The organism is Desulfovibrio sp. JC022, from assembly GCF_010470665.1.
Lineage (GTDB): Bacteria > Desulfobacterota > Desulfovibrionia > Desulfovibrionales > Desulfovibrionaceae > Maridesulfovibrio.
The window spans coordinates 57672-173014 of sequence record NZ_VOPZ01000003.1 but is presented as its reverse complement, the minus strand read 5'-3'; the positions used below and the strand labels follow the sequence as shown (position 1 = coordinate 173014).

General features: G+C 46.4%; 106 protein-coding genes and 1 pseudogene (1 of these 107 only partly in view). 62 read left to right on the top strand and 45 right to left on the bottom strand.

Features of this window, described 5'->3' with window-relative positions:
* Window positions 1-825, bottom strand: the 5' portion of a protein-coding gene (locus FMS18_RS06005; protein ID WP_163292843.1) for a glycyl radical protein. The gene continues 1656 nt to the left of window position 1, outside the view; 825 of the gene's 2481 nt are visible here — the first part of the coding sequence; the start codon lies at window positions 823-825; the stop codon falls past the left edge of the window.
* Window positions 826-1218: 393 nt separating this feature from the next.
* Between FMS18_RS06005 and FMS18_RS06000 the strand changes: the two genes are divergently transcribed.
* Entirely contained in the window at window positions 1219-2778 is a 1560-nt protein-coding gene (locus FMS18_RS06000; RefSeq protein WP_163292842.1) for a sigma-54-dependent Fis family transcriptional regulator, read from the top strand.
* Window positions 2779-3081: 303 nt separating this feature from the next.
* Window positions 3082-5652, top strand: coding sequence for a hypothetical protein (locus tag FMS18_RS05995; protein ID WP_163292841.1), 2571 nt, complete (start codon window positions 3082-3084; stop codon window positions 5650-5652).
* On the opposite strand, the gene FMS18_RS05990 is transcribed toward FMS18_RS05995, so the two are convergent.
* The 5 genes from FMS18_RS05990 to FMS18_RS05970 all read right to left on the bottom strand — a co-directional run bounded on the left by FMS18_RS05990 (window position 5568) and on the right by FMS18_RS05970 (window position 11114).
* Complete coding sequence (locus tag FMS18_RS05990) at window positions 5568-6326, bottom strand: hypothetical protein (RefSeq protein WP_163292840.1); 759 nt, start codon at window positions 6324-6326, stop codon at window positions 5568-5570. The genes FMS18_RS05995 and FMS18_RS05990 overlap by 85 nt on opposite strands.
* Window positions 6319-6588 (bottom strand): TnsA endonuclease C-terminal domain-containing protein, encoded by a 270-nt coding sequence (locus tag FMS18_RS05985; protein WP_239060954.1) that lies wholly within the window; start codon window positions 6586-6588, stop codon window positions 6319-6321. Before FMS18_RS05985 ends, FMS18_RS05990 begins: the two co-directional genes overlap by 8 nt.
* A 288-nt stretch (window positions 6589-6876) precedes the next feature.
* Window positions 6877-8700: a glutamine--fructose-6-phosphate transaminase (isomerizing) gene (gene glmS, locus FMS18_RS05980; protein WP_163292839.1), complete on the bottom strand. Its 1824-nt coding sequence runs from the start codon at window positions 8698-8700 to the stop codon at window positions 6877-6879.
* 190 nt (window positions 8701-8890) lie between these two features.
* Complete coding sequence (locus FMS18_RS05975; RefSeq protein WP_163293053.1) at window positions 8891-9505, bottom strand: XTP/dITP diphosphatase; 615 nt, start codon at window positions 9503-9505, stop codon at window positions 8891-8893.
* A 163-nt stretch (window positions 9506-9668) separates the two neighbouring features.
* Window positions 9669-11114 (bottom strand): nitrogen regulation protein NR(II), encoded by a 1446-nt coding sequence (locus FMS18_RS05970; protein WP_163292838.1) that lies wholly within the window; start codon window positions 11112-11114, stop codon window positions 9669-9671.
* 191 nt (window positions 11115-11305) lie between these two features.
* On the opposite strand from FMS18_RS05970, the gene rimO reads away from it, so the two are divergent.
* Complete coding sequence (rimO, locus tag FMS18_RS05965) at window positions 11306-12619, top strand: 30S ribosomal protein S12 methylthiotransferase RimO (RefSeq protein ID WP_163292837.1); 1314 nt, start codon at window positions 11306-11308, stop codon at window positions 12617-12619.
* A gap of 39 nt (window positions 12620-12658) precedes the next feature.
* Here rimO and FMS18_RS05960 read toward each other — a convergent pair whose 3' ends face one another.
* The 4 genes from FMS18_RS05960 to FMS18_RS05945 form a co-directional block, all read right to left on the bottom strand.
* Window positions 12659-13141: a hypothetical protein gene (locus FMS18_RS05960; protein WP_163292836.1), complete on the bottom strand. Its 483-nt coding sequence runs from the start codon at window positions 13139-13141 to the stop codon at window positions 12659-12661.
* Window positions 13142-13244: 103 nt separating this feature from the next.
* Window positions 13245-15089 (bottom strand): C25 family cysteine peptidase, encoded by a 1845-nt coding sequence (locus tag FMS18_RS05955; RefSeq protein ID WP_163292835.1) that lies wholly within the window; start codon window positions 15087-15089, stop codon window positions 13245-13247.
* Complete coding sequence (waaF, locus tag FMS18_RS05950) at window positions 15082-16143, bottom strand: lipopolysaccharide heptosyltransferase II (protein WP_163292834.1); 1062 nt, start codon at window positions 16141-16143, stop codon at window positions 15082-15084. Before waaF ends, FMS18_RS05955 begins: the two co-directional genes overlap by 8 nt.
* Window positions 16144-16267: 124 nt before the next feature.
* Window positions 16268-16657, bottom strand: coding sequence for a YidH family protein (locus FMS18_RS05945; protein ID WP_163292833.1), 390 nt, complete (start codon window positions 16655-16657; stop codon window positions 16268-16270).
* A 151-nt stretch (window positions 16658-16808) separates the two neighbouring features.
* On the opposite strand from FMS18_RS05945, the gene FMS18_RS05940 reads away from it, so the two are divergent.
* The 3 genes from FMS18_RS05940 to FMS18_RS05930 all read left to right on the top strand — a co-directional run bounded on the left by FMS18_RS05940 (window position 16809) and on the right by FMS18_RS05930 (window position 17844).
* Window positions 16809-17048, top strand: a complete 240-nt coding sequence (locus FMS18_RS05940) for a hypothetical protein (protein ID WP_163292832.1) — start codon at window positions 16809-16811, stop codon at window positions 17046-17048.
* A gap of 168 nt (window positions 17049-17216) precedes the next feature.
* Window positions 17217-17513, top strand: a complete 297-nt coding sequence (locus tag FMS18_RS05935) for a cytotoxic translational repressor of toxin-antitoxin stability system (protein WP_163292831.1) — start codon at window positions 17217-17219, stop codon at window positions 17511-17513.
* On the top strand, window positions 17470-17844 hold the full coding sequence (locus FMS18_RS05930) for a helix-turn-helix transcriptional regulator (protein WP_163292830.1): 375 nt from the start codon (window positions 17470-17472) through the stop codon (window positions 17842-17844). The genes FMS18_RS05935 and FMS18_RS05930 overlap by 44 nt, the downstream gene beginning before the upstream one ends.
* Before the next feature lie 72 nt (window positions 17845-17916).
* Here FMS18_RS05930 and glpX read toward each other — a convergent pair whose 3' ends face one another.
* Complete coding sequence (gene glpX, locus FMS18_RS05925; RefSeq protein WP_163292829.1) at window positions 17917-18900, bottom strand: class II fructose-bisphosphatase; 984 nt, start codon at window positions 18898-18900, stop codon at window positions 17917-17919.
* 284 nt (window positions 18901-19184) lie between these two features.
* On the opposite strand from glpX, the gene FMS18_RS05920 reads away from it, so the two are divergent.
* The 3 genes from FMS18_RS05920 (at window position 19185) to FMS18_RS05910 (ending at window position 21778) form a co-directional block, all read left to right on the top strand.
* Window positions 19185-20948, top strand: a complete 1764-nt coding sequence (locus tag FMS18_RS05920; RefSeq protein WP_163292828.1) for an N-acetylmuramoyl-L-alanine amidase — start codon at window positions 19185-19187, stop codon at window positions 20946-20948.
* 107 nt (window positions 20949-21055) lie between these two features.
* Entirely contained in the window at window positions 21056-21526 is a 471-nt protein-coding gene (locus tag FMS18_RS05915; protein WP_163292827.1) for an HAD family hydrolase, read from the top strand.
* Between the two features lie 18 nt (window positions 21527-21544).
* Entirely contained in the window at window positions 21545-21778 is a 234-nt protein-coding gene (locus FMS18_RS05910) for a hypothetical protein (protein WP_163292826.1), read from the top strand.
* Between the two features lie 74 nt (window positions 21779-21852).
* Here the strand turns inward: FMS18_RS05910 and FMS18_RS05905 are convergent, their stop codons facing one another.
* Window positions 21853-23109 (bottom strand): response regulator, encoded by a 1257-nt coding sequence (locus FMS18_RS05905; protein WP_163292825.1) that lies wholly within the window; start codon window positions 23107-23109, stop codon window positions 21853-21855.
* A gap of 131 nt (window positions 23110-23240) precedes the next feature.
* Window positions 23241-23528, bottom strand: a complete 288-nt coding sequence (locus tag FMS18_RS05900; RefSeq protein ID WP_163292824.1) for a hypothetical protein — start codon at window positions 23526-23528, stop codon at window positions 23241-23243.
* Window positions 23529-23960: 432 nt separating this feature from the next.
* On the opposite strand from FMS18_RS05900, the gene FMS18_RS05895 reads away from it, so the two are divergent.
* Window positions 23961-24347: a MucR family transcriptional regulator gene (locus FMS18_RS05895; RefSeq protein WP_163292823.1), complete on the top strand. Its 387-nt coding sequence runs from the start codon at window positions 23961-23963 to the stop codon at window positions 24345-24347.
* An 85-nt stretch (window positions 24348-24432) separates the two neighbouring features.
* Here FMS18_RS05895 and FMS18_RS05890 read toward each other — a convergent pair whose 3' ends face one another.
* Complete coding sequence (locus tag FMS18_RS05890; RefSeq protein ID WP_163292822.1) at window positions 24433-26460, bottom strand: methyl-accepting chemotaxis protein; 2028 nt, start codon at window positions 26458-26460, stop codon at window positions 24433-24435.
* A 271-nt stretch (window positions 26461-26731) separates the two neighbouring features.
* On the opposite strand from FMS18_RS05890, the gene FMS18_RS05885 reads away from it, so the two are divergent.
* From FMS18_RS05885 to FMS18_RS05845, 9 genes are all read left to right on the top strand, one after another.
* The gene (locus FMS18_RS05885; protein ID WP_163292821.1) at window positions 26732-27562 is read left to right on the top strand and encodes a M15 family metallopeptidase; all 831 of its coding nucleotides are present in this window, start codon (window positions 26732-26734) and stop codon (window positions 27560-27562) included.
* A 127-nt stretch (window positions 27563-27689) separates the two neighbouring features.
* Window positions 27690-28670, top strand: coding sequence for a flagellar motor switch protein FliM (gene fliM / locus FMS18_RS05880; protein ID WP_163292820.1), 981 nt, complete (start codon window positions 27690-27692; stop codon window positions 28668-28670).
* 98 nt (window positions 28671-28768) lie between these two features.
* Window positions 28769-29524: a glycosyltransferase family 2 protein gene (locus FMS18_RS05875; RefSeq protein WP_163292819.1), complete on the top strand. Its 756-nt coding sequence runs from the start codon at window positions 28769-28771 to the stop codon at window positions 29522-29524.
* Complete coding sequence (locus FMS18_RS05870) at window positions 29521-29943, top strand: FdtA/QdtA family cupin domain-containing protein (protein ID WP_163292818.1); 423 nt, start codon at window positions 29521-29523, stop codon at window positions 29941-29943. The genes FMS18_RS05875 and FMS18_RS05870 overlap by 4 nt, the downstream gene beginning before the upstream one ends.
* Window positions 29930-31024, top strand: a complete 1095-nt coding sequence (locus FMS18_RS05865) for a DegT/DnrJ/EryC1/StrS aminotransferase family protein (protein ID WP_163292817.1) — start codon at window positions 29930-29932, stop codon at window positions 31022-31024. The genes FMS18_RS05870 and FMS18_RS05865 overlap by 14 nt, the downstream gene beginning before the upstream one ends.
* A 1482-nt stretch (window positions 31025-32506) precedes the next feature.
* On the top strand, window positions 32507-33217 hold the full coding sequence (locus tag FMS18_RS05860) for a class I SAM-dependent methyltransferase (RefSeq protein ID WP_163292816.1): 711 nt from the start codon (window positions 32507-32509) through the stop codon (window positions 33215-33217).
* Between the two features lie 294 nt (window positions 33218-33511).
* Entirely contained in the window at window positions 33512-34726 is a 1215-nt protein-coding gene (locus tag FMS18_RS05855; protein ID WP_163292815.1) for a TIGR04372 family glycosyltransferase, read from the top strand.
* A 23-nt stretch (window positions 34727-34749) separates the two neighbouring features.
* Window positions 34750-35439, top strand: a complete 690-nt coding sequence (locus FMS18_RS05850; protein WP_203544543.1) for a bifunctional 2-polyprenyl-6-hydroxyphenol methylase/3-demethylubiquinol 3-O-methyltransferase UbiG — start codon at window positions 34750-34752, stop codon at window positions 35437-35439.
* Window positions 35436-37715 carry a polysaccharide pyruvyl transferase family protein gene (locus FMS18_RS05845; RefSeq protein ID WP_163292813.1) on the top strand — a complete coding sequence of 760 codons (2280 nt, stop codon included), beginning with the start codon at window positions 35436-35438 and terminating at the stop codon, window positions 37713-37715. Before FMS18_RS05850 ends, FMS18_RS05845 begins: the two co-directional genes overlap by 4 nt.
* Here the strand turns inward: FMS18_RS05845 and FMS18_RS05840 are convergent.
* From FMS18_RS05840 to FMS18_RS05800, 9 genes are read right to left on the bottom strand one after another with little or no spacing between them, the layout of a single operon-like run.
* On the bottom strand, window positions 37702-38856 hold the full coding sequence (locus FMS18_RS05840; protein WP_163292812.1) for a bifunctional 2-polyprenyl-6-hydroxyphenol methylase/3-demethylubiquinol 3-O-methyltransferase UbiG: 1155 nt from the start codon (window positions 38854-38856) through the stop codon (window positions 37702-37704). The genes FMS18_RS05845 and FMS18_RS05840 overlap by 14 nt on opposite strands.
* A 34-nt stretch (window positions 38857-38890) precedes the next feature.
* Entirely contained in the window at window positions 38891-39952 is a 1062-nt protein-coding gene (locus tag FMS18_RS05835) for a DegT/DnrJ/EryC1/StrS aminotransferase family protein (RefSeq protein WP_163292811.1), read from the bottom strand.
* A 31-nt stretch (window positions 39953-39983) separates the two neighbouring features.
* On the bottom strand, window positions 39984-41099 hold the full coding sequence (locus FMS18_RS05830) for a radical SAM protein (RefSeq protein ID WP_163292810.1): 1116 nt from the start codon (window positions 41097-41099) through the stop codon (window positions 39984-39986).
* Between the two features lie 24 nt (window positions 41100-41123).
* Window positions 41124-42170: a radical SAM protein gene (locus tag FMS18_RS05825; RefSeq protein WP_163292809.1), complete on the bottom strand. Its 1047-nt coding sequence runs from the start codon at window positions 42168-42170 to the stop codon at window positions 41124-41126.
* Window positions 42160-42726 carry an SIS domain-containing protein gene (locus FMS18_RS05820; RefSeq protein ID WP_368854150.1) on the bottom strand — a complete coding sequence of 189 codons (567 nt, stop codon included), beginning with the start codon at window positions 42724-42726 and terminating at the stop codon, window positions 42160-42162. Before FMS18_RS05820 ends, FMS18_RS05825 begins: the two co-directional genes overlap by 11 nt.
* Window positions 42727-42782: 56 nt before the next feature.
* Window positions 42783-43766, bottom strand: a complete 984-nt coding sequence (locus FMS18_RS05815) for an aminotransferase class IV (RefSeq protein ID WP_163292807.1) — start codon at window positions 43764-43766, stop codon at window positions 42783-42785.
* Between the two features lie 13 nt (window positions 43767-43779).
* Entirely contained in the window at window positions 43780-44520 is a 741-nt protein-coding gene (locus FMS18_RS05810) for an acylneuraminate cytidylyltransferase family protein (protein WP_163292806.1), read from the bottom strand.
* Entirely contained in the window at window positions 44517-45314 is a 798-nt protein-coding gene (locus FMS18_RS05805) for a radical SAM/SPASM domain-containing protein (protein ID WP_163292805.1), read from the bottom strand. Before FMS18_RS05805 ends, FMS18_RS05810 begins: the two co-directional genes overlap by 4 nt.
* An 8-nt stretch (window positions 45315-45322) precedes the next feature.
* Window positions 45323-46162 carry an N-acetylneuraminate synthase family protein gene (locus FMS18_RS05800; protein WP_163292804.1) on the bottom strand — a complete coding sequence of 280 codons (840 nt, stop codon included), beginning with the start codon at window positions 46160-46162 and terminating at the stop codon, window positions 45323-45325.
* Between the two features lie 397 nt (window positions 46163-46559).
* Here FMS18_RS05800 and FMS18_RS05795 point away from each other — a divergent pair, with 397 nt between their 5' ends.
* Window positions 46560-48131, top strand: a complete 1572-nt coding sequence (locus FMS18_RS05795; RefSeq protein ID WP_163292803.1) for a hypothetical protein — start codon at window positions 46560-46562, stop codon at window positions 48129-48131.
* Between the two features lie 67 nt (window positions 48132-48198).
* On the opposite strand, the gene FMS18_RS05790 is transcribed toward FMS18_RS05795, so the two are convergent.
* The 6 genes and pseudogenes from FMS18_RS05790 to FMS18_RS05765 form a co-directional block, all read right to left on the bottom strand.
* Window positions 48199-49128, bottom strand: a complete 930-nt coding sequence (locus FMS18_RS05790; protein ID WP_163292802.1) for a transketolase family protein — start codon at window positions 49126-49128, stop codon at window positions 48199-48201.
* Complete coding sequence (locus tag FMS18_RS05785) at window positions 49121-49942, bottom strand: transketolase (protein ID WP_368854151.1); 822 nt, start codon at window positions 49940-49942, stop codon at window positions 49121-49123. Before FMS18_RS05785 ends, FMS18_RS05790 begins: the two co-directional genes overlap by 8 nt.
* Entirely contained in the window at window positions 49942-51486 is a 1545-nt protein-coding gene (locus FMS18_RS05780; protein WP_239060953.1) for a PfkB family carbohydrate kinase, read from the bottom strand. The genes FMS18_RS05785 and FMS18_RS05780 overlap by 1 nt, the downstream gene beginning before the upstream one ends.
* Before the next feature lie 834 nt (window positions 51487-52320).
* Window positions 52321-53260, bottom strand: a pseudogene (locus FMS18_RS05775) (helix-turn-helix domain-containing protein).
* A 69-nt stretch (window positions 53261-53329) separates the two neighbouring features.
* Window positions 53330-53785 carry an IS3 family transposase gene (locus tag FMS18_RS05770; RefSeq protein WP_163292800.1) on the bottom strand — a complete coding sequence of 152 codons (456 nt, stop codon included), beginning with the start codon at window positions 53783-53785 and terminating at the stop codon, window positions 53330-53332.
* Between the two features lie 101 nt (window positions 53786-53886).
* Window positions 53887-54171, bottom strand: coding sequence for a transposase (locus FMS18_RS05765; protein WP_163292799.1), 285 nt, complete (start codon window positions 54169-54171; stop codon window positions 53887-53889).
* 146 nt (window positions 54172-54317) lie between these two features.
* On the opposite strand from FMS18_RS05765, the gene FMS18_RS05760 reads away from it, so the two are divergent.
* The 9 genes from FMS18_RS05760 (at window position 54318) to FMS18_RS05720 (ending at window position 62758) form a co-directional block, all read left to right on the top strand.
* Window positions 54318-54506, top strand: coding sequence for a hypothetical protein (locus FMS18_RS05760; protein ID WP_163292798.1), 189 nt, complete (start codon window positions 54318-54320; stop codon window positions 54504-54506).
* Window positions 54500-54910, top strand: a complete 411-nt coding sequence (locus FMS18_RS05755; RefSeq protein ID WP_163292797.1) for a transposase — start codon at window positions 54500-54502, stop codon at window positions 54908-54910. The genes FMS18_RS05760 and FMS18_RS05755 overlap by 7 nt, the downstream gene beginning before the upstream one ends.
* A gap of 368 nt (window positions 54911-55278) precedes the next feature.
* Window positions 55279-56331 carry a 4-hydroxy-2-oxovalerate aldolase gene (locus FMS18_RS05750; RefSeq protein WP_163292796.1) on the top strand — a complete coding sequence of 351 codons (1053 nt, stop codon included), beginning with the start codon at window positions 55279-55281 and terminating at the stop codon, window positions 56329-56331.
* 6 nt (window positions 56332-56337) lie between these two features.
* Window positions 56338-57861 carry a class I adenylate-forming enzyme family protein gene (locus tag FMS18_RS05745; RefSeq protein WP_163292795.1) on the top strand — a complete coding sequence of 508 codons (1524 nt, stop codon included), beginning with the start codon at window positions 56338-56340 and terminating at the stop codon, window positions 57859-57861.
* 3 nt (window positions 57862-57864) lie between these two features.
* Window positions 57865-58545, top strand: coding sequence for a cyclase family protein (locus FMS18_RS05740; protein ID WP_163292794.1), 681 nt, complete (start codon window positions 57865-57867; stop codon window positions 58543-58545).
* Window positions 58546-58606: 61 nt separating this feature from the next.
* On the top strand, window positions 58607-60388 hold the full coding sequence (locus FMS18_RS05735; protein WP_163292793.1) for a DUF4910 domain-containing protein: 1782 nt from the start codon (window positions 58607-58609) through the stop codon (window positions 60386-60388).
* 219 nt (window positions 60389-60607) lie between these two features.
* Window positions 60608-60859, top strand: coding sequence for an acyl carrier protein (locus FMS18_RS05730; RefSeq protein WP_163292792.1), 252 nt, complete (start codon window positions 60608-60610; stop codon window positions 60857-60859).
* 4 nt (window positions 60860-60863) lie between these two features.
* Window positions 60864-62006, top strand: a complete 1143-nt coding sequence (locus FMS18_RS05725; RefSeq protein ID WP_163292791.1) for a bifunctional 2-polyprenyl-6-hydroxyphenol methylase/3-demethylubiquinol 3-O-methyltransferase UbiG — start codon at window positions 60864-60866, stop codon at window positions 62004-62006.
* 182 nt (window positions 62007-62188) lie between these two features.
* Window positions 62189-62758, top strand: coding sequence for a VOC family protein (locus tag FMS18_RS05720; protein ID WP_163292790.1), 570 nt, complete (start codon window positions 62189-62191; stop codon window positions 62756-62758).
* 25 nt (window positions 62759-62783) lie between these two features.
* Here FMS18_RS05720 and FMS18_RS05715 read toward each other — a convergent pair whose 3' ends face one another.
* From FMS18_RS05715 to FMS18_RS05665, 11 genes are all read right to left on the bottom strand, one after another.
* Window positions 62784-64103 carry a DUF4910 domain-containing protein gene (locus FMS18_RS05715; protein ID WP_203544541.1) on the bottom strand — a complete coding sequence of 440 codons (1320 nt, stop codon included), beginning with the start codon at window positions 64101-64103 and terminating at the stop codon, window positions 62784-62786.
* Window positions 64104-64117: 14 nt separating this feature from the next.
* Complete coding sequence (locus FMS18_RS05710; protein ID WP_163292789.1) at window positions 64118-64690, bottom strand: class I SAM-dependent methyltransferase; 573 nt, start codon at window positions 64688-64690, stop codon at window positions 64118-64120.
* Window positions 64691-64785: 95 nt separating this feature from the next.
* Complete coding sequence (locus FMS18_RS05705) at window positions 64786-65532, bottom strand: hypothetical protein (protein ID WP_163292788.1); 747 nt, start codon at window positions 65530-65532, stop codon at window positions 64786-64788.
* 9 nt (window positions 65533-65541) lie between these two features.
* Window positions 65542-66039, bottom strand: a complete 498-nt coding sequence (gspM, locus tag FMS18_RS05700) for a type II secretion system protein GspM (protein ID WP_163292787.1) — start codon at window positions 66037-66039, stop codon at window positions 65542-65544.
* Between the two features lie 14 nt (window positions 66040-66053).
* Window positions 66054-67178, bottom strand: coding sequence for a hypothetical protein (locus tag FMS18_RS05695; RefSeq protein WP_163292786.1), 1125 nt, complete (start codon window positions 67176-67178; stop codon window positions 66054-66056).
* Window positions 67179-67220: 42 nt separating this feature from the next.
* Window positions 67221-68168, bottom strand: a complete 948-nt coding sequence (locus tag FMS18_RS05690; protein WP_163292785.1) for a general secretion pathway protein GspK — start codon at window positions 68166-68168, stop codon at window positions 67221-67223.
* Window positions 68155-68736 carry a type II secretion system protein J gene (locus FMS18_RS05685; RefSeq protein ID WP_163292784.1) on the bottom strand — a complete coding sequence of 194 codons (582 nt, stop codon included), beginning with the start codon at window positions 68734-68736 and terminating at the stop codon, window positions 68155-68157. The genes FMS18_RS05690 and FMS18_RS05685 overlap by 14 nt, the downstream gene beginning before the upstream one ends.
* Window positions 68736-69098: a type II secretion system protein gene (locus tag FMS18_RS05680; protein WP_163292783.1), complete on the bottom strand. Its 363-nt coding sequence runs from the start codon at window positions 69096-69098 to the stop codon at window positions 68736-68738. The genes FMS18_RS05685 and FMS18_RS05680 overlap by 1 nt, the downstream gene beginning before the upstream one ends.
* Before the next feature lie 2 nt (window positions 69099-69100).
* Window positions 69101-69529: a Tfp pilus assembly protein FimT/FimU gene (locus FMS18_RS05675; RefSeq protein ID WP_163292782.1), complete on the bottom strand. Its 429-nt coding sequence runs from the start codon at window positions 69527-69529 to the stop codon at window positions 69101-69103.
* A 19-nt stretch (window positions 69530-69548) separates the two neighbouring features.
* Window positions 69549-70010: a type II secretion system major pseudopilin GspG gene (gene gspG, locus FMS18_RS05670; protein ID WP_163292781.1), complete on the bottom strand. Its 462-nt coding sequence runs from the start codon at window positions 70008-70010 to the stop codon at window positions 69549-69551.
* Between the two features lie 34 nt (window positions 70011-70044).
* A complete protein-coding gene (locus tag FMS18_RS05665) occupies window positions 70045-71409 on the bottom strand; it encodes a WD40 repeat domain-containing protein (RefSeq protein WP_163292780.1) in 1365 nt (454 codons plus the stop codon).
* A gap of 251 nt (window positions 71410-71660) precedes the next feature.
* Between FMS18_RS05665 and FMS18_RS05660 the strand changes: the two genes are divergently transcribed.
* From FMS18_RS05660 to asnB, 6 genes are all read left to right on the top strand, one after another.
* Entirely contained in the window at window positions 71661-72854 is a 1194-nt protein-coding gene (locus FMS18_RS05660) for an ATP-binding protein (RefSeq protein WP_368854149.1), read from the top strand.
* Window positions 72854-73765, top strand: a complete 912-nt coding sequence (locus FMS18_RS05655; RefSeq protein ID WP_163292778.1) for a response regulator — start codon at window positions 72854-72856, stop codon at window positions 73763-73765. The genes FMS18_RS05660 and FMS18_RS05655 overlap by 1 nt, the downstream gene beginning before the upstream one ends.
* Window positions 73766-73784: 19 nt before the next feature.
* Entirely contained in the window at window positions 73785-74561 is a 777-nt protein-coding gene (locus FMS18_RS05650; protein ID WP_163292777.1) for a PDZ domain-containing protein, read from the top strand.
* A 14-nt stretch (window positions 74562-74575) separates the two neighbouring features.
* Window positions 74576-75787 carry a type II secretion system F family protein gene (locus tag FMS18_RS05645; protein WP_163292776.1) on the top strand — a complete coding sequence of 404 codons (1212 nt, stop codon included), beginning with the start codon at window positions 74576-74578 and terminating at the stop codon, window positions 75785-75787.
* A 7-nt stretch (window positions 75788-75794) separates the two neighbouring features.
* Window positions 75795-76793 carry an SIS domain-containing protein gene (locus FMS18_RS05640; protein WP_163292775.1) on the top strand — a complete coding sequence of 333 codons (999 nt, stop codon included), beginning with the start codon at window positions 75795-75797 and terminating at the stop codon, window positions 76791-76793.
* A 245-nt stretch (window positions 76794-77038) separates the two neighbouring features.
* Entirely contained in the window at window positions 77039-79003 is a 1965-nt protein-coding gene (gene asnB, locus FMS18_RS05635; protein ID WP_163292774.1) for an asparagine synthase (glutamine-hydrolyzing), read from the top strand.
* A gap of 33 nt (window positions 79004-79036) precedes the next feature.
* Here the strand turns inward: asnB and FMS18_RS05630 are convergent, their stop codons facing one another.
* Entirely contained in the window at window positions 79037-79714 is a 678-nt protein-coding gene (locus tag FMS18_RS05630; protein WP_163292773.1) for a formyltransferase family protein, read from the bottom strand.
* Between the two features lie 18 nt (window positions 79715-79732).
* On the bottom strand, window positions 79733-80098 hold the full coding sequence (locus tag FMS18_RS05625) for a hypothetical protein (protein WP_163292772.1): 366 nt from the start codon (window positions 80096-80098) through the stop codon (window positions 79733-79735).
* Window positions 80099-80208: 110 nt separating this feature from the next.
* Here FMS18_RS05625 and FMS18_RS05620 point away from each other — a divergent pair, with 110 nt between their 5' ends.
* The 27 genes from FMS18_RS05620 (at window position 80209) to FMS18_RS05490 (ending at window position 111305) form a co-directional block, all read left to right on the top strand.
* Window positions 80209-81318 carry a glycosyltransferase family 4 protein gene (locus FMS18_RS05620; protein ID WP_163292771.1) on the top strand — a complete coding sequence of 370 codons (1110 nt, stop codon included), beginning with the start codon at window positions 80209-80211 and terminating at the stop codon, window positions 81316-81318.
* Window positions 81319-81933, top strand: a complete 615-nt coding sequence (locus tag FMS18_RS05615; protein ID WP_163292770.1) for a sugar transferase — start codon at window positions 81319-81321, stop codon at window positions 81931-81933.
* Between the two features lie 172 nt (window positions 81934-82105).
* Window positions 82106-83245 (top strand): DegT/DnrJ/EryC1/StrS family aminotransferase, encoded by a 1140-nt coding sequence (locus FMS18_RS05610; RefSeq protein WP_368854148.1) that lies wholly within the window; start codon window positions 82106-82108, stop codon window positions 83243-83245.
* A gap of 3 nt (window positions 83246-83248) precedes the next feature.
* Window positions 83249-85120, top strand: coding sequence for a nucleoside-diphosphate sugar epimerase/dehydratase (locus FMS18_RS05605; RefSeq protein ID WP_163292769.1), 1872 nt, complete (start codon window positions 83249-83251; stop codon window positions 85118-85120).
* Window positions 85121-85126: 6 nt separating this feature from the next.
* On the top strand, window positions 85127-86512 hold the full coding sequence (locus tag FMS18_RS05600) for an MBOAT family O-acyltransferase (RefSeq protein WP_163292768.1): 1386 nt from the start codon (window positions 85127-85129) through the stop codon (window positions 86510-86512).
* A 2-nt stretch (window positions 86513-86514) separates the two neighbouring features.
* Window positions 86515-88416: an ankyrin repeat domain-containing protein gene (locus FMS18_RS05595; protein ID WP_163292767.1), complete on the top strand. Its 1902-nt coding sequence runs from the start codon at window positions 86515-86517 to the stop codon at window positions 88414-88416.
* A 106-nt stretch (window positions 88417-88522) separates the two neighbouring features.
* Window positions 88523-89050: a helix-turn-helix domain-containing protein gene (locus FMS18_RS05590; protein WP_163292766.1), complete on the top strand. Its 528-nt coding sequence runs from the start codon at window positions 88523-88525 to the stop codon at window positions 89048-89050.
* A 38-nt stretch (window positions 89051-89088) separates the two neighbouring features.
* Complete coding sequence (locus FMS18_RS05585) at window positions 89089-90246, top strand: DegT/DnrJ/EryC1/StrS aminotransferase family protein (protein ID WP_163292765.1); 1158 nt, start codon at window positions 89089-89091, stop codon at window positions 90244-90246.
* 11 nt (window positions 90247-90257) lie between these two features.
* Window positions 90258-91826, top strand: coding sequence for a Gfo/Idh/MocA family oxidoreductase (locus tag FMS18_RS20865; RefSeq protein ID WP_163292764.1), 1569 nt, complete (start codon window positions 90258-90260; stop codon window positions 91824-91826).
* A 90-nt stretch (window positions 91827-91916) separates the two neighbouring features.
* Window positions 91917-93686, top strand: coding sequence for a carbamoyltransferase C-terminal domain-containing protein (locus FMS18_RS05575; RefSeq protein WP_163292763.1), 1770 nt, complete (start codon window positions 91917-91919; stop codon window positions 93684-93686).
* Window positions 93687-93700: 14 nt separating this feature from the next.
* A complete protein-coding gene (locus tag FMS18_RS05570) occupies window positions 93701-94846 on the top strand; it encodes a glycosyltransferase (protein ID WP_163292762.1) in 1146 nt (381 codons plus the stop codon).
* On the top strand, window positions 94843-96021 hold the full coding sequence (locus FMS18_RS05565) for a glycosyltransferase family 4 protein (RefSeq protein WP_163292761.1): 1179 nt from the start codon (window positions 94843-94845) through the stop codon (window positions 96019-96021). Before FMS18_RS05570 ends, FMS18_RS05565 begins: the two co-directional genes overlap by 4 nt.
* The gene (locus FMS18_RS05560) at window positions 96014-96973 is read left to right on the top strand and encodes an NAD-dependent epimerase/dehydratase family protein (protein ID WP_163292760.1); all 960 of its coding nucleotides are present in this window, start codon (window positions 96014-96016) and stop codon (window positions 96971-96973) included. Before FMS18_RS05565 ends, FMS18_RS05560 begins: the two co-directional genes overlap by 8 nt.
* Before the next feature lie 21 nt (window positions 96974-96994).
* Window positions 96995-98704 carry an ABC transporter ATP-binding protein gene (locus FMS18_RS05555; protein WP_163292759.1) on the top strand — a complete coding sequence of 570 codons (1710 nt, stop codon included), beginning with the start codon at window positions 96995-96997 and terminating at the stop codon, window positions 98702-98704.
* A gap of 12 nt (window positions 98705-98716) precedes the next feature.
* Window positions 98717-99709, top strand: a complete 993-nt coding sequence (gene pseB / locus FMS18_RS05550) for a UDP-N-acetylglucosamine 4,6-dehydratase (inverting) (RefSeq protein WP_163292758.1) — start codon at window positions 98717-98719, stop codon at window positions 99707-99709.
* An 8-nt stretch (window positions 99710-99717) separates the two neighbouring features.
* Window positions 99718-100884: a UDP-4-amino-4,6-dideoxy-N-acetyl-beta-L-altrosamine transaminase gene (gene pseC / locus FMS18_RS05545; protein WP_163292757.1), complete on the top strand. Its 1167-nt coding sequence runs from the start codon at window positions 99718-99720 to the stop codon at window positions 100882-100884.
* The gene (locus FMS18_RS05540; RefSeq protein WP_163292756.1) at window positions 100872-101771 is read left to right on the top strand and encodes an aldo/keto reductase; all 900 of its coding nucleotides are present in this window, start codon (window positions 100872-100874) and stop codon (window positions 101769-101771) included. The genes pseC and FMS18_RS05540 overlap by 13 nt, the downstream gene beginning before the upstream one ends.
* A 69-nt stretch (window positions 101772-101840) precedes the next feature.
* The gene (locus FMS18_RS05535) at window positions 101841-103160 is read left to right on the top strand and encodes an aminotransferase class III-fold pyridoxal phosphate-dependent enzyme (protein ID WP_163292755.1); all 1320 of its coding nucleotides are present in this window, start codon (window positions 101841-101843) and stop codon (window positions 103158-103160) included.
* A 6-nt stretch (window positions 103161-103166) separates the two neighbouring features.
* On the top strand, window positions 103167-103949 hold the full coding sequence (locus FMS18_RS05530) for an NTP transferase domain-containing protein (RefSeq protein WP_163292754.1): 783 nt from the start codon (window positions 103167-103169) through the stop codon (window positions 103947-103949).
* The gene (locus FMS18_RS05525) at window positions 103939-104826 is read left to right on the top strand and encodes a sugar nucleotide-binding protein (protein ID WP_163292753.1); all 888 of its coding nucleotides are present in this window, start codon (window positions 103939-103941) and stop codon (window positions 104824-104826) included. The genes FMS18_RS05530 and FMS18_RS05525 overlap by 11 nt, the downstream gene beginning before the upstream one ends.
* Window positions 104823-105902 (top strand): N-acetylneuraminate synthase family protein, encoded by a 1080-nt coding sequence (locus FMS18_RS05520; RefSeq protein WP_163292752.1) that lies wholly within the window; start codon window positions 104823-104825, stop codon window positions 105900-105902. Before FMS18_RS05525 ends, FMS18_RS05520 begins: the two co-directional genes overlap by 4 nt.
* Window positions 105903-105910: 8 nt before the next feature.
* Window positions 105911-106432, top strand: coding sequence for a GNAT family N-acetyltransferase (locus FMS18_RS05515; RefSeq protein WP_163292751.1), 522 nt, complete (start codon window positions 105911-105913; stop codon window positions 106430-106432).
* 66 nt (window positions 106433-106498) lie between these two features.
* Entirely contained in the window at window positions 106499-107926 is a 1428-nt protein-coding gene (locus FMS18_RS05510) for a hypothetical protein (RefSeq protein WP_163292750.1), read from the top strand.
* A complete protein-coding gene (locus tag FMS18_RS05505; RefSeq protein ID WP_163292749.1) occupies window positions 107926-108786 on the top strand; it encodes a polysaccharide deacetylase family protein in 861 nt (286 codons plus the stop codon). Before FMS18_RS05510 ends, FMS18_RS05505 begins: the two co-directional genes overlap by 1 nt.
* Window positions 108787-108820: 34 nt before the next feature.
* Complete coding sequence (locus FMS18_RS05500) at window positions 108821-109699, top strand: sulfotransferase family 2 domain-containing protein (protein ID WP_163292748.1); 879 nt, start codon at window positions 108821-108823, stop codon at window positions 109697-109699.
* 39 nt (window positions 109700-109738) lie between these two features.
* Window positions 109739-110755 (top strand): hypothetical protein, encoded by a 1017-nt coding sequence (locus tag FMS18_RS05495; RefSeq protein WP_163292747.1) that lies wholly within the window; start codon window positions 109739-109741, stop codon window positions 110753-110755.
* Window positions 110756-110762: 7 nt separating this feature from the next.
* Window positions 110763-111305 (top strand): class I SAM-dependent methyltransferase, encoded by a 543-nt coding sequence (locus FMS18_RS05490; RefSeq protein WP_163292746.1) that lies wholly within the window; start codon window positions 110763-110765, stop codon window positions 111303-111305.
* 22 nt (window positions 111306-111327) lie between these two features.
* Here the strand turns inward: FMS18_RS05490 and FMS18_RS05485 are convergent, their stop codons facing one another.
* The 3 genes from FMS18_RS05485 to FMS18_RS05475 all read right to left on the bottom strand — a co-directional run bounded on the left by FMS18_RS05485 (window position 111328) and on the right by FMS18_RS05475 (window position 115284).
* Window positions 111328-111984, bottom strand: a complete 657-nt coding sequence (locus FMS18_RS05485) for a class I SAM-dependent methyltransferase (protein WP_163292745.1) — start codon at window positions 111982-111984, stop codon at window positions 111328-111330.
* Window positions 111985-112053: 69 nt separating this feature from the next.
* Window positions 112054-113058, bottom strand: a complete 1005-nt coding sequence (locus tag FMS18_RS05480; RefSeq protein ID WP_163292744.1) for a Gfo/Idh/MocA family protein — start codon at window positions 113056-113058, stop codon at window positions 112054-112056.
* A 195-nt stretch (window positions 113059-113253) separates the two neighbouring features.
* Window positions 113254-115284, bottom strand: a complete 2031-nt coding sequence (locus FMS18_RS05475) for an acyltransferase family protein (protein WP_163292743.1) — start codon at window positions 115282-115284, stop codon at window positions 113254-113256.
* Between the last annotated feature and the right edge of the window lie 59 nt (window positions 115285-115343).

Here is a 115343-nt window from a genome sequence, read left to right as displayed (position 1 = left end):
GCAGATTGCAGCCATGGTTTCCAGTTCAGCTTTGCGGGTAGGATCGGTTTCAGCAGCAGCTTTTTCAGCAGCGAAATCAGCGTGACGGTTAGCCCAAAGGACTACTGCGTCGCAGATGATAATGATCGCTTCGAGGAAAGGAATTTCCTGAGTGTTGGCTTTGGGGGAGAAAGTATCGACGTTGTCGAGTCTTTCCTGTGCTTCAGCACGGATGCCGCCGAAACCACGTTTCAAGATCTTTTCGAAATCGTGAACCCACTGCAGGGAGGAGCGGAAAGAAGAAGTTTCGTTAACGATGAAGCGGGATATGAGACCTTCAGGGTCATCGTAGGTCAGAGCGTGAACGTCTTCGGGCAGAGCCTGATTCAGTGCTTCGTGGTAGGTTTTACCTTTCCAGAAAGGAGCGATTTCTTCGATAACAATTTTAGCGTCTTCTTCAGTAATGGAGAAGGGAGAACCGGAACGTTTGGGCAGTTCTTCAACAGCCATGTCGAGGAAGTCACCGTCCAGTTCGGGGTAAAGGATGCCGTAACGACCGGGGTAGCCGGCACGACCGCAGAGCAGGTTGTCATCATCAATGTATACAGTGATGTTTTCTGCAACATTCTTCATGGCCTTGGCCCAGCGCAGGATCAGGGGCTGGCCTTCGGTTTTTTCCATGGACTTGGTGAAGTAAAGAGCGCGCTCAACATCAATGGCGGGCTTCTGATTCTCGATGGTATCAAGAATTTTGAAAACGCGTTTGTGAGTTTCGCGAAAAGGGTTAGCTTTACCTGCAATCTTATCTTCGAGCATCTGCTCATGAGGTGAACGACAACATTCCATTTGGATTCTCCTTCTATGTTTACTGTGGAAAATTTTTGACCACAATTGTGGGCGAATTACTTTTCCCTTGAGCATGGAGTGTGCCAAAATGAACAAGCCTCATAAGGTGTTGTAAATAAAAACTTTTTAGCTCTGCTTGTTTTTCGGAGGACGTTAGTGGGAAATAGGCCTCACGTTGCAATTCGGAAACAAAAATAGGTCTAGTCCGGTTTATCCAAGTAAAACGGGGAGTAATCACTTTGTGCAGTTTTGCAACGCAGACTTACTGGTTGTTGTTTTGCAACCTGTAGTGTTTTAAGGCATGAAAGCCGCCTCTTCCAAAAAAAGTTCAATTGGAGTAGGAATAAACTACTTTATTTAAGAGGTTGCTGAAGATTTAGGCTGGAGGGGAAAATGAACGAGCTTCGAGATCATGAATTTCAGATTGCCGCGAACAGGGCTTTACTCAAGAATCCTGAAATAAGATTTGCTTTTCAGGATTGCCTGATAGTTTTGCAAAATTATATTCCGGCTGATTACATCAGCCTCCATCTATTTGATGAGGGGTTGGGGATTATTGAAACAGTTGTTGATGCCACAGTTGATTCATCTCCTGAAATAAATAAAACCACGGTGCTTACGCCCGAGGCCCGTGAGATTGCTTCGGCAAGTATTGAGTACATTGACCCGCAGCAGCCGTATGAGATCATTGACCGTCTTGAAGATTCGGTAATGGCCCAGCAGTTGGGCCTTGATCTCGGAACCCCGGATTCCCCCAGTCTGGTTCTGGATCTCTGCCGTGACGGGGTCTATCTCGGTTCGGTTGCTTTAACTGCTGCGCCGGGAGTCTTATACACCCATGAACACGGTGCCTTAATGGCCTTATTGCACGATACAATAGCCTGCGTTGTTTCACAGTTTTTAAATTTTCGGGAATGCATCCGGTTGCGGGCCAGCCTTGCCGACCGGACCAGCCTTTTGCAGGGGGGATTGAACAGTACTCCTGACCATGGGGTGGTCGGTTCAGACGGAGGGCTTAAGGATGCTTTCGATTCCTGCACGCAGGTTGCGCCGACGCAGGCCCCTGTTTTGCTGCTGGGTGAAACCGGTACCGGTAAAGAAGTTCTGGCCGGTGCTATTCACCGCCTGTCCGGTCAGAGCGAGGGGCCTTTTGTTAAGGTTAATTGCGGGGGGATTCCTGCTACCCTGCTGGAAAGTGCTCTCTTTGGACACCGCAAGGGTGCTTTTACCGGTGCAGCTAAAGATGCTGCGGGCTATTTTGAGCGTGCCCGTGGCGGGACAATTTTTCTGGATGAGATCGGCGAACTTTCCCTTGAGGCCCAAACAAGGTTCCTGCATGTTTTGCAGGACGGCAGCTTTGAGCGCGTAGGCGGGAGCAAGCCTCGAGTTGCAGATGTGCGGGTTGTTGCCGCAACCCACCGCAATCTAGCAGAATTGGTGGAACTGGGAGCATTCCGGCAGGATCTGTTTTTCAGACTCAATGTTTTTCCTATTACAATTCCGCCGTTGAGATTGCGCAGGAGTGATATTCCCCCGCTTACGGCTCATTTTATCAAAAAAATTGCCGGGGAGATGAGTCTGGAGATTCTTCCCGTGCTGGCTCCCGGAGCTGTGGACAGCCTGCTCGATTACAACTGGCCGGGAAATGTTCGTGAGCTTGAGAATGTTATTGAGAGGGCTGTCATAACGCAGCGTGGGCTGCCGTTGAGTTTTGAGTTGTCCAATCTGCCCGGGCAGTGTTCAATTTTTAAAGAAGAACCTGATCTGAATTTTGAGTCTGCTGTTACTGATATACTTGTCCGCGCCCTTAATCGCTCCAAGGGACGTATCGAAGGGGAAGGCGGGGCTGCCGAGATATTGGGGCTTCATCCCCGAACCCTGCAAAGCAGGCTCAAGAAGATGGGCATTCCTTTCGGTCGCAAGGCCATAGGATTGTATAGAAAAGCAAACTAACTCTTAAATAGAAGAGATTGATCTCTGATATTCAGGAGTTTTCAACAGCCGGGTGTGTGTTGAACCTTGCAAGACTTTGATTTTATGTACTAAATTTTGTGGCATATTGTGGTATGTCTATTGCTTTTATTAATGCGTCTTTTAATAACGCATTAAGATGAGGAATAGCTCATGATCCGCCTGCTTACCGTTCAAGTAAAAGTCCTTTCATTTTTACTTTCGCTCTTTAGTTTAACCTTTCCTTTACAATCGCACGCACGCCCTCTCCCCGCTACATCTTGGGTTGAGAACAGTCCCTCCTCAATGCAGGTTAACTTTAACAGTCTGGCAACAGACAATGTTAACTGTATTGTGGGGGTCTGTGATGAAGGTAAGATTTATTATTTGGAAATGGCAGTTGCTAACGGGGCGAGTCCGTTTTGGCGTAAAGCCGATGTTTTCGGCCAGAAAGATTATCGGGCCGTTGCCGGTGCTTCCGGATGCTTTATGGCTGTAAACGCAGATCAGTGGTTTGTGGGGAATTGGAATTCACCGACAGATTTTAAGTGGTACAGGATGGGGACTTTCGGGGCTGCGGCTACAGCTGGAGAGTTTGTGGGACTGGTACATGTCAGCGGTGATGTTTTCATGGCAGTTACCGGCAAAGGCAAGTTGTTCAGGATCAAAGGAATGCAGATACACGAGGTTGTCGATGTCCCCCTGTCCGGGATGGCTGCGAAATTCGGGGTAATAGGTCTTTCCCGGCTGAGTGATACAGAATTTATTATCTACGGTTACCCCGGCGCGGATGATGCCAACATGTTCAGGGTTAAGTTCGGGGGAACGGACATAGACTCAGCCATAGATCCGGTGGCAAACGGATATTCCGGCACAATTTATAAAATAAAACAGGGCGGCAAGTTTGTAGAAATTAATGATCTGGCCTTCCTCAATGATCAGAAATGGTATGTGGCAGGCCAAAACGGAATTATGGGCTACGGAACAGGAACTCTTGCTTCCAGTGGGCCAACGTTTGAATATACAACAACTTCAACAATCCAAGGGGACATTCCCAACCATGTGACTGCTGTGGGCGTCGGCAGCAGGGCCGGGTTTCATGAAGCTTTCGCAGGCACTGAAGGCGGCAGGATTTTTTATACGAAGTTGCAGGACTCCGGTGTCCGGGAAATGAGAGAGGGGTTTCCCGGAATGTGTACCGAAAATTTCAATGATCTTGTTTTTATGGAAGTGGCGGATTCCGATAGTGATTACAGGGCTTTTTTGGGCGGGAATAATGGAATGGGGGTTTATGCCAAATCGCATGGTGTCGAATTGCGGGGGCATCATTTCTCTTCTGAGCAGAAGGAAGTATTCCGCTGGTATGTAAAAAAGCTTTGTTTTGTCTCCCCTCAAAGGGTCTTTGCCGGAGGGACTAACGGTTTCTTCTATCGCGGGGACAAAGGAGATGACGGTTCGTTCAATTGGCATAAGTGCGATTTTCAGGCTCTCGGTTCCGCTGAACTCGGACAGATGGCTAAGTGCGCTGATACTCTGTACGCCCTTTGGGGGACTGACGGTGATGATTTCAGTATAGCCAAATTCAATCTTGAAGGAGAGTTTCAGGCTGCTACACGTGACAACATCACAGCAGGTACCACTAATACTGTCGCCATTGATTCGGGTGCAGGGAAGCGTTTGTTTATAGGCACGACAAAGGGTGTCTATCTCTATGCTGACGGGAATCCCGATATTAACAAGCTGACCATAACCGGGGTGGAGAATTTCGATGCATACTGGGTTGCCGGGAAGGACAGGGATAAACTTTACGTTGTCGGTACTAAAAATTTCGGTGGCGATTCAGTGCTGTTCAGTATCACTGATCAGGGCGGTTCATGGGCTGGCAGCGTAATTAAAGAACTGCCAGGCGTGTTTACCGGGGGTATGACCATACTGGACGGAAAAGTATATATCTGCGGTCTTAAAGTGGCAACCAATAAGGGGTATCTGGCAGAATATGATGGAAATGCTTTTTCAGAGCTTTCTGCTGGGCCAACAGGAATTGCGCTGGGAGATCCGTGGGGCTACGGGGATTATTTGTATATTTGTGGTTACGGGAAAGACGGATATACTTATAATTACAATATTAAAACAAAAGTCTGGACCTCTGAATCAGTCACTTCAAATGCGCTCCAATGTCTCGGAGGTTCCGGTGAAGGCGGAATCCTTATGACCGGGGGCAAAGACGGGCGGGTGTTCCGTACCAAGATCAGCACCGATAGCGGAGAAGAGACTTCCACCGAAGTGCTTCCGGCTACGGGAGAGGATGCGGATCTCATTGCTTCCAACAATCCGGTTAAAAGAAGCTCATCCGAACTGAAGCAGCAGTTTAATACTGCTCCGGGTTTTGAACCGCTGGGCAATGTAGAGGATTTTACCACCAAGACCACACTTGCGGCCGGATCAGTGCATTGTTTTAAATTCAACGTCACCCCAGATGTAACTGTGGGGGTTAATGACTGCCATCTCTACAAACTGATTTCGTCTTCCAGTTCAAGCACTGATTACACAAGACTCAACGAGATTCCCGTACAGGCTGATTACGCTCACGGAACCTACTGGCTGACTGATCCTGACGGTGTTGTGAAGGTTTCCGGCGAGCAATTGCAGGCGGGTACGATTTATACGGTTTTCTTTGTGATTGAGGATAACGGCAATGTTTATGATGCCGATCCTACATTGGGAACAATCGCTGATCCTACTGTTTTCGGATATTCCGGTTCCGGCGGGGGCGGCTGCGTCCTTGATCCCAATCAGGAAGATTGCATGGATCTGACGTGGATGCTTTTCGGCATGGCGGTGATTACGCTGCTGCTTCGTGAGATGTTTTTAAGTTGAAACACTTCATATCTTTGGGACATGCTTACAAGTCCCTGCATAGCGGCAGCGTATGATGGGGATTCGAAACCGACATAAAAGCCGGCGACCATCCTGCTGAAGACATCAATGACCATGTAGATAACCGGCCGACCGACAATGTTGCCGCGGTCACTGTCTGAACCGAGGTAGATGTCTGCAATTGTAGCATCAATTTCAAAACGGGAACCAGGGCCTAGAACGTTGCTATTAGCAGTTCCTTTGAGAGGTCGGACATCTTTCGTGTATTCAATGGCATTTGTACGCTTTATTAATTTCTCAACCTGACTGTATTCGCGCTTATAAAAATGGAGCATCTGCCACTTTGTAGGAATTTTAGACTCAGGAACTTCAGGAAAATAGTTATTATAGAGCTCGGCGAATCTTCTATGCGCGTAAGGGACACTAATACCCTTATCTTTCAGCAGATGCTTATCAATAGCGATCCTGAAAAGACGTTCAACTTGATCGTCAACAATAGCTTCAACACGTATAAGCAGCCCTTCCTCTAATGCAGAACGTAATTCTCTGGTAAGCATAACTACCGGGAAGGCTTTTGGATCAGCAACATCAATCCAAACCAACTGCTCTGGAAGGAGTAGTAAAACACGGAACAAATTCTCTTCGTATTTGAGGACTTCATTGATTCTAAACATTAATCGCCTCCAAAACAGAAATATCATCCACAAAACTAATCTCCGCAGGAGTTAGCTTTCTGAACGGAATATTCACATCAAAAGAGAGCAATCGACTCGCTAAAAGCCCTCTGATTTCTGCCAGCGACCCTCCTGCTTCATAGTCGTATTTAACGTCCAATGTCTTTGAAATTTTAATTATGGTTGAGGCGGGAGTTTTCGAAAAATGATGAAAATAAAATTTCAATTGCTTTGCCAACTCAAACGTAATCTCCTGCTGCAACGGGAACTGCTTTCGTATTTCAGTTGTTTTGGGAGACCAATCGAGAATTAAAAAGACTGCCAGCTCCAGATCGGAAAAGAGATGGTGTGTTCGCCGGGATTTATGCCCAGAACCACGCCCCTCTTTGCTTCACTTCTTGATCTTTTCCTCTGTTAATCCGCTACTACCTTTTTGACATAAGAAAAGCCGTTCCTGATTTAATCAGGAACGGCTCAGTATTAACGCCTTTGCCAGTATGCTTTTTTACGGACTAGTTAGACAAAAAGTCAATTATTACAACTACATAAACTATTCGACCGTCACGGATTTTGCGAGATTACGGGGCTGGTCTACATCCTTGCCGAGATAGTCGGCAGTTTCGTAAGCGAAGAGCTGCAAGGCCGGGAGGGCGATAAATGTGTTCAGGGGTCCCCATACTTCGGGGAGGGACCAACGTTGTTCCACGTCAAGATCGACGCCGGGATTGGTCAGAGCAATAATCTCGCCGCCACGGGCCTGAACTTCCACCAGGTTTGATTTAACCTTGGGGAAAAGATCATCATTAAGAGCCATGGCAAAGGTGGGGAACTTGGGATCAATGAGCGCGATAGGACCGTGCTTCATCTCACCGGAAGCGTAGCCTTCGGCATGGATGTAAGAAATTTCCTTCAGCTTGAGCGCACCTTCAAGAGCCAGCGGAAAGTAGAGTCCGCGACCAAGGAAGAAAAAGCTGTTCGCTTCGGAATATTCACGGCTCAGTTCCTGAGCACGGCTGCGCATGGCGGGCAGTGCCGCTTCAAGAATTGAAGGTATGTTACGCATGTCCGCGGCAGCGCGGCTGTAGGTAGTCGCATCAATGACGCCTTTTCTCTTACCCCAGTATAGGGCCAGCAGCAGGAGTGCGGTGAGCTGGCTGCACATAGCCTTGGTGGAGGCAACGCTGATCTCCGGTCCGGCCTGAGTATACATGACGTGATCTGATTCTCTAGCCACGCTGGAACCGACCACGTTACACAGACCGATAATGGACAGCCCCTTCTCCTTAGCCAGCTTGATTCCGGCAAGGGTGTCGGCTGTTTCACCGGACTGACTGATAGCCAAAGCAACCCCGCCCTTGGCAAGCAGGGGATCGCGGTAACGGAACTCGGAAGCAATCTCCACTTCCACCGGGATCTTGGCCCACTGCTCGATGAGGTATTTACCCCACAACCCGGCATGATAGGAAGTTCCACAGGCAATGATATGCAACCTTTCCGGCGGCTCCATTCCTTCAACTTCGGGCAGGATGATCTCATTTTTCGCCTGATCAACACGTCCGGCAAGACAATCAGAGATAACCTTGGGCTGTTCAAAAATTTCCTTGATCATGAAATGCTTGTGCCCGCCCTTCTGCGCGGCCTGCACATCCCAATTGATGGTCTTAACTTCCTTTTCCACCGGCTCAAGGGTCTCAGCATTGAACACTTCCCATGAAGAAGAAGTAATCTTGACCAGTTCGCCGTCCTCAATGAAAACCACTTCACGAGTATAAGGCAGAAATGCTGGGATATCGGAAGCAACAAAATTTTCCCCTGTACCGACACCCATAACCATGGGACTGGCAACTCGGGCGGCATAGACCGTGCCTGGTTCGTCAATGGAAACCACGGCGATGGCGTATGCCCCTTCAACCTGCTTCAAAGCCCATGAAATGGATTCAAGCATGGTGGAGTTGTGCTTACGGCCCTCGGCAATGAGGTTGCAGAGCACTTCGGAATCAGTATCGGAACGAAATTCATAGCCTTTAGCAAGAAGTTCGGTCTTGATTTCCTGATAATTTTCAATGATCCCGTTATGGATCATAGCGATATTCTTTTCGTGATCCAGATGCGGATGGGCGTTGCGTTCCACTGGTACGCCGTGAGTGGCCCAGCGGGTATGGCCTACGCCGAAGGTGGAATTGGTTACATTTACCTTAGCCAGCTTTTCATCAAGAGCGGCAAGTTTGCCTTCGGCACGGACCAGCTCAATTTCCTTGTTCTGGATGGTGGCAACACCCGCAGAGTCATATCCGCGGTATTCAAGACGTCTCAAGCCCTCAACAATAAGAGGAACTGCGGGACGATGTCCGGCATATCCGATGATTCCACACATATATTTATCTCCAATTTAATTTTATTTGGATGCGCTGCGCGCTTTTTATTGAAATCATTTTGCCTCCGGCGGCTCTCCGAGGGCCAAAGAAACTTTTTGAAAAAAGTTTCTCTGGACTCTTCAAAAACTTTTAATAAGCTTCGCTGCCTTTGGCTATAAAGACGTTATTCAATCTAAAACTATCTGAAACTTACTTGCTGATTTTCTCTTGAAAACCGGCCCATTGTTCCATGAGTGAACGCAGAGCCTTACCCCGGTGAGAACGGGCATTCTTGGTTTCACGGGTCATTTCCGCTGCAACGCAATCGAGTTCAGGATCAAAGAAAAGAGGATCGTAGCCGAAACCCTGCTTGCCGGTCAGTTCAAAAGCAATGCGTCCTTCCCATTCGCCACGACTCTGGATGCGGATATTGTCGGGAGTGGCCGCCACCATGACACAAACAAAGCGGGCAGTGCGCTCTTCTTCGGACACACCGTCCAGCTCTTCAAGCAGCTTGGCATTATTCTTTTCGGGAGTAGCGTCTTCGCCGCTGTAGCGGGCGGAATAAACACCGGGACGACCGCCGAGAGCATCAACTTCAAGCCCTGAATCATCAGCAACAGCCACCAGCCCGGTCAGGTTGGCAACGGTTTGGGCCTTTATGATGGCATTTTCAAGGAAGGTTTCACCCGGCTCGGGAATCTCCCCGATTTCAGGGAATTGATCCAGACCCTTCACTTCCAGACCCAGATCTTTAAGAAGCTCATCAAACTCAGCAATTTTGCCCTTATTGGTGGTGGCAAGAACAACTGTTTTCAAAACAATCTCCCGTAGAAATATTATATAATTTTGAGAGTTAACTGACTAAAAACAACTAGGGAGTGCAGAGGGGCTTAGCCCTTCTGCCCGCCGGAGGCGAAATGCGACAATCAAAAGCGCGATAGCGCATCAAAATTATGCTTTGGAACTAATACGCTGTAGACGCTGTTTAGGCAACTGGAGCTTTACGCAGCAGCAGGGCCACGCTGGTGCCTTTGCCCGGACGGCTGGCAAGCTCCACATCTCCGCCGAATTCTTCCATGATCTTCTTGACCATGGGCAGTCCGAGACCATTACCGTAAACCTTGCTGGAATAGAAAGGATCAAAAACATGGGTACGGAGATCATCAGAAATTCCGGGTCCACTGTCACGTACTTCCAGCCAGACATGCCCTTCACTTATGCCACTGGAAATTTTAAGTCTGCCGCCATCCGGCATAGCTTCCATGGAATTCTTAACCAGATTGATCAAACACTGGCGAATCTGCTCCGTACCGCCGACACCGAGCGGATGACAGGGATCAAGATCCATATCCACTTCGATCTCCTGCAACTGACAGCCCATGGAAAGAAGCTGCATGGCATCAGCTGCCACCCGATTGACGTCGATATTGTTCTTCTGAACATCCTTTGAACGTACAAAACTGAGAATACTTTTAAGCAGACGGTCCAGCCGCTGGGCTTCCTCGAGGATAATCTTGATTTTTTCCTGTCCGGAAGAATCTATGCTCTCATCCTTCATCAAAGCTTTGGCAAATCCCCCCATAGCCATGAGCGGATTACGGATTTCATGAGCAATGTAAGCGGAAAGTTCCCCCACGGTGGCCATACGTTCCGATTGTTGCAGACGCTGCTCAATTTGAGTCCGCTCGGTAATATTCCTGCAAATAACCACCAGCTGCACAACATTATCCGTACCTTCTTCAGCGATGGGATAAACATAAAGGCGGTAATAATGCATCTTACCCTGCTCATCGCTCTCAGAAAACATGCGCTCATCATTATGACGGAGCATACCCGAAACATCTATAAACCCGTCTTTGACAGGACAAAGAAATGTAAGTGAGTTGTAAAAATCAAGAGGATTCCTGCCTTGCAGTTCGGAAAGGCTCAGCCCGGAACGCTCAGCCAAATGGTTATTGCAGTCCAGAATCACTCCATCCGGGCCGACAATGAGTATATCTTCAGGAAATTGATCAACTACCGATTTAAACAACGCCTGCGTCTGCATAAGGTTGGCCTTGCAGGCAATCCATAAACGGTCAGTAGCATGCAGCCTGAGAAAAAAACGGGCAGCGGGAAGTTCAACAAGGGCAACTTCCGGCGGCAGGGAAGAACGCAACTGGGCAACCATCTCAGGTTCCCCGGAAAGCTCAAAAACCATAGCTATGGAAGGATGCGCGGAGAGCATGGACTCCACATCCGCGTAGAGAGGAAAATCATGACCGCCCTGAAGGGGGTTACCGGATTCATCTATGAGCACCCCGGCCTCCAGCACAATTCCCGCAGCATCACGACTGCTTTCGTGCAGCATCAATGACAGTGCGGAAAGCGCGAATGAACGCCCCACTATCCCGATGCAATCTTTTTTTATATCAATAAAATCTTCAAGCATTTCTGCTCCGTCCCGCCCCTTTGGTTCTAAAAACATTTTCAGATTACACTATTTTCAGAAAAATGGGCACCGAAGAATCCCACTAATTAGCACTTTGCACTTGGAGGCGAATAGGTTAACCATTGCCGCACAAGTAATCCTGACCTATAAAAAATATATCCGTAAAATATATCACAAACGGAATTATCAATATGAACATCACTAAGACAAGAATTTATACCATCAGCCTTGGCTGCCCCAAAAACAGGGTCGATACCGAAAGAATGCTCGGCGCATTCGGTGATAACATGATCCCCGCATCAACTGCGGAAGAATCAAACCTTGTACTGATCAACACCTGTGGTTTTATCGGCCCTGCAACGGAAGAATCAGTTGATACCATCCTTGAAGCCGCCGAAGCCATCAAGGACCTCAACCCCCGTCCGGTACTGGCTGTGGCCGGATGTCTGGTCAGCCGATACGGCAAGCTGAGCGAACAGATGCCGGAAGTGGACCTCTGGCTGTCCACCCACGAACTGGATCAATGGCCGGGACTGGCCGCCAAAGCCCTTAATAAAGAATTTACCGTTTCAGATAAGCGGGCCATCAGCACCGGCCCATCCTACGCTTACCTTAAAATCAGTGAAGGCTGTTCCCACTCCTGTAGATTCTGTACCATTCCTTCCATCCGTGGCCCCCATGTAAGCCGCAATCTGAATAGTCTGGTAGACGAAGCCCGCTACATCCTTGACCAAGGCGTACCGGAACTGGTCGTTGTGGGACAGGATACCACGGCTTACGGCAGTGACCTTGACGATAAGGAAACAAACCTGCGCTCCCTCATTGAAAAGCTGCTCCCTCTTAAAGGGATGGAATGGCTGCGACTCATGTATCTCTATCCCGCGGGGCTGACTGATTCCATGCTTTCTTTTCTTGCTCAGGCCGGGAAACCGCTGCTGCCATATTTCGATATACCCATCCAGCATGCCCATCCGGAAGTACTCTCATCCATGGGCCGTCCCTTTGCCCGCGACCCGCGCAAGGTCATTGACCGGGTTCGCAAACACATCCCCCATGCGGTACTGCGCACCAGCATAATCGTGGGCTATCCCGGCGAGACCGAAGAGCATTTCAACACCCTTGTTGACTTTGTAAAGGAAACCCGCTTTCAGAATCTTGGCGTATTCGCCTACCAGCCGGAAGACGGAACCCCGGCGGGGGAAATGGACCAGCTGCCCGAAGAACTGCGTGAAGAACGCAGAGAGCAGCTCATGGGAATCCAGTCTGAAATCAGCCGGGAAATCCTTGAAGAAAAAGTAGGGGAAACAATTCAAGTGCTGGTGGAAGAACCAAATGACGAATGGCCCGGACTATTCAATGGGAGGGTCTGGTTTCAGGCCCCGGAAGTGGACGGCACCACCTACGTCAGCGCACCCGAAGACGGCATGGAACTCAAGCCGGGCATGATGGTTGAAGCAGAAATAGATAATGTCACTGATTATGATCTGGTGACTCTGGTTAAATAAAAAAAACTCCCTCTGACCAATGTCAGAGGGAGGTTTTTTTTACATATCAACTATCTCAACTTCTCGATTCTGAAGAGCCGGGTCACTCGCATAAGAGGCCAGAATCTTGGCCCCCTCCCCGACGTAACGAGCTATTTCATCAACAAGTTTACCGCGTTGGCAAAAAATATTTTCCGGGGAATAGGTCATGCCGCTTTTCCCTTTGAGTTCAAGGGAAAATTTCAATCCGGCCTTGGGTGTCATTTCTTTAGGCCCACGGTCACTTTCCTGCCCGGCCACGGTCAGCACCGCTTTTTTGAGGACCTCCCGGTTCTCCCAGAAACTCCTGTTGAGCTTGATAATCTCGCCATTACTCAGCTCAAGCTTGGCAGGCGAAATACCCTTGGAAAATTTATACTTGGAAGAAAGGACCACCCGGTGCTTCCCGCCACCTCTAATTGAATAGATGGCGTAAGTACCCAATGAAGCAAAAGCCGTAAGCCCGATCAATAAAAACACTATCTTTTTAAACTTTGAATTCATTACCAAAAACCTATCTTCTTAATGCAACTTAACATTCTACAAAGACAGGCTTATAGTAAAACAAACGCCAACAATCAACCACGAACGTATTATAAACTTCTAACTATCCGCCATTACAACGAACAATCTTCGCATCAGCCTGCTCTTTGCGTTCATAGGCAGCCGAAGCTTCTACAGCATCGGCCCATGAATCAAATCTGCCGAAACGAACACAATACCACTTACGGTTATTGGCGGAAGGAATCTCTACTACATAGGCCTCATAACCTTGACCGCTTAGCCGCTGGCGAACTTTGACTGCAGACTTCTCTTTACGGTTGGAGCTGACCTGTACTGCATAATTTACCGGCTTAAGTCCGGCACTGATCCTTGGGGAAGGTCTGCTGCGCTTTACAACAACAGCGGATTCATTTTTATCCACCTTGCCCTTCTCACGTACATCAAAAAACTGCCACGCCAACGGTCCATCGAGGGGGCGGGAATAAATAAGATACTGCCCCTCGCCATCGGACATGAAATTAAAAATGTCATCCTCTTCCACTTTCATGGAGGAAACGACCTTCCCACTACTGCGATCAATGACCTGCAAACGCACTGCCGGATAAACTCCACCCTCTTCCATGGCAAAGGAAATGGTGGAATTAACTGCAAACACAGCTACGCCCTGCTGTTTCTTGGACTTGGTAACTACATTCAATCCCTTGTAGGAGGGCGATTCCGTGCGCACAGGCAAAGGAAGGGACATGACCGGATCACCGTAAAAAACAAGATCATACAATGGGGCAAGGCTCTCGCCCTCAAGCAGGTTCTGGGCAAATTGGGCTCGTGCTTCGATCAGGGCATCGCCCATGCGGTGTTTGCCGCTGAAGTAAGCCTTATGAAATTCCATGAGCAAGCGGGGAGTACCGCTGGAATCAACCCGAAAAACACGCCCGTCATCAAGCTCGGCACGGATATTCCCAGCGCTGTTGCAGCCGGTCATCATTGCCAGACCGCCGCCGGAAGAAAGCACCACAGCTTCAGCCGGAGTAGGCATAGTTGAATTAAGCGCAACAACTTCGCAGGAAGGGTTGAGGATAACAGGCAAACCGGGCTTGTACTCAAGGCTCAAAATTTCCGGGACAGACACGATTCCACTCCCGGCCTTAAATCCTTCAGAACGGGCTTCAAGGGCCAGCCATTGCACGGAAACATCATCTTCAGCCAGAGACTGCTGCAACCGCTGCGGAGTCGCTCCCCCGGCAGCCCCGAGATAGCGGATAGCTTCAGGACCGGCAATGCCTTCCTGTTGCAGGTTGAAAAAAAGAAGTTCCGAATCAGAAAGTGACCGCGCGGAAAATCCCTCTCCTCCTATAAATGAAACAGGCCATGCCGGACGAAATTCCCGGTCCCCATACCAGCGTTCATACTTGGCAGCGACAGCTTCAGCCTCGGCACAGTCGCGGGCGGGAATCCTGCCCACGGGCAGCATATTTTCCGGGGCCGAGGCAGAACCTCCGTAGCCGTAATCGGAAAGGAATACTTCAGTTCCATTTGCCACGCTGAATCCGGCAGTGGGAATAATATCCCGGTTGCCGAGGATAAGCACAGACATGACCTTACCGTTCTTATTAAGACGGTCCACCTGACCGCGCACCCCGGAAACCACTTTCTCCACAGACTCGGCTGTACCGTTGCAGGAGGGGACCTTGAGAATGACCGATTTCACACCCTCATATTCACGGTGCAAATAAGAGAAAGAACGGGCTGCGCGCAAAAAATCCGCAGTGCAGACAATCACACTCTTCTTTTCCTCAGTGTAAGGGGCAGAAGAAACCTTAACCGGAGCCAGGACAGGTGCAGCAACAGGTGCAGCTGTTTTGCCGAAACCTTTGACCTTGCATCCGGAAAGCAAAACCATGCAGGCCAGTACCAGCAGGGGGATTAAAATTTTCTTCAGCTTAACCATTCCCTTTCTCCCTGCCTTTTCCGACCTTCTGCAAAATTTCATTCCAAACCATCCGGGCCGTAATATCAGTCATACATTTATGATGCTTTTCCGGGCAGCTTTTACCACCATGCAATCCGCAGGGCCGGCATTTTAAATCATCTCCGCTTTCCAGCACCGTGGAATTTGCGCCGCGCGGAAAAAACCCGAACTTGCGCACCGTGGGCCCGAACATAGCCAGCACAGGCACATTTTGAATCCATGCGATATGCATGGGACCTGAATCATTGGTCAGATAAACGTCCAGTTGGCGAATGTGGGCCGCAAGCTGTTGCAAACCCAGTTTCCCAGCCAGATTGATGACCGCATCAGCTTGCCTAGCCTGCGCCAAGATAGACTGACAAAGCTCTTTTTCGTCAGGGCCGCCAAAGAGAATTACTTTGAATCCATCACCGACGCACCTATCGATCACCTGTGCAAAATTCTGCTCCGGCCATTTCTTGGTCTCCCAAGTAGATCCGGGATGGACGCCTATCACCGGGCTATCACCAAGCCCCTTGAAAAATTCTTCCGCCTCACTGATCCTAGCTGCGGGAAGCTCAAGCTTGACCTCCGGTGCCTTGCCGGAAATCCCCAGAGGTTCACCGAGAGCGAGCAATCTTTCCACTTCTTCCTGCTCCTCAAAACGCCGTTTCACTGTCTCGGAATACACAAAACTATTATACCACGGGGCATCGTAGCCGATGCGGTCTTTAATTCCGGTGGACACTGAAACCACAGCCGAACGCATGCTGGTATGTGCAGAGATCCAAAGATCGAAGCCCTGCCTGCCCAGCTTTGCGCCGTAGGAGCGGGCGGCGCCCATGCCTTTTTGCGCGCCGCGTTTGGCAAAACCGTGCACCCCGGCAAGTTCCGGCTGACCTTCGAATAAAGGCTCCACGCCCTTGCGCACAAAAAGATGAATCTCCGCATCAGGAAAGCGCAAAGAAAGGGCTTTGATCAGGGGCAAGGTCAGCACTGCATCGCCAAGAAAGGCGGTCTGCCAAAGGGCTATTTTTTTGTAATTTTTTTTCATTATTTGATTTTGCCTCCGGCGGCACTTTCAGCGGGACCAGAGAAACTTTTTGAAAAAAGTTTCTCTGGACTCTTCAAAAACTTTTATTATGGCTTCGCCGCTTGGAGCAAAAAGTTGTGCAGGATTAAAAAAACATCTTTCCGGCTATAGAACTTACGATCAAAATTACGCCCACAGCCACGGTAACCAGCATTTCAGGATACGGGGTAGTCCAGCGGACCCTTGAACCGACACTCTTCTCAAAACGATAAAAACGGAAAGCCGCGCTGGTCAGGATAACCATCCCCGAAATAATAATGAAAATACCCAGAAAATTCATCTCACTCAGCATTCTCGCCGGGGTTCCGGGCAACATTTTTTCCATATATAATCTGGCCTTCTCAATAACGAAACCGAAACCGAACAACCCCAGCGCAGTCCGGCACCAGGCCAGAAACGTCCGCTCATTAGCCAATAGCGTACGCATTCTGGCAAGTTCGTTATTGTCCAGCGGGTCTTTGTCATGTCCAGCCATTTGCCAACTCCGGATTTTCTGGTCTACACTTCTTGATCTTGAATATATATGCCTATAATCTGTAATGAGAATGCGGGCAACATTGTTCGCGAACTGGAACAACTTCCGGCCTCTTGCCAACCCCGGCGGGCCGCATCATAAAGGACCGAAAATGAAATACATCATGTTTGAGGATTTTTCAGGCGATCCACTGCCCATACTCATCCCCAACCGCATCGGCTACCTCGAATTCAGGGAACAGATCCCCTACACCAACGTACTCTCCGCCGGATACGTGCAGCTGCGCCCCACAGGCATCACCTGCCACGGCGAAGCCAAAGAACTTGGGGCTGCCGCCCGCGAAGAAGACGCAAAGATCATCTCTGAAAAGCTGGAAGCACCGGAGTATTAAAGATACCAATTGGGCAAAAGCTGGAGGATTCTGCTTTTTCTACAGCCCTTAATCAAGATTTATTTTCAGCACTTCCTAAAGCCGATCTCTTGCAGGTCGGCTTTTTGCGGCCCTCTAAGGTAATCATTTTATGTTTACTAACAACCTCGCAAAGGTTACCATACAGTCATGGAATGGAAAATAATATTCACTGGCAAATCCCGAAAACAAATTAACAAACTGCCACCCAAGGTACTTGAAGCGTTAAATTTCCTGCGTAGTGATATTGAAGCAGACGGCCTGACCCAACAAAGCTGGCCTAATTACGGCAAACTAAAAGGTAAAAAAGGATTTCACCATTGCCATTTGAACAAGGGTAAACCCCGCTATGTGGCTGTCTGGTGTGTAGAAAATAACAAAATCAAGGTTGTGGAGATTCGCTATGTTGGAACTCACGAAAAAGTCAACTACGGAAAAATCAGCTGAACTCTGCCTGAAAGTTCCAGCCGATGAAATCCATATCATTGGCGAAGCCCTCAAAAATTTCCTGCGACTGGCAAAATACGAAGTTCGGGAAGTCAACGGCGTAGGAGAGGAAATTTTCAGCGCGGAAGAAGTTCTTCCTGAACCGACTCCTGCCTCAAACCTGCGCGGCGCACGCTTTCGCGAAGACCTGACTCAGGCAGAGCTTGCCGCAAAGGTCGGAGTCCATAAAAATCATATCTCCGATATGGAAAGAGAAGTGCGTACAATAAGCATTGATATGGCCAAACGATTGGGCAAGGCCCTGAACACCTCCTACAAACGTTTTCTGTAAAAAAATACGCCAAAACAAAAAGAGGTCAGCCGGAAATCCGGCTGACCTCTTTATTTATCAATATCCTTCGTACTAATCGTACTTAACAGCACTGATCTTCATGAGCTTATCCCATGTGTGGACAGCTTCAATGTGGCGTACGGTTCCGGTCTTGCCGCGCATGACCAGAGAAGTGGTTTCCGCGCCGTAGCCGAGGTAACGGACTCCGCGCAGGAAGGTTCCGCCGGAAATACCGGTGGCGGAAAAGAAGATATCATCACTCTTGACCAGATCATTTACGGTCATAATGTTACGCAGATCATAGCCCTGCTCTTCAAGAGCGCCTTTTTCAGACTCGGACTGAGGATCAAATTTTGCGAACATTTCGCCACCCATGATGCGGATAGCGCAGGCAGCAAGCACCCCCTCGGGAGTACCGCCGGTTCCGATCATAACATCAACCGGGCTACGGGGGTCAACAACCATAAGTGCGCCGGCAACATCACCGTCGGTGTGCAGCTGAATACGTGCCCCGGCATCGCGGATTTCCTGAATCAGTCCGTGGTGTCTCGGTTTTTCCAGAACGAAAACAACGAGGTCGTCCACATCCTTGTTCAGGGCCTTGGCAATCTTGACGAGGTTGTCCTTGACCGGAGCGTTGATGTCGACCATGTTCCTTGCGGCGGTAGGTACAACCAGCTTCTGCATGTAGTAGCTGGGACCCGGGTCAAGCATCATTCCGGTGGGAGCAACACCGACAACAGAAATTGCGTTGGGACGACCGTAAGCCAGCAGGTTGGTGCCTTCAACGGGGTCCACGGCAACGTCCATACCCGGACCTTCGCCAAGCCCCAGCTTCTCACCGTTGTAAAGCATGGGAGCATGGTCTTTCTCGCCTTCACCGATAACAACTGTACCGCTGATTTCCAGGCTGTTGAAACTGAGACGCATAGCATCGACCGCAGCCTGATCACCGGCGTTTTTGTCACCCCGGCCCAGCCATCTGGCGGAAGCCAGTGCCGCAGCTTCGGTTACCCTAACAAGGTCAAGAGCCAAATTTCTCTGGGGAGCTTCCATTTATCTATCTCCAAATGAGTGAAGTAAATTGTTTAAGTTCCGTGTAACAATGCATATGCCAATTACATAAAAAGGGCCGTCAGTCCAGCATTCATATACTGTTCTCGCGGCCCGGAGTACTAAAATCGAACCATCGCCCCTAACATATAACATAGAAGTTGATTTTTCGGGCGTGCGAGCTTATTAAAGAAAACATCTAAACTTTTTTTAGAACAATTGCCTGTATTTTTACTGCTGTTTCATTGGGCAAAAACATTTAATATAAAGATATTCGACCTAAAAAAATGCGCAAATTTTTTATTCCAAATCTGATCATGGCCCTTTTCCTTGCAGGACTGCTTGTTTCAGTCATACCTGCCAGCGCATTCGGGGCGAGTATAAAAGATGATTTCACTATTGCATGGAAGCAATTCCACGCTCTTTCCAAAAACAAAAAAAAATCTCAGTACCGTTCCGAATGGGAAAAAGTCGGTAAAAAATTCCGCAATGTATTTAAAAGGTCCACTCGAGGAACTTACGCCCCTAAATCCCTTTACTATTTAGGCAGAACCTACGAGGAACTGGGCAACCGCAGCGGCATGAAAAAAGATTTCCGCACTTCGGTTGATTACTACGGGCGCATGATATCCAACTTTCCCTCCCACCAGTGGACGGACGACAGCATCTACCGCCGTGCAGAGATCAGATTACGTAAACTGCACGAAAAAGACCTTGCCTATTCTGACTACCTGACCATCGTACACCGCTATGCCAAGTCGGATATGTATTCCAAGGCCCGCAAACGACTGGACTCCATGGACCGGAAAGGTATTTCAGGGAAAAAGACAAAACATAAAAAGCCTTCCGGAACCATTATCCCGGCTAAAAAGGCATCTACAAAAAGCAGTAGAAAATCGTCAAGTAAGGCCAAGCTTCTTTCAGTGCGCTATACCAGCAGTGACAGCTACACCCGTGTGGTTCTCGACCTCGACGAAGAGGTGCGTTACCGCTATCAGATTCTGAATCCGAACCAGAGTGTAAACCGCCCGCACAGGCTTTATATCGACCTTGAGAACACTGTTCTGGGCAACGGAGTACACAAGGCAACCCATGTTGCGGACGGCATTCTCAAAGATATTCGATCCGCCCAGCGTGACCCCCGGACCACCCGCGTGGTGCTCGATTTCAATGCCATGCAGGATTACAAAATTTTCCCACTGGAAAATCCCTTCAGGCTGGTTGTTGACGTTCAGGCACCCGAAGAAGGAAAAGTGGTGGAAAACAAAAGTCCGGTCCGCCATTCCACACCCAGGAAATCCAAACCTCAAAAATACACCCCCCCGGCAAACAGCAAAAAAATGGCCGGAGAACTGCTGGAACAGCTGGGCCTGACTTTCAAAACCATCATGCTTGATCCCGGTCACGGCGGAAAAGACCCCGGAGCATCTGCCAACGGACTGAAAGAAAAGAACATCAACCTGCGTTTTGCCAAAATACTTGCCGCAAAACTCAAGAAAGCCGGGTTCACAGTCATGTACACCCGGACCAAGGATAAGTTCATCCCTCTTGAAGAACGGACCGCCATGGCCAACATCAAGAAGGCTGACATGTTTATTTCCATCCACTGCAACGCGCACCGCAGTTCAAGGATCAACGGCATTGAAACCTATACCTTGAACCTTGCCCGCAACCGTAACGCGGTCCGTGTAGCTGCCCGTGAAAACGCGGTCTCAGCCAAGCGAATCAGTGATTTGCAGGTCATTCTTACCGATCTGATGCTCAATTCCAAGATGAAGGAAAGCAAGGATCTGGCTAAAAATATCCATACAGGATCACTGAAGAATATCCGCAGAAAATGGTCGGTAAAAGATCAGGGTGTACGCGAAGCTCCTTTCTACGTGCTTATGGGTGCGAAGATGCCTTCCGTGCTTATCGAGCTGGGTTATCTGACCAACCGCACTGAAGCCAAACGACTTAAGACCGACCGCTATCTTTCTTATATTGCCGACGGCATCGTAAAAGGTGTATTGGAATACAAGAAGCAGATTGAAAGGTACGCCAGTCTATAAAGATGCCTTCGGCGACCCTGCCGGGGGCCTTAAACCCTTTTTGTAAAAAGGGTTTAAGAATCCCAAAAACTTTTATTAAGCTTCGCTCTTAGTTTGCAGGAAAAATTATGATCAGCCTCGACATTCCCGGATTCGCCAAGCTTGAAATCGAGCACATTGTTCTGGATTACAACGGAACCCTCGCCCTTGACGGCAACCTGCTGCCCGGCGTGGGCAAGCTGCTTCTGGAGCTTGCTGAAGACGTGCAGATTCACGTACTCACTGCCGATACGCTGGGCCAATGTGAAGAGGAACTTTCCGGCCTGCCCGTCAAAATCCATATCATCGGCGGCAGTCCCGAAGATCAATCCAAGCTTGAGTACTTGAACGTCCTTGGTCCTGATAAATGCGCCTGCATCGGCAATGGCCGCAACGACATGCTCATGCTCAGACAGGCCGCGCTCGGCATCATCATCTCCGGGGCCGAATGCATGTCCATGAAAGCCGCACGTTCCGCTGATCTGGTGGCAACAGATATCTCCAGTGCGCTAGGCCTATTTACCCATCCCGTGCGTCTGCTTACGACTCTGCGAAATTAATCAAAATAGAATTGAACCATGTTAATTTTAAAATGCTCTGCTTGCAGACGCAAACTGTGGAAATATTACAAAATAGGTCAGGGAGAGGTTCATCGCTGCCATAAAGACCGGATCAAGAAGATATGGAACGCCGATGAACGTGACGGCAAAGTATACTGCCCCTGTGGTAAAGCATTCGGCATAGACAGGGGAACTTACTGGACCATGGACAAAAAGGCGTTCACTTATTCGGGAACAAAGACCAATAAATAACCACAATCAGCCTAACAATAGAAAGGGCCCGTAATCATATAAAAAAGATTACGGGCCTTTTTTACAAATCAACTTTAAGCAAAACTAAATGCATTCACACCCTTACCTTGAATATTCTTCAAAACCAGTGCGGCCTTGGTCAGGCTCGCATCAAGATTTGCACCGGACTCTTTGCTGATGGTAAAAGACGCGCTGACCATAAACCTGTCCTGACCGGACACAATCTGCGAGCTGGCAAGAGCCGCTTTAACCGCACCAAGATCACGCTTCAATACTTCAAGGTCGTCGGCAAGGATATAGAAACCGCAATCACTGCGTGCGGTCAGCATCCAGCCGAGAGAATGTTGGTCCAACAGGGAAGAAGCCTTTTTCATGGCCGCAAAACCGCCGTCCCAGCCGTATTGGCTGTTGATTTCAAGCATATTGTCCACGCTAAAGGCTGCAACAACAGGTGTATTGCCTTTTTTAGTGGATTCTTCAAAAAGGTCACGGCCCTTATCAAGGAAAAAATTGAGATTGGAAAAACCGGTCAGGGGGTCACGGCTGTATGCGTCCTTGATGGAACGGATACGCTCAAGCTCGTTAAGATTATTGGTAACCCGCCATGAAAATTCTTCCACCTCAAAAGGTTTTTTAAGAAAATCATTGGCCCCGCGCTTAAGGAATTTAGCGGTGATAGCTCCGGAATCATGGGCCGAAACACCAAGTATTGCCAACTGATCGCGGCTATGGGTTTTACGCACCTCGCTGACCAACTCAAAACCGTCCAGATTAGGCATTTCATAGTCGGTAAGCAGCAGCTTCACATCCGGGTTGGCCTTGATCAGCTCGAGAGCTTCTGCACCATCATTCCCGGCCAAAACGGTAAAGTTAAGCCGCTCCAGCAACATTTGCATAATTTTACGGGCCGTGGAGTTGTCCTCGGCTACAACCACTTTGATTTCATGATTGGAATGTATGCGATGGATCAGGTCAACCATTTCCTCAAGGTCTTCACGCCTGGATTTATTGAAATAGTCCAGCACGCTTTTCTCGATAAAACGGTTGCGGATTTCTTCATCAAAAGTGGAGGTGAGAACGATACAGGGAATCTTCCGGGAAAGGACGTAATCCACAGCTTCCCCGTCCGGGGCACCTTTGATGTTCAGGTTCAGAACTGCGATAAAAACATCATCGCCATCATTCTCAAGCTTGCTTTCAAGCTCATCCATGGAGTTGACCACCATGGTATCAAAAGGTGTAATGGATTCTATATGCTCGGTAATTATTCTTGCCTGAGTGTTGCTGTTTTCAACCACAAGTACGGTATTTTTCGCTGTCTGGCCGGACATGCTGCCCCCTTTAATTTCGTTTTAATTAAGATAGACGAGTAGGAGCAAGATACACTTTGGAAAAAGATTAAGGCAAGTCAAATCATTGCGAGTGGATTATAAAATTTGAAAAATATCCGCGATCAAGCCCCTCACTTCTCCATAACCGGGTTCGAATAGAACTCTATGATCTCTTCCGAATCTATCGGGTCCGGCGGAAATTCACTGCTGCGGGAAATTGCTTCGTCTTCTTTACGCTTTTGTTCAAGATGCTCATCAAGAGCTTGGGTGGCATTGCGCGGCTTTTGTGATTCCTGAAATTCATTGACGTTAGCTCCCAACACAGCCACACCGACCACAGCGGCCGTCCCCCAGAGACACCCGGAGCAAAGCAATGGTAAAATGAAAAAACAAAATGCTGCGCGCAGAAATTTATTCAAAACAACAATCGTCCCCCGGCGGGCAAAGCCGGAAACAGGTTAATACAGCCCGACAGGGCTTAACATTAGTTAATCTTCGTCCGGGGTACACCCGCAGCACAATTACTGCAAATTCAACTCTCAACCTTGCGGGTGAGCACCTATGCTCATCCATACGCATTTCTTGAAACACTCTTAGCTAAACTATGTTTTGAAAAATAACATTCGGTATTTTTTTCTTTTTTCGAAATTTATCTGTTTTAAACATACTTTTTGACTGTAAAACAATAAATTGGACTGAAAAACATTACTTGCACTCATGCATCTTTTATAAATCAATTAAAATCTCTGTAAAATTCTATCTAATGTATTTGACAGCTACTACAAAGTACTTTATCCATAATGCTTCCAACGCCAAGTTAGTGAAAAAATAATCCTGAAAGGAGATTCCAAGTGGAAGATTATCTGAAAGAAGCTTTGGAAATTGTCAAAGCACAAGCAAGCGTAAGAACCATGAGTGAAGAAGAGATGACTTCCATGGTCCGCAAACTCTCTGCCGGAATTCAGGCTATTGCCGAAAACTCCCTCCCCGCGCAGGAAGAAGCTCCCGCATGTGAGCCAAAAAAATCCATTAAGGAAAAATCCATTGTCTGCTGTGAATGTGGTAAATCCTTTAAGATCATCACCAAGAAGCACCTTGCTTCCCACGGTCTGACCCCTGATGAATACCGCGAAAAATACGGCCTCAAGAAAAAGACCCCGCTGGTCTGCAAATCTTTGCAGCGCGAACGCCGTAAAAAAATGAAGGAAATGAAACTCTGGACCAAGCGCGGTAAATAGAGTTTTTCAAAGCACATTTCCATTGTTAGAAAAGCGCGGTAAGTCAACAGGCTTACCGCGCTTTATTTTTCAGCAGTTGTTCAGATTAAGACTGCTTCAACTGATCCACAATCTTACTTAATTCGCTGGTCATTTCCGCCAATTCTTCAATGGCAATGGCGGACTGGGCCATACTCTCTGAGGTTTCGGCAGATATTCTGGAAACCTCCTCCACAGCCTGATTAATCTCTTCAGATGCTGCAGACTGCTCTTCTGCCGCAGTTGCAATAGACTGAACCTGCTCAGCATTCTCCTGGGCATAGTTCAAGATATTTTCCAGAACTTCACCGGAATTTGCAGCCAATTCAGTAGTCTCATCAACTGACCCGGCCGCATGATCCATGGATTTAATATTCTTGCGGGCAGCTGCCTGAATGGAAGAAATACTTTCCCCAACCTGCTGAGTTGCCCCGATTGTTTTTTCCGCCAACTTTCGGACCTCATCGGCAACAACGGCAAATCCGCGTCCGGCCTCACCCGCACGGGCCGCCTCAATAGCAGCGTTCAAAGCCAGCAGATTGGTCTGGTCGGCAATATCATTAATCACATCCATAATCGCGCCGATGCTGTCCGCCTGTTCTCCCAAAGAAGTGAGGTCGGCTTTCATGGCCTGAGTCTGCTGCTGAACATTACTGACCGACTCAATAACCTTATTGACCAGATTAGTTCCCTTGTCCGCAGCTTCTTGCGTACTCATGGCATTGGAGGCGGCATCACCGGAATTACGGGCCACTTCTAAAACAGACGCGTTCATCTGCTCCATACTGGTTGCGGTCTCGGTCATACGCTCCCGCTGGACCTCTGTAGAGTTATTAATCTCATCAGCCTGTGCTGCAAGTTCTTCAGTGCCGGAGGCAATACGATCCACCACACCTTCAATCTGGGATGCAGCCTGAAGAATTCCTTCCCTCGTAGCCCGGTCAGCCTGTTCACGCGCTTCTTCAGCTTCCGCCATAGCCTTGCGCGCTCGCTCTGCTTCCTGCTCGGCAAGTGCACTTTTCTCTTCAGTATCACGAATCATGTCCTTAAGCTTGCCGACCATGGTCCGCAGGGCTTCGGCCAATACCCCCACCTCATCATTCTGTTGAACATCAAGGGTCTTATCCAGATCACCGCCTGCCACGGCTGCCGCAAACTCAACACCCTTGCCGAGCGGCTTGAAGATTAGTGAAGAAGCAAGAAAATTAAGCATCAAAGCAGCCAGAATGAGAGCAAGAACAGCAACAATAGCATTCTGTTGCAGGTTGGCAGTGGAATCCTGATTAATTACGTCCAGTTCTTCATAGGTCCAGACTTTCCAGTTCAACCCTTCAATAATATAGAGACTTCCTTCGTAAGATTTGCCGTCAAGAGAAAACTTAACCCTACCGTTTGAAGTCTGGTCGCGATACTTTTCAAGTTCAGGTATGCTTTCCCAAAGACTTTTACCGATAAGCTCTTTATCCCGGTTGGCCATAATGTAGCCGTCAGCACGAGTCAGAAATATATTTTTGTGATCCAGTACGCTGTTAGCAAATTCGGTAATATCAGTCAGTCCGAGGTTGATGCACAAAGTTGCTTGCATCCTCCCGTCTTTCATAATGGGAACACCGGCAGCCATAACAATTGCACCGATGGAAGAAGTATAAGGAGTGGTAATTATCCTTTTTTCCCCACCGAATAACCGTTTGTACCACTCACGTTGCTTTGCTTTGACTTTAAAATTGGGGATTATCCCTTCTCGACCGGCAGTATATGTACTGCCATCAGAAAAACAAAAATAAGCCTCGCCGGCTCTGGTCTGCTCTTTTAGCTGTTTGGAAAGATTGATTCGGTAAGTTAGTAGCTCATCGCCGGATAAGTTCGGCACGCCGTTGAACATCCGTGCAGCCAGCTCAAGAGCATTGAAATAAATATCGGTCTTTTCCCCTACAGCCTTGCCTACTGCCCGGGAGACGGTATCCAGCTCATCAAGTTCAGCTTTGTGAGATGACAAACTAAAGCTCTGGTAGGAAATTCCGGTCATCACAATAACGACCACTGTAAAAAACGCAAAAACACTGAAAACAATCTTGTTTTTGGCACTAATGGACACAATCCCTCTCCTGTTGGTTCCGTCCCGACCTGCACTGCCAAAAAATACAGCTACACAAACCGAGACCCACCGTTAACGTTTTAACCTATTCATAACTTGCTCCCTGTTTATTATTGTTATTCCTTCACATTGCGGGATGTGGCATAATTCAAAGTAAATAGCAATATTCCCATATAGTGACATTGACCTAAACCTTTTCACAACTCGATTTCTGTTTTATAGAAATAGATGAACCTGCTGTACTAAACCTGATCCGGGCAGACGCATCTTTATGAACAGAAGAACATTCCTGAAATCCATATGCTCCTTATCCGCCTCCGCTTGGCTGTGCGGATTCTCCAGCTATGCCGGGGCGCAGGAAATTGCCCGGGCAGCAAAAGAGAAGGATCTTAAGGATTACCTGCACCGCATGGCTAATTTCGATAAGCCGCAACCCGGTGACCTGATTCTGAACAAAAAGGAACTCACCCTGCTTAAATCATCCCTGAGAAGATTACGCCGGGTTCAACGCACTGTGGGGTTCGGCAATTTTTGTGTACTCAGCTTTGATGATGCCCTGAAATTTGCGCGCAACTACTCTTCAATCGGCAGGTTTACCAAGCAGGAACTTGCATTTCTGGACAAGACCTTTCATTTTGATGCCCATGATTACGGTTTTTTCGGCGACAAACCAGTAGACAAACTAACCGCAGCCATCTCCCGCAAAGAACTGATTAAAATTCCGCGCACCGGAAATTTTCTCTACCGGGGAGAACCGCACAAAAAATATCTTAAAATCCGCAAAGAGCTGGGTCGCAAGGTTTACCTGACCTCCGGGGTACGCGGCGTGGTTAAACAATTCATCCTTTTCCTTGCCAAGGCCGAATCTAATGGTGGAAACCTTTCCCTTGCTTCGCGCTCTCTGGCTCCTCCGGGCTATTCCTATCACGGGGTGGGTGATTTCGATGTGGGGGAAAAAGGACTTGGAGCCGCTAATTTCAGTGCCCGTTTTGCCGAAACAGAAACTTGTGTAAAGCTGCGCGAGCACGGCTACCTGCAACTGCGCTACCCGGAAAACAACCTGCTCGGGGTACGCTTCGAACCGTGGCATATTAAAGTTTAGCTAAAGATTTTTATTTTTTAGGACGATACATACAATACATATCGGCTTGCGCGTTTACTTTGCGGGCAAAAATGGCTAATTGTTTAGACATTGATGTACCAACGATAACTGACACGGGTTTTAAAGCATGAGTAAAATTCTGCAACAGGATGAGGTTGATGCTCTATTAAGAGGCCTTTCCGGCGGAGAGGTTGAAGCGGAGCAGGACATACCGGATGATGATTCCGGTGTTGTTTCCTTTGACCTTGCCAACCAGGACCGCATTATCCGCGGTCGTATGCCCGTTCTTGAAATCGTCAATGACCGTTTCGCGCGTCTGGCTACCAACAACCTTGCCAACACCATGCGCAAAAGGGTGGACATCAACCCCATTTCCATCGATATGTCCAAGTTCGGGGACTTTATGCGTTCCCTGCCTGTTCCGACATCACTTTCCATCTTTAAAATGGACCCCTTGCGCGGTAATGCCATCCTCGTTGTAGACTCCCGACTGGTTTTCGCACTGGTGGAAAGCTTTTTCGGCGGCTCAGGCTCCCAGCCCAAAGTCGAAGGCCGTGACTTCACACCTATTGAACAGGCCATTGTAGACCGAGTAGTAAAAATCGCCCTCTCAAACCTTGAAGACTCGTGGCGTCCGGTACACGAAGTTCACCTCGAGCTGGTCCGTTCCGAGGTTAACCCGCAGTTCGCGGCAATCGTACCGCCTTCGGACGTTGTTGTGGTCATCACCTTTGAAGTTGAACTGGAAAACGCCATCGGTTCACTCATCGTCTGTCTGCCCTACTCCACGCTGGAACCCATTCGTTCCAAGCTGCACGCTTCCTTCCAGTCCGAACGTCTGGAAATCGACCACGTCTGGGTCAGCCGTTTTAAAGAAAGATTACTGGAAACCCCCATTGATTTGCTGGTTCGCCTCGGCAAAACCAAAATTACCGGCCGTCAGTTGCTTAACCTTGAAGAAGGCGATCTCCTGTTGCTGGATACTGATGAGGAAGATATGCTTGAATGCGAGGTGGGCGGCGTACTCAAATATCTCGGGTCTCCCGGACGGGTTAAGGCCAACCGTGCCTTTCAGATTGCCCATGCAATCGAACCAAAAATGACTTAAAGTTAAGCGCATCAAATCTTGACTCGCGCCGTGGGCCTGCCTACAATCCGTAGGTTGACCTGATGCATTTTTTTATTCTCTGAAAATAAAAGGCGCAAATGAACCAAATCACCGGACTGGTACTCACATATAATGGAGCAAGGCTACTCGATGAGTGTCTGCAAAGCCTCTCTTTCTGCGACGAGATACTGCTCATCGATTCCGGGTCCACGGACGCGACCCTTGAAATCGCACGCAAATACAATGCCCGCATCGTCCACAACAATTGGAACGGGGCCATTGAACAGCACAAATTCGCCCTGACTCAAATCACGACCCCATGGGTGGTGACCATTGATCAGGATGAAATAATCTCTCTGGAACTGCGCGAATCCATCGCCGCTAAGCTACAAGGCCCGGATGATGTTGACGGCTACTATTGCCCGCGCCGTTCATGGTATCTGGACCGTTTCATTATGCACAGCGGGTGGTACCCGGACAAACTTTTTCGCATCTACAAACGGGACAGGATCACCATCGGCGGTATCAGGCCCCACGAAGAACTGCGCCCCAAAAACAAGGCCGGAGAAATTTCAGGGGACATCATCCATTACCCCTACGAAAACTTTTCCCAGCATCTGGATAAAATCAACATCTACACTCAGGATGCTGCCGAAGACCTTTATTCGCGCGGCAAACGGAGTTCGCTCGGCTCAGCGCTGGGCCACGGATTTGGCAAATTTTTCAAACAGTATATACTCAAGGCAGGGTTCCTTGACGGACGGGCCGGATTCATAGTCGCAGTGCACGGCTTTTTCTATACATTTCAGAAATATATCCGGCTGGTTGAACTGGAAATGAAGGACAGAAAATGATCAAAGAAGACGTACCGCAAATTATTGAGCTGCCCAAAATTCTGGACAACAGGGGCAACCTTACTTTTATAGAAAACAGTCGCCATATTCCTTTTGATATCAAAAGGGTGTACTATCTATATGACGTTCCCGGCGGTGAAACCCGTGGAGGACACGCCCACAAGCATCTCAGGCAGTATATCATTGCTGCTTCCGGTAGTTTTGACGTGGTTCTGGATGACGGAAAAACCAAGACCAAGTTCTCCCTGAACAGGTCTTATTACGGACTATACATCCCGACCATGACCTGGCGTGAACTTGAAAACTTCTCCTCCGGTTCCGTATGTCTGGTGCTGGCCTCGGAATATTACGATCCGAGCGATTATTACTACAGCTATGATGATTTCATGAAGGCGGTGAAAGAAAATGAAACAGATTAAATTCCTCGATGTCGGCTGGACTTACCAGGCACTGGCCCCCAAAATGGACGCAGCAGCTAAACGGGTTCTCGAATCGGGCTGGTTCATACTCGGCGATGAAGTAAAGGCCTTTGAACACGAATTCGGACTCTACACCGGAGCAAAACATTGCATCGGCTGCGGCAACGGACTGGAAGCCATTGAGCTGGTCCTGCGTGCTGCCGAAGTCGGCCCCGGTGATGATGTACTGGTGCCTTCCAACACCTTTATCGCCACTTGGCTGGCGGTAACCCGCACCGGAGCGAACATCGTCCCGGTGGAGCCAGTAGAAGCCACCTACAACATGGACCCGGCAAAACTGGAAGCAGCACTGACCCCGGCCACCAAGGCCATTATTCCGGTTCACCTCTACGGTCAGCCCGCAGACATGGACCCGATCATGGCATTTGCTGAAAAGAATTCCCTGTTCGTAGTCACTGACGCGGCTCAGGCTCACGGCGCGGTTTACAAAGGGGGCATGTCCGGCACACTCGGTCACGCTGCGGCCTTCAGCTTCTACCCCGGCAAAAATCTCGGAGCATTCGGTGACGGCGGCGCGGTGACCACCATGGACGACAAGATAGCCGAACGGGTGCGCAAACTCGCCAACTACGGTTCAACTGAAAAATATGTCCACGATTGCAAAGGATTCAACAGCAGGCTTGATGAAATGCAGGCCGCTTTCCTGCGCGTGAAGCTGGACAAGCTGGATATCTGGAACTGGACCCGCAAGACCGTTGCCGGGATCTACCTTGAAGGACTCAAGGACACACCGCTGGTGCTTCCGGCTATTTCCGAAGACGTGCAGTCTGTCTGGCACCTTTTCGTTGTGCGCTGCAAGGACCGCGACGGGCTGATCAAACATCTTGCTGACAACAAAATCGAAGCGTCCATCCATTATCCTATCCCCCCTCACAAACAGGGTGCGTACAAGGAGATGGCCGGTCTTTCTCTGCCCATCAGTGAAGCAATCCACAGTGAAGTGCTTTCCCTGCCCATAGGACCGCACATGATTGAAGAAGATGCTCAGCGGGTTGTAGAAGTCGTGAAGGACTTCTTTTAATGTTGATTGTAATGTAAAGTTTAACACTCCCACCTGACCAGGTGGGAGTGTATTTGAAAAAATTAAGCCCACAGTAAACTTTTTGTTTTGCGACCAAGCCCCCCCAACAACGGAGGGACAGTTCCTGTGAGCTATAGCACTTTACACTTCAGAGCTACTCAAATTGGTAGAGTTAAACTTCTCACTATATGAAAACAAACATTTCCTCACAGTAAGGAAGTTTATTTCAAAACGATTTATAGTTAGATCAATGATTAATGAAATGTTTATTACTCTTTTTAAGGATGTATCTTTAAAATCCGTAAGCTCATTTAAATTTGATCGCGGAAAAATTGTTTTGGATATGAGGAATTGCAAGTTAAATTGCAAACAAAAGATTTTTTGCGCCCCTCAGCCCCAATGCAAAGAGCTCAGAATGTAAATACAAACGTCCTACTGCGTCAATATTTCCCAAAGAAGATGTCTTTTTAGGATTTAACACAAGAAAAAGTAAAATGGATATCCAAGCAAAGGATTCTTTCATCCTTAATATTCTATTGTTCCTAAGCATCAGAACCAAAAAGAAGACTCCCAATGGGGTCTCCCCGTCAGGTAGACAGTTTTATAGGACCCCATTAAGAAGATTTAAGCGGCCAGTTTTTCCCAGAGTTTCATCGGTGAAAGCTGGGCGACTCTTTTTTGAAAGCGTTCACTGCTATAGAAGTTAATATAACAATATATTTTATGAATCCTTTCTTGCTCACTTAGGATTACTTTGTGGAGCCCTTTCGTATTCAAATAATTAGACTCGACTTTCGGAGAAACTTTTACAGCCTAAGCAACAGTCAACACATTGAAATAAAATAAATATTTTGTTGAAGGGTCCTCTCTTCCTTGGTATTCTGTTATTACCATGCAGCAGTACGATAAAAAAGGAAGGACCCGAATGCAACGTAACGTCTCCTCAACGGACATTGACTCTGACTGCGGCAAATCTGCTGGAAAACAAACAGGTTGCAGAGCAGTTATGCCAAGTCATGATGACTGAAGTCCTCAAACAAGCATTCTATATTTACGGCTTAAACAAGGACCAATGTCAAAGATCAAGGGGAGTTGCTGCATGATCTACAACTCCGAAAGTAGAGTAAGAGAAGAATGATTCTGTGCAAGCATAACCAACACAGTTGCCACTACGAGAAAGGCTTCCCAGTATTTCTCCAAAAACTGGAGACTCTCAATCAATCTGCGCCCCCCACCACACCGGAAATGATTGCGCACAACTAGACAGGATAGATGTTCTCCCTTAATAATCCTTTCAATATGCAAAAAACACATGAACAATTAGTATTCCAGTGCCATTTATGCCAAGGACAGAAATATATAGTTCGCCCCGGACATGCACGGGATGACCAAAATCTGCTACCTCTTGAATGTACTGAGTGCGGGCTGGTTCAACTGTCCTCGTTTTCGCATATCCATAAAGCGTTTTATAAAAACGGACAGATGCATGAAAACCAACCGGGAACCGCGAAACAGGCCGATCAACAAAGTTCCAAAGACACGGAACGCCGCTTTGCTCAGTGGAAGAAACTGATCCATAATCAAAGAGTTCTCGATATCGGATGTGGTCAAGGTGATTTTATATTACGGGCTCAAGACACTGCAAAAAGCATTACCGGCATAGAACCGGAAAACGCCATGCTCAAACGTTGCGAAAAAAAACGCCTTAATGTTTTTCCCGAACTGTCTTCCCTTCCATCATCAAATAAATTTGATGTAATCACCCTTTTCCACGTTCTAGAACACATGCCTGATCCCTTCCGGGAACTTGAAAAACTTCATCAATATTTTTTTAAATCAGAGAGAAGCCCCAAAACTTTGGTAATTGAAGTACCTAGCGCAGATGATGCTCTTCTATCCCTTTATGAAAACGAAGCATTCTCCAAATTCACATATTGGAGCTGCCACTTATATATGTTCAATGAAAGCACGCTGAAAAAACTTGCCGAAAAAGCCGGATACAGAACTCTGAAAATGATTCAATTCCAAAGGTACCCGCTTGCAAACCATTTATTCTGGCTGGCAAAAGGCGATAAAGGCGGACAAAACCACTGGTCTTTTCTTGATACCCCTCCCCTTTCCAAGACATATGCAGAGACATTGGCAAAACAAAAACTCTGTGACACCATTATCGGCGTTTTCACTCCCAAGTAATCCAGGCAAATAAAGGAAACAATTTTTATGTCAATAAACCCAATGCACGCTCAACCTCTCAGACTGATTATTGACAAGGCCGTAAAGGGTCTTCCCGTTTTCAGGTTCAGGTGCTCGGAATGTGACCATTTTTTCGAAACCTCCTTACGCCCGGCAGTCACTTCCCCTCTCTCCCTATTCAAGATCCTCAACGGAAAATACAAAGGAGCGGTCGCCTGGGAAACACAATGCCCCGCATGTAACCGCAACTTAACACTCAGTAGGGATTATGTATGCAATGTTGCCAAAGCAGATTTGTTAGAATTCTGCCGTAAAATACAATTCACGACTGAAGATTACACAAAACTCATACTGAATTTTTTCTGCATTGCCGAATCGTTGTACGAAATACTTGATGTCATACTTGTTAAGACCAGAACGGACAGGATAGGGCATCAGGTCGGCAATATTGCCGAGTATGTAGCTAAAATCAATGAAGAAGGAAAACTTGCGAACACTCTTATTTTCGGAGTGGCCCAAGATTCCGTGGCCAACAGCTATATTCTTGACTGGTGGAGAACATACGTACAATTCAGCTTCTGGACTAAGGATGCATACAAAACAGCCCTCCAATACAAGGGCCTACATAAATTTACATTAGATATATCCGAAAACAATCAAGGTGAAGATGGTATAGAATACATGCAACAGACCAAAGCAAGGTATATGCATTTCCCTTGGGACTTTAAATTTACAGAAGAAGAAGAAAAACACGCACAAGCAGAAATGCAGCGGATGGGCGTTGATCCACACAAACCCTTTGTCTGCTTCTGGGGCCGGGACTCGGCATATCTGAAACATCTGCTCAACAAACATTATTCATATCATGACTATAGAGATATGGATATCGACACTTACATTCCCTCCATGAAATGGCTGGCTGCCAAAGGGATCACTAGCATACGCATGGGAGCCGTGGTAGAAAAAAAACTCTCCACCTCCGGTACACGGATAGTTGATTACGCTTCATACCACCGCAGCGAATTCATGGATGTCTATTTGAGCGCCAAAAGCCTTTTCTGCATAGCCGCAGATACCGGGGTCAATCTACTCCCCATCTTTTTCCATAAAATAATAGGTATGGTAAATTACCCCATCTACAATATCCCCGGCGCATTCCTAAATAAAAATAGAATTTTTATATTCAAAAAATTCAAATCAATACAAAATAATGCCATGATTTCCTTTAAAGATTGCATCAAGATGAAGATAGCCGACCTTGACTGGTGCGTTGACATGGAGAACCAGAGCACTGTCCAGTTTTTAGACAATACTCCTGAGGAGATACTCGATTTGGTCAAAGAAGTTTACGACTTGGTAAACAATCACAATGTCCGGGAGCAAGAAGATTCGTTTCAGGACATATTTCATAAACTGGTAAACGAATCCATTATCCGGCAGCTTCCCTTTCCGCCGCAAAGCCAAATATGTCACAGTTTTTGCATGCGAAACCCATGGTTTCTCAAATAACAACCCACTTTAAGGATACGATGATGAAAGACACCTCCATCAAAAATTGGAACTCGGTAAAAAATTTCGTTGAAGAACGTGATCAAAAACGGGAAAACATTACACTTGGGGCAAGCCTTTCCGCAGACTTTTTCCATGATCCCAAGCACGTAGGTTTTATGCTCGCCAGATATAAATCCGCAGGCAGGATGCTGCCGCTGGATAAGTGCGATGTTCTTGAACTCGGTTGCGGTGAAGGGGTTGGAAGTGCTGTCATGGCCAGCTACTGCGACTCTCTGACCGGGATTGACAGCGATCAGAACGCCATAAATTGCGCCAACAGGATGGGATTCCCCATCAATTTCAAATGCGCTGACTTTCTGGGGCAAAAATTCGGAACTTTCCGAGCGGCAGTAAGTCTTGACGTTATCGAACATTTTGAAACCAAAATGGAAGACGAATTCCTTGAAACTATTGTCAAGAACCTCACCCCCAACGGAATGTGCATTATCGGTACTCCCAATGAGTCTGCAAGTGAATATGCTTCACCGGAAAGTCAGATGGCCCACATCAACCTTTACACACCACAACGACTCTATGGCCTGATTTCGAAATACTTTGAAAACACGGTTATTTTCGGGATGAATGACGAAACATTTCACACAGGTTTCTTCCCCATGTGCCATTACATCATGGCCGCAGGATTCGGAAAAAGAGATAAGGCTTTGAGATGATCGACACTGAAAGCATCCACTGCACAGGCTGCTCTGCGTGCATGAATATATGTCCTGAACAAGCCATTACGATGATCCCAGATCGTGAAGGATTCGCAACTCCTTACATCAATCATAACCAATGCACCCAGTGCGGGGAATGCGATTCATGCTGCCCCATTAAAGGAACCGTTTTTCATGCCGCCCCCCTTTATTGCTTCGCCGGCTGGGCAAAAGACCCTGCACAAGTGAAAAAAAGCTCCAGTGGCGGTATTTTCCCCATACTGGCAGAACACATTTTCGTCAGGAACGGATATGTGGCAGGCGCGGCAATAGATGAAAGCTTCAGTGTCCGCCATGAATTGGCGAAAAATCAGAAACAATTGTCCGCCCTTCGCTTCTCCAAATATGTCCAGAGCGATACAGGAAATATTTTCAGTAAAATTAAAGATCTCCTACAAAGCGGGAAAAAAATTCTGTTTTCCGGCACCCCGTGTCAGGTTGCTGGGCTGAACAATTTCTTAAATACCGATGACCCCAATTTTCTTACGGTGGAAATCCTGTGCAAAGGAGTTGCCTCGCCCGGTTTCTTCAAACGATATATCAAGGATTTGGAAAATGAAAACATAGCGAAAGTTTCCTTCAGAGATAAAAAATTTCCATGGAAAGACTCCTATTACAATTTTTCCCTCCAGGATAAACAAGGCAAACCTCTGAGTGAACAGAACGCGTGGGATAATCCCTTTTACCGCGCTTATCTAAAAGACGGACTCAGCCGCAAATCATGCTCCCAATGTAAATTTACCGACATACGCCGCTGTGCCGACATCACTTTGGGAGATTTTGACCATCACAACAAAGAAGTTCGCAATGACTGCGGCACCAGCCTCATATTACTGAATAGCCCAAAGGGCTCGGATCTACTCCCCTTTATGGAAAAAATGGCTACCCTCCATAGATACTCCATTGAGGAAGCAAGGGCGTACAACCGTCCGTTGTCGTCCCCGGCAGCAGCCTCAGCGGAACGCCCGGCCCTGTTTCAGGCATATCGCAACAAAAACAATTTAAACAACTGGTTGGAAAAACATATGTTTCATGTTGGAATTTTCGGACTGACCCGTGGGGACAATGTAGGCACACTTCTGCATACATACGCTCTGTTCAAAGCGGTGAATGATCTAGGCTACCAGGCGGAGGTAATCAACTTTTTCAATGTAAAACCCCCAAAAGATCCAGTCCTCGCGGCCTTCAGGCACAACTGGCTGAACCTGACCCCTTACTGCCCGACAAGACGTGATTTGCAGCAGATAAACTACCGAATGAAAAGAATTCTTGTCGGCAGTGATGTGCTTTGGTGGAAAATGCGCATGGATGATGTCTCCGCTAATATGCTTGACTGGGCATGGGGGGATGAAAAATCCTTAGCCTGCTATGCCTCAAGTTTCGGAGCGGAAACCTATGAAGGCAGTCTTGACAAGGACGCAGCCCAAAAACTGCTGCACCGTTTTGACGCCATTTCCGTACGGGAAGATTCCGGGCTTAACATCTGTAGGGATTTCGGGGTGGAAGCAACCCACGTACTTGACCCAACCCTGCTGCATGAAGCGGACACATACGAAGCGATCATAAATCAAGACTGCCGCATCAAGCTGCCACCGGACAAATATATCCTGGTCGTAAATTACCACCGTAACAACTCTGCGGCTGTTGACAACGGGATACTTGACCACCTTTTTGACAGTAAGTATGAAATAGTTAACGGCATAACTGACGAATTCGGACAGACCCGTTCTGTAGGCACACTGCTCAATCTAGTTAAGAACGCTGCATACGTAATCACCGACTCCTATCATTTCACCATTTTTTCACTGATATTCCATAAGCCGTTCTTAAGCCTGATGCCGCCCGACTACATGGATGCCCCGGCACGCATCCCTAGTCTGCTCAAACAGTTGGGCGTAAAAAACCGTATCTGCGGTCTGCTGGAGGATATCAATGAAGAATGGCTGGATATGCCCATTGATTATGAAACCTGCGACAGTAGGCTGAAAGTTGAACGTGAAAAGTCTATGGGTTTCCTAAAAAAGGCTCTTAAAATGCCTTTGGTAAAGAAAGAAAAAATCACCGACCCACAGCTTTTGAAAAACATGTCCCCCAAACTGGAATATCTGGTAGAAGAAGCATGTGACGCTGCGGACAATGCCGCCTTGGACGCACTAGACCACGGCATACGTCAAAATGATATGCAGGAAATACTGAAGCTTACCAAAAAGATCAGAAACGTTATCTCTTCATAAGACTTAGATGTTGCTGCCCTTTTCCAAAAAGGGCGGCAAACCTGCCGCAATCTGCCGCAATCCCTTTGTGTCGGACCTGAGATACAGCCCGCCCAGCATCGAGCAAGGCATCACAAGTCCAAGCTGTATCCCCAGGCACAAGTCTTAATTTTCCAACAAGTTCAAGCAGAGTTTCGCTCACCTCAGGGAGAATATTTAAGTCACGATTTGAGGCCAGTTCACGGGATAAATCAAAAATACGTTCAGCCAATCCGACTAACGCCATGACCACATTCGGATCGGCCGGAGGGAACTGGCAGGTATGGTTTAACGTGGAATGCCTTATCCGGGACCACAAATCTACAGCATGGCTGCCAAATCCGAACTCCTTACCTGTAATCTGCTTATACCAGCGCCAATCCGAGAAAAAGACAGGGGATGAGCTATAAAAATCAGCATCTGATCCGGCAGCTTCCAGGGCGCGGGGAATCGAGAAATTAATATCCTCAGTATGATTGAAAACATTATCCAAAGCCCAGTCCTTCACGTTGCGCGACATCCCGGGTAAATTGGAAAAATGCGACTCGAAAAAAGGAGTGATATTCTTTGCCTGCTCCAGCACAGAAAGTGATGGTTCAGCAAGCGCAAGCCCAAGAATTTTACGCACGGCATCTGAAAGAAAAGCAAGGTGTTCGCTACAGGTGACAACCGCTATGCCTTGAGGATTCACCAATTCTAAAACCTTACGCAGCAAGTTCTCAGGATTTGCCCGGCCCGGAATCAACCCCTCACAAAGAACCAAATCAAATCCGGAGTCGGGACTATAGTCATCCAAAAAACAATTTAAATACGTAATTGCAGAAGAGTCGCTGAACCGGGATTTTTCAAGAAGCTGCTTTGTTTTTTCAAGCCCACCCGAATTTGGCTCAACCAAAACATATTCGCCTGGCATACATGAAAGAGTAAAAAGCGAATTCTCTCCATTCCCCGGCCCAATTTCCAGCACAGAACGACCTTTCAGAAAAAGAGGTGGAATACCCAAGTGGGAATAAAGTGCGGCACGGCGCTGAAAATGGTAGTCCAACTCAGAAATATCCTGACTTTCCGGCAAAACCTGATTCTTGATATAAAACTCAGCTTGAGCGCGGTCACTCTTTTTCATGTCTTGCCCTTGGTATAATTAAACGAAATGGGACTCAGATTTTATTACGCTGCCAAGCGGTCAAAGCATCTACAACAACACCAAGCTCCTCCTTGTTCCTGCTTGGCCCGGCAGGAAGCATCACAGCCTGTCCCCAAAAATCAGCATAGGGAAATTTCCGGTCCTGCTGCCCAAAATGAGCAGCACTGTGCAGTGGAGCGTATGCAGGTCTGGCACTTATTCTACGCTCAGCAAGAAAATGCAACAATCCACTCTGGTCCGTACAAAGAACCTCAGGATAAAGTGGAATAGCATCCGAGGCATCGTCATAACGGATCAAACGAAGACTTTCAGAATCCTCCAACCGGGAGGCATAATAATCATATGTCGAATGAACACCCGCGATCAACTCATCCTTCTTATTAAAATGAACAAGAGCAATTGCCGCATGGAGGTCGGTAAGCCTAAAATTCCCGCCAGGCAGTTCCCAGCAGGTATCCTGTACAGACTGCGTACCATGCACACGCATCATCCGAAGTCGGTCGGCAACAGTATTATCCCCGGTAACCACAAAACCACCCTGCCCGGCAGGTATCAGCTTGGCAACCGACATTGAAAAACAACCGCTCCTACTCCGGGTCCCGGCATATCCTCCATCAGGATAAGAGCAGAACAATGCCTGAGTCGAATCGCTAACTATTTTTATGCCGTGTTTGTCCGCAATGTTACGAATGGCAGGCATATCACAGAGGCGACCATTGAGGTCCACGGGGATAACTACTTTTGTCCTGACGGTAATAGCCTTAGCAAAAGCGTCAGGGTCCATCAAAGAAACACCGGGGAGGGTATCCACCAACACGGGTCTAGCTCCCAGTAGGTACGGAGCATGAGCTGTGGCTATCCATGTGCGGTCAGGAACAACTACTTCATCACCCGGCCCAACGCCTGCTTCAAGCAATGCAAGAGTTAAAGCCTCGGTCCCGCTTCCGCAGGCAATCACATGCGGAACATCAAGTAGTTCAGAAATACGCAGTTCCAGCACTGAAGTAATCTTCCCCATGCTGACACTACGTGTCCTAACCGCCTCTGCAACTGCCGAAGCGGCATCTTCACTCAACTCTACATTCCACCAAGGTATCATCTTCATTTTAGATAAAGTTTATATGATCCGGTTTCGGACTTTCGGGTTCGGGAAGATCTTCATCAGGATTGTTCATTATCATATCAAGCATCTCGTTGACTTTATGCTGGTGACAAAGGGTTCCACAATCCTTACGAGCGTCAAAGCAGTCCCCTTTGATCATATCAAGTACTTCCCAATAACGCTCACTCTCCCACATTTCCTTGAAACCCTGCTCCATGAGGGAGCCGATGTGGTATTTTTTATATTTGTCGTTAAAAAACATTCCACAGGGAGCTACAATTCCCGCTCCAGAAACCTGAAGAACAAACGCAGGACCATAGCAATGACTATAGGTCCTCTTACCTTCACTTGTAATCTTAGACCACTTGGGCTTCACGAGATAATCCGGGGTAGACAGAGCCTGAGCCCGCTTGAGCAGATCTTCAAGCTGGGCATAACCTTTATAGTCAACACCAAGAGAACCTTCCTCATCATCCGAACAATGCTTGATGACCAGATAATCCACACCGGCATCCCTGCCAAGTTCGGCAAGGGGCATGATTTCACTGCCGAATTCGGGCAGCAGAACCATCTGTAGTCCGATGGTCACAGGAAGGTTAAGCTTTTTTTTGGTCTCCACGGCCTTGCGTATGGTACCCTGAACTTTGTGGTAACATTTTTCGCTTACCCCATGAATCGTACTGTATCCTTCTGGGGTTCCGGCAGAGATATTGAATCGCAGATAAGTAAGACAGGGAAGAATCTCTTCCAAATCCTCATCTTTAAGCAAATAACCATTAGTGCCGAGAGCCATGTCCAACCCTTTTGATTTACCATGGATAATGGCTTCTTTCAGGCAGGGATTGCAGGTATTTTCCCCATCCCCGATCAATGCGATGGCCTTAACTCCTATCTCAGCAGCGTCGTCGAGAAACTTCATCACAACGTCCCGCGACAAACCACCTGTGCCTTTGCGCTGCAACTGGCCGTAGCAAAAAGTACAATTGTATGAACAGTTCGTCGTGATAGCACACTCAATGTACAGGGGGGCTATTCTTTCGCCGTTGAGCCATGCCCTTACTCTGTCCATATGCCAGACAAGCTTTGTGCCGTCTAAAATCAGATTCTGACCGATTGACATAAATTCTCCTGATATTTTAAACCGCTAAATAAAGTTAACATGCGGACCTGGATGCCTTAGTTCCCACAGATATTCATTGCATAAATCCATCCTGCAATTCAAATGACAATCCTCGATTGAAAAATCATCCGGTAGTCGCCTACTTGCAATCAACTCTTCAAAGCTGCTTGTAAAAATATTCCCATAATTAAATTCCTGTTCACCAATATGCCTGAGACATCCCCAAAAATCTCCGCCGGAATCGACATATCCCCAAAAAGGCAGAGCAAGGCACTTATCATAGCTTGCTGTAAATTCTTTTCGGCGCATGGCTTCATGGCGGAATATAATTTTAAAATCCGTTGTATTCAATTCATCAAGTTCCGCAGCCACCCCCGCCAGACACGCATATTCCGGAACTAAACAGACATCCTTGGTGCTTTGCCGGTGGACGGAATACGGTTTGATAACCATGTAATCCACGCCGAAATCACGCATCGCTACGCCAAGTTTTACAGCCTCATCCATATTTTCTGAAAGCAGGAGCATTTGCACACCTATAGTACAAGTGCTGCCCTGCTCGGCCCGTATCTTCACCGCTTCGGCAATGTTATCCATAAACTTATAGAAATCTGACGGGTCTGTCCCATGAATCCGTGCATACGTATCCGCTGTTCCGGCATTGCATGAAATTTTGATCCAGCTGGCTACAGAAAGGACATCTCTTGCTTTATCCGGAGTAAACAAAACCCCGTTGCTTGTAAGGGAAACATCAATCCCTGCTTTTTTGGTCTCCACTGCGAGTTCGACCATCCGGCGATGCATGAATGGCTCACCCTCACCACAGTACATTATGGATTTCACTCCGACCCTGCCCATGCCCGCCAAAACCGGTTTCATGTCTTCAAGCTCAAGGTAATTCGGCTTGTGCCCCATAAAATCCATGCCGCAGAATACGCATCTGTGATTACATGCCCCAGTCGGAGAAAGCTCCAGATAAATAGGCGAGACAGGCTTCCCGTCAAGCCACTCCGTCACACGCCGGGGGTGAAACATCAACTTATGGGAATCGATGCGAAATTTATCTGCCATTTAGGTTCTCCATTTTATCCATCCAGTGATGCAGGATGCCGGCATGACAGGTTTCGGTCTCTCCATAAGTATTGGACGGAACATAGAAATTGATATCACCGAGGCCACTTAGCTTGTTATCCGCCTTGAACCCTGTCAGCGTAATCAGGCTGACCCGGCTCCTTCTAGCAACCTTTGCGGCTGCTATTACATTAGGAGAATTTCCTGATGACGAAATGGCCACCAGCATATCTCCGGGCCGGGCATAACGCTGTAGAGGAACAGCAAAAATCTGATCAAAACTTATGTCGTTGCCAATGGCGGTCAACTCGGAAAGATCGGTGAACACCCGCGTCCTAACCATAGCATTTTTGGAAAGATCTGCCGCAAAGTGGGAGGCCATGGAAGCTGAAGCACCATTTCCGATAAGATAAATTGTACTGTCATTTTTTTGCACCTCTGCACCCAATTCCACCCAACGAGCAAATGCAGAGTCTGGATCATTCGCAACAATCCCGCTCGTTTCAATATTGAGCAATAAATTGTTTAAATTACTTACTGTGCTGCTCCACTGCACATTAACTTCCTCCATTTTTCCAAAGCCAGTTCAGAAAAACCGATATCTGCCGCCCATCATTTAGATGGCTTAAAATTATACGGAGTCGGCGCACCGGACTGGATTTCGCCATGCCAGCTTTTAATCTGCATTTCAATGTCAACGCCGACATTACCACTCCATGCCTCTATTAATTTTCGAGTTATCTCCCCGGAAGCTCCGGACCCGATAGGATTCCCGTTGAGACTGGTTACGGGCAGTACGCAAAACGGAGTTCCAGTCATGAATGCTTCATCTGCGAGATACACATCATAAAGATCAAGGTTTGCCTCACGAACCGGGATATTCAATTGCGGGGCAAGAGTCTCCATCACATACTCCCTGCTGATACCGCGTAGGACATTCCGCCCTTCAGGGGTAATGATCTCTCCTTCCTTCACAATGAAAAAATTATCTCCCGTCCCTTCGGCCACAAAACCGTCAGTATCCAACAGGAGTGCCCAGTTGTTATTTCCCGGAATCTGGGCCGCCTGCATGTTGGCCATGAGGTAATGTATCCGGCTCCTGTTTTTTATTTTAGGATCAAGCAGTGATGCCGGAATCGCCCTTTGCGAAGGCACCACGGCATTAATTCCCGTATCAAACAGCGGTCCCATTGCCGCAACTGTCCAGCGTAAAGGGAAATCGGCAATAATGAGATTCGGGCCAGGATCCAAATCAATGACCCCTTCATATAATCCCAGCACCCCCCGACTGACATCAATCATTAGACGATGTTCATCATCTTTCCTGAAACAGGGCTTATTCACCTCGATTGTTTCCAGACATGCTTTTTCGATCTCATCCACATTCATACCCAATGGAATCTGCAAGATCTTTAAGCCCGCCAACAGCCTTTTAATATGCTCACGCAGCTTAAACTGCTCACCTGCAAATGAACGAGTCATTTCAAAAACCATATCACCGAACATTAAAGCGGAATCATAGATGGAAACGCGCGCTTCTGATTCAGGTATGAATTCACCGTTCCAAAAAACCTTCCGTCCGCTTGCTTGGGTCATGATTCGAAATCTCCTATCCTTGGGCCATTAGTTGAAGTTGATGCAGAAGGGGGGAACCATAACGGCTCACTTTGAATTCAACAAGTTCAAACTGCTCTTTGGTATCTATCTCATCGGTTGGGGTGCAAATATGGGCCAAACGCCTGTCACCGTATAAATCCGAATTCCTGCGCAGGTAATTAACCCGAAAAACATCCGCAACCCCATCCCAGGCATATGCCTTGGGACAATCCTGACGCCGCAGAGAAAGGTACTTATTCCCCATAAATCCGGAAAAAATGCCACCCGCTTCAAGCTTAAAATTTTTTACAGGCGATTCGGCAATCTCATATCCGGTACAAAGTGACGTGCAGTCCGGCCTTTGCGCGAAGGCATCTATGGCGTCATCCAGATCCTGCGGATCCCTCAAAGGTGTGGTTGGTCTAAGCAATATAACCAGTTCAGGATTCCAACCTCCATTCTCAATAAACCAGTCCAATGCATGCAGAACATAGTCAATATCCGAAGAAGTATCGCCAGAGATATGTTTAGGCCTAAGAAAGGGGGGATACTCTCCATAACCGCCTGCAATATCGGCATATAGCGGACTATCAGTGGAAACAACGACATGACTGATCCGCTTGGCGAGCCTAGCCGCAGCAAGACTCCACGCCAACAACGGATGCCCGGCAAGTTCTTTGATGTTTTTATCAGGAATCCCTTTAGAACCACTTCGAGCTGGAATTATGGCCAGTACTTCCATATTTTTACTCATGAAGATGTAGGGCAACCCCAATATTCGCATTTGGAACACAGGGGCACTTCATTACGCCTTCCCGCAATATGAAGAGCCTTCCACTTCATACGCTGCTCGCCGTTCCACAACTCATCCAGAGTCATATCATTCACATTGCCCAGCACTCCGACTCCCTGGGGGTCAAAACGTACACAAATGGAAAATTCACCCTTGTGATTAATGCACGGGTGACCCAAAAAATCCCAGCAAACCCCGACTTCTGGAATGGTGGGCTGGCACTTCTTATAATTAAAGCTACCCATAGGGGAATGCAGTACGCGACGGATATACATCTGCCCGAGGCTATCGTAACGACTACTGTCCACATCGCCGATCAAACGCAAGGTCACAAACGGTTTCATATCCTTTTTTATTTTTAAAAATTCTTCCAGAATTTCATACTGCTCATCGGCCTCTTCATCATTCTCAAAAATCGATACAGAGAGGGTTTCCAGGTTACCGATTATTTCATCGGCTTTCTCAACAAGGAGTTTTCCGTTCGTAACTATGTTACGGAGATTCTTCGGAAAAAGCTTAACAGCTGAACCAAAATGAGGATAGAGCAGGGCTTCCCCGTCACGATGAAACTGGACAACAATACCCTCAGGAATCTGGGGGGCGATCTTCTTCAGCAGGTCAAAATCCATATCACCATAATCGATTGCCAGCTGCGGATAATCCCGGTCCACCTTTCTCCGTCCGCACATCCAACAATTCTTATTGCAGCGACTGGTCAACTCCAGGTTGATAGTTCCAAGACCGTTTAAAGACATAGTAATCCTTAAGCCTGCTTAATGTGCATACGCAGTTTGCCGGCCACGGCTTCTTCTTCCGGCAGAACACATTTGAGTCCGTCGCCCAGAGCTTTTTCAATTTTGCGCACAGCCCCCACAAGCTGACGCAGGCCGTTGATTTCAACGCTAGCAGCCTGATCTGAACCGTACATAGCGCGGTTGAGAGTTATGTGCCTTTCAAGGGAAGTAATGCCCATTGCTGCGGCAGCATATGAAATGGCAAGCCCAACTTCATGCCCGGAATAACCGACATCGCACCCAAAGACTTCGCGCAGGGTGTTGATGCATCTCAAATTTGCATTGCTTTCATCCATAGGATAAGTTGACACGCAATGCATAAGTTCAAAAGGGCACCCTGCATCACGAAAAATATCTACAACAGCCCCTATTTCTTCCATTGAACTCATCCCGGTTGAAATAAACGTATGCCTGCCCCGCCTGGCAAGTTCTTTTACAAAAGTCAGGTCCACAAGCATGGCTGATGCAATTTTGGCATATTTACATTCAAACTGATCTAAAAATTCAAGACTATTCAAATCCCAGGCAGAAGCAAACCACTCAATATCAAGAGCTTTGCAATATTCATCTATAACTTTATATTCCTCTAATCCGAACTCAAGGCCCTCTTTCTGTTCACGCTGTGTGGTGCCCCATGGAGACTCGCGGGGAGCAGCCAGATCTTCCGGGGAATAAACAATGTCGATATCCCTTTTCTGAAATTTCACCGCATCACAGCCGCAATCTTTAGCCGCCTTAATGAGATCCTTGGCTATCTGTAAATTGCCATTATGATTAATTCCAATCTCGGCAATAATAAAAATAGACATAAAAATCCTCCAAGTTAACATCCTCTCCAGAAACGGAGAAAACCATCACCACAAAAGTGTACTAGCAACCCAATCCTGACCGGCAAAGCAAAAAAAATAACTACATTCGAAAAAACCAACTAAAACCTTATCGTCTGGTTTTGTTCCTTCATTAGGGGCAGCTTCATTTTAAATGTCCCCCGCAATTAGTTCCAAAAACACATATTTCAAAAAAACAACACGCTAAGTAATTACGTCAATCTTCCCACATACAACAGAATTGTCAAGCATGAAGGATGTTTGCGGACATCATCAAATTATCTTGACCTTGCCGTTAAACGGACAATATATTCGCAAACATGGGCATAGCCGAGTACAAGAGACACCCGACACTATAAACCAGCCAAACGAGGACTTCATGTCACCCACTACGAAAACCACCTGCACAATATCCCGCATGGACATGAATGAAAAACTTCTGCATTTCGAAAAAAACAATCCGCAAATCATCGACACCCTAAAATTAGACAATAACCTGACTTCCCTCTTAGCTGAAACAATTGACCGACAACTGGGATACGATTTCTTTTCAAAAAATATAAAGCAGGTTCTGAACTTAAATCTTTGGCCCATTTTTCGGTCATGTTATCTTAAATCATTTGCCAACAGCAATGTGAATCAATATGTTTTAAACAATTTCAAAAGTAATAATCCTATAGATATTCACATCAAAGAACTCCACGTATCAGAAACCGAGACGCTAAACGCAAAAAACAACTGTATTATTTTAACACATCCCAATCTGCATTCTCAGAAATACAATTCCCTAAAATACGACCCATACCTTGATCCCGTATATGAGGCAGCCCTGAGGGCAGGATTAACCCCACTAAAATTATCCCATTCGCAATGGAGTGAGGAGAAACTCCTTTATCCGTTTCGCGATATCAGCATAAACAACACAAAACATATACATATTGCCCCCATCGACATAACCCAGAAAGGGTACGATAAATACGTAACCAGATGTATTGCATGCGGACTTCCTCCGATCAGTATCTATTATGTTCTCAACGAATTTTATTCTGTATTTTCTTACATACCTGCCGTAAACAAGCTCATAGATTTAGCTTCTCCAAAAATGATCGTAACAGAGTGTTATTATTTCAACACCATACACATGGCATTCAGCCTTGTTTGCAGAGCAAAGGATATCCCGTACGCAGACTACCAGCATGGATTGCAAAACTGGCCCCATCAGCCATATCATTTCCCGAAAATTCCCAGCGAAGGTTTTAAATTGATTCCTGAATATTTTTTAACATGGGGAGAAAAACCAACTCAAAACCTGAACAAATATTTTGCTAATCAAGATAACCACAAAGCTATAACTGCGGGCAGCCCCGCATATACAGCGTGGTCTAACGAAGAAATCTCCGGCGACCAAAGCAATATTCAACAGCTAAAAACAAGTATCGGCAACAAAACAGCCATTGCCGTAGCACTTACTTTTGAAAGTCAGGAGGCCTTCAAAAATCTACTTAAAGCAATAAAAAAAGCACCTAAAGACTGGATATGGATTTTCCGAAGACACCCCATGGATGAAGATCCAAAAGAAAAATATCTGACATACAAATTAGACCGCATCGGAGCGCACTACACCATAGATCTAAGCTCTTCAATGAATCTTCACGACGTCCTTTCCATGTGCAAACACTGCGTTTTACATGCCTCATCAACAGCATATGAGGCTATTTACCTTCACAATCTTAAGGTTACATCCATAACCGGACCGGATTCCGACTGGCATAAGCTGCTCAAGGAAGAAACCGAACTGAAAAACGTAACCTATGCAAACACACCGGAACAAATTATTGAAAGCATCCAAAAAGGGATAGACAAATATCCCCATCAACCGCCCGCGCCGCACTATATATCAAAAGACACAACCCTGCTGGAAAAAACACTCAAAAGTATTGCCGGAGTATAAAAACAACAAAAGGCTGCCCTTATAAAAAGACCGCCCTGTGCAACTTAAGTTATTTACTCCAGAGTGCTTAGTGCCCCATATCCAAAAGCTTCCGAGCTTCAATTAAGATGTTCTCTGCAGTCAAACCATTCTGGTTCATGTGCTGCAATTGTGTTCCATAATTCTCGCTGAATGAATCTGCCAATCCAACACGCTTCATGCGCAAAGGATTGGGCAGGCAGGCTTCAACCAGTATTTCAGCCACAGCCCCTCCAAGCCCTCCAAGCACACTGTGTTCCTCCACAGTGATCACGCAGGACGCTTTTCGCGCTTTGCCTATTATTGCCTCGCTGTCCAAAGGTTTAACCGTAGGCAGATGCAGGATGGAAGATTCTATACCATTTTCAGCAAGTAGCTTTCCGGCTTCTTTTATGACTCCGAGAGCAACTCCACAACCCAGAATCAGAACGTCGTTTCCTTCCCGGTATTGATAGGCCTTTCCTATTTCAAAACTCGTTTCTTCGGTCACAATGGGGTCGTACCCCTTGGCAAGCCTAATAAAAAGAGGGCCCTGATGTTCAAGTGTATGCGGCATAAGCCGTTCCATTTCTTTTGCATCGGCAGGAGCCAGCACTGTCATATTGGGTATGACCCGGAGTATGGAAATATCCTCTGTGGCCCAGTGGGTGGGGCCGAGGGGAGCATAAACAAGCCCTCCGCCATTGCCTATAAAACGCACATTCAAATTGTGCAGGCAGGCATCCAGCACCAGCTGCTCATAACAGCGCCGAGTCAAAAAACTCTGGATAGTATTTACATAAACCACCTTTCCTTCTCTGGCTAGACCGCAAGCCATGCCGACTACATGCCCTTCAGCAATGCCCTCCATGAAAAACCGCTCAGGCATCTCTTCTTGAAAATGCTCAAGGGTTCCCGCACCGAGATCCGAACCAACAAAGACAACCCTTTTATCTTTCTTTGCAAGAAGATAAATCTGTTCAAGGCAAGCTTTACGCATCGTATTCCTCAATACTTTTGATCATAAGTGCATAATCCTCATTAGACATCTTGGTCTTGTGGTGCCATAGAGGATTGTTCTCGGCAAAAGGAATTCCTTTGCCTTTCACCGTATGGCAGATAATTGCTGAAGGCTTGTCCGTTTCAAATGGCAGTTCCCGGAAAACATTTTCCAAAGCATTCACATCATGACCGTCCACTTCCTGTGTGGAGAATCCGAAGCTGCGCCATTTTTCCGCCAACGGTTCCAATCCTGAAATCTTTTCGGTACAGCCGTAGGACTGCAATTTGTTATAGTCTACAACCACGGTCAATGCGCCAAGCTTCTGCCTAGAAGCACTCATTGCCGCTTCCCAGACACTACCTTCACCACACTCACCGTCCCCGAGCACGACAATCACCCTGCTTTTCGAACCATCTATTCTCAAAGCCGCAACAATGCCGACAGCAAGAGAAAGTCCATGTCCCAGACTGCCTGTGGCAAACTCCACTCCGGGAATTTTAGCGGTGGGATGTCCGCCAACAAGCCCGTCGTAAGCACAAAAGCTGAACAACTCATCGTTAGTGATAAAGCCGTTTTCCTGTAACAACACATACAGTGCTAGACACCCATGCCCCTTGCTTAAAATAAAGCGGTCACGCTGAGCGTAATCGATAACCGAAGAATCAAATTCCAAAACAGAATCATAGAGCACCCTTAAAATTTCCACCAAAGACATTGATGGGCCGATATGACCGCGCCCGGCATGGTAAAGAACATCAACTATTTTTTTTCTAAGTTCTTTTGAGCGTTGATCCAAAGAAGTTCTCCTTATTATTTCATACTCGCAATTATGTACTTGCGCATACTTTCCTTACTGACAGCACGATCATTACCCATAATACTGACTGCAAGGGAACCGGCAATATTTCCCAAAAAGCCCACCAGTTCTTCATGCAATCCCATGCACCCGGCAAGAGCTGCAATGGAAAACAATGCGTCACCGGCTCCGACACGGTCCACAACATTTGAATTAAAAGATGGAATCTTCACGAATTCGCTTTTGGGGTTGTACAACGAACACCCCCTACTACCCTGAGTCACCATACTAATTTTTGCTCCAAGCTTATCGCCTGTTTCCATCAGCAAAGGACGCAGTTCATTGGTCTGGTCACGGGTTTCAAGACGCAACTCATGTTCGGCCAGAGAAAAAAAATCCAGACGCGGAAATTTACCTATAGTATTGAATCCGCGGTTTCCGGCATTGGCCTGAGTATTTACAGCAAGATAAGGTGATTTCTTAACAAGAATATCGACAATGGACGGAGTTATAAAACCATGCCCGAAATCGGCAACCAGAACGAGGTCGTATCCCGAAACAAGGCTGTCAATCTGGTTGCATATTTCTTTTTCCAGCAACTTTGGAAGTGGCTCGTCGTTCATAATATATAACTCCATCACCTTACTTAAGGAATAGGAATCAATATAGCGACGTTTGAGTGTTGTCGGAGCTTTGGGGCGAGTAAAAAAATAAGGGATAATTTTAGGATTCAATTTTTCACGAATGAATCCCTCATGACTGTCTTCCGCTCCCAGCATGGAAAGCAATGTGACTTCTCCGGCAAAATTGGCCACGTGATTGGCAACAACCAAAGCCCCCCCGGCATAAAGCTCACGGGACTGATACTTAAGCGCGAGAATCGGATCTTTTGAGGATTTACCCAAAGTGGATGCAATCTGGTACTCATCAATAATGGTATCTCCCAAAATGAGAACCTTCAACTCCTCTATGCGGTCCAGTGACTCTAGGACATCATACAAGGCATAACGTTTGCGGAACATTTTAAGATATTCATCAAGCTCCTCGCTGTTCCGACTCAAATAACGGTTAATAAGGTTGGAAGAACTGAACACGATATCAGAAGTAAAAATTAGCTTCGCACCGATGGCCTTAACGACTTTGGCCTCCATGCCAATTTTCTCTTCTGGGTCATCATCAATATCCTTGAACTCATCACCCTTGGCATAAACATCGGGGCGTATGCTCCACAGAGTTTCTTCCGCAGTGGGCCATTCATTAATAGCCACATAGTCGGTTTCCATTAGGGAAGCCAGAGCCTCTGCTCGCAAAGAATCAGGGAAAGCCGGACGATCTGGCCCCTTGTCGACATACTGGTCGGGAGTCAGCGTAACCATGAGCACATCAGCATACTCCCGAGCCTGATTAAGATAACGGATATGACCAATGTGCAAGAGATCGAATACACCATGGCAAAGTACTACGCTTTTGCCTTCCTTTTTCAGCTGAACTGATATTTCTGATAATTCAGCGATAGTTTTAATCTTGCTGTCAATAGCGACCATATCTATAAATTCCATTGTTGTCTGATTAATTTCAAATACCGTCCTCACTTAAGAATGGGTCCCTACCTGTCTTCGTTCAATTTTATCGTTTTCTACCCCATCCCAATAGCCCAAAGCCGTGCCAGATTTTGTTCTGGACAATGTACCCAAAACAACAGGTCAATAACACCAAGGCCTTTACTTATTTTTATACAAATGGAAATACAATTCAACAACCACAGCAACAGATTTGTCAATAGCCCCCAAAGAACTCCACCCCCAAGTCAAATATGGCCAATAATTGATCCACTATTATTGATCTGGACAAGTTTGACAAATACTTTGTGAACGTTAGCATTTTTGCTCTTTTTAAACCAAATAAGATTCATTCGACTCAAGAGAACTCTTGACAAAATGAAAGGCCATAGCGTCCGCTCAATATCCACACCAATGAACGCTGAAAAGGAAGAATAGCCATATCCACAAGTTTCATCTACCACACCTTGATTCTGCCCGGCTATGACTCTGTTCGGTAAAATTTTATTGTCGTTAACGTACTGATTTATGTGAAGCCAAAACAAAGCTTGTAAAATGTCCCTGCTGCAAGCACCGCCATGTAATCCTCAAAAAAAGAAAAGAGCATTGGCTGCGCACCGTCCCCATCGATATCAAACCGATTTGGACCGTTGCCGATGTGCCTCGTGTTCAATCCCGGAAGTATGGTTGTGTCAGACGTATCAAGCTCTCCATAGCTAAGCCACGACGCGTGGTATACACATAAATTTGACCGCCATGTCAGATCGTTAATCAAGAAGATGACTATACTCAATGTTTCAATTCTGCTTGGAGAAAACTAGTACATAGTACAGGTTAAAGTTTCGGATATAAACGCTTCAATTTGATACGCGCATCCTTCGTCTTGAACCGCCAGTCCACTTGGGTTAGCGGTTATTTCTATCAGCACTCCATGCTGCCACCTGAGTACGCATCTTTTCAATACAATCGATTTGACCAGCAAGGCATTGCCGTTTCAAAACACTGAGTTCTATTTCTGCAATATTTAACCTGCTTCCGTGTTTGGGAGTATGATGTATTTCAAGACGTTGGGAGAGTTTGCTGGCCTCTTCTGCTGAAAATGTCGCGTATAACGAAGCCGTATTGTGCGTGTTGAGGTTGTCCAGGAGCTGCGGGAATAGGCGTGCGCACCTCGCCAATTAACTGAATGCTTGATTCATCCATGCAGACAACCGGACGCTTTGCATCATATGGACGTGCATATACTTCAAGAATATCTTCCATGGACGCTACAAAACTTGCGTTTTGATTTGGTGGGATTTTCCAATACTTGCTCAGGTGAGGCTTAAGTTAAGTTTTTTAAAGTATTATACACGGTCATAGGGGAGACTGTAGGAACGATTTCTAGTTCAATCATTTTTTCAGCCAGTAGCCTTACCGTCCAACGTTTTCAGCCCTCTGGGGCAGGAGAACATGCCAGCGCCAAGAACTTCGCCTCAAACTCTCCGCCAAATTTAATTTCCCGAGGAGGTTTGACACGTTTTTTGTGTTCAATAGCGGCAGCAAAGCCTTCTTCGACAAACCTTCTTTTTAAGTGTTCAAGGCTTCGAGTGGTAACGCCTAACGCTTCAGCAACCTTGGATACGAGCCTTTTAAGACCGTGTTCACTAGCGTCAAGAAGCAGTAATGCTCGTGCATAGAGCAACGTTTGTGCAGCCCTTTTCCCTTTTGATGAAATTGCCTCAAGTTCTTTTCGCTCCTCTGCCGTCAAAGTCACTCGGTAACGCGATGCCATCACTCCTCCTTTGTTGAGGAGACCTTAACACACAATTATATAATGCGAAGATTTAAATTTTATATTGTACTAGGTGTTGTTTACGGTAATAGTCCTGCTCAAATTGGTCAGGTGAAACATAGCCGATCCCGGCATTCCTACGTTTTCTATTGTAGAAAATTCCAAGGTAGATAAAATATCCTGCACGATTACCAGGTAGAGCCATCCTTCGCCCGTAGGGATGTATGTAATATCCGGAACCCATTTTTCGTTTGGAGCATTGGCAGTGAACTCCCGCGACAACAGGTTCGGTGCATAGTGCTCATCCCGATGCGTTTTCGTATAACGATGCCTACGCACCGTTTGAGATTTCATCCCTTTTGCGGCGAGGACACGCCTTACGGTTTCTGGACAACAGTAAAAACCGACAGTTTCGATTACGTCTTCATGCACCTTCCGGTATCCGTACACTCCGTCACTTTCTCGGTAAGATGCGCTGGCCGCTTGACGGATTTTATCCCGCCGTTTCTGCTGTTCGCTTGGCAAGCGTTTTTGCCAGTCATAGTAACCACTTCTACTGACAGATAAAACGCGGCACAATGAAGCAATCGGATAGAGTCCTTCTTATTTAGCGATCCACGCGTACCTTATAGGGACTCCTTGGCAAAGTACGCCGCTGCCTTTTTTAAAATTTCATTCTCCATGCGGAGGCGGGCATTTTCTTCCCGAATCTTTTTCATCTCATCAGCAGCAGGGATATGCTCAAATTCCGGCGGCACATCTTTAATTTTGCCATACTTTTTAGTCCATTGCCGAATTGACCACGAACTACAGCCAAGCTGATCCGCAGCTTCGTTGTATGAATAGCCCAACTCGGTGACGAGCTTAACGGCGGACTTCTTAAATTCTTCTGAATACTTTCGGTTACTCATGACTGTCTCTCCATGAGCTGACCTTAACCTCTCAGAGACTGTCCGTCATCGATAGGGCACTTCAGGTCTTTGGATAAATAAATTTTCAGGACGGGACAAAGCAAAAGAAGAAGGCCAAATACCAGCTCATGGCCAGCTGGTTCGGCATGCCAAAGGTTATCGCCGAAGCAAGTGAGTATCTGCCCGAGATCTGCATGGTCAAACGTACTCCCAAAACCCTTTACACCTTTAAAGGTGAGCGCATGACCGTTGAAGCAATTTACCGTAAAATCAAAAAAAAGAGCCGATCGAGCAAAAGTTCTCGCAAGTGCTGTTGTCACGATGAACAATGGTAGCTCTGCACGCATCGTTTTCGTGCGTAACAAGCAAAAAAGACTGGCTCGCGCTTTTGTCCACGGATACGAGTCTATCCGATGTCGATGTCGTCCGCATCTATGGAAAACGTTGGGATATCGAAGTCTTTTTCCGTACAATTAAACAGCATCTGGACTTGAAAAAAGGCTGTCAGGCCAGAGATTTCGATGCGCTTATCGCCCACACCACCATTGCTATGATGCAATATATCTTCCTCTCTTTGGATCAAAGACGAAATGACGATCCACGCACCCTCGGTCTGCTTTTTCACGCCTGCTGCGAAGAAATGCGTGACTTGGATTACTTGAAGTCTCTTCAACGGACATTGACTCTGACTGCAGCAAATCTGCTGGAAAACAAACAGGTTGCAGAGCTGTTATGGTAAGTCATGATGGCTGAAGTTCTCAAACAAGCATTCTATATTTACGGCTTAAACAAAGAACAATATCAAAGATCAAGGGGAGTTGCTGCATGACCCACAACTCCGAAAGTCGAGTCTTGTAATTAAAAAAATTACCCAATAGACAACTCTGGAAGTCTAGACACTTCAAAACAACCGCGGCCCACGAATATGTTGCATAATTAATTGCATTCAAATAGGATCGACTCCATAAACTAATAGAAGCTAAGCACAGTCGAAATCATGCTGAGACTTCATTTTACACGCATAACACCCCATATTTTAATAGCAAAACAAACTTATTGACAGGAATTCCCAGACCTTAGCGACCCTACACCACAAGGACGAATGCCATGAAAACACAAATTTTGGACACAACACTTCGCGACGGAAGCTATGCCATCGACTTTCAGTTCACAGCTCAGGATACAGCTGTCATAGCTAAAGAGCTTGAGCTTGCAGGTGTCGATATAATTGAAGTTGGACATGGAGTGGGATTAGGCGCGTCTGAAAAAGGGTTCGGCAAGGCCTTTGAGACCGACAGGGATTATCTGGCCGCAGCGGGCAAAGTGCTGACACGAGCCAAGTACGGCATGTTCTGCATCCCTGGAATCGCCGAGCTTGAAGACATCGATATGGCAGCGGATATGGGAGCACAATTCATTCGAATCGGAACCAACGCAAATGACATAAGCTCTTCTGAGGCTTTTATTGCCCGAGCCAAAAAACATGGCCTCTTTGTCTCAGCTAATTTTATGAAATCATACGTTCTTGAGGCCGAGGATTTCGCTGAAAAAGCCAAACAGACTCAAGAATACGGCTCAGATGTTTTGTGTGTTGTAGACTCCTCGGGTGGCATGCTTTCCTCAGAGTTGAAAAGCTACTTCGAAGCAGTTCAAAGCATTTGTGATATCCCGCTTGGTTTTCACGGCCACAACAACCTCGGACTGGCTGTTGCCCACTCTGTTCAGGCTGTAGAAATGGGAGCGGCAATAGTTGACACTTCGCTGCAGGGCATGGGCCGCAGTGCAGGGAATGCCGCAACAGAATTAGTAGTTGCCGCCCTTGACCGTATGGGAATTGAGACCGGAGTTGACATGCTGCGAGTCATGGATGTGGGTGAAAAGTATGTAAAGCCCCTTATCCGCGGCAACGGACTTTCTTCACTTGATATGGTCACCGGCTTTGCTCAGTTTCACTCCAGTTACATGAGTACAATTCGAAAATATGCCAGTAAATACAACATTGATCCTCGAATCCTTATCATCGAATTGTGTAAAGTCGATAAAGTGGATGCGCCCGAAGATCTGGTTGAGTCAATCGCTTCAGGAATCAGCGAAAAAACAACTCCGCCCTTGACCAGTCGATTTGACTTTACTGCATATCACGGAAATGAGCAGAGCTAAAACAAAATGAGCTACATCGCTGATATTTTTAACAAATTTGAAAATGACCCATATCTGATTGACGCCTCAACCGAGCAGGTTCTGACCTACGGACAGCTCGCTGAAGCTTCCATACGTCTGGCAGACAGACTGAGGGAAGCAGGCTTGAAAAAAGGCTCGAGAATCGGATTACTGCTGCCCGGCTCTGTTGAGTTGGCATGCACCTACTATGCTTGTCTTTTCCTTGGCGCAGTGGCTGTCCCGGTCAACAACAAATACAAAGAGACTGACCGGGAATATATCTTTGCGGCTGCCAGAACGGATATCATCCTGTATACGGACAAAACGGAAGCTCTGCTTCCTGAGACAAAATACTCTTTGCTGAAAATTGACCTGTCAGCATCGGAAGAAGGGGAAGGGTTGTCCCTTTTCAATTCCACTCCCTCCAGCAGGGAACTGTCTGTCCCGGAAATAGACCATGACGCCCTGTTTTCGCTGACGTTCACATCGGGAACCACGGGCAGGCCCAAGGGAATCTTTCATACTGCGAATACCCTTTTTACCAATGCCGCAGCTTTTAAAGATGCCCTTGCCATAACGCCCGCCCACCGCTTTTATCATATCATGCCCATGAGCTACATGGCCGGCTTTCTGAACTGCCTGCTCTGTCCTTTTGTCGCAGGGGCCAGTGTTGTTGTAAACAGGGAATTTGACGCAATGATGGCCATGAACTTCTGGGCCGCCCCGATTAAACACAACGTAAACTGCATGTGGCTGTCTCCTTCCGTACTGAGTATTTTACTTAAAATGGACAGAGGAGAAGAAGGACGCAATTACACAGCAGGTTCAATGAGATTTATCGCCTCATGCACTGCCCCTTTACCTGTTGATGTCAAAAAGGAATTTGAGGAGAAGTACGAAACACCGGTTCTCCCCAGCTTCGGCCTATCTGAAACTTTAATAAATACAATCGACAGACCTGAAGAGCGGGCACCGGACGGGACTGTAGGTAAAGCTCTGACAGGGGTAGTCTTTACCCTGATAAACGAAACAGGGGACACATCCCCCGCAGGGCAGGAAGGCGAAATTCTGATTGAATCACAAGGCCAGATGATAGGTTACCTCAATCCGGAAACAGGAACCCCTGACATCCTGCCAAGAAATCACGCTTTTCCTACCGGAGACCTGGGAATCATAGAAGAAGGCGGACACCTGAGGATCACTGACCGGAAAAAGGATCTTATCATACGGGGCGGCGTCAACATCAGCCCCAAGAAAATCGAAGACTGCCTCTGCATGCATGAACACATAGTTGAAGCTGCGGTAGTAGGCATCCCTGATCCTGCCCAAGGTGAAAAAGTGGCTGCAGCTTTAGTGCTTTCCGGTGATACGGAACTTAAAGACATACGCAAAGAGATCGAAAACTTATGCCAATCAAATCTGGAATCCACAGCATGTCCGGAAATCTTCCGGCAGGCTAAGGACTTCCCGCGCAGTTCGACCGGAAAAGTCAAAAAGACAGATCTCCGCAATATACTTTCAGCAGGATAAAAAGTGACCAGACTAATAGACCTTACACATTTAATTCATGAAGGGATGCTGACCTATGACCGTCCCTGGCATGTTCAGGTGGAAGTCAGCCAGCTTGCACACATTGAAAATCAGGGCCGGGAAACCAGACGGCTGGTTCTTGGAAGCCACACAGGAACCCATGTGGACGCACCAGCACATTTCGTTCAATCCGGAAACACTATCGAAAACCTTTCACTGGAAGCACTGATCGGCCCGGCACGAATTATCGATTATTCTTCTTTGCCCGGATTAACAGAAATATCTGTGGAAATGCTGAAAGAAGAACTCGGAGAAATAATCCCGCAACGGATAATCCTGAGGTATGACTGGGATAAGTACTGGGGCGACGAAAAGTATTATACCGGGCACCCCTACCTCTCCGAACATGCGGCACGCTGGCTGGTCGAAAAAGGAGTCAAGCTTGTCGGGACCGATGCAGCAATGCCGGACAACCCGGAACCTCCAGCCAATTCCCCGGATTCGCCCATCCATAAAATTCTGCTGAAATCAAAGGTTATCCTTCTGGAATATTTATGCAATATCCATCAGCTCACATCTGAAACAGTCACCCTGATGGCCCTCCCGCTGAAGGTGAAAGGGGCTGACGGAGCACCGGTCCGCTGTGTAGCCTATGATGGGTTGATGAACTTCGAAGAAAAATAAAAAGCATTCCTTTGATCCGCTTTATTTTTAAATAACACGACACCCCAATAAACCCTTAGATATGTTCAACTATACAAAAAAAGAAATGATTGCCGCCCTGCAAAATGTAGGGATAGCCACAGGTGATATTGTATTATTTTACCTCAGCCTCGGAATGCTCGGTCTTGGTGAAGGAGTAACCAGCCAGGAACGCATGAATGAACTGTTTCTTGAATGCGCCCGGGAAGCTCTTGGGCCAGAAGGGACAATCCTTATCCCCTGCTATTCATACTCGTTATGCAAAGGAGAACTGTTCGATGCAGACTCCACCCCCGGAACCATCGGCCCCTTTCCGGAATTTTTCAGAAACCAGCCGCAGGTAATACGTTCAAAAGAGCCGATTCTATCCATTTGCGGCCAAGGGCCGGCGGCACAGGACTTATTTCATAACCTCCCCAAAACAACATATGGACGCGAAAGTGTATACGAACGGTTAATAGAAAATAAAGCAAAGATATGCACGGTAGGATTACGTCTGAACTGGGCAACTTACAGACATTACATTGAAGAAATAGCAGAAGTTCCCTTCAGATATAGAAAGTACTTCCGCGGACCAGTTCTGAAAGACGGAAAAATATGCGAAGAACAATGGACATACAGCGTGCGCTTATGGCCTGAAAATGCGGACCCGGACGGTATAAGACTGGCTGAAATGGCTGTAGCCGATGGAGTATGCTCTTCTGTCAGGTTAGGACGCAATTCAATTTACTGTATCGAAGCAGGGGAATATTTCGAATATGCCTGCAAACAATTCAAAAAAGATCCATGGCTCAGTGCAAAAGGTCCTGCTGCGGACCCCATTGAACTGGAAGAAAACCGTGTTCCTGTAAAAAAATATAATATTTCAATTAATCCGGACGCATCACTACAGGAAATTGTTGACACCCTGACTCCATTGCCGCGACACGTCATGTCTGATGCATATAATTCTGCTCTGAACTCACTAAGCAAAGCCGCACCGCTTGAAATCCATGATTTCTATACCGGAGCAGAGGGGCTGAATCTTATTGTACCCGAAAAATGGACCTGTCATGAGGCATCCCTGACCTCAGCCGATGGCGTCGCCATTTCAAGCCATGACAACCCGCTCCATGTGGGGGGCCATTCTACAAGCTTTGAAGGCAATCTTTCATGGGACGAACTATCAGAACATCTTGTTACAGGTGAAAAAAACTATCTTCCGCTGACGTCAAATATCAATCGGCCTACATGGTCATTTGCTGTTTCAGACGATCAGAAGAAAAAAATGGCAGGCCAGTCCTGTTCCGTTTCAATTAAAGCTGATTTTTCTTTTAATAAAATGAGAATAGGCGAGATTAACGTTAAAGGTAAATCAGATAAAACCATACTGCTCGCAACATATCTCGATGGAGCATGCGTAAATAACAAAGGTCTATATGGCGTATCCTGCGGAATAGAACTGATGCGCTGCCTCCAGAAACGTAAAGAACTGAATCATTCTTACAAACTGCTCATTATGCCGCATAATTTTGGACCGGACCTCTGGCTCAAGCAGCACAAAGACACCCTCCCCTCAGCATGTCTGAACCTGGAAATGGACAGCTGGGCCGACCTGAGCGTTGCGACAAAGCCACACCCCTGGTTCAACAGAATTGAGTGCGATGATTGCTTGCCGAGTTCTGAGGATACGGCTGCTTTTCAGACAACAGGAGTGCCTGCTTTTTCTCTTGTCTCTCAAGGAAAAACCCGCAAAGCAGAAGAAACCGTCTCGCAATTACTTAAGATTATCGACAATTTTGAAGGGACCGGATTGACTGGACCTGATCATCCAGCCAAGTCCTGACCGGCAGAATAACGCGGATTACCCCGCGCAAAAAACGGAGCTATAAAAAGGCCTCCCCCGGTACACCTGCTTCCAATTGACAAATCCTCCATTGGAGAGGTTGTCCTTTTTAAGCATTTATGCAATTTATTTCCCTCTGCTGTTTCAAAGATGGTTATATCTTTGACCCGGTACAGAATTTAACCAACTCATAATTTCATATATATTCATGGAGACAACATGTTAACAGAAACTGAAAGCTTTGTTATCGAACAGCTTGAAAAGGTAAAAGAAATTCCTGCCTCATCTGATGAAGAAAAGAAAAACTTCAACTTTATCGATGAGGGGCATATTGATTCGTTTGGAATTATGAACCTTGTCCTTACAGTGGAAGACAAATTCAATGTCCAGTTGACGCAAGATCATTTCCAGAGTGAGGAGATCAGGACTGTTTCCGGAATGGCTAAAATAATCAACGACCTGAAAGGCTAAAACAATGCTTCAAGTTCCATCTGACGTTATCATTTTACTGGGCCCCAATGAAAGCTACATCGTATACAACGTATTTTCCAGAACCTGCCTTGCGCTGGACGCTGAAGCCCTGAACTGCTTCAGAAAACTGGAAAAGGACGCGCAGTGCAACAATGAGTCTCATGGAACTGTCTGGGAAATCGGCTGGTTTTCAAATGATGACGGTTTACTGGCCGACCCCACAAGAATTATCCGCGAAAAAGAAAACTGGCCTGCTCCGCAAAAAATGTCCGGAGAGGAACTAAAAGCTCTTTTTCTGAAAAACAGCTTTCTGGTTGAAGATCTGGAAACATACAGGGAGCGGTTTTCCCTGAAAAAAGGCCTTCTGGACTTCAATCATTTCGGCAATTTCCACCAGCAGTTAGGCCAGCACCTGCTCACCGTAAAACGCGAAGACCCCGTCAAATGGTGGTATAACCAGAAATTTACTGAAGATTTAAGTCAGATAAAAAAAAACCTGTACCATAGTGTACAGGAAAATTACCTGAAACAATATCTCCCCGGAATTTTAAATTCCGAGACATCTATTGTCGATCTGGGGTGCGGGGTAGGATATTACAGCAAACATATGGCTTCCCTTGGCGCACAGGTTTTAGCGGTAGATCCCAACACCCATTATTTGGAACTGGCAGCTGATGACCTGCCCGAAAACTTAAAAACGATGAACGCGCCTATCGGCCAACCGAATGCCTTAGATAAAATCGAAAGCAATAGCGTGGACTATGTATTCATGAGTGACGCGCTGCTTTTCTATTTCGTGCCAGAAACACCGGATCAGCAAGGCGACATCAGCATCCTGATGAATGACATACACAGAATTCTGAAACCCAACGGCAAGTTCATCAGTGTTGAGCCCAACTCCACCTTCTTTCTGGCTCCCTGGTTCGGCGATGATCAACACCCGTTTACAATTCTCTCAGAATACAGAAACCGAAATTTCAATATAGTCGCTCCCCAGTCAGACATGATCAAAGCTATTCTGCCTTTCGGTTTTAATGTATCGATGATTGACGACATGTATTCAAGTTCCGAAATTGAAGATAAACGGGCGCACTCTTTTGCCAAAGAATTTCCCGTTTGGCAGATTATTGAATTCAGCAAAGTCTAAGTTGAGCACCTATGTCCGCAGTTCTCGGTTTAAGCCACTTATGTATTGGGACTTATCCTCTGGATTCTTCAATAAATGAGGCTTTTGCCTCTTTGGGATATGCTGAAAAATTCACTGAATTGAATTTAGCGAATCCACAGGAAAAAGAATCCCTTGTAAGAGAATGGACGGATGCGCTCCAAATGCAGTTTCAAGTAGGAACAAATCTGCCCTGTATTGAACTCCTGCATCACCACGGCAGGACTGCACAACCCCCGTCCCGTTACGGAATATCTTTAATTCCAGCCGGAAAAAATATACCGCAGAAGAACGAGCAGCTGGCTCCTCTCGGGATTAATCTTGTTTCGGAATTTCCGGAAAATGCAATCAGCGGAAAATATTCCGTACAGCTGTCGACCAGCAGCATTGAGGAATCTTTAAAATTCTGGAAGGAAGGAATCGGGCTTAAAGTTGTGGGGCAGGAAGATGAAAACTGCTATTTAAATCACCGCTCAATAAGTCCTACATGGAATTTCAATTTAACTATAACTTCTCATTCCGGGAAAGCAGAGCCGATGTTCCTTGATGACTTAGGCTGTTCCTGCGTCAGCTTCTGGGTGCGTGACATTGAAAAAACCATAGAACATCTAAGAAGCAATAACGCCTCATTTACAGGCAATAAATTTGATCTCATCGTCAACGGTAAAACCGTTGCCGCCGCATTTGTCCGTGGCCCGCATGGCGAGATGATAGAACTGCTCGAATTCTCCTGACCATCAAGCTTTATTCTACCGCTGATCACTTCTCAACGTTCTTAACCAGACCGTGCTCAGTCATGATTTTCGCAATTGGCACAAGATCACTGAGATTGCATTCGCTTATTGTTGCAATATCAAACAATGAATGGTTTCCGTCAGCGTAAGATAAGAAATTCAACCGGTTGTAAATCTCTGAAAAATCCTCGCGTCTAGTTATGCTCGGATACAGCCCCCTTTTGCCCAATTGCGGCTCACACAATACAGTTGCGCGGGGATAGAGCCCGATCTCGAACGCATCAATAATATTTTTCATAACCTTGAAACTTGCAGCAAGACCTTCCGGATTAACCAGAGACAGATCATCCGCACTGGTGTGGTACTCCGGGTAATCACCGTATCTGGTACGACAAAAACCGCACAGGGGAAGATCAATACCGGGAGCACAATACTGACGCTCGTCAGACCCCCTGTAGAGATACGAAAATTTCTTGGCATTAGGCAAATTGATAAAGCTACTTTCCAAAGCCTTGTCAGCAAGCGAATTTCCCAGTCTGGACTCAATGTGGCTATAAGCCTGATCATCCCCTACGCAGGATAACACAAAACCACATTTTATTTTTTTCTTCATTTCCATATAATTTTTACTCAGGTAGGCAATTGCACCAATAGTTTCGGGCACAAAAGCAAACCGGTAAGACATACGGGGATTCGGATAAGTCTCTTTGATATACCTGATTAATTCTAATGAAAGAGCCGGTCCAGATAATTCATTGTTAGCCATCGAAGGGTGGCAGACATATGTTGAAAAGAAAACTTCGCTTTTGGTTTCACCCGGAATAAATACATCTGCCAGATGCAATTTACCAGGTCCCTTAGTCGCATTAATATCAACATGGTACATTCCCTCTGGCAGACTTTTCTTTTGGTTTTCGCTAATACAAAACCCCCAACACTCATTATAATATGAAGTCACATAAGGGATCGCATCAGGCAATTCGGGAATGGTATATAAATGTTCAAGCAGATCTTCCTTGGATATAGTTAAGGAGCATGGAGTTGAATAGCCGAGAACATGAAGATTATTTTCTGAAAAGTCAGCGATTACAAGTCCGGATTCGTGCTTTAAGGTTGCACCATATATATTCCACTCATCCGGAATTTCCCAATCGAATACAACTTCTCCTGATTCAAACGTGTGCACTTCAAGATCATCACTGATTCCTTTAATATAATCCAGCGTTGAAACAACCCCATGACCGGTAAGAGATCTGGGGTAATCCCACAAATCTTTAATCACTTGAATCATATTATGCCCCGAACTCATCAACTTCTCCTGAACACTTAAATCAAAATTTTTCATATTAGTTCTAAAATCTACAGCTTGGTCACAAACAACATCCGTATGGGGTGTCCGGGCTTGTTGATCATCTCACTCTGGATGACCCGGTAGGTACGGTAATCGAGTCCGGTGCAGTATTCTCGCACAGCGACATCTTCCGCGTCCCCGCCGGGATGCCCGGCATAGATGGCAATACAGAGCATGCCGCCCTTGGCGAGTATCTCAAGGGAAGCCTTTATTGCTTCGAGAGTTGTTTCACACTTGGTTATGACCGTCTTATCACTTCCCGGCAGGAAGCCGAGATTGAACATGACCGCGTTGACCCGCCCATGAAACTCAGCAGGAATAAGCTCTGCCATATTCTCATGCCCGGAATGAAAAACGGTCCAGTTTTCGGGCAGGCACTCCTCATTAAGCCGCTGCTCGGTCTGCTTGACCGCATCTTCCTGAATATCAAATCCAAACACGTGCCCACCGACACCGGCTTTTTCTGAAAGAAAAACTGTGTCGTAGCCGTTGCCAACTGTGGCATCAACGGCAACACAGCCCGGCTCAAGCACTTCGCAAAGCACTGACTTGGCAAAAGAAAGAATATTGTTGGAAATCATATTAAGTCGAATCCCCACTAAAAGGTTTTGGGATTCTTAAACCCTTTTGCAAATGGGTTTAAGGCCCCCGGCAGGGCCGCCGGAGGCATTCAGAACTAAAATTTTAAATACTTATTAAGCTTGCCGGACTTGGAGAACTGACGTTCAGTGGTTCCGAAAGTAGTGGTTCCGCTGATAGTATAAGAAGAATTCGGCAACCTCTTCCAATCAAGGGTGGCACTGCCCTTGGCGGTTACCGGAATGGGCTGACCACAACTGAAAGAATTGAGCTGAAACTGTTTCCCGGCCAGTACGGCATTCACGTTTACGTCCTCGGCAATCAGTCCGCCGGGTATTTCAACCTCGTCGGAACGGACCACAAGACTGCCAGTACGCGGAGGAGCACCCCACTTTGGAAACCCCACATCAGAAGTAACACGCACCTTGCCGCCCAGCCCGTCCATTTGGATCAGCTTGGCCAAGTCGACACCACCACCGAGAGTCAGGGACTTGGTCTGAAACAACCGCGCTGTCAGCGTCGGCCCGGTCTTGACCCGCACTTCAAGCAGCGGTGAAAAGCCAAGGGATACGCCCAGTTGAGGAACGGTAACCGTCAGCCCTTTCTGGGTAGTCACGTAGACATCGGTTACTTCGAAAGAGAATGGCCCGGCACTTATAAAATCGCCCCACTGAATGGTGGCTTTGGAAATTTTGGAATCTGCCAGTTTGAAAGCCTGTGACCAGGCAATTTCCCACGGCATAAACAGGAAAGCACCGAGAATCAGCCCGGCCAGAAAAAGAAAAAAAGTCTTAATTATCTTCTTGAAGGAAAATTTGAAGGAAATATTTGGAATGAATTTCATCCGGCCGACCTACCTGAAAAGAATGATCTGCACATCAGCCAACTCAGGGGAGTCCAGCCTGTGATTGATATTGAAATTTGTAACCTTCAAAGCTCCGCGCACTTTAAAATCACGCAACAAAGCCACCAGTTCCGGCAGATTAAGGGATTCTAACAACACCTGCACCCCCTGACCGGAATTAGATCCACCTTGCAACGGGCGAAGGGAAGTCAATCTTGTATCAAGGCCAAGATCACGAATCACCTGTTGTGCTGCGGTCATGGGCTCGCGATTCACCAGTGCGCCACGGGATGATTCACCGGCTTTCAATTGCTCCACCAACGGAACGACCTTGGCATATTTCTGCTTACTGGAAAGCGTAATCCGCTCAGCCTTGGACTGAGAATCGCTAAACCCGGACCAGATCATGAAGACAATCAGTGCCCAGCCCGCAACCAGAGCAGTAAAAAAAAGTTTCTGTTTTTCAGCAGGCCAATCCTGCCATATGTAAAATCTTTCCAGATCCATTATATTACCTGAGATTAGCGGTTATATTCAGCGCGCAGGCTGATGCTGATGCCGCCTTCAATGTTGGTGGCCTGTTCAAGAACAAAATTAAACTGGCTGTTTGCGGCCAGCTTTTCCATCATAGCATCAAGTTCTTCGTAGCTGCTGACTTTGCCCCGGATATTACCGGAATCCGCGCCAAGAGAAAATCCTTCGATTTCAATACCCACCGGAGCACTGTTGCTGAGCACGGCCAGCAGACCGAGAACATCAACACCTCCGCCGTCGCCACCACTTTTCAGCTGATCCAATTTGTAAAGAATCTTGCCATAGGGATCAGAGCCGTGATTCGGGCCAAGTGCACTGACATAAACTTCCTTAAGCTTGCCGCGCCACTCTTCAGCCTGCTGCCGGCTTTGCTGCCAGCGGTGATACTGCCCGGCAATAAAAAACAGACCTATCAGCGAAACCAGCACCGCAGCTACCGCGTAGGGTTTGTAATCAATAGTCACAGACTTGTCAGAACCGGAACCTGACCGGAGCCCGTTCACCAGATTAAGTCTGGCCCAACGGATTTTCTTTCTGGCAAAAACCTCACAGGCTTTATCCAAATTCATCAATTCCGGATCACCATCCAGCCCGAAACGATCAAATCTGCTTTTGAACTCCTCGTCACCGCCACGGAAATAAGTAAGTTCATCACCGCAGGCAAGAATACGCATACCCTGCCCTTTCCAGCTCCAGACAGATAAACCTTCTGCAACCGCTGCTCTCCAGCTGACGGTAAAAGCGGAAGTAAGGACCGTTGCTTTGGCAAGAACATCACGATGCCGCTCCAGAAAACGATCCAACAAATAATGACCGATATAGCCCAGTACGGCGTCTCCGGAAGGACGCAATACCTTGAACTCCTCTTCCTGCACAGGAAAGGAATAATTCATCTGCATCATGGTCGCGGACTTGGCGTGACGGGATTTGATAGCTCCACGGGGCTTAAAGAAAAAGAAAAGGGGATCAGGCAAAAGGGCAACCACCGGATGTCTGTTCTTTTCAGCAGGACCTTCCGATTCGGTAAGGCTTTTGCCGTCAAACATCATCCACTGATGCTCATTTCCCTTGAATGAGAGGAAATATACTATCTTTTGTTTATTAAAGGCCATCTATGGCTTTGTCCTATACCTTTTAGCAGTGTGTTTGTCTATTTATTGGTCTTCCGCAAAGGTTACGGAAAGATCGTTCTGGTAGACCAGAGAGCACTCCCCGATCTCCAAACTGTTATCGCGAGAAATAATATACCGCTTAACCACGGTGCAGTCACCTACGGTGGCACCCACCTTGACCTCGAAATATTTCGAATTGACGCCAAAATTATTTGACATGTCGAGATAGGTATCTGAGTCGGCAGACAATCCGGTAACTGAAAGAACCTGACTGATATCAGTAAATCCCCGTGTCCTGCGCCAATGCATTATACTGTCCACCCGTTTACCCAGTTCAGGCAGATATGCCAGCAGGGTTTCACGGGATGCAAAATTTATATTGATCTTCCCAGAACCCCAGACCGTAAAATGATCATCCACCCATTCCCGCCCCAGATCGGACCAGCCGCGGACGAGCAATATCTCTTCCGGAGTTTTCAAATAGCTGCCACGCGGAGAATATGCGGGGAACTGGGAGGAATAAAAGAAATTATCCATCTTAGCCAGCTTGGAATTAATGTTGACCCCAATCCAAATAGATAGACTGCCGGCCATGGATTTAACATCCATTCCCCTGCCGAGCATTCGACCTAAAATCAGAAGGCTTTTTTGTCTATCCCTCCTTCTCACAAAATCATTGGCATTTATCTTTGCATTGCAGGGTATTATTTCTATTTCCAGACCGTCATCCTTGAATTTGCGAACCCACCTTTCACGTGGAGTATCCGAAAAAGGAGTTTTATCGTCCTTCAACAAATCATAAGCCATATACAAAGCCTCCTCAGCTTTGAACCCGGCTTCATATTCATTGCGCATCCGACTGGCTTCTACTGCACCGCGGGAGCTGACTTCAATAGTCATCAAAGTCAGGCTGGATAAAGCCATAAACAAAACCAAAACAATGACCAGCACTACTCCCTTTGAATCTTTGTCAAAATTATTCCGTGGCATAAGGAAACCTCTCGACAATCGTAACTCCCTGACCATCATCAAATTTCAATTTCAGCCTGAATGCCTTGACCGTGGACTGCCCACTGGCTGCCCGGGCAGTCTGTTGGGAACGTGATATCCAGATATTCTTGTCAGCGTCCAGAAACTCCATTTCCCAGGATTCCAAACCACGCATTAAAAAAAATGAATTTTCAAACTCAAGATCGGGTGATTTTTCGAACCGACGGATTATATTTGAAGAGAAATCCCAATTCACAACAATCGGCCCAGCCCCCTCCAACAACACATTATGGCTGGTCTCAAGGCTGAAGCCCCTGCTCTCAACCCCTATAGGTCTGCCGGGGCGGATATTCTGCAAATCCCGATGCAGGATACGCCGCAGGGTGAACATACGAGAAGAGAGTCCGGCACTGGAACGAACAACTTCGTTGTTGGTTACAGACTGCCCCAAGACCATAGCAACCATACTCATCAGCAGCCCGGAAAGAACCAGTCCGATAAGCACTTCAATAAGTGAAAATCCCCCCTGTGAATCAGGCAGGGTATGGCTGCGTTGGAAAAATTTCATTAAAACTGCTTTTTCTTGTGTGAAACCCGGTAAATCTTCCATTCAAGGGTGTAGTCATCACTACGGGTTTCCAAAGTGTAAAACCCTTTACCGACGGAGGAAACTGTCTCCAGTCCCACCCTGAAACTTCCTTCAGGAGGTCCGGGCCAAGATGCCCACCCCGAAGAAACCATATTCAACCTATCTGGATACTTATGTCCCAGAATATCCTGCGACAAATTCAGGACATTCCATGAATCCTTGGACGACTGGGCCATAAGCGCACTCTGCCTTTGCACACCAAGAAAACTTATGGAAAGAGTTGCAGCAATGGTTAAAGCAACAATGATCTCAATCAAAGAAAAACCATTCTTACGGGCCACAACTATATCTCCCCGAAACGGACTGCCAAAGGATCCAGAACAACTGTCAAGCCATCGGAAAAAACCAAGCGCACTTCATCACTGAACCCTTCAGGGTAAATGATGAATTCTACCCCGCTGTCATCAATGGGATATTCATTAAAATGTCCACTGCTGACTTCTGACGGGAGAGAAACTTCTTCGCCGTTCCATTTTAGCAGCCCGTTCTCGAAATCAATATACACAGACTGCCGGGAATCAGTTAGCACCGCTTCCGTTCTTGCCTCATAAATAAAGGAGTTGGCGAGACTAAGGCTATCGTCACCCCGGTCTCCGGCAAGATCAAGATTGGGCATGAGCGTAAACCAGCCCATGCCCACAATAAACAGAACAATTAAAAGTTCTATGAAAGTCAGTCCGCCTGAAAAACGGCGGGCAGCATGTGTATTCATAATATGTTATTAAGCCCGGCTATTCCCAGCTCTTGATGTCGGCATCGTAATCTTCGCCGCCTTCCATGCCGTCAGCTCCGAGAGAAATCAGTTCATAAGGACGATCTTCTTCGCCGGGGCTTCTGTATATGTAGTCGTAACCCCAGGGGTCAACAGGGGCTGCGGCGGAATCCAGATAACCACCTTTGCGGTAATTACGAGGAACAGGACGACTTTCCGGCTTGGTAATCAGAGCCTGAAGTCCCTGCTCGGTGGTGGGATAGCGTCCGGTATCCAGCTTGTACAGCTTTAAAGCTGAATCAAGGGCCTTCATATCCATCTTGGCCTTGGTGACTCTGGCCTCGTTGGGACGGTCCATAATTTTAGGAACCAGCATGGAGGCCAGCAGGCCGAGAATAACAATTACAATCATCAACTCGATAAGACTGAAACCACGCTGACCTTTTTTAAGCTCAGCAATACGAATTCTTTTTTTCTGCATAATTTCCTCTACTTATTATTAACCCAATCCGGGTTTAATCCCTGATATCAGTCCGCTTGCTTTCCAGCGGCTCCCACTCAAGAGGCGAGTCGGCAGCAATCCCCTCACGACGGGGAAGCATGCCTCGTGATTTGAAATAATCATCCGGGCGGGCAACTTTTTTCCACCAGAGGTAATACCCCTTACTTGGTATATACCTGCAATACAACCTCTGAAATTCCCGCTGGGCAATGGGAACGGCAAGAGTAAACTCCCTGCCACGTTCGGAAAATCCGTAATCCCGCCCGACCTTCACTTTCTTCCAGTCAGCAAAATCCTGAACATCCTTTAGAGGGGTCCCGTTAATAGCGGAATAGTATCTGAATGAACCGTCAATATCCTTAATCCGGTAAACTTTTCCCGAAGGAGAGCGATCGACGGCAAAAGAGACAGGCTTGAACTGGACCTTTTTGGAAAAAGTCTTGCGCGGTGAACGATATAAAAGCACTCCGTTTTTAAGAAAGAACCCGTCTTCCTGCTCATAAAACGGAGACTTAGTGCGTTTACTTACATCCCACTGGAAACGTTCACCCTTTTCAGTGACAATATTAAGATGGGAACCGTAGGCCTTTACAGATTCAAACGGTCCGCCCTTAATTTTCTGATCAAAAATGCGAGTCAACTTAAGTGGACTCCACATGACCATTTTTCCGGTGGTATCCACTCCCATGAGAATTCCTTCCTCATTGGAAAAGGTCAGGGAAAGCGGCTGATAAGTAAAGCGGTCTATCCTGCGCAATTTACCGTTGGCGGGGCCGACCCAAAGCCTGCGGGCAACATCAATCAATGCCAGCCAACTCCCTCTCGGGGAGAGGGCAAACATATCCACGGTACTGTTAACATCATGAACACGCACCCTTGCACACTCTTTGACATTAAAGACCTCGACAACCTTATTTCCTCCGGATGAAACAGCCAGATAGGGAGACTCCGAAAACCATGACACGGAATTCACCGGATCTGAAGCAGCCTGAACGGCAGCACACCCCTGCCCGCCATACATGCGGACCACGCCATTTTTTAACCCGGCAGCAAGAATATTTCTATCCTGCACGTAGGTTGTTACATCCTTGTCCAGATTGACGACCTCGTTGCTCTTACTGAGTTGCACAACATAATTCCCGGCCATATCTTCTGGCGGACGGTTATAAATGCTGTCCAAGGGCGAATATTGCTGCGAAGCAGCATATTCGACAAATCCAGCTAAACTGAGAGGAGCATTCCCCACAAGTTCGGAAACATCGATATTATCATCGGTGACAAGTGAAGGTTCATCTGTCGCTGGGGAAGGCTGCTTCGCACACCCGGAAGCCAAAATTGCGAGGAGTGTGAGGGCCAGAATGATTGACTTATTATTCATAATTCCTTCATTTTCAGAAAAGAAGTTTTGAAAACACCTTAAAGCACGGTTATAAGCAATGCAATCGCGCTTTCCAACAGGTTGTGTTAAAGCAGAGCGTATAAAAGTCAAGCCCGGACTCAAAACTACCCTTGCCCATACCCCGGTAATCCGGCACAAGAAGCTGACATCAAAACAATTCATTTCCTATTTAAATTATGCTTAAAAAAATTATTGATATTATATCCGGCAATTCAGACCAAAAAACTGATGTGCATTTAAAAAACAAAAGCTGGCGGCTGCCTGCTCTGGCACTATTCTATGTTCTGGCATACGTACTTTTTGACCTTGGCACGGACAGCATTGCGCGCCATTACATTTTTTGTATCTTTCTGGTTGTTTCCAGTCTCTACTTTTCATGGAGACTCGGCGGCCGGGAAACTATGACCTACGTAGGCTTTTTCAATATTTTCTTTGCCTTTATTTTTTCCCGTCTGCTGCACATGACCGGAAATTTCTCATCCAAACTCTTTCTAAGCCGCTCCTTTATGACTCTCTATGTGGTGGCTATCATTTTCATGTTCATCATGACCAAACGTAAATCCCCGGCGGACCGGGAAAAAATCGATAGAGAAAAATCCATCCGTGATGAACGTCAGCGACGGCGACAGCTGGAACTCATGGTCGCCACGGAAAAACTGACCGATGACATGATCATCCAGGCCAACATGGTTAAAGACGAACTGATGGTTCTCCAGAACTCATGGAAATCCCAGATTCATACCATTGTAAACGACCTGCCCAAAGTAAAAGAACGTGAGCTCTATAACCAGATCGTAACGCCTTTTGAGGAAAGCATCATCGAACATCTGCGTGATCTTGAAAAAAGACTTTCCTTCAAACCCCAGCTCATAGGCCTTGACGAACTTGCGCTGAACCTTACAGATAGGCTTGAAAATGATCAAAAACAATCCCGGCAACGACTAGACCTGCAATTCAATTTTGAAAAGTGGATAAACAGAGAAGAAGAAATTTTCGTAGATCGTTACAAGACATGGGAGATTCTGCTCAACCTGATCAGAAACAGCCAAACAGCCATGGAGCTGCGCCAGATAGAATTACTGAGGCAGGGTAGTGAAGCGTTCAAATCATTCAAGCCCCGCTTATCCATAAACGCCGACGTCCAAGGCAATTACGCTCAGTTAACAGTGGCAGACACCGGAGGCGGGGTTTCCGACGACAGTTTGCAGGACCTATTCAAAAGAGCTGTGCCTTCGGCAAAACGCAAGGGCAAGGCCATGGGACAGGGAACTGTTTTCGTAAAATTTTTCAGTGACAACATGGGTTTTGACATTTCAGCAAAGAACACCGAAACTCTTGGTTCAAAAGGACTCGAAGTAACAATACTCATCCCCCTTGGAACCTTCGGCCCCGCAGGGGCTATTCCAGCAGCAGGAGATAAATAATGACCCCGGAACAGGACCCATATTTTTTTGTTTTGGCAGACGATGACCCGCGTTTGCACGAATACACTGTTTCAATCCTCCGTGACGCGGGAATATTGGAAAAGCATGAATCATTCTATGATCCAGTCTCCTTTCTGGCCTTTTTGAAGGAATCCGAAGAAGAACCGGATGTGATCCTGCTGGATGTCCATTTCGAAGGCTCGGGACTGAGCGGCGTGGACATCCTGCCGTTCATTCGCGAGGAATATCCGTATATCCCGGTCATCCTGCTGACCGGAATGGATGCCGAAGCCACTGACGAAGCCCAGTCTGATGTCTTCACCTACTTCATCCCCAAACCGGTAACCGAAGACCACCTGCTGCGCATGCTTCATTTCTACCTCGGCAAAAGCAAAAAGACCGCGGAGCAGGTCAACACCCTCGTGGCCGAAATGGAAGAAGTCAAAGGCTACCACCAATTGCTGGAAGAAGAGGTGGAACAGCTTCAGGACGAGCAACGCAGGCTTGAGGAGCAAAGCAAAACCGATAAGACCGGTAGTGCCGGAAAAGGTTTTGAGAGAGTTACAGAGATACTCGAATCCCTGCTGACCAAAAGTGAAGCCATGCCCAGCTTTATCGCCGACCTTGAAAAGGTCTACTCCACTCAGTTCAAACTCTTTAAAAAGGTAATCGAAACCCTTATCCGCTTTGATGTGCAGGATTCCGGTACTCCGGGCATGAACATCCACAAAGTCAAAGGCACCCAGAATGTATTCAGTGCCCGTCTTTCCAGAAAAGTAAGGCTCTTTTATTACAGCTCAGCTAAGACGACCAGAAAAAGGCTATTAAGATTAGACATTTACCACAACACCAAGGGTATGGACAAGTGGATTAAAAACAACTACCATTCCTACGCTGAAATAGAAGAGTAATAATAGGATATATTTTTATATGGAGCTGAAAGCCACCAAATTTCCAACATGGCTGTGGCCGCTCGCCTTCGGGCTGGCCACGGCCTATCTTGTGTCGTCCTTTGTCCCGCTGCCCAAACCGACTGCCCCCATTTTAGGCCAGTCATTTTCCTCTGATGCGGCAACAAAGATTGAAAAAGATTCCAAGCTTATTCTGGAAAAGAATGTCCTTGGGCTGGACAACCCTGCTGAAATTCAAAAAAAAGCCAAAGTAACTCCATCCACATGGATGCTGGTCGGTATCCTTACCGGGGAGACCGACATGGCAGTTTTCCGAATCAAAAAGGAAACTGTCATCCTCCGCGAAGGAGATGAGCACGAAGGCTGGACTCTTTCTGAAATCAAGCCGCAATACGTTATCTGGAAATATGGACGGGAACAGAAAAAAGTCGCCATGTGGGATCAGGTCCAAAGCCTGAAACTTGTGCGCGGAAAGACTAATAAAATCACTGTTAACAAAGCTGAAGCCAAAGAAATCCTTGATGACCCCAATGCTTTCCTCAAGCAGGCACTCTTCAAGCCTAATTCCAAAGGCGGAAAGACTCAGGGCTTCAGGGTAACCAATATCAAGTCCAATTCCCTGCTCAAAAAGCTGGGTCTTGAAAACGGTGACGTACTCATGCGCATCAACGGTGAAATGATCAACGGACCGACCAAATTGTTGCAGGTATACGGTTCTCTCGGCGGGGCTTCGGCCATCTCCATTGACGTGGAGCGCAAAGGACGAATGCTTTCCCTGATAGTAGAACTCAAGTAGGGATGTAATCGAAAATGCCTACTTATCAATATCGAGCAGTCACCAAGGAAGGGAAGAAGAAAAAAGGCTTTGTCGAAGCCTCTTCCCAGTCAAAGGCTTTTGCCACCCTGCAAAGCAAGGGCTTGATGCCCCTGCGTCTTGAGCAGGTCAAATCCGGGCAAAAAGAAAAAAGTTCCACCCAGTCTTTCGCCGCCTCCATGTCCATGAGCGGAAAGATCAGGCTGGGGGAATCCTTTTACTATCTTGGAATCCTGATCCAGAGCGGAACCGCGCTGGCCCAGTCTCTTGACATGATGGCCCGCATGAGCGGCGGTAAAGCCAGCCACACCTGGATGGAAATCCGTGATGCTGTCCAATCCGGGGAAAGCTTTTCATCCTGCCTTGCCAAATATCCCAAAATTTTCCCGCAGGTTTATGTGGGCATGGTGCAGGTTGCCGAATCCGTAGGTAAACTAGGCGACGTACTTGAAAATATTGCCAAGTACGAAGAAGAACGCGCCGAAGTAAGTGGGCGGCTTATGACCGCCATGGTCTACCCGGTGGTTATCCTGATGATCGGTATGGGCGCGGTCTATTTTCTGCTATCCGAAGTTCTGCCCAAGATCACCGGCATATTCAAAGCCGCCAAAGGCGAACTGCCCACCTCCACAAAAATAGTCGTGGCATTGGGCAACACCCTTGAAAGCCTAGGACCCATGGCCCTGCTCATTCCGCTGTGCATAATTTTCGCTTTTATCAGTGCCTACAAATCAGTCCCCAAATTCCGGGAAAAAATTGACGGGATGCTCTGGAAAATGCCACTGGTGCAAAAGACCACTCTGGCACGCTTCTCCGGTATCCTCGGATTCCAGATTGATGCCGGAATTCCCCTTGTGCAGGGCATGGAAAGCTCCGCCAACGCGGTAAAATCCACATTTTTTAAAAAGAAAATGGCTGAAGCCCGCGAAGAAGTCGCCACCGGACGATCCCTAAGTGCTGTGCTTGCGGAACAAAAAATTTATCCCGATATTTACATCCTGACCCTCACCGCCGGACAAAAATCAGGCGAACTGGGAAAATTTCTGCAACGAATGGGTACCATATTTGAACGGGATGTGGATAACTTCATGAAGCGAGTGGTCGCCTTGGCTGAACCTATGCTGCTGCTGTTCATCGGCATGCTCATCGCTTTTATTGTTGTCGCCATCATGGGCCCGATCTTCGACCTCACCACGCTCGTCAAATAGGTAACAAATGACCGAAAAACAACTTTCCGACTTCATAAAAAGGGGCAAGGAAGTCCTTGAAATTGAAGAAAAAGGACTTGCTTCAATCCGTGATTCACTAGATCTCAACTTTGCCGCAGCAGTTGAAATGCTGGCAGGATGCAAAGGACGTGTGATCATAACCGGACTGGGCAAATCAGGCTTGGTAGGCCGCAAAATTGCCGCTACCATGTCCTCCACCGGAACCCCGTCCTTTTTCCTGCATCCGGTAGAGGGAGCCCACGGGGACCTCGGCATGGTCCGGGCCGAAGACGTAGTCATCTCTATTTCCAACAGCGGGGAGACTGACGAACTTAACGCATTACTCCCGGCTATCCGGTCCTTCGGCACTAGGATCATTTCCATTACCTCGGAAATTGAATCCACCATGGGCCGACTTTCAGATATCGTAGTCAGGACAAAAGTCCCCTGCGAAGCATGCTCCCACGGACTGGCACCGACATCATCCACCACCGCAGCTCTTGCCATGGGCGACGCTCTGGCGGTCTGCCTTATGGACCATAAGGCTTTTGACAGTCAGGATTTCAAGAAATTTCATCCCGGCGGATCACTGGGCCGCAGGCTGACCCTGTGCATCAGCGAACTCATGCACACGGACAACATCCCCTCCGCCCCGAGGGACGAACCTCTTTCCAAGGCCCTGACAGTACTCGACAAAGGTGGATTAGGTCTCGTTGCCCTGACAGCAGGAGAAAAACTTTCCGGTGTCATCACTGACGGCGATGTACGCAGGATGGTCTGCTCCGGAAGCTTTGACACCAACATGCCCGCCAGCACGGTCATGATCGAGAATCCTCTGCGTATTACCCCGGACATGTCCGCAGCACAGGCCCTCGACATCATGGAATCCAAAGAGATCACCGTGCTGCCCGTCGTAAACGGAGAAGGCATGCTAACAGGCATGATTCATCTGCATGACTTATTAGGCAAAGGCCGTCTCAAGTTCGCCGACAACGTGCGTAGTTAAGCCTTCGGCGACCCCGCCGGGGGCCTTAAACCCTTTTTGTAAAAAGGGTTTAAGAATCCCAAAAACTTTTATTAGGGCTTCGCCTCTAAGTAATATGAAGTCGCTGATAATGAAAAATTTCACCCCCTACTAACGCGTTTTGGGAAAGGGGTAAGGAGTCCAGAGGAGAGGGGAAAACACTTTTTGGCGTTAGCAAAAGGGTTTTCCCCTCTCCTTTGGTCCCCGAAGGGCCGCCGGAGGCAAACATGTGTGGAATAGCAGGCTTTATTGATCTTACCCGTTCATCTGATGCTACGAGACTGGAACGCATAGCCCGTAAAATGGGCGACGCCCAGAACACGCGCGGACCGGACGGTTCCGACCAATGGGCTGATCCTGAATGGGGCATAGGACTTGACCACCGCCGCTTAGCCATCATCGACCTGACCGAAGAGGGCGTACAGCCCATGCATTCCAAATCAGGTCGGTACGTTACAGTTTACAATGGTGAAATATACAATTACCGCGACCTGCGTACGGAACTTGAACAAGCCGAAGACTTTCCGGGGTGGCGCGGCCATTCCGACACCGAGGTCATGCTTGAAGCTGTCGAGCAATGGGGCTTTGAAGAATCACTCAAACGGTTCAACGGAATGTTCGCCATCGCCATCTGGGACCGCAAAGAGCATTGCCTGTTGCTTGCCCGTGACCGTATGGGCGAAAAACCGCTCTACTATTCCAGACAGGGCCACAATTTTCTGTTCGGCTCTGAACTGAAAGCCCTCATGGGCTACAAAAAATATTTCAAACGTGAAGTGGACCGTGACTCACTGGCCGCTTATCTGCGCTACTGCTATGTGCCCGCACCGCATACAATTTTTAAAGATACATTCTGCCTCATGCCCGGCACATGGACCTGTCTGCGACCGAACGGGGAACTCATGGAACCCCGGCCCTACTGGTCCCTGCTGGACTGCGCCCGTGAAGCTGAGAACAAAATTTTCACTGCCCCGGACAATGCAATCACCGAAACTCTGGAAGATCTGCTGCTCAAAGTCATTGAGCGGGAAATGATTTCAGATGTACCGCTGGGTGCGTTCCTTTCCGGCGGAGTGGACTCATCACTCATCGTATCTCTGATGCAGCAATGCGCGCTGGCTCCGGTCAAAACTTTCACCATCGGCTTTAATGATGAAGCATACAACGAAGCTGACGATGCCAAGGCTGTAGCCAAGCACATAGGAACCGAACATACCGAGTTGTATGTTTCACCACAGGACGCACTGAATATTGTCCCCCAGATTCCACAAATCTGGGACCAGCCCTTTTCAGATTCCTCACAGATTCCCACCCACCTTGTTTCACGCATGACCCGTGAGCATGTGACCGTGGCCCTTTCCGGTGACGGCGGGGATGAGCTTTTCGCCGGCTACAACCGCCATGTCAAAGGCTGCTCTTTGTGGAACAGGCTGAAAAATATTCCCGCTCCCCTGCGCAAAATGCTGGCCGGATGGATTTCTTCCGTACCACCGCATAGCTGGAACAAAGTATTTAAAATGTACGGCCCATTCCTGCCGTCCGCTTTACAGATACGGCTACCCGGACAGAAAATCCATAAGCTTGCTGATGTAATGGGAGCTGCATCCGCCTCAGAATATTACCGGGACCTGACTTCCATCTGGCTCAATCCTGAAGCAGTTATACGCAACGCCAATGAATTCAAAGGGCCGTTCCAGAACGATAACCGCCAACCGTCACAGACTAACCTGACTGCATGGATGCAGTTCATGGATGCAGCCAACTACATGACTGACGATATCCTGACCAAGGTTGACCGAGCGGCTATGGGTATCAGCCTTGAAACCCGCGCCCCTTTCCTTGACCATGAAATTGTGGAATTTTCCCAGCGTCTGCCTATGCACCTGCGTATAAACAACGGGCAAGGCAAACATATTTTGCGTGAAATTCTATACAAATACGTACCTCAGGAAATGATAGAACGTCCCAAAATGGGCTTCGGCGTGCCCATCGACAGCTGGCTGCGTGGACCGCTACGCGAGTGGGCCGAAGAACTACTGGCCCCGGATCGTCTGGACCGCGAGGGCTATTTCAATACTGGCGCAGTGCGTCTGGCATGGAATGAACACCTGACCGGAATCAAGGACAACCAGTATAAAATCTGGAGTGTGCTCATGTTCCAGAGCTGGTGTGAGCACTGGGAGATTGGGTAACCTATTAGGACTATCCCCCTTTATAGAATAGCTCTATTTTTGCTTTTCTGGATTGTACTTAAAAACAAAACCGTTCAGTTCAACAGTCGGCTGCCACTGCCCGTAACTCGTTGCCCTGATTCTTCTAGCCATTTCCTCTTTTGACATGTCAGGCGTAATTTTACCTAATTGATCAAATTCCTTACGAGTAAAGGGTTTACGACTCCACTTTAAATCTGACTTGGGAAGCTCCTCACCCTTGAGAATAAAATCCATAACCTCATAGAATAACATTATCTGCGTGTCGTATGTACGAGACAGGACACTATCTACTGTATCATCCGGATACAAAGAAAACTTTTTAACTGCAATAACATCTCCTGTATCAACTGCTGCAAGCATGTGATGACAGGTGACTCCATACTCTTTTGCTTCCTCGTACAAAGCGAAATTATTACACCCAATCCCCGGATAATCGGGAGTTGCGGGATGAAAATTGATTGCAGCACATTTTGCCTTTTCAATTATGCGTTGCGGGATAACCCATCTTGAGAGATAAGAGATTACAAATTCCCCTTCCCACTCATCAATTTCAGCAGGGAATTTCTCCCCCCACTCTCCCAGATAAGCAGTAACTGCACTAAAGTTAGTTTCACAGAACTTCAAAGCCTTCAGGCAGCAGCTGTCATCTTTTTTTCCCAAAAATAAAACCCTATTCTTTTGTTCAGACATACTCATCTCCAACTAAATCTATATTTGTTCTTGATAAAACTTGATCAAAGAGTCTACCGACTCCCTTGGAAAATTAACTTTATTTTCAAAGACAAATGAATCGCATAAATTCCAATCTTTACTCGCAAACAAATCTTCCCACAAGACATTCCACACATCAACATGCACAACTAAATCAATTGCGTTTGCCTGATGCACTTCTGGCAAGATATGGGTATAAGCAAGAACCAACTCTCTGATGCGCATATTATTATCTTTTATCACTTTGGCAAAAAGCAACTGCTTTTCATTGTCCAAGTACTGCCTGTAAACAATATTGCCGCGTTTCAAGAGCGTATCCAAACGCCCGAGAAAATCAATTATTCGCTCATTACTTACATTCATAACAACTCCCAAAAATATTTTTCAATAAAACCTCCTAACCTTGCTTCCAGAGTTAGGATTGACACACACTCAAAACCGCAAGTACTGTCCGCTCAATTACTGGAGGAACAATGAAAATAGCAGTCATAGGCGGGTACGGACCTTCCCTTATAAATTTTCGCGGCCCCATGCTTAAAGCCATAAAAGATGCCGGACATGAAGTCTACGGCATTGCGCCGCCTGATTCCCCAGACGTGCCAAAAAAGCTAGCTGCAATGGGTATTAAATTCGTTGAAGCACCCATTCAGCGCACAGGCATGAATCCTATCAAAGATTTGGTTGCTCTTTTCGCATTGGTTAAAATACTAAAAAAAGTTAAACCTGACACGGTCCTTTCCTACACCATCAAACCAGTTATTTACGGCTCCATCGCAGCAAGAATAGCCGGGATAAAAAACATTTATTCTATGATAACCGGACTGGGCTATGCCTTCGGGCAGACTTCCGGTAAGCAAAAATTGCTCTTCAAGCTGGTAAAGAACATGTACCGCGCCGGATTGGCTTGCAATAATGCGGTCATTTTCCAAAACCCGGACGATAGGGATCTATTTAAAGAGTTAGCCGTAATTCCGGCAGAGAAAAAAACTATCGTGATCAATGGCTCCGGGGTTGATCTTACCCACTACTTAAACTCCCCTGTCCCGGAAGGACATCCGGTATTCCTCTGCATTTCCCGGCTGCTCAAAGAAAAAGGCGTGCGCGAATTCGCAGAAGCCTCCGTGCGCTTGAAAAAAAAACATCCGCAAGCCCGGTTCAGACTAGTCGGTCCCCACGATGATGGCCCTGATTCAGTAAGTGACGATCTTATCGCAAAATGGCAGAATGGCGGAGTTGAATGCATCGGCCCGATTGCCGATGTGCGCGAAGAACTGAAAAATTGTTCGGTCTATGTGCTCCCCTCATACCGAGAAGGAACCCCACGCTCGGTACTGGAAGCCATGGCAACCGGACGGGCCATTGTGACCACGGATGCAACCGGATGCCGCGAAACAGTACTCGAAGGACAAAACGGTTTCATGGTTCCGGTTAAGGATGTTTCTGCATTAGAACTGACCATGGAGGAATTCATCCTCCAGCCTGATCTTTTGCTAAACATGGGTAAAGCTTCGCTTAAATATGTTGCTGAAAAATATGATGTTAACAAGGTCAATGCGACCATAATGAAAGCCATGGGACTGTAAATGACTGTAAAAAGATGTTTTGACCTTGTTGTTTCCATATCAGCCCTAATCATTTTTTTTCCTGTGCTGGTCGGAGTAGCCATTGCCATTCATAAAAAAATGGGGGGCGGCATCTTTTTCATCCAGCGCAGGCCAGGATTAAACGGCAAGCCTTTCAATATTTTAAAATTCAAGACCATGTCTGATGCCAAGGACGAACACGGCAACCTACTCCCGGATTCGCAGCGCCTGAGCAAATTCGGTAAAATCCTGCGCTCCACCTCGTTGGATGAACTCCCGGAACTGATCAATGTAATTTTCGGAGATATGTCACTGGTTGGGCCGCGCCCACTGCTCATGCAGTATCTTCCCCTTTATTCTCCTGAGCAGGCGAGCCGACATGACGTGCTTCCCGGTATCACCGGATGGGCACAGGTTAACGGACGCAACGCCATTTCATGGGAGGATAAATTCAAATTTGACGTCTGGTATGTGGACAATCATAATTTGTGGCTGGATATTAAAATTCTCTACCTTACTGTTGCACGCGTTTTTAAACGAGAAGGCATCAGTCAACCAGGACAGGCCACCACTAAATATTTTATGGGCAATACAAATGAAGACAAAAGCCGCTAAGCAGAAGAATCAGAGGGACTTGGATTTAATACTTATAAAAACACTACCTTCATATTAAAACAATCATTACAACCACTTTCATAGAATAATTGCCGAACTGTACTAAAGGCTGAAAATGTAATATCAGACCCGTTGTTACAGATAATTTTCAGCCTTAAAGGAAATCCCGCAAGTGTCCGCAAGCAAGAATAAACGCATATATCTTTCCCCCCCGCACATGGGAGGCAATGAACAGGAATATGTCCGCCAGGCTTTTGAAAGTAATTTCATCGCCCCGCTGGGACCTATGGTCAATGGTTTTGAGCAGGATTTCTCTGATCTTACCGGATTCGCGCATTGTGCGGCCCTCTCCAGCGGAACAGCAGCCTTGCATCTTGCCCTGCGCATTGTGGGCGTTGAGCCCGGAGATGTGGTTATCGCATCTTCCCTGACCTTTATAGGCAGCGTCAGTCCCGTAACTTTCATCGGCGCGGAACCCGTATTTATTGATTCGGACTGCAAATCATGGAACATGGACCCGGAACTGCTTGCCGAAGCAGTGGATCACTATATTTCTATCGGACGCAAGCCCAAAGCAGTCATCCCGACCGATCTTTACGGCCAATGCGCTGATTATGACCGCATCCTTGAAATCCTCGAACCGCACGGTATCCCCCTCATTGTAGATGCAGCAGAATCAGTAGGAGCCACCTATAAAGGCAGGCATGCGGGCAAAGGTGCGCTCATGGCCGCCTATTCCTTTAACGGCAACAAGATCATCACCAGTTCCGGGGGCGGAATGTTGGGATCTGACAACGAAGAAATGATCAGCCGCGCACGCTGGCTATCCCAGCAGGCCAAAGAACCGGAACCTTATTACGAGCACAAAGAAATCGGCTATAATTACCGCATGTCCAACCTTGTAGCTGCTGTAGGCCGCGGACAGGTGGAAGTAATTCCTGAGCGAGTTAAACGTAAAAGGGAAATTTTCGATTATTATGAACAGGAACTCGACTCCTGTTCCGGCTTATCTTTCATGCCCGAAGCTGATTACGGTCAATGCAACCGCTGGCTTTCCGTGATGCTGGTAGATAAAAATGAATTCGGCGCCTTCCCAGACGATATCCGCATTACCCTTGAAAAAGAAAATATCGAATCCCGCCCGGTATGGAAGCCCATGCACAATCAGCCTGTTTTCAAGGACAACACCGTATTCGGCGGTAAAGTCAGCGAAGACCTGTTTGAACGCGGCCTCTGCCTGCCTTCAGGCACAGCAATGACAGCCGATGAGCAGCAAAGAATCGTAGACCTGATTAAAAGGTGCGGAAAATAAATTATGCTCCACAACCTGCGTAACGCTAATTTTTATCTCATGGTCCTGCTGGACCTGCTGATTTTTGCAGCAGCCTTTTACGGTGCTTACCTGTTCCGCTTTGACTTCGGCCTGCCTGAATTTGCGGAAATCCAATGCTTCGAATTACTCAAATACGCTGTAGTTATTAAATTTTCAGTTTTTCTGGGACTGGGACTTTATCGCGGTATGTGGCGCTATACCAGTTTGCGTGACCTCTGGCACATTCTGGAAGCAACTTTCCTGCAATCATTGATTCTGGTCACCGTAGTACTTTACAAATTCGGCTTCGGAGGCTTTTCCCGCGGAGTATTCATCATCGACTGGATGCTTACCGTTTTCATGTGCGGAGGTATGCGAGTCATGATCCGCTCCTTTTATGCCTTCAAAGATGGAAACTCAATTCAGTTATCACCGGAATTCTGTCCGGTGGACGGCAACAATGTCCTGATTATCGGGGCCGGACGAGCCGGGGAAAAAGTCGTCCGCGAAATCCGGAGCAGCGGACAGCTCAAATATTTACCTCTAGGTTTTCTGGACAACGACAAATCAAAACGTGGCCGGACAATCCACGGAGTCCCTGTACTTGGCCCTTTATCCGACTTGCAGGAACTTGTTGCCAATAAATGCGTCAATGAAATCCTCATTGCTGTTGCCGAGGCTTCAGGCAAGCAGATGCGTGAAATTATCGACGAATGCAAGGAAACCGGACTGCCCTACAAAATCCTGCCCGGCATGGATGAGATCATCAATGGCAAGGTCGGCATCAAGGCCCTGCGCGATGTAAGCTATCAGGATTTGCTGGGACGCGCCCCGGTACAATTGGATACAACCGCTATCAGCGATTATCTTTCCGGCAAAACCGTATTGGTAACCGGTTGCGGCGGGTCCATCGGCTCCGAACTGGTCCGTCAGGTAGTACGATTCAATCCCGCCAAGCTCATTCTTGTAGATGCCAGCGAAGCCAACCTTTATGGCATCCAGATGGAATTGCACCACGAGCTTAAATTCCATGATTACGTAACCGTTCTTGCTTCTGTGCAGGACCATAAGCTCATGGATGAGACCTTCGGCAAATACAAGCCGCACACAGTATTTCACGCCGCCGCCTACAAACACGTGCCCATGATGGAGCGTAACCCATGGCAGGCTGTGCACAATAACATCTGCGGCACCAAAAACGTAATGACCGCTGCTGATAAACATGGGGTAGCCCGTTTTGTCACCGTATCCACAGACAAGGCAGTGCGGCCCACCAACATTATGGGCGCATCCAAGCGTGTGACCGAACTGCTCATGCGCTTGTTCCATGATTCCAAAACAACTTTCATGGCTGTACGTTTCGGAAATGTAGTCGGCTCCTCCGGATCGGTGGTACCTCTCTTTCGCCGCCAGATCGAAAAAGGCGGTCCGGTGACCGTAACCCACCCGGATGTTACCCGTTATTTTATGTCCATCTCAGAAGCTGCCCAGCTCATCCTGCAAGCCGGAGTAATGGCTGATGGTGGTGAAATTTTCATCCTCGAAATGGGCGAACCCGTCAAAATCGCCGACATGGCCCGCGACCTGATCAGACTTTCCGGCAAAGAACCGGGCAAAGATATTGAAATTGTCTTCAGCGGCCTGCGCGAAGGCGAAAAACTGTACGAAGAACTGATAACCGAAGGCGAAGGGATAGTCCGCACCGAACATGACAAAATCATGGTCCTCAAAGGTTTTGAGAATGACCTTGAAGTTTACTGCGCCAGCTTCAAAGGACAGCTTACCGAAATGAAAGACGCTGCGGACAAATTCCATGCAGACGGAGTCCGCGCCATGCTGCATACCGTTGTACCGGAGTTTGATGAAGAGGGGTAGAGATCAGTGCTTTTCAATTCCCACATATTCATACTTTTTTTTCTACCTTTGGTCTTCAGCGTCTATTTTCTTCTCCGGAAGTTCAAACAGCATGAGGCGAGCAAACTATTACTCATTCTGGCATCCTTTACCTTTTATGCATGGTGGAAACTGGAATACCTTTACCTGCTCGGAGGGACGATCCTTTTCAACTTCCTGATGGCGGAAACTCTGCACCGCAAAAGAAGTAAATTACTCCTTGCGTTTGCCGTGGTCGGCAACCTTTCCGTGCTGGGGTATTTTAAATACAAAAACTTTTTCTTTGAAAACATTGCCGGACTCATGGGAATACCTTCCATCACTGAAAAAATAATTATTCCGCTGGGGGTAAGTTTTTATACCTTTCAGCAGATTTCTTTTTTAGTAGACACATACCGGGGTAAGGCGGCCCGGTGCAATCTTCTGGACTACAGTCTTTTTGTATCCTTTTTCCCCCAACTTGTTGCCGGTCCCATCAGCTACCAACATGAAATAACTCCACAATTCAATGCTGAAAACGCAGGAGAAATCAACCACACCAATATTGGACAAGGTTTCTTCCTGTTCAGCATGGGACTGTTCAAAAAAATCGTTATAGCTGATTCGCTGGCACCTTATGTCGAAAACGGCTTCGATAAGGCTATTGTACTCCCCTTCTGGGATTCATGGGCTGTAAGCCTTGCTTATACCTGCCAGCTTTACTTTGACTTTAGCGGCTATACGGACATGGCCCTTGGGCTGGGGCTGATGTTCAACATCAAGTTGCCCAACAACTTCAACTCCCCATACCAGTCACTCAACATTCAAGATTTCTGGCGGCGGTGGCATATCACCTTGGGCCGTTTTGTGCGCGACTATATCTACTTCCCACTTGGTGGAAGTCACAAAGGTGCCTACCGCACCCTTTTCAACCTGCTGGCCTCCTTCCTACTTATCGGTTTCTGGCACGGAGCCGGATGGAATTTTATTCTCTGGGGAGCTTTACACGGTACCGCCATGGTCATCCACCGCATCTGGCAAAACACCGGAAACAAACTTCCTGCATACGCAGGATGGTTACTTACATTTTTATACGTCAACGCCTGCTGGGTCCTCTTCAGAGCAACAACGCCCTATGATGCCCTCAAAATTTACAAAGGCATGGTGGGCATGGTCAATATCGGATTTTCAACCACGCTTACCTTTAAAAATGAATTCATCCTACTGGGTATATGTATTTCGCTCATTGCTTTTGCTACCAAATTTAAAAATTCGGCCACAACTGCGAAAAACATGCAGTTCTCATTTAAAGAATCGATCATAAGCATAACCATGTTCATAACGGCCTTTGTACTTATGTACACCCACCAAACCTTTCTCTATTTCGATTTCTAATCATGTCAACACGCAATTGGACCATAACAACTCTCTCAGCACTGGCTGCTATAATTTTTGCACTGATATTTACGGTAAATATAGTCATAGATCCTTATGGCGAATTCAGAATAATTGAATCTGATTTCAACAAATTTAAATTCAAAACACTTAATACAAGCGCACTAAATGTAGCTTCAAAGCTATATGATGGAAAATATACCCTTGTATTCGGCAGCAGTAGAACCATGCTGGTGTCTGAAGAAATCTTAGGAGGGCCGGTCCTCAATTTCAGCTCTTCTATTTACAACAATCCGGGCGATATTCTGGCATTATTGAAAATGCTAGATGAAAGGCAGATTAAAAACATCAAACAAATATATTATCTGATTGATATTAATAGTTTTCATTATCTAGAATCAGCACCTGAACTTGCAAGCAAAACAACATTTTTTTTAGAGAAATTCCGTAACATTGGACCTAACAAATTAAAGGATGCCTGGAGATGTTTGTTGGATAACTTAACCCCGCACCCAGGTAAGCTGAACAACATTGATGAATTCGGGGTTCTTCACAAAAAAGAAACCCCATACAAAGACAAGCCCCCCATATTCTCTAGCCACTACGTAACTTCATATTACCTGGAAAAACTAACGGCAATTGACGCCTTATGTGAAAAGAACTCAATCAAGATAATTTACTTTTCAATTCCATGGGCACAGCCTTTTTTCGACTTTCAACAAGCTAAACTTAACAAAATACTTGATAGAACAGCCCGTGCATGCAACGGCTTTTATGATCTCCATTTGAAAACCGAACTCACTGGCAAAAAAGTTTTTTTTATTGATCCTTCACACTTGAACACTAAAGGCTTAAAAATGCTTTTCCAAGGACCATACTGGAACAACAACGGGATCACCCATGCCAGCAACGACAATTACAGCCAACCTAATTTAGCAACAATTACAAATGCAAATTTTTTTAATTATATCACAAAAAACATTCACTCACTTGATGCGAGCATACTTTTAAACCAATTGACCGCAGAAAAACGTGAAGATTTAATAGTCTCAATGTATGAGGGGAAAGGAAGCATTCATTTCCCCAAAAGAGAGTTAGTTGCTGATAGTTTTTTATATGGCAGAAACAGATTGCTCAAAGCTCTCTTTGCATCCGGGCATACTTTTAATACAGATCAACAAACCATTGATGCTTGTCTATTTCAAGCAATTATGTCTGGCAATATTAAAATCATAAAGACGGCCCTTGCTCTAGGTGCAGATGTAAATAGTATGAATAATCGTGGCGAACCACCACTAAGCACGGCAACAAAAGCAACCAAGGGTACAGAGATAGTCCATTTTCTACTCAAAAATGGGGCTGATGGAAGCTACATTAACAAAGACAATACAGTTCCAAAGGCTCTTTCACAGTCAATTTTCACCATTGCATTTGACAACCATGATCAAAAAAAATTGAATCTATTCCTCAAAAATCATCAAGGTAATCCTATTGCGCGTCACGCTGAATTGATGCTTGAGTTGGAACAAAACCCTAACAATTCAACTGCCTACAATGAATGCTCTTTGCTACAAGAAAAATACTATTCAGATGGTCAATTTTATACTTCACGTTTCTTTTTAGTGAACCCAAAAACATGTTTTGTTGAACAAAACAATAAAAAGTTCTATCTTTCAATAAACGGAAAGAAACACAACATTCCAAAACATATCGCTTATTTATTTAGGCAAATCTGCATCAGAAACCGTGTCTTGGACGTCGTCGACAATACCTTTAACGAACTGATCCATGACAACGAGTTGACCCACTCCAACAAGCAACAAATCAGATTTTTTTTAAGCCGAGAGATACACAGTTTAATAACCTCATTAAGACATCAGGGAGTCTTAAAAGAACTACGCTAAGCCTAAGTAAAAAATATTGGTTACATGCTTAAAAAGCAAAGTCACCTTCCTTATAGTACGATTCGCAATTGACAGTTTGTTCAGAATAACCTAACAAACTCACACCATGCTCAAAGAATTATTCACCTCAAAGACCAGAATTAAGCTGCTGCTCAAGCTTTTTCTAAACCCTGATGTCTCATCATATCTCAGGGAGCTGGCAGCAGAATTTGATGTTTCACCCAATGCCATGAAAGAAGAACTGGATGGCTTAAGTGAAGCAGGATATCTAAACAAGAAGAAAGAGGGGCGCTACATTTTCTACAACGCCAACTCTTCCCACCCTTTTTTCCCTGAAATCAGTTCTATCGTCCGCAAATATATTGGTATTGATCAGATCCTGGAATACATCCTGTCTACAATCGGCGATGTTGACTCAGTCTATATCCTTGACGACTATGCAAAAGGCATTGACTCAGGTATCATTGATGTTTTGATTATCGGAGATGAAACCGACTCCGAACGCATAGGTAATCTTTGCACCAAAGCCGAAGAAGCGATCAAACGCAAAATCAGACTTATGGTCCTCAACACCGAAGAGTTTGATAGTACAAGTGAAATTTATTTAAGACGACCAAATTGGAAGGTCGTCTAGCCAAGACAACAATGCATTAAACATGGAGAATTAATCTCATGGGTATACCTTTTATTGACCTTAAAAAACAGTTTTCCCGCATTGAAAAACAAGTTCGCGAAAACATGGATACAGTACTTGACCACGGAGCCTACATCATGGGCCCTGAAATTCCGGCGATTGAAAAACGCCTTGCCGAATACTGCGGCACCAAACACGCACTAGGCTGCGCATCCGGTACTGATGCACTAACACTCGCCCTCATGTCTCTGGATGTAAAACCCGGCGATGCTGTTTTCACCACTCCGTTCACTTTCTTTGCAACTGCCGAAACAATTGCACTTACCGGAGCAACTCCAGTATTTGTTGATATTGACCCTGTAACTTTTAACATCGATCCTGAAAAGCTCGAAAAAACGATTGAAGCACTGAAAGGTGCCGACAATGGAATGGTCCTGCCTAAGGTTAAAGGACTTACTCCCAAAGGCATTATTTCTGTTGATATTTTCGGTCTCCCAGCTGACTACGACGCAATCAAAACCGTTGCTGAGAAACACGACCTTTTTCTTATCGAAGACGCAGCACAGAGCTTCGGCGGTGAATACAAAGGCAAAAGAGCTTGCTCTCTTGGTGATATTACATGCACTTCCTTCTTCCCTGCAAAGCCCCTCGGTTGCTACGGTGACGGCGGAATGTGTTTCACTGACGATGATGAGCTAATCGAACGCCTGCGTTCCCACCGTGTACACGGGCAGGGTCCTGACAAATACGACAACATCCGCCTTGGAATTACCGGTCGCCTCGACACCCTGCAAGCTGCGGTTCTTCAAGCCAAATTCGACATTTTCCCTGAAGAAGTTGATCTGCGCGACAAAGTAGCTGACACCTATGCTGAACTCCTCGCGGACATTGAAGGACTGACAGCTCCCAGTGTACCTGAAGGATACCGCTCAGTATGGGCTCAATACTGCCCTCTGGCTAAAGACGGTGAACATCGTGATCGCATTCAGGCCGCGCTGAGTGAAAAAGGCGTACCTTCTCCCATCTACTATCCAATTCCCATGCACTTGCAAACCGCATTTAAAGACCTCGGATACAAGATGGGCGACTGCCCGGTTAGTGAAGATGCTGCAACACGCATTTTCGCTATTCCAATGCACCCGTATCTTGAAAGAGAACAACAGGAAATGATCGCTGAAGCCATAAGAAACGCATAGGGGGGATCCCAATGAGCGAATTCAAGGTTGCTGTAATAGGCTCTGGATACTGGGGTAAAAACCTGGTCCGTAATTACGATCGAATTGGTGCGCTGAAAATGATCTGCGACACCAATGAAGAGACATTGGCCCGTTTCAAGGAAGAATATCCGGAAGCGGAAACAGCCTTATCATACTCGGATGTCCTTTCTAACGACGGAATTGACGGAATCATTATTGCTACCCCTGCGGAGACCCACTTCAACCTTGCCAAGGAAGCTCTGCTGGCAGATAAACACGTTTACGTGGAGAAACCACTGGTATTGAATGAAGGCGAAGCTGAAGAGCTGATTATGCTTGCCAAGGATAGAGGCCTTATCCTCATGGTCGGACATCTTCTGCAATACCACCCCATATTCGTCAAATTACGCGAATTAGTCGAGACAGGGGACCTGGGCCGCATAAACTACATTTATTCCAACAGACTGAACCTAGGAAAAATTCGCCGTGAGGAAAATATCCTATGGTCTTTTGCCCCGCATGACATCTCCATGATTCTTTCTCTTACCGGGGAAGAACCGAATAAAGTCATTGCCACTGGCGGAAATTACCTGCACCGCCATATTGCGGATGTTACCACAACACACCTTGAGTTCCCCAGTGGGACCAAGGCCCACATATTCGTATCATGGCTGCACCCATTCAAAGAGCAAAAGCTGGTTGTAGTGGGCGATAAGAAGATGGCCGTATTTGACGACACCCAACCTTGGGAAGACAAGCTGCTTCTATATCCCCATAAAGTTGAATGGGAAAAAAATATCCCAGTGCCCAACAAAGCGGACGCTGAACGCGTTGAAGTTCATCAGGACGAGCCCCTGTTCCTCGAATGCAAACACTTTCTTGAATGCATCGAAACCGGGGTTCTTCCCAGGACTGACGCAGAAGAAGGTTTGCGGGTTCTCAAAGTCCTCAATGCCTCACAGGAGTCCATGAATAGAAACGGGGCGAAAGTTCTACTCAACACCTCAAAAGATAAAAATTCCGCGCAAATACACGAAACCGCCTTTGTTGATGCCGGAACAACAATTGGTAAGAACACCAAGATATGGCACTTTTCTCATGTGATGAAGAACACCACTATCGGTGAAAACTGCAACCTAGGCCAGAATGTAGTAGCCGGACCAGATGTTATTATCGGCAACGGTTGCAAAATCCAGAACAACGTCTCCGTCTACAAAGGTGTTACCCTTGAAGACGATGTTTTTTGCGGACCATCCATGGTCTTCACGAATGTATTCAACCCCCGTGCCCATGTGAATCGCATGAGCGAAGTGCGTGAAACCCTAATTAAAAAGGGTGCGACTCTTGGTGCAAACTGCACCATCGTCTGCGGTAACACTGTTGGCAAATATGCGTTCATCGGTGCCGGAGCAGTTATAACTAAAGATGTCCCTGACTACGCGCTCATGCTCGGAACTCCCGCCAAAAGAACTGGCTGGGTTTGTGAGTGCGGCGAAATTCTGCCTCAGTCATTGGAATGTGTAAGCTGCAACAAAAAATACGAGAAAAAAGGCGCAACCGACCTAATCCCATGCAAATGAATTTAACCCTGAACAGGCAAAACCATATGCCTACAATCAAAAACTCATACAATTGCCCTCAACTAAAAACCGAAAAGGCAGGTAAAATAAATGAAATTAGGAATTCATATCGGACACGACGCGACAGCTTGCCTTATTGGCAATAAGGTCACGGCTGTAGCTGAAGAACGTGTCACCAGAGTAAAAAACTATACCGGGTTTCCATTTCAAGCTATCGATAAATGCCTCAAAATTCAAAACACATCTTTAGCAAGTATTTCAGAAATCGTCATTGCGGGGACATGCCTCAAGGAGATGAAGTCCTACAGGCCCGCAATCTATTTTGACAAAATAAGTGCAGATTTCTCTAATGAAGTATCCACAGAAATCAAAATTAAAGCCATCTCTAATTTCCTGTGCTCAGAAAGCCTTGGCCAGCGGGTCGATGATTATTTCAAAGAGAAGGGGTTCAAGGGCACAATAAGCTACGTAGATCACCATCTGGCACATGTTGCTTCTTCATATGCAACTTACCCTCTGGAAAACACCGTCATGTTTTCCCTTGATGGAGGAGGCGACGGAATCAATTGGTCTCTGTATGAAAAAAACGGATCTGATTTCAAATGCCTTGCCTGCTCAGAAGAGATTAATGGAGTGATTCATGACTCTCCTGCGGATGTTTACGCCAATACTACAAAGCTACTTGGCTTCAAACGCAACAGACACGAAGGGAAACTGACCGGACTTGCAGCACGAGGCACTCCTTCTGCAATTGACTATTTCCGCAATCTTGTTCGTTTTGAAAATGGTCAGTTTGTCTGCAAAGTTCCTTATGCAGCAAATTCCATATCTGAAAAATGCTCCAGATACTGTCGTTTTTTGAGCAAGGGAATCATTTATCACACTAAAATGATAGAAGACATGCAGCATAATCTTGCAGCTGTTAAACGTGAAGATATCGCCAGTTCCCTGCAAAAATGGTTTGAAGAAATCGTGCTTGAATTTGTTACATATTATGCAGATAAATTCAGCCTTCAAGGCAGACAGATGCTTCTTTCCGGAGGAGCATTCGCCAACGTCCTGCTAAATCAGCGTATCCGCGACCTGAAACTCTTTGAAAACGTATCTGTTGTTCCTAACATGGGAGATGGAGGCCTTGCCTTTGGCGCGGCATATGTCGCTCTTGATGAATCGACCAAGAAAGACCTTTTCAACTCCGTCCAGAAAAACGTTTACTATGGCCCGGAATACACTGAAGAGGAAATCTACAGTTCCATCAGTGCAGCAGGTCTTGAACCGGTTGTTCTGGGAGACAAAGCACCTGTGGTCGCGGCAACAGCTTTGGATAGACAATACATCATCGGACTTTTCAACAAGGGCATGGAATACGGCCCCCGCGCTCTTGGTGCCCGCTCAATCCTTGCCAACCCCAAGGACAACACTATCAACGAGTCAATCAATAAAAGATTGAACCGTACCGAGTTCATGCCCTTTGCTCCTTTCATTCTTGACGAAGATGCTGAACGCTGTCTGTATAATTATAATGAGAAACAGAACACCGCAGATTTCATGACCATCACTTACGATGTAAAAGAAATTATGAAGGAGAAAGCTCCAGCAGTTGTGCATGTTGACGGCACAGCACGCCCACAAATTGTCAGCAGATCTGAAAATGAACTTTACTATGACATTTTAAAAGCCTTCCGGGATCTCACCGGAATTCCCACACTGGTAAATACCAGCTTCAACTCCCATGAAGAGCCGATCGTGATGAGCCCTCAGGACGCCATCAACTCATACAAAATCGGCACTGTTGATATTCTTATGCTCGGAGACAAAGCTCTCATGAGTGAAGAAATCAAGAAAGAACTCGGCCTATAGGGCGCACTGCGACAATGAATAGAACTCTCCTAGTCATCATAGCAGATCGCCTTTCTCATATTATTGAGAAAGGCGAACTGATTGACCGCTATTATAATCCCGGCGGGGTCTTCAGTGATGTCCATATCCTGATGACTAACGATGATAAGCCTGACAAGGAAATTTTGCAGCGGACAGTAGGCAATGCAAGGTTGACTTTGCACAATCTTCCTTCCGGCATGGGCCTTCTTGCAAAAACGCTTTGGCGGCCTTTTTTACTGCGGAGATGGGCAGAGCAAGCCGTTGATCTCACCAAAGGTATTAAACCGGACCTGATTCGCTGCTATGGCAATTTTCTTAACGGGTATGTTGGAGCAAGAATTAAAGAAGAGCTGGGCATCCCTTTTTTCGTATCCCTGCACACCCAGCCTGACCAGACCCGGGCAAATCAGGATGTGGATTTCAGAACCAAAGTTTTTTACGCACTTTCTAAAGCTGTTGAAAAGTACACCCTACATACCGCCGACAGAGTTAGCTGTGTTTATGGCTCCATTCTCGACTATGCACGGAACAAAGGGGCCTCTGATCCATTTGTTGCATATAATGTAATCAATCCGGGAAAAACTGAACCTAAAGAAAATTATTCATATTCAGGCACTCTGAAACTTCTTTATGTAGGCAGAGTTATTCCAGCCAAAAATCCTGAAAATATCATCCGTGCCCTTCAGTATGTTGATGCGCAGCTGACAGTTGTGGGGAGCGGTTCCAAAGAACTGGAACTGGCGGAACTGGTTAGCGAACTCAAGCTGAATGAAAAAGTAAGGTTCATACCGGCTATGCCTAATGACAGACTTTGCCGGACCATGCATGAATACGATTTGTTTGTCGGACACTCCCAGTACAGTGAATTCCCTAAGACGGTGCTGGAAGCCTCTCTGTGCGGATTGCCGATTCTCTTTAATTCGCGTAGGGGAACGCCTGTCCCTGAATTTGAAAATCACATCGCCAAGATGGTAGAAGATTCGCCTTCAGGTTACCGTGCTGGGATTGAATTTTTCTTAGACATGAAAAACCGTGAAGATTATGGATACAGGGCTGCTGAATTTGCGGATAAGCACTGGAATCCTGCACAGGCGGAAAAAATATTCGCAGACATCCATAGGGAGCTGGCAAACAGATGAAAAAATCCATTCTCTTCATAACATATGATTTTCCGCCAATTCTTTCACCGGAATCAATTCAGGTGCAGCGGCGCGCTTTGACTCTTGCCCGTAACGGCCACCGGGTCCATGTGCTGAGCTGTTGCGAAGACCCGGATTTTGAATTTTTGGACCAGAAGCTCTGCCGCGATCACGAGAATCTGACCATTCACCGCGTTAATCAATTACCCGGTGAAAAATGGCTGCATTACCTCTGCGGCGGACTGGAAATTACCGACCGTAAATTCTGGTGGAAGTTTCCCGCTGCTCACGCGGCAATCAAGCTGATCAAAGAATTTCAGATCGATGCCCTTTACACCCACTCCACCCCGCTGGTGAACCATCTGGCAGGGCTGGCAGTAAAGGAAACCGACCGCAACCTGCATTGGACCGCTCATTTTTCCGATCCCTGGACCCTGAATCCGTACCTATCTTACCGCACAGGACTCCAGCGCAAGATCAACAAGATGTATGAGAAAACAGTGATTTCCAGGGCTGATACCATCACTGTAACCTCAGATAAAACAAAAGATCTTTTCGTCAAAGGTTTGAATGCGGGTCAGGGTAAAATTAAAGTCCTGCCTCATGTATTTGATCCGGATCTTTATACCCGCAGAAAGACTGAGCCGCAGAAAAAAATCATTGCCCATACCGGCAATATTTACGGATTGCGCTCTGCCGGACAGCTCATTGAAGCTGTTCATAAAGTTCAGCCTGAAAATCTCGAATTTCATTTTTACGGACGCATGAAGGAAGAAGAACGGCTGTTGGCAGAAAAGAAATGCCCGGAGCTGATCAAATTTTTTGATCCTGTTCCCTATCTGGACTCAATTGAAGTTCTCTCAGAATCGGACATCCTGCTGGTAATTGATGCCCCGCTTAAAGATTCTCCTTTCTTTCCTTCCAAGCTCGCCGACTACATCGGTGCGGGCAAACCCGTGGTGGCCTTGAGTCCGCTCTCTTCCACCACCACTCAGATTGTACGGGACATTCAGAAAGAACTTCTGGTGGCCGACAGTGCCGATGTTCCTTCCATCGCCGCCCTTGTGCGCAGGCTTGACTCAACAGAACTGGCAGAACTACGCGAAGATGGAAAAGACTTTTACAACATGAACAACAGTTACGAAAACATTCGTGAGGCTCTTTTCAATGAATAATGCCAAAGTGCTTGTAACCGGCGGCGCGGGTGCCATCGGACTGAATTTAATAGAAAGGCTGCTCAAGGCAGGCGCAGGGTCGGTAATGGTACTGGATGATCTCTCATCTGGATACAAGAACTACCTTCCCGAAGATGAACGCATTACCTTCATCAAAGCCGACATAGGACAAATCGATACATATCGTCAGCAAATGGGAGCATTCAAGCCGAACTATGTTTTCCATCTGGCTGCCCATTTTGCCAACCAGAATTCAGTAGACCATCCCTTCAAGGATGTTCAGGCCAATATTATCGGCACCATGAATTTACTGGAAATTAGCAAAGAAAACAAAGAGCTGAAGAAATTCGTCTATACCTCTTCCTCATGTGTTTACGGCAATGCCGCCATGATGAATGAGAAAGACTACATTTACCCGCACGAAACTCCGTATGCGATCAATAAATATACTGCGGAACTGTACGTGAAGTATTATGCTTCCATGTTCCAAATTCCCTCTGTATCCATCCGGGTTTTCAACACTTACGGTCCCTATGAACCGCACGGCGCATACCGCAATGTGATCCCCAATTTCATTGTCCGGGCCATCAAAGGTGAACCGCTTTTTATCACCGGAGACGGCACTGAAACCCGTGATTTCACCTTCGTAGGCAACACCGCACAACTGCTGACCCTTGCTGCGCTCTCCGATGTTGCAGACGGTGACATTTTCAACGGCGGAACCGGCAAGCCGACCAAAATTGTTGATCTGGCCAAAATGATCATCGAATTCACCGGATCATCTTCCGAAATAGTCTTCAAGGAAAGACGCAATTGGGACGCTGTCAAAGACCGCCTTTCCGACATTTCCAAATCTTGGAAGGTACTTGGCTACGAACCGGAAGTGCCTCTTGAGGAAGGTCTGAAAAAGACAGTGGACTGGTATGTTAATGACTATGAGATTGAAGACTAAGAAAAGGATTTACCTTCTATCATGATCAAAAAGATCAAAGGACTCTTAAATACAGCTCAGAAAAGAAGCATTTTCGGACTGGTTGTGCTGTCCATCCTTATCTCAGGAATTGAGACTGTAGGCATTTCAGCCATTCTGCCTTTTATTTCCGTTGCCAGCGACTTTTCGTTGGTGACAGACAATAAATACTATCATTACGCCTACACTCTTTTCGGATTCAGCGATGTACAATCCTTTGTCGTCACTTTCGGATTCGTGCTCATCGCTTTCTATGTTTCAAGAGGAATTTTCAACCTCTGTTACATGTACTTTATCCAGCGATATTCACAGGGCGTATTTATCTCTCTGGCTACGAAAATATTTTCCAACTACGTTCATATCAAATATCAGGATATGACCACCAGAAACAGTTCAGACCTCTCAAAAAAACTGATTACAGAAACCAACAATGCAGCCATGTTCTTTTATTCACTGCTGCTGCTGATCTCTGAACTTTTTGTTTCATCTTTTCTATATACCGCCCTGCTGGCAGTAAACTGGAAAGTAACTTTTGCTTTAACAGGGCTACTTGGTCTGATGATCCTTCTATTGGTTAAAATTATTTCAAGATTAATCAAAAAAGAAGGACTCAAGCGCAACCATTTTCAGGAAATTTACTACCGTACAATCAGTGAAACACTAAGCAACCTGAAATTCATTAAGCTCATGGCCGGAGAGGAGACCGCTGTCAAAGCCCTGCACAAATCAGGACAAGGCTACGTCAACGCCATGGTTATGAACAATACCTACAACACAGTGCCCAGGCTTTCGCTTGAAAGTATCGGCTTTTCCCTGCTCATTGCCGCACTTATTTATGCGCTCATGCATGGGCAAAATGTCGCAACTATCATTCCGGTGGTCTCTCTGTTTGCCTTGGCCATGTATCGCATGCTGCCCTCAGTAAACCGCATATTAAGCAGCTACAACAACATGCTCTATTACACCAAGAGCATTGAGCTGCTCCATGACGACCTCAACATAGCCACTCATAAACTGGGTAGTGATCCTCTTGAATTCAATGAACAGATCAATATCCGCAAAATGAGCTTCGGCTATACCGATGATTTGGTGCTTAAAAATATCAACATGAACATCAAAAAAGGTGAAAAAATAGCCCTGATCGGAGAAAGTGGAGCAGGCAAAAGCACGCTTGCAGATATTATAATCGGAATGTACACCTCCTTCTCCGGAAACATAGATGTTGACGACAACGGCCTGACTGAAACAAACATGCTCTCATGGCGCAAAAAAATCGGCTACATCCCGCAATCAATATATCTTTTTGACTCGACCGTTGCTGAAAACGTCACCTTTGGCCGCGACCATAATGAACAACAGATAAAAGAGGCTCTCGACAAGGCCGAGCTGAGCCCTTTCCTTGAACAAAACGAAGGAATTAATACCCCGGTCGGCGAAGACGGGTCACAACTTTCAGGGGGACAGAAGCAGAGGATTGCCATTGCCCGGGCCATATACGGTAACCCGGACCTGCTGGTTCTAGACGAAGCAACATCCGCTCTGGACAGTCAGACGGAAAAACGGATCATGGACCATATTTTCAAAGTCAGCAAAGGCAAAACATTAATTATTATCGCACATCGGCTCTCAACCATTGAGCAGTGCGACAAAGTGTATAAAATTGAAGATAAAGGCATACGCCTTATTGAAGATAAAAACACCCTCAAGGGTTAAGAGGAGAATATAATGTTTAATGATAAAAGTATTCTGATTACCGGCGGAACAGGCTCTTTCGGGCACAAATGTGTAAAAATGATCCTGGAAAAATACTCTCCCAAAAGATTGATCATATACAGCCGTGACGAATTCAAACAGTATGAAATGTCACGTAAATTCTCCGACACAGAATTTCCCTGCATGCGCTACTTCATCGGTGATGTACGTGACAAGGAAAGACTTTACCGTGCCTTCAAGGGAGTCGATTACGTTATCCATGCAGCAGCCATGAAACAGGTCCCCGCTTCCGAGTACAACCCCTTTGAAGCCATTAAAACCAACGTCATCGGAGCCCAGAATCTTATCAACACCGCTATCGATGTGGGAGTTAAAAAAGTTATCGCGCTCAGCACCGATAAAGCGGTTAGCCCTGTGAACCTATATGGAGCTACCAAACTCTGCTCTGACAAACTTTTTGTTGCCGGCAACCTCTACGCCGCTTCCGGTGATACCAAGTTCGCCGTTGTCCGCTACGGAAACGTGGTAGGCAGCCGCGGCAGTGTTGTACCCCTTTTCCAGAAACAGAAGGAAACCGGAACCCTGACCATAACTGATCCGCGTATGACCAGATTCTGGACCACCCTTGAAGATGCAGTCCAGTTTGTTCTGGACGGGTTTGAAAAAATGGTCGGCGGTGAAGTTTTCGTCCAGAAAATCCCGAGCATGAAAATTACCGATCTAGCAAAAGCCATGGGGCCGGATTGCGAACAAAAGGTCATCGGTATCCGTCCCGGAGAAAAGCTGCATGAAATGATGATTTCCGCTGACGATGCCCGTAATACCGCAGAGTTTGACGGTTACTACGTGATCAAACCTGACTCCCAATTTATGGCTACCCACGCTGAGATGATCGGCGGGACTCCTGTTGCAGAAGGTTTTGAATATACCTCAGACAGCAACGTTGATTGGGTTGACGAAGAAGGTCTCATCAAAATGGTTTCAACCCTGAAAATCGATAAATAGAGGTAGTTGTGGGCAACACCAAAAACATTCCTTACGGCTGCCAATCTGTTGATGAGCAGGATCTTAAGGCTGTTGCTGATGCCCTTACCTCCGGGTGGCTGACGACCGGCCCCAAAGTCGACGAATTCGAAGAGGCTGTTGCCCGGCTTTCAGGAGTTCAATACGGCGTTGCGGTCAGCAGCGGAACTGCTGCGCTGCATGCGGCAATGTTCGCTTTCAACATCAAGGAAGGCGATGAGGTCATATTGCCGCCCATGACCTTTGCCGCCACAGCAAACTGCGTGGCATATATGGGAGCAACTCCGGTCTTTGCCGATGTTGCCCCGGATACCCTGCTCATTGATCCTGTCGAGGTAAAAAAGAAAATCACCTCAAAGACCAAAGGAATCATCACTGTAGATTATGCAGGTCACCCCTGCGACTACAATGCCCTGCGTAAAATCGCAGACAAGCACGGACTATTCCTTGCGGCAGACGCCTGTCACAGTTTCGGTGGGAGCTATAGTGGCTCTCCTGTGGGTTCACTAGCGGATATTACGACCTACAGCTTTCACCCGGTAAAGCATATTACTACCGCTGAAGGCGGTATGGCTGTCACCGAAAATCCGGAATACCGCAAACGTATGCTTCGATTCAGAAACCACGGTATAAATGCCGATTTCAAAGAGCGTCCGGACTGGTTTTATGAAATGGATGATCTCGGTTTCAACTACAGAATCTCGGATATCCAGTGCGCCTTAGGACTTAGTCAGCTAAAGAAATTACCACAGTGGTTGGAGCGCAGGCGCAAAATAGCCCATGAATATGATCGGGCATTCGCTGATGTGAATGAAATAAAAATAATTGGCAGCAAAACTGAGACCAAGCATGCGTATCACCTTTACGTAATAAACTTGCAAGGAGAAGGGCGGGAGAAACTACGTCGCAGCGTATTTACCTACCTCCGGGAACACGGGATTGGTGCACAGGTTCACTACATTCCGGTTCATCTTCACCCTTATTACGAGAAAAACTATAAGACGAAGTCAGGGATGTGTCCCGTAACTGAAAAAGCATACGAAGGAATTCTCTCACTGCCCATATTTCCTGACATGGACAACGCCGCCATCGAACGGGTCGTTAAAACGGTCAAATCAGCCATTGCGACTGCTAAAGGACAACAATGTCAAAAATAGATATGTCACGCCTTGTGCTTGGCACAGCCCAGCTCGGAATGAGTTACGGTATTGCCAACAAAACCGGACAGCCAAGCCGGGAGCTGGCTGAAAATATTGTCGCCATCTCATGGGAGAGTGGTGGACGCGAGTTTGATACAGCACAGATCTACGGCAATAGCGAAACGCTACTCGGTGAAATTCTAAAACAGCTGGACCAATCCGGGGAAGCAAAAATCATCAGTAAGCCGGACCCGAAAATAAATCTGTTGCAGCCAGGCAATATGGAAAAGAGTGTCCGTAGCTCCCTTACCAACCTGAATCTCGACAAATTTTACGGCTACATGATCCATAAAGAGGAATTTCTCCCTGAATGGAACAAAGGTGTCGGGGTGGAGACCGAAGAAATTCGCACTAAGGGACTGGTCGATAAAATCGGTATTTCAGTTTACTCCCCGGCCAATGCTCGGCTGGCTATCGAGACAGACGGAGTGGATCTGATTCAAGTCCCTTCTAGTATTCTTGACCATCGCTTTGAAAAAGAAGGTATTTTCGACCTTGCCTGCAAGAAAGGAAAAGTTATCTACGTACGTTCAGTTTTCCTTCAGGGACTGATTTTCATGAATGCCGAAGAACTCCCTGAGCACTTAAAGTTTGCCGCTCCCTATATTCAAAAAGTTTCGCAAATAGCTCAGGAAGCCGAAATTTCAGTGCAAGAGCTGGCCTTAAGTTACGCAGCAAAAGCTTATCCAAAAGCAAAAATTTTAGTTGGAGCGGAACTGCCGGAGCAAATGGAAGAAAATATTAAATCCTTCACTCAGGATTGCCCAGGCTCCCTGATGCACAAAATTCGTTCAACCTTTGACTCTGTCCCGGAAAAACTGGTCAACCCGGTTTTATGGACCTAATATTTAAATATATTTCTACTACAAAATACAATTCAGGGATCAGCCCTGCATTGAAAGACAGGTGAAGACATGAAGAATTTTAATTTATCACTACAAGCTCAAGAAAAAGCCAAAGAAAGAATTCCCGGAATGACCCAGCTGCTTTCCAAACGGCCTGATATGTTCTCACAGGGGGTCTGGCCCGCGTATTACAGCAAGGCCTCCGGATCTCAAGTCTGGGACCTCGATGGCAACCAGTATACAGACATGAGCATTTCTGCCATCGGAGCCTGCGTGCTGGGCTACAACGACCCGGATGTTGACGGCGCGGTTATTAAGGCCATTCAAAACGGGGTTGCCTCATCGCTAAACTGCTATGAAGAAATCCAATTAGCGGAACTGCTTTGCGAAATCCACCCTTGGGCGGATATGGTCCGGTATGCCCGCACAGGCGGAGAAGCCATGGCTGTTGCTGTCAGAATCGCAAGGGCCAGCACCGGACGTGATAAAATCGCTTTCTGCGGCTACCACGGATGGCATGATTGGTACCTTGCAGCCAACCTGAAAACAGACAACGCCCTTGAAGGGCACCTCATACCGGGTCTTGAACCTGCCGGAGTTCCCAGCCAGCTTTCCGGAACAGCACTACCCTTCGGATACAATAAACCAGAAGAACTGGAAAAAATTCTCGCTCAGAACAAAGGAGAAATAGCGGCCGTGGTCATGGAACCAATCAGGAACATCCATCCTGAAGATGGTTTCTTGAACAAAGTTAAAGAACTGGCCAAAGAAGCCGGGGCTGTTTTTGTTTTTGATGAGATTTCTGCGGGATTCAGGATATGTCCCGGCGGCAGCCACCTCATTCTCGGCTGCGAACCGGATATGGCTGTTTTTTCAAAAGCCATAGGCAACGGATATCCCATGTCTGCTATTATCGGAAAAAAATCAGTCATGGAAGCTGCCCAGAAAACTTTCATCAGCAGCACCAACTGGACAGAGAGAGTCGGTCCCGCCGCCGCGCTGGCAACAATACAGAAATTCATCAAGAACAATGTACATGAGCATCTCGTAGACCTGGGAACCAGAATCCAGACCGGATGGCAGAACGCCGCAGAGAAGACTGGCCTGAAAGTCCATTGCGGAGGAATTCCCCCGCTCAGCCACTTTAACTTCGAAGAGGAAGACCCTCTCTCCCTCAAGGCACTGCACATCCAGCAGATGCGCGACGAAGGGTTCCTCGCTTCAAATATTTACTACTCCATGTTCGCCCATACTTTTGAAGAAGTGGACAAGTACCTTGAAGCGACCACCCGCAGCTTTGAAACCATCGCTGAAGCGATGGAAAAGGGTGATGTTCACGAACGTATGGAAGGACGCAAATCCGGCACTGGCTTTAAAAGGATCACCTAGTCAGCCATGAAGATAACAGCAATTATTCAGGCCAGAATGACCTCGACCCGGCTCCCGGGAAAAATCCTGATGCAGGTGGCGGGAAAACCACTCCTGCAAATCATGATTGAAAGGGTCCTTAAGGCTAAACATATCGACTCAGTGGTTCTGGCGACCACAACGAACAAGGAAGACGACCCTACTGCAAAGCTGGGCCGCGAACTCGGTGTTGCTGTCTTCAGAGGTGACGAAAACGATGTCCTCAAACGCTACTACGGAGCTGCCTCTGAACATGAGTGTAAGCACGTTATGCGTTTAACAGGGGATTGCCCTGTAATCGATCCTGACATGCTTGATACTCTTGCAGACTTCTACTTTCAGGACGGATACGATTATGCATCCAATTGTTTGCAAGCAAGCCTTCCCGACGGCCTTGATGCGGAAATAATCAGCATGCAGGCTCTGACCGAGGCATATGAAAAAGCAAAGCTGCCCTCACAAAGAGAACATGTAACCCTGTACATCAAGGACAATCCTGATGATTTCAAAATGGGATCATGGACTAACAACGCAGATTATTCACACATGCGCTGGACCGTGGATGACCCGGAAGATTTCACATTCATCAAAAAGGTGATTGAAGAACTGCTGCCCGTAAATCCGGATTTCAGGATGCAAGATATTATTGATCTTGTTGAACGGACCCCGGAATTGCAGCACATAAACGCACACATCAATCGGGACGAAGGTTTGGCAAAATCACTTGCCGAGGAAGCGGAACTACGCACAGGAGCCGGACATGAAAACTGATTTCCTGATTCTGGGCAGCACCGGCATGCTCGGCTCCGCACTCATGACCGGGCTTAAAGCCAATGGATATTCTGTACAGGGTGCAGCCCGTAGCGATGCGGACATATGCATCGATGTCACGGATGACGAGCAGCTGAGAAAAGCACTGGCTACGGTTAATCCCGCCACCATCATCAATACGGTGGCAATTGTAGATCTGGCCTACTGCGAAAGCAACCCCGGCCATAGCTACGAATGCAATGCACGGGTCTCGCGCAAGCTTGCAGAATACGCTACGAGCAGTAAAACAAAATATATTTATATTTCAACAGACCACTATTTTACAGGAGATGGTGCGGCAAAACATGATGAACATGCAGCCCTCAATCTTTGTAATGAGTACGCTGCCACAAAGTTCATCGGAGAGCAGTTTGCGCTCCAAAACAAAAACGCTCTTGTTTTAAGGACAAATATCGTAGGATTCAGGGCCGAAAAAAAAGCAAACACCTTTGTTGAATGGGTAATTTCAGCTTTAAAAAATCAGGAAGCCATTACACTTTATGAGAATTTCTACACATCAAGCATTGATGTGTACAATTTTACGGAAATATTGCTTGACCTGCTGAATAAAAATGCGACAGGAGTATTCAACGTTGCCAGTTCAGAGGTGACGAATAAAGAATTTTTCATCAAAGCTCTGGCTGAAAAGCTAGACCTTTCGACCGATAGAGCCAAATGCGGACCGATGCCGAAGGAGGCCAACGGTGTCATCCGCAACGAAAGCCTCGGTCTGGACGTTTCCAAAGCTGAGAAACTGCTTGGCTATAAACTCCCGGACCTTAAAAAGGTTCTCGAAACTCTTTGCAAACATTATCAGAACAATGGAGTTGCCATATGAAGTACAATAAAGAAATTTTCATGGGACCGACTAAAATCTCAAAAGATTCCCCTGTCTACTTCATTGCAGACATTGCCGCGAACCATGATGGAAACCTTGAACGGGCAAAAGAACTTATCTGGAAAGCAGCCGAAGCGGGTGCAGATGCTGCCAAATTTCAGCATTTTGCAGCAAAAACCATTGTCAGTGACTACGGGTTCAAAGATATTGGAACTCAGCAGTCCCACCAGAAAAAATGGAAAAAATCTGTTTATGAAACTTATGAAGACGCTGCCATCAACACAGATTGGAACGTTGAACTGAAAAAAACATGCGACGAAGCCAAGATAGACTTCTTCACCTCCCCCTACTCAAAAGAACTCGTGGACTCAGTTCACGAGCATGTTTTGGCCTACAAAATCGGCTCCGGCGATATTACATACACAGACTTGATTGAATACATGTCCACCAAGGGCAAACCAGTATTTCTGGCAACCGGCGCGTCTGACATTGACGATGTGGAAAGAGCTATGTCTGCCATTCTCAAGCACACCAAAGATGTTGTGCTTATGCAGTGTAATACCAACTACACCGGATCTGTTGAGAACTTCAAATATATAAACCTCAACGTGCTCAACACTTTCAAGGAAATGTACCCCGAACTGGTCCTCGGATTAAGCGACCATACCAAAGGTGACAGCTCTGTTCTGGGTGCAGTTGCTCTTGGCGCAAGGGTTGTTGAAAAACATTTCACAGATGATAATGACCGCGAAGGGCCGGACCATGCCTTCTCCATGATTCCCGCAGACTGGCGGACTATGGTTGACCGTTCTGAGGAAATGAGGCTCGCAATGGGTTCCGGCATCAAGGTTGTGGAAGACAACGAAAAAGAAACTGTTGTGCTTCAACGCAGATGCATCAGGACTACCGGGGAATTGCCCGCCGGACACGTAATTACCGCCGAAGACCTGATTGAACTTCGCCCTGCTCCCGAAGGAAGCCTTCCTCCTTATATGAAAGAAGAACTCATCGGCAAAAAGCTGGCCGCAACCAAAAGTAGCGGAGACGCCCTCTACGAGGACGATTTCAACGCATAGGGGATTTTATGCTTACCGGTGAACACACTATTTTAAGAGCCATTGAAAGAGCTGATCTAAAGCAGCTTATGGAATGGCGGAACCGCCCTGAATACCGCGTTTATTTCAGGGAATACAGGGAATTAAGCTGGGCCCACCAGCAGAACTGGTATGAAAAGCTGGTCATGAACGACCCCGGAACCAGAATGTTTTCCATCCTTGACCGCTCCGGGAGGCTGCTCGGTGCCTGCGGACTCTGCTACATAGACTTTGTCAACCGCAATGCCGACTTTTCGATCTACATCGGTGCTGACGACCTTTATATCGATGATGTTTATGCTGTGGACGCCTCAAAAACCCTGATCAAGTATGGATTCGAAGAACTCAATCTGGTGAAGGTCTGGGCTGAGATCTACGCCTTTGATACCAAAAAAACTGAAATGTTCACTAAGCTCGGATTTGAGCTTGAAGGCCGCCATAAAAAGACCCATTTCACCAATGGTGAATGGACAGATTCCCTGTTTTGGGGATTTTTTAACGATAAAGTTTAAATGCACACACCTTGAAATATAATTTCACCGGTCAGCATTTAATTTATATATTTACGGAGCATAGTAATGAACAGGAAGAATATACTCTTCATCAGCCGCGAAAGATGTGATTTATTTTTTATACAGGCTGTCAGGGAACTTGTTAAAGACCACAACATTATAGTTGTGACAAGCAGGCACAATCAAGATACATACGACAACATTGACGGTGTCACCATTGAGCCGTGGTACAACACAGATGAGATTATCAATATTTGTTCGCAAATGGACTCGCCCCCTGCTTCGAAAATTGAAAAAATTGAAAAAGAGCTTGGTACAAACTGTTATCAGTTTAACATCAACTATCTGCTTTATGATAAATTTGTCAGACGCTACATATCAAAACCGAGCAATACCAACAACGAATCGTACAACGAGCTTATCCCTCAACGCCTCCTGATTGAGTATGAGTACTTAAGTAAAATCATAAAAAGACATAATATTGATTATGCATTCTTTGAAACAATAGACCTTACCGACACCATGATCCTTGACGGTATGGCTAGAAACAAAACAATCAAACAGGCGTTTGCGCATGAGGTTAATCCCATTGGCGGCGAACTCAGGTTGCGCATTGTTACCGGGCAACACCGGAGAAGTCCCAAGATCGATCATGTGTATCACTCCAACAAATTGAATGAAGAAAGCATACGCTGGGCAGAACAGGCTATCGCCAAATATGAAAAAGAAAAACCCAACACCAAGTATGACAATTACCATAATGAATTGGCGACAATACTTCCTAAATATACTTTTTCGCAGATCATAGATAAGACCAAAAGGATGCTCAAAGGCGATTCTTTAGCTCCGGCATTTATCAGGCTGAAGAACAGACTTCTTTCAGCAAAATATTTCACAAATGAGTTGCCTAAAGGAAAAATCATTTCATATTTCCTTCAGCTTACTCCTGAAGCTTCAATGTGCTCTCAGGTTCCTGAATTTGCAAATCAGGAACACCTGATTGAGCAGATAGCAATCCATGGGAAATATGGATACACGGTAGCGGTCAAGGAACACCCTATCTGCTACGGGAACAGGGAACCTAAATTTTACAAGGAATTAAGCCAATTACCCAATGTAGTAATGCTGCCTCCCTCATTTCCGACAAGGGAAATCATCACCAGAAGTACAGCTGTTGTAGTTGCGACCGCAACATCTCCCGGCCTTGAAAGCCTCGGCACCGGTGTTCCTGTTGTCTGCCTAGGAGATCCCTTTTTTAATCTGTGTAAAAACACAGTAAAAATTGAAACTCCCTCCCAGCTCTGGGATGTCCTTGATGACCTGTCTGTTGATCACGATGAGCTTGTGAAGTTCGTAGCCGCAATGTACCAGGCAACATATGATCACCCTCAGTACGAAACTTTTAAGGATTTCGAAGAAAGAGAAGGAAGCGGAATAATCACAGCACAGGCTATTAAAGATGAAATCGCTTTGTATGAATCCGGAGCCCTGTAATGAACCTGCCGATAAAGCCATTTAAAAATAGATACCTTGCATTCATAGCAAGAAAAATAATACATTATACTTGCCCACAAGAGTTCTTTGTCCGCTATATGCGCAAGCAGAACAACCTGCTCGGCAAGGCCGCATATGCCTTAACATTCGATTTTGACTTTGAAAAAGATCTCGAGGTATTCCCTGAGCTTCTGGATAAACTGAAAAAACATGACATTCAGGCCGGCTTTGCCGTCATTGGAAAGTTTGTTGAAAAATATCCGGAAATACACAAACGTGCTGTTGATGAAGGCCACGAAATCATCAACCACACATACACCCATCCAGACAACCCGCACTGGGCACCGGAACGTTACTTCAATAAGCTCTCCTACGCTGAGCAGATAGAAGAGATAGAACGAGCCCACGAAACCTTTCAATCCATACTTGGAATTGAATGTGTGGGATTCAGAACCCCTCACTACGGGAGCCTTCATACCGAAAGCGTATATCCCATACTGGCAGAACTTGGCTACAAATACAGTAGCTCAACCGCAGCGTTCGCCTTCAAGGGGTACGGCTTCCCGACCGAGCATTCACACGGAATTATCGAAATACCGACAGGATGCAGCCTGAACTATCCCTTAGCCATCTTTGACTCGTGGAACATGCTTAGAAAAAAGAATCCGTTTCTCGGCAGTAATGAACTTTTTATTGATGAATTTCAGGAGACAATAAAATTCATTTCCAGATATGATCTTTTTTTGACGCATTACTTTGATCCATACGACATCGTCGAAGACAACAAGCTTGAGGAAATACTCAGTATTCTTTCTAACAACGATATCCAAACTGTATTATATAAAAACATTATAAACTAACGAACGTCTAGCGGGCGTCATATAAAGACACACTATGAACGATACACAAAACAACACTCCATTCGTTGATTTTTTCTGCAAATCAGTTCCATTTAATCTGGTTATGCTTCGGCGCAAGATAAAAGATACTTTTTTTCTGGACCCAAGATGCAATGAAATTGCCGAGACAGAGATTGGGGAATACATAAGAAGCAACATGGTACTCGGCAACTACAAATACTCTTTGTACTCTGATGTCAGCGGACATATTAAAGTAAGCAAAAAAAACAAAATGCTTTTTGTAAACATTGGTAAGAATGCGTCATCAAAAGTTCTACAGACTGCGATAGAAGAGCTTACGGGGAAAAAATTTTCCAATAGGGAAGAATACATGTGGTATCGAGATCACTGGTATGGACATGTTGAAAAAGAAATTAAGATTGAAAAGGAAATAACTTCACTAATTGCAGATCCATCCTACTTTAAATTCACATTTGTAAGAAACCCGTACAGTAGACTAGTCTCCGCATGGAAAAACAGGATTCAAGATAAATCGTCCATCATTCATAATATCGGCTACTATAGAGACATAAGAAAATACAGCTTTGCCCAGCTTGTTGACTTTCTCTATGAACATAAAGATGATTCTACCTACTTCGACAGGCACTGGTGGCCGCAGCACATAGCTATGTTCCATCCCCTGATTGAATATGATTTCGTGGGTAAAATTGAAAACTTCAATGGAGATTATGCATTCGTATTGAAAAAAATCAACGCCAGTGAAAATGCATTCAATTCTATTACTCAAAAAGTTAATGCTACAAAACCAAGCAGGCTCATGAGTTTTTATACAGATGAACTTCAGGCAAAAGTTTACGAAATCTATAAAAAAGATTTTGATTTGCTTGGCTATAGTTATGAATTACCACAATAATTAATTCCTTAAGCTAATTTTATAAAAGGGAACACCTGCATGAAATATGAATCTGAGCTGTCTTTTTGGCACCGTATGCCGGATGAAAACTTCCTGAAAACTGTTTTCTATCCAACATTCAACATCGACTGTTGTGATTGCTTCGGAACAGCTTCCCTCGAACCTTTTTTTTGCCATACATCAGATGCAGGACTTGCTGTTTCCAAAATGCTCTCAGCCTATCAGCTGCGCATTATCCACGGCCCGACCTGTCAAAACTACACAGAAGGCAAACTCAAAGCCTGGACAGAATACATGCTCAGATCTGCTCAGTCCGTTCAGGCTACATCCGTTTCTGTAACCCCTCCATACTACCATTTTATGGAGAACAAAGAGCTTAGTTCTCTTTTTGATAACATCTTTGATAGTATGGGGTTTGCCAAATCAGAGAAACACACTGTTGTTCTAGATATATCACAAGGCGAGGATTCCATTTTTAAAAATCTGAAATATGAAACCCGCCGAAGTGTCAGACGAGTTGCCGAGACTGCGATCAAGGTTGTTGACCTTCGCGACAAGACTCATGTTCGGAAATGGCAAGAGATCAAACAGCGGACCAACACCATTAACACCCAGAGGATCAAAAACATATCTTCCCTTGATCTGGATAATTACTCATATTTTGTGGCAGTCCTTGATGACGAGCCTCTGGCCTGGGCTGGAGTCAAGTGGGGCAAACAAGTCGGCTTTATTGAAGGAATAACCACGGAACCATCTGCCAGAAGGGATAAATCCAAAAGACTGGCAAACTACGCTTTGCAATGGCACATCATCAAGGAAGCCTTACGTCGTAAAGTTAAGTATTTCGATTATGCCGGTGCCGAACCTGACTCCGGCGACCCTAAAAAGGTCAACATAATGAAATTTAAACTTTCGTGGGGAGGGGAGCTCGTATCCTACACTCAGTACAATATAGAGCTTGATTTCATCAGAGCGAAGACCATCTCAGCGATTAAATTATGCAACAACTATAGAAAAGATCTTACTGAAAAATATCACAATTCCAAAAAGAAGTAGAATTAGTATGATTAAATATACTGAACTGGAAGAGTTGCTTAACAGCAAGACAGCAGACGGTTTTAAAATTCTCGAAGTCGGATCAAGGCCGGGATGCTACGAGTTCAAGCTCAATCAAGTGACTCACGTTGAATCAAATATTGATCCTTTAAATGGGCTTGATATTATAAATTCTGGTGATGCACTTCCTTTTAAGGATAACTCGTTTGATATGGTCTTCATGGTTGCAGTTGATTACTACGTTAAAAATCATGAACTGCTTATGATGGAATGCCATAGAGTCCTCAAAGGCGGCGGAAAACTGGTTATTGCCAGCTACAAGGAAAGCAACCTCAAACGGCAGGTTGCGGAGCAGGATATTGCAATCCATTCTTTTGGGCTTTCTAAATACCGTCAGGCATTCAGCGATGCCGGGTTCAAGGATTTCCGTGTAGAAACGATCATAAATAATCCCCCATTAGACTTTATCAAAAGAACAATGTGGCACTGCCTGCCACGATTCATTCTCAGACTTCGGTCTCAATGGAGGATATATTCAGGTATTAAATAAAAACCTGAAGCTAAACCGCCGGCTACTTGCCGGCAAACGGGGCTTGCGGTAGGTTAAGATCATGTTTTTTATGCAAAATACTGATTGAAATTCGCTCATTAGGATCTGTATCGTATTTCTCCATCCTGTTCGAAAAAGGAATTACAGAGGTAAGCGAATAAGACGGATGCCAGCTGAACATCTCTGAAAAGCGCATTTTGGTACTCAAGACGCCTTTTTTGTGCGTATATGAGTTCTGGTATGGAAAAGGCGGTTCAAAATCAATTATGACTAAAAATCCACCGTCTGCGAGTACCCTGTCAGCTTCTTTTGCTATTATGAAATAATCCTCAACGTCACACAGATACAGGCAGAAACCGAAAAGAACCACATCCATATGCCCATCCGGAAAAGGAAGTGAGTCAGCAGTACCCTGAAAAAGTTTGGCAGGTCCTGAATATGATTCAGTGGCCTTTTTTGAAGGATCAATTCCGAAATATTCTGTATCGGCCTGGCAGGAGGCGAGATAATCAAGTCTGTGTCCAGCTCCGCAACCGATTTCAAGGACACGGGAAGCTGATATTTCGGAAAGAAATTCCTGTACCTTACGGTCAATGAATTTTACCTCACCCGCACCTACATTCCGCCGGCTGTAAGCATCTCCTTCACACTGCATGAAGATTTCTTTCTGTTTAATCATATCAGTACCCCAAATAAATATCAGCCGCGATTCCTGACACTACGGAACCGCGGCTGATTCATTTCTAAACTAACTGCCTATCTTCTTGCAGCCACAATTATAGTTGTTGTCTACAATCTTAAGAGCAAGATTAAGTGCCTCAAGACCGTCTTCACCGGTCACCAGAGGCGACTCATTGTTCTCGCAACATTTCAGGAATGATTCAATCTCAACACGTAATGGCTCTCTTTTTTCGACTCTGAATCTGGTAAAATCGCCCTCGACAACACCAAATTTTGCCTTAAACCAGTCGCTCTGATTTTCATTCTGCTCTGCAGCGTAATTGGAATTGAAAGTCAGATTCTGATTAAGGTAGTCGACAGTAAACATGCCGTTTTCACCTGTGACGGAAATCTCACGTATTTTTGTGGGAGTAACCCAGTTGACATCAAGGATACCCAGGATTTCATTTTCAAATCTCAACAGCCCGAAGACGATATCTTCATTGTCGGTATTCATGACTTTTGAAATTTCAGCTGTCATGGAATGTACTTCCGACTGCGCGATATAACGCATCATATCAAGTTCATGGGTAGCGAGATCGCTTGCCACACCAACATCAGTGATACGTCCGGGGTATGGGGACTGTCGTCTTGAATGGATGGTGAAAATTCTTCCCAGTTGTCCGTCTGCAAGCCTTTCTTTCAATTGGGTAACAGCCGGGTTAAACCTTTCAATGTGCCCGACCTTCAGAATCCGGCCGACTTCTTTTGCTTTTTCAATCATTTCGCGAGCCTGCTCCACAGTCTTCGCAATAGGCTTCTCAACCATGACATGTATACCGGCATCAAGACAATCCATTGTGGCCTGATGGTGGTATGAAGTCGGAAGTGCAATAGTCACAGCGTCAGGCTTCTCTTTTTCAATCATTTCCCGGTAATCTGAATACGAGCGACCGCCGTAAAGGGCGCAGAGACGATCTGTCTGAGCGGAATCCCGGTCTACGACTCCAACGAGTTCCGAATCAACAATATCTGAATAAAGCCGAACATGATGCTGCCCCATGGCACCGGTCCCGATAACTGCTGTTTTCATTGATCTTTCCTTATAAATTTATGATATATTATTTAGACTTACAAAGCTGTATTTTGTTGATTGACAAATATCTATAGACTTAAAAATGAACCCGGTGAGTCCCTGTTTAGTGGAGTTACCCCACAAAGGCAATACATGCTGAAGCGATAAAACGCGCTTTTCCTTTCAACTGGAACTATTCAGCTGAATAGACAATTAATTTTCAGTCAAAGGATTACCAAACCGTGAAATCCATTCTTTGCCCAAAACAATTGCACCGTCACGGTTTAAATGATTGCTGTCCAGATACAAAGGAACACCATTCAATACGGGATCAAATCGCCCGTCTTCGGCTAAAATCCTGAGCAGCTTTTTAGGATCGATCACAATGATGTGAGGATACTCCTCCTTGATTTCATCAATGACACCGTCCTCAAATTTATGTCTATCCAGAATATCCGACCATAAGATACTAGTTTTCAATTTCGAATCAAATAGCAGATTCTTAACGTAGTTGACAGACAGCCGATCATTAACACACGGGATATCCTTGAATATCACTGGAGTAACGCCTTGATCAATCAGGAACTTTACCGTGTCATGCAATCCCAGATAGAAACTTCGCTTGTTGTTCTCTTCTACATTCTCACCACGCTTGAGGCTGTCGTGGACCATAAGCTCCGGACTCTTCAGGTTTGAAAAAATTCGTGAAGAATAAAAGGCAGCGATAAATACATATTTGACCTTTTTTTCTGTAACCAGTTTTTTCCAGTAATTATTCATAGCCCGTTTGTCTTTACGCAGCACTAGATTACCATGAACATCACGATCGTAAAAATCAACATTCGAAAGAAAAGGAGTGCTGTCGCGTGAAACCTGTAGGCCCTTGTACCCAAATGGATTACAGATCATTTCTACCATTGGCCTTATGGCGGTAGAATGTGAATCACCCACAAGTAGAACTTCAATGGGACGGGTCGAGTTGAAATTCCAGATGGTCTTTCTATTTTCAAGGTGCGAATCCGTAGGAGATCCTTTTCCCTGTTGTGCACCTTCATACGGAGAACCGACCATTGAAACAGCCTTGACCGCCTTAGACGTGTTGCCTGCATATCGCCCGGCATATCCATCTTCAATGGCCCCATAAAGATAAAACACGCTCAACATGGCAGGCACCAACACAAAACAGGTTAAAGCCGCTTTAAACGTCATTCTTGCTTTCCTGAGAGGCTGCTCAATTCCAAAATATGAAATTAAGGACAAACCGAAACTCAGAAGGAGAGCCGGAATCCGATAAGTATCAAAGGAATGCCCGGAATAGGCCAGCAGGGAAAAAACAGGCCAATGCCACAGATATAGCGAGTACGAAATTTTACCCACTCCTACAAAGGGAGCTGAGGAAAACAGCTTTTCCACAGGCGACGAATTGTTGTCAAAAGGGAGCAGCAAAAGAAGAGTCCCTAAACATGGGATAAACGCATTGATGCCTGGATAGGGCAACCCTTCCTTAAAGAAAAAATTTGCGTAGAGGATCAACCCGAAACCGATTAAGTGTGTCGACACAACAACAGGCTTTGCCCAGGTGGATTTAAGTGTAATGGGTTCCCTGATGATGAGGGCCGCCATTGCCCCCATAAAAAGCTCGTAAAAACGGGCAGGAATCATATAGAAGGCAAACTCAGGAAATTTGACTAAATACTCTGATAAAATAAAAAATGCTGTAAATGCTGTAAAGAGAATTGCTTTGTGGAATTTCTTTGGAATCAAAGTATATGCGAGCAGCAGAACGGCTGGCCATATGAAATAGAATTGTTCTTCAACAGACAGGGACCATGTATGTGTTAATGGAAATTCTTTTGAGGACCCTCTCCAATACCCACCGTAATATCTCCAAAAGAAATAGTTGGCCCAATATGTTAAAGATGCGAACTGGGCTTTGGCATAGCTTATCAGCTGATTGGGCATCAACATTTTATGCGCAGCCAGCGACGTAGCTCCGAGTACGACAATTAATGCCGGCAGAATTCTCCTGATGCGGCGCAGATAAAATGTCTTAAAACTGAACACACCCCGGTCAATCTCATTAACCATTATGGATGTAATTAAAAAACCGGAAATAACAAAAAAAACGTCTACCCCTACAAAACCTCCTTCAAAGAAGGGGATTTTCGCGTGAGATAGGACAACAAGCAAGACTGCAACGGCACGTAATCCGTCTATGTCTTTTCTATACGGAATAACACTCATACAAAACTGACTGTTCTAAATGACTTGGGCATTCACTGTTGATTACTAAAAAAAGAGAG

What these genes read in the sequence shown, in the direction of transcription:
- FMS18_RS06000 (WP_163292842.1), top strand. Translation starts at nt 1,219, where the DNA reads ATGAACGAGCTTCGAGATCATGAATTTCAGATTGCCGCGAACAGGGCT.
- FMS18_RS05995 (WP_163292841.1), top strand. Translation starts at nt 3,082, where the DNA reads ATGCAGGTTAACTTTAACAGTCTGGCAACAGACAATGTTAACTGTATT.
- FMS18_RS05990 (WP_163292840.1), bottom strand. Translation starts at nt 6,326, where the DNA reads ATGTTTAGAATCAATGAAGTCCTCAAATACGAAGAGAATTTGTTCCGT.
- glmS (WP_163292839.1), bottom strand. Translation starts at nt 8,700, where the DNA reads ATGTGTGGAATCATCGGATATGCCGGACATCGTCCCGCAGTTCCTCTT.
- FMS18_RS05970 (WP_163292838.1), bottom strand. Translation starts at nt 11,114, where the DNA reads ATGCTTGAAGATTTTATTGATATAAAAAAAGATTGCATCGGGATAGTG.
- rimO (WP_163292837.1), top strand. Translation starts at nt 11,306, where the DNA reads ATGAACATCACTAAGACAAGAATTTATACCATCAGCCTTGGCTGCCCC.
- FMS18_RS05960 (WP_163292836.1), bottom strand. Translation starts at nt 13,141, where the DNA reads ATGAATTCAAAGTTTAAAAAGATAGTGTTTTTATTGATCGGGCTTACG.
- FMS18_RS05955 (WP_163292835.1), bottom strand. Translation starts at nt 15,089, where the DNA reads ATGGTTAAGCTGAAGAAAATTTTAATCCCCCTGCTGGTACTGGCCTGC.
- waaF (WP_163292834.1), bottom strand. Translation starts at nt 16,143, where the DNA reads ATGAAAAAAAATTACAAAAAAATAGCCCTTTGGCAGACCGCCTTTCTT.
- FMS18_RS05945 (WP_163292833.1), bottom strand. Translation starts at nt 16,657, where the DNA reads ATGGCTGGACATGACAAAGACCCGCTGGACAATAACGAACTTGCCAGA.
- FMS18_RS05940 (WP_163292832.1), top strand. Translation starts at nt 16,809, where the DNA reads ATGAAATACATCATGTTTGAGGATTTTTCAGGCGATCCACTGCCCATA.
- FMS18_RS05935 (WP_163292831.1), top strand. Translation starts at nt 17,217, where the DNA reads ATGGAATGGAAAATAATATTCACTGGCAAATCCCGAAAACAAATTAAC.
- FMS18_RS05930 (WP_163292830.1), top strand. Translation starts at nt 17,470, where the DNA reads ATGTTGGAACTCACGAAAAAGTCAACTACGGAAAAATCAGCTGAACTC.
- glpX (WP_163292829.1), bottom strand. Translation starts at nt 18,900, where the DNA reads ATGGAAGCTCCCCAGAGAAATTTGGCTCTTGACCTTGTTAGGGTAACC.
- FMS18_RS05920 (WP_163292828.1), top strand. Translation starts at nt 19,185, where the DNA reads ATGCGCAAATTTTTTATTCCAAATCTGATCATGGCCCTTTTCCTTGCA.
- FMS18_RS05915 (WP_163292827.1), top strand. Translation starts at nt 21,056, where the DNA reads ATGATCAGCCTCGACATTCCCGGATTCGCCAAGCTTGAAATCGAGCAC.
- FMS18_RS05910 (WP_163292826.1), top strand. Translation starts at nt 21,545, where the DNA reads ATGTTAATTTTAAAATGCTCTGCTTGCAGACGCAAACTGTGGAAATAT.
- FMS18_RS05905 (WP_163292825.1), bottom strand. Translation starts at nt 23,109, where the DNA reads ATGTCCGGCCAGACAGCGAAAAATACCGTACTTGTGGTTGAAAACAGC.
- FMS18_RS05885 (WP_163292821.1), top strand. Translation starts at nt 26,732, where the DNA reads ATGAACAGAAGAACATTCCTGAAATCCATATGCTCCTTATCCGCCTCC.
- fliM (WP_163292820.1), top strand. Translation starts at nt 27,690, where the DNA reads ATGAGTAAAATTCTGCAACAGGATGAGGTTGATGCTCTATTAAGAGGC.
- FMS18_RS05875 (WP_163292819.1), top strand. Translation starts at nt 28,769, where the DNA reads ATGAACCAAATCACCGGACTGGTACTCACATATAATGGAGCAAGGCTA.
- FMS18_RS05870 (WP_163292818.1), top strand. Translation starts at nt 29,521, where the DNA reads ATGATCAAAGAAGACGTACCGCAAATTATTGAGCTGCCCAAAATTCTG.
- FMS18_RS05865 (WP_163292817.1), top strand. Translation starts at nt 29,930, where the DNA reads ATGAAACAGATTAAATTCCTCGATGTCGGCTGGACTTACCAGGCACTG.
- FMS18_RS05860 (WP_163292816.1), top strand. Translation starts at nt 32,507, where the DNA reads ATGCATGAAAACCAACCGGGAACCGCGAAACAGGCCGATCAACAAAGT.
- FMS18_RS05850 (WP_203544543.1), top strand. Translation starts at nt 34,750, where the DNA reads ATGAAAGACACCTCCATCAAAAATTGGAACTCGGTAAAAAATTTCGTT.
- FMS18_RS05845 (WP_163292813.1), top strand. Translation starts at nt 35,436, where the DNA reads ATGATCGACACTGAAAGCATCCACTGCACAGGCTGCTCTGCGTGCATG.
- FMS18_RS05840 (WP_163292812.1), bottom strand. Translation starts at nt 38,856, where the DNA reads ATGAAAAAGAGTGACCGCGCTCAAGCTGAGTTTTATATCAAGAATCAG.
- FMS18_RS05830 (WP_163292810.1), bottom strand. Translation starts at nt 41,099, where the DNA reads ATGTCAATCGGTCAGAATCTGATTTTAGACGGCACAAAGCTTGTCTGG.
- FMS18_RS05825 (WP_163292809.1), bottom strand. Translation starts at nt 42,170, where the DNA reads ATGGCAGATAAATTTCGCATCGATTCCCATAAGTTGATGTTTCACCCC.
- FMS18_RS05815 (WP_163292807.1), bottom strand. Translation starts at nt 43,766, where the DNA reads ATGACCCAAGCAAGCGGACGGAAGGTTTTTTGGAACGGTGAATTCATA.
- FMS18_RS05810 (WP_163292806.1), bottom strand. Translation starts at nt 44,520, where the DNA reads ATGAGTAAAAATATGGAAGTACTGGCCATAATTCCAGCTCGAAGTGGT.
- FMS18_RS05805 (WP_163292805.1), bottom strand. Translation starts at nt 45,314, where the DNA reads ATGTCTTTAAACGGTCTTGGAACTATCAACCTGGAGTTGACCAGTCGC.
- FMS18_RS05800 (WP_163292804.1), bottom strand. Translation starts at nt 46,162, where the DNA reads ATGTCTATTTTTATTATTGCCGAGATTGGAATTAATCATAATGGCAAT.
- FMS18_RS05795 (WP_163292803.1), top strand. Translation starts at nt 46,560, where the DNA reads ATGTCACCCACTACGAAAACCACCTGCACAATATCCCGCATGGACATG.
- FMS18_RS05790 (WP_163292802.1), bottom strand. Translation starts at nt 49,128, where the DNA reads ATGCGTAAAGCTTGCCTTGAACAGATTTATCTTCTTGCAAAGAAAGAT.
- FMS18_RS05780 (WP_239060953.1), bottom strand. Translation starts at nt 51,486, where the DNA reads ATGGAATTTATAGATATGGTCGCTATTGACAGCAAGATTAAAACTATC.
- FMS18_RS05765 (WP_163292799.1), bottom strand. Translation starts at nt 54,171, where the DNA reads ATGAGTAACCGAAAGTATTCAGAAGAATTTAAGAAGTCCGCCGTTAAG.
- FMS18_RS05760 (WP_163292798.1), top strand. Translation starts at nt 54,318, where the DNA reads ATGCCAAAGGTTATCGCCGAAGCAAGTGAGTATCTGCCCGAGATCTGC.
- FMS18_RS05755 (WP_163292797.1), top strand. Translation starts at nt 54,500, where the DNA reads ATGGTAGCTCTGCACGCATCGTTTTCGTGCGTAACAAGCAAAAAAGAC.
- FMS18_RS05750 (WP_163292796.1), top strand. Translation starts at nt 55,279, where the DNA reads ATGAAAACACAAATTTTGGACACAACACTTCGCGACGGAAGCTATGCC.
- FMS18_RS05745 (WP_163292795.1), top strand. Translation starts at nt 56,338, where the DNA reads ATGAGCTACATCGCTGATATTTTTAACAAATTTGAAAATGACCCATAT.
- FMS18_RS05735 (WP_163292793.1), top strand. Translation starts at nt 58,607, where the DNA reads ATGTTCAACTATACAAAAAAAGAAATGATTGCCGCCCTGCAAAATGTA.
- FMS18_RS05730 (WP_163292792.1), top strand. Translation starts at nt 60,608, where the DNA reads ATGTTAACAGAAACTGAAAGCTTTGTTATCGAACAGCTTGAAAAGGTA.
- FMS18_RS05725 (WP_163292791.1), top strand. Translation starts at nt 60,864, where the DNA reads ATGCTTCAAGTTCCATCTGACGTTATCATTTTACTGGGCCCCAATGAA.
- FMS18_RS05720 (WP_163292790.1), top strand. Translation starts at nt 62,189, where the DNA reads ATGCAGTTTCAAGTAGGAACAAATCTGCCCTGTATTGAACTCCTGCAT.
- FMS18_RS05715 (WP_203544541.1), bottom strand. Translation starts at nt 64,103, where the DNA reads ATGAAAAATTTTGATTTAAGTGTTCAGGAGAAGTTGATGAGTTCGGGG.
- FMS18_RS05710 (WP_163292789.1), bottom strand. Translation starts at nt 64,690, where the DNA reads ATGATTTCCAACAATATTCTTTCTTTTGCCAAGTCAGTGCTTTGCGAA.
- FMS18_RS05705 (WP_163292788.1), bottom strand. Translation starts at nt 65,532, where the DNA reads ATGAAATTCATTCCAAATATTTCCTTCAAATTTTCCTTCAAGAAGATA.
- gspM (WP_163292787.1), bottom strand. Translation starts at nt 66,039, where the DNA reads ATGGATCTGGAAAGATTTTACATATGGCAGGATTGGCCTGCTGAAAAA.
- FMS18_RS05695 (WP_163292786.1), bottom strand. Translation starts at nt 67,178, where the DNA reads ATGGCCTTTAATAAACAAAAGATAGTATATTTCCTCTCATTCAAGGGA.
- FMS18_RS05690 (WP_163292785.1), bottom strand. Translation starts at nt 68,168, where the DNA reads ATGCCACGGAATAATTTTGACAAAGATTCAAAGGGAGTAGTGCTGGTC.
- FMS18_RS05685 (WP_163292784.1), bottom strand. Translation starts at nt 68,736, where the DNA reads ATGAAATTTTTCCAACGCAGCCATACCCTGCCTGATTCACAGGGGGGA.
- FMS18_RS05675 (WP_163292782.1), bottom strand. Translation starts at nt 69,529, where the DNA reads ATGAATACACATGCTGCCCGCCGTTTTTCAGGCGGACTGACTTTCATA.
- gspG (WP_163292781.1), bottom strand. Translation starts at nt 70,010, where the DNA reads ATGCAGAAAAAAAGAATTCGTATTGCTGAGCTTAAAAAAGGTCAGCGT.
- FMS18_RS05665 (WP_163292780.1), bottom strand. Translation starts at nt 71,409, where the DNA reads ATGAATAATAAGTCAATCATTCTGGCCCTCACACTCCTCGCAATTTTG.
- FMS18_RS05655 (WP_163292778.1), top strand. Translation starts at nt 72,854, where the DNA reads ATGACCCCGGAACAGGACCCATATTTTTTTGTTTTGGCAGACGATGAC.
- FMS18_RS05650 (WP_163292777.1), top strand. Translation starts at nt 73,785, where the DNA reads ATGGAGCTGAAAGCCACCAAATTTCCAACATGGCTGTGGCCGCTCGCC.
- FMS18_RS05645 (WP_163292776.1), top strand. Translation starts at nt 74,576, where the DNA reads ATGCCTACTTATCAATATCGAGCAGTCACCAAGGAAGGGAAGAAGAAA.
- FMS18_RS05640 (WP_163292775.1), top strand. Translation starts at nt 75,795, where the DNA reads ATGACCGAAAAACAACTTTCCGACTTCATAAAAAGGGGCAAGGAAGTC.
- asnB (WP_163292774.1), top strand. Translation starts at nt 77,039, where the DNA reads ATGTGTGGAATAGCAGGCTTTATTGATCTTACCCGTTCATCTGATGCT.
- FMS18_RS05630 (WP_163292773.1), bottom strand. Translation starts at nt 79,714, where the DNA reads ATGTCTGAACAAAAGAATAGGGTTTTATTTTTGGGAAAAAAAGATGAC.
- FMS18_RS05625 (WP_163292772.1), bottom strand. Translation starts at nt 80,098, where the DNA reads ATGAATGTAAGTAATGAGCGAATAATTGATTTTCTCGGGCGTTTGGAT.
- FMS18_RS05620 (WP_163292771.1), top strand. Translation starts at nt 80,209, where the DNA reads ATGAAAATAGCAGTCATAGGCGGGTACGGACCTTCCCTTATAAATTTT.
- FMS18_RS05615 (WP_163292770.1), top strand. Translation starts at nt 81,319, where the DNA reads ATGACTGTAAAAAGATGTTTTGACCTTGTTGTTTCCATATCAGCCCTA.
- FMS18_RS05605 (WP_163292769.1), top strand. Translation starts at nt 83,249, where the DNA reads ATGCTCCACAACCTGCGTAACGCTAATTTTTATCTCATGGTCCTGCTG.
- FMS18_RS05595 (WP_163292767.1), top strand. Translation starts at nt 86,515, where the DNA reads ATGTCAACACGCAATTGGACCATAACAACTCTCTCAGCACTGGCTGCT.
- FMS18_RS05590 (WP_163292766.1), top strand. Translation starts at nt 88,523, where the DNA reads ATGCTCAAAGAATTATTCACCTCAAAGACCAGAATTAAGCTGCTGCTC.
- FMS18_RS05585 (WP_163292765.1), top strand. Translation starts at nt 89,089, where the DNA reads ATGGGTATACCTTTTATTGACCTTAAAAAACAGTTTTCCCGCATTGAA.
- FMS18_RS20865 (WP_163292764.1), top strand. Translation starts at nt 90,258, where the DNA reads ATGAGCGAATTCAAGGTTGCTGTAATAGGCTCTGGATACTGGGGTAAA.
- FMS18_RS05575 (WP_163292763.1), top strand. Translation starts at nt 91,917, where the DNA reads ATGAAATTAGGAATTCATATCGGACACGACGCGACAGCTTGCCTTATT.
- FMS18_RS05570 (WP_163292762.1), top strand. Translation starts at nt 93,701, where the DNA reads ATGAATAGAACTCTCCTAGTCATCATAGCAGATCGCCTTTCTCATATT.
- FMS18_RS05565 (WP_163292761.1), top strand. Translation starts at nt 94,843, where the DNA reads ATGAAAAAATCCATTCTCTTCATAACATATGATTTTCCGCCAATTCTT.
- FMS18_RS05560 (WP_163292760.1), top strand. Translation starts at nt 96,014, where the DNA reads ATGAATAATGCCAAAGTGCTTGTAACCGGCGGCGCGGGTGCCATCGGA.
- FMS18_RS05555 (WP_163292759.1), top strand. Translation starts at nt 96,995, where the DNA reads ATGATCAAAAAGATCAAAGGACTCTTAAATACAGCTCAGAAAAGAAGC.
- pseB (WP_163292758.1), top strand. Translation starts at nt 98,717, where the DNA reads ATGTTTAATGATAAAAGTATTCTGATTACCGGCGGAACAGGCTCTTTC.
- FMS18_RS05540 (WP_163292756.1), top strand. Translation starts at nt 100,872, where the DNA reads ATGTCAAAAATAGATATGTCACGCCTTGTGCTTGGCACAGCCCAGCTC.
- FMS18_RS05535 (WP_163292755.1), top strand. Translation starts at nt 101,841, where the DNA reads ATGAAGAATTTTAATTTATCACTACAAGCTCAAGAAAAAGCCAAAGAA.
- FMS18_RS05530 (WP_163292754.1), top strand. Translation starts at nt 103,167, where the DNA reads ATGAAGATAACAGCAATTATTCAGGCCAGAATGACCTCGACCCGGCTC.
- FMS18_RS05525 (WP_163292753.1), top strand. Translation starts at nt 103,939, where the DNA reads ATGAAAACTGATTTCCTGATTCTGGGCAGCACCGGCATGCTCGGCTCC.
- FMS18_RS05520 (WP_163292752.1), top strand. Translation starts at nt 104,823, where the DNA reads ATGAAGTACAATAAAGAAATTTTCATGGGACCGACTAAAATCTCAAAA.
- FMS18_RS05515 (WP_163292751.1), top strand. Translation starts at nt 105,911, where the DNA reads ATGCTTACCGGTGAACACACTATTTTAAGAGCCATTGAAAGAGCTGAT.
- FMS18_RS05510 (WP_163292750.1), top strand. Translation starts at nt 106,499, where the DNA reads ATGAACAGGAAGAATATACTCTTCATCAGCCGCGAAAGATGTGATTTA.
- FMS18_RS05505 (WP_163292749.1), top strand. Translation starts at nt 107,926, where the DNA reads ATGAACCTGCCGATAAAGCCATTTAAAAATAGATACCTTGCATTCATA.
- FMS18_RS05500 (WP_163292748.1), top strand. Translation starts at nt 108,821, where the DNA reads ATGAACGATACACAAAACAACACTCCATTCGTTGATTTTTTCTGCAAA.
- FMS18_RS05495 (WP_163292747.1), top strand. Translation starts at nt 109,739, where the DNA reads ATGAAATATGAATCTGAGCTGTCTTTTTGGCACCGTATGCCGGATGAA.
- FMS18_RS05490 (WP_163292746.1), top strand. Translation starts at nt 110,763, where the DNA reads ATGATTAAATATACTGAACTGGAAGAGTTGCTTAACAGCAAGACAGCA.
- FMS18_RS05485 (WP_163292745.1), bottom strand. Translation starts at nt 111,984, where the DNA reads ATGATTAAACAGAAAGAAATCTTCATGCAGTGTGAAGGAGATGCTTAC.
- FMS18_RS05480 (WP_163292744.1), bottom strand. Translation starts at nt 113,058, where the DNA reads ATGAAAACAGCAGTTATCGGGACCGGTGCCATGGGGCAGCATCATGTT.
- FMS18_RS05475 (WP_163292743.1), bottom strand. Translation starts at nt 115,284, where the DNA reads ATGAGTGTTATTCCGTATAGAAAAGACATAGACGGATTACGTGCCGTT.